Annotated in this window: 110 protein-coding genes and 1 pseudogene (1 of these 111 only partly in view); 57 read left to right on the top strand and 54 right to left on the bottom strand. The window is 67.4% G+C overall.

Translation table 11 applies throughout. The annotated features are described in order from the left end of the window. The first annotated feature begins 5 nt into the window (after positions 1-5). Entirely contained in the window at positions 6-1,349 is a 1,344-nt protein-coding gene (locus AC3A6P_RS15310) for an NtaA/DmoA family FMN-dependent monooxygenase (RefSeq protein WP_487692476.1), read from the top strand. Between the two features lie 8 nt (positions 1,350-1,357). Here the strand turns inward: AC3A6P_RS15310 and AC3A6P_RS15315 are convergent, their stop codons facing one another. Beyond that, a complete protein-coding gene (locus AC3A6P_RS15315; RefSeq protein ID WP_487692477.1) occupies positions 1,358-2,461 on the bottom strand; it encodes an acyl-CoA dehydrogenase family protein in 1,104 nt (367 codons plus the stop codon). A gap of 317 nt (positions 2,462-2,778) precedes the next feature. On the opposite strand from AC3A6P_RS15315, the gene AC3A6P_RS15320 reads away from it, so the two are divergent. Genes AC3A6P_RS15320 through AC3A6P_RS15330 form a run of 3 tightly spaced genes read left to right on the top strand, consistent with a single transcriptional unit; the run spans position 2,779 to position 5,517 of the window. Further along, complete coding sequence (locus AC3A6P_RS15320; RefSeq protein ID WP_487692478.1) at positions 2,779-3,852, top strand: ABC transporter substrate-binding protein; 1,074 nt, start codon at positions 2,779-2,781, stop codon at positions 3,850-3,852. Then, the gene (locus tag AC3A6P_RS15325) at positions 3,849-4,700 is read left to right on the top strand and encodes an ABC transporter ATP-binding protein (protein ID WP_487692479.1); all 852 of its coding nucleotides are present in this window, start codon (positions 3,849-3,851) and stop codon (positions 4,698-4,700) included. The genes AC3A6P_RS15320 and AC3A6P_RS15325 overlap by 4 nt, the downstream gene beginning before the upstream one ends. Next, a complete protein-coding gene (locus AC3A6P_RS15330) occupies positions 4,684-5,517 on the top strand; it encodes an ABC transporter permease (RefSeq protein WP_487692480.1) in 834 nt (277 codons plus the stop codon). Before AC3A6P_RS15325 ends, AC3A6P_RS15330 begins: the two co-directional genes overlap by 17 nt. 60 nt (positions 5,518-5,577) lie before the next feature. On the opposite strand, the gene AC3A6P_RS15335 is transcribed toward AC3A6P_RS15330, so the two are convergent. From AC3A6P_RS15335 to AC3A6P_RS15400, 14 genes are all read right to left on the bottom strand, one after another. Then, positions 5,578-6,327 (bottom strand): SDR family NAD(P)-dependent oxidoreductase, encoded by a 750-nt coding sequence (locus tag AC3A6P_RS15335; protein ID WP_487692481.1) that lies wholly within the window; start codon positions 6,325-6,327, stop codon positions 5,578-5,580. A gap of 27 nt (positions 6,328-6,354) precedes the next feature. Next, positions 6,355-7,587 (bottom strand): acyl-CoA dehydrogenase family protein, encoded by a 1,233-nt coding sequence (locus AC3A6P_RS15340; protein ID WP_487692482.1) that lies wholly within the window; start codon positions 7,585-7,587, stop codon positions 6,355-6,357. A 19-nt stretch (positions 7,588-7,606) separates the two neighbouring features. Continuing rightward, positions 7,607-8,515 carry a MetQ/NlpA family ABC transporter substrate-binding protein gene (locus AC3A6P_RS15345; RefSeq protein ID WP_487692483.1) on the bottom strand — a complete coding sequence of 303 codons (909 nt, stop codon included), beginning with the start codon at positions 8,513-8,515 and terminating at the stop codon, positions 7,607-7,609. Between the two features lies 1 nt (position 8,516). Continuing rightward, a complete protein-coding gene (locus AC3A6P_RS15350) occupies positions 8,517-10,094 on the bottom strand; it encodes a copper resistance CopC/CopD family protein (RefSeq protein ID WP_487692484.1) in 1,578 nt (525 codons plus the stop codon). After that, complete coding sequence (locus AC3A6P_RS15355) at positions 10,081-10,803, bottom strand: YcnI family copper-binding membrane protein (protein WP_487692485.1); 723 nt, start codon at positions 10,801-10,803, stop codon at positions 10,081-10,083. The genes AC3A6P_RS15350 and AC3A6P_RS15355 overlap by 14 nt, the downstream gene beginning before the upstream one ends. A 5-nt stretch (positions 10,804-10,808) precedes the next feature. Continuing rightward, positions 10,809-11,906 carry an LLM class flavin-dependent oxidoreductase gene (locus tag AC3A6P_RS15360; RefSeq protein ID WP_487692486.1) on the bottom strand — a complete coding sequence of 366 codons (1,098 nt, stop codon included), beginning with the start codon at positions 11,904-11,906 and terminating at the stop codon, positions 10,809-10,811. A gap of 12 nt (positions 11,907-11,918) precedes the next feature. Beyond that, positions 11,919-12,776 (bottom strand): ABC transporter permease, encoded by an 858-nt coding sequence (locus tag AC3A6P_RS15365; protein ID WP_487692487.1) that lies wholly within the window; start codon positions 12,774-12,776, stop codon positions 11,919-11,921. After that, positions 12,763-13,623 carry an ABC transporter ATP-binding protein gene (locus tag AC3A6P_RS15370; RefSeq protein WP_487692488.1) on the bottom strand — a complete coding sequence of 287 codons (861 nt, stop codon included), beginning with the start codon at positions 13,621-13,623 and terminating at the stop codon, positions 12,763-12,765. The genes AC3A6P_RS15365 and AC3A6P_RS15370 overlap by 14 nt, the downstream gene beginning before the upstream one ends. A gap of 90 nt (positions 13,624-13,713) precedes the next feature. Then, the gene (locus AC3A6P_RS15375) at positions 13,714-14,829 is read right to left on the bottom strand and encodes an ABC transporter substrate-binding protein (RefSeq protein WP_487692489.1); all 1,116 of its coding nucleotides are present in this window, start codon (positions 14,827-14,829) and stop codon (positions 13,714-13,716) included. A gap of 145 nt (positions 14,830-14,974) precedes the next feature. Next, a complete protein-coding gene (locus AC3A6P_RS15380; RefSeq protein WP_487692491.1) occupies positions 14,975-16,084 on the bottom strand; it encodes an ABC transporter substrate-binding protein in 1,110 nt (369 codons plus the stop codon). 57 nt (positions 16,085-16,141) lie between these two features. Then, positions 16,142-17,155 (bottom strand): ketopantoate reductase family protein, encoded by a 1,014-nt coding sequence (locus AC3A6P_RS15385; RefSeq protein ID WP_487692492.1) that lies wholly within the window; start codon positions 17,153-17,155, stop codon positions 16,142-16,144. Positions 17,156-17,168: 13 nt separating this feature from the next. After that, positions 17,169-18,245: an LLM class flavin-dependent oxidoreductase gene (locus AC3A6P_RS15390; RefSeq protein ID WP_487692493.1), complete on the bottom strand. Its 1,077-nt coding sequence runs from the start codon at positions 18,243-18,245 to the stop codon at positions 17,169-17,171. Beyond that, positions 18,242-19,603, bottom strand: a complete 1,362-nt coding sequence (locus AC3A6P_RS15395; RefSeq protein ID WP_487692494.1) for an FAD-dependent oxidoreductase — start codon at positions 19,601-19,603, stop codon at positions 18,242-18,244. The genes AC3A6P_RS15390 and AC3A6P_RS15395 overlap by 4 nt, the downstream gene beginning before the upstream one ends. Before the next feature lie 35 nt (positions 19,604-19,638). Further along, complete coding sequence (locus AC3A6P_RS15400) at positions 19,639-20,976, bottom strand: LLM class flavin-dependent oxidoreductase (protein ID WP_487692495.1); 1,338 nt, start codon at positions 20,974-20,976, stop codon at positions 19,639-19,641. A gap of 108 nt (positions 20,977-21,084) precedes the next feature. On the opposite strand from AC3A6P_RS15400, the gene AC3A6P_RS15405 reads away from it, so the two are divergent. The 9 genes and pseudogenes from AC3A6P_RS15405 to AC3A6P_RS15445 form a co-directional block, all read left to right on the top strand. After that, positions 21,085-21,783, top strand: coding sequence for an NAD(P)H-binding protein (locus tag AC3A6P_RS15405; RefSeq protein ID WP_487692496.1), 699 nt, complete (start codon positions 21,085-21,087; stop codon positions 21,781-21,783). Next, the gene (locus tag AC3A6P_RS15410) at positions 21,780-22,850 is read left to right on the top strand and encodes a DUF7405 family protein (protein ID WP_487692497.1); all 1,071 of its coding nucleotides are present in this window, start codon (positions 21,780-21,782) and stop codon (positions 22,848-22,850) included. Before AC3A6P_RS15405 ends, AC3A6P_RS15410 begins: the two co-directional genes overlap by 4 nt. Before the next feature lie 58 nt (positions 22,851-22,908). Beyond that, a complete protein-coding gene (locus AC3A6P_RS15415) occupies positions 22,909-23,496 on the top strand; it encodes a ComEA family DNA-binding protein (protein ID WP_487692498.1) in 588 nt (195 codons plus the stop codon). A 15-nt stretch (positions 23,497-23,511) separates the two neighbouring features. Continuing rightward, complete coding sequence (locus AC3A6P_RS15420) at positions 23,512-24,729, top strand: acyl-CoA dehydrogenase family protein (protein ID WP_487692499.1); 1,218 nt, start codon at positions 23,512-23,514, stop codon at positions 24,727-24,729. 165 nt (positions 24,730-24,894) lie between these two features. After that, a complete protein-coding gene (locus AC3A6P_RS15425; protein ID WP_487692500.1) occupies positions 24,895-26,490 on the top strand; it encodes an ABC transporter substrate-binding protein in 1,596 nt (531 codons plus the stop codon). A 2-nt stretch (positions 26,491-26,492) separates the two neighbouring features. After that, positions 26,493-27,461, top strand: coding sequence for an ABC transporter permease (locus tag AC3A6P_RS15430; protein ID WP_487692501.1), 969 nt, complete (start codon positions 26,493-26,495; stop codon positions 27,459-27,461). Continuing rightward, positions 27,461-28,330: an ABC transporter permease gene (locus tag AC3A6P_RS15435; protein WP_487692502.1), complete on the top strand. Its 870-nt coding sequence runs from the start codon at positions 27,461-27,463 to the stop codon at positions 28,328-28,330. Before AC3A6P_RS15430 ends, AC3A6P_RS15435 begins: the two co-directional genes overlap by 1 nt. 15 nt (positions 28,331-28,345) lie before the next feature. Beyond that, positions 28,346-29,977 carry an ABC transporter ATP-binding protein gene (locus tag AC3A6P_RS15440; RefSeq protein ID WP_487692503.1) on the top strand — a complete coding sequence of 544 codons (1,632 nt, stop codon included), beginning with the start codon at positions 28,346-28,348 and terminating at the stop codon, positions 29,975-29,977. Between the two features lie 5 nt (positions 29,978-29,982). Beyond that, positions 29,983-30,336, top strand: a pseudogene (locus tag AC3A6P_RS15445) (LLM class flavin-dependent oxidoreductase); the annotation flags it as partial. A gap of 20 nt (positions 30,337-30,356) precedes the next feature. On the opposite strand, the gene AC3A6P_RS15450 reads toward AC3A6P_RS15445, so the two are convergent. Together AC3A6P_RS15450 and AC3A6P_RS15455 are read right to left on the bottom strand one after the other, a co-directional pair. Continuing rightward, entirely contained in the window at positions 30,357-31,289 is a 933-nt protein-coding gene (locus AC3A6P_RS15450) for a LysR family transcriptional regulator (RefSeq protein ID WP_487692504.1), read from the bottom strand. Positions 31,290-31,613: 324 nt separating this feature from the next. Beyond that, positions 31,614-32,513, bottom strand: a complete 900-nt coding sequence (locus AC3A6P_RS15455; protein WP_487692505.1) for an aldo/keto reductase — start codon at positions 32,511-32,513, stop codon at positions 31,614-31,616. Positions 32,514-32,782: 269 nt separating this feature from the next. Here AC3A6P_RS15455 and AC3A6P_RS15460 point away from each other — a divergent pair, with 269 nt between their 5' ends. Genes AC3A6P_RS15460 through AC3A6P_RS15495 form a run of 8 tightly spaced genes read left to right on the top strand, consistent with a single transcriptional unit; the run spans position 32,783 to position 39,761 of the window. Further along, positions 32,783-33,718, top strand: coding sequence for a TauD/TfdA dioxygenase family protein (locus AC3A6P_RS15460; RefSeq protein WP_487692507.1), 936 nt, complete (start codon positions 32,783-32,785; stop codon positions 33,716-33,718). Beyond that, positions 33,715-34,503 carry a sulfurtransferase gene (locus AC3A6P_RS15465; RefSeq protein WP_487692508.1) on the top strand — a complete coding sequence of 263 codons (789 nt, stop codon included), beginning with the start codon at positions 33,715-33,717 and terminating at the stop codon, positions 34,501-34,503. Before AC3A6P_RS15460 ends, AC3A6P_RS15465 begins: the two co-directional genes overlap by 4 nt. Beyond that, positions 34,500-35,435: an amidohydrolase family protein gene (locus AC3A6P_RS15470; protein WP_487692510.1), complete on the top strand. Its 936-nt coding sequence runs from the start codon at positions 34,500-34,502 to the stop codon at positions 35,433-35,435. The genes AC3A6P_RS15465 and AC3A6P_RS15470 overlap by 4 nt, the downstream gene beginning before the upstream one ends. Positions 35,436-35,470: 35 nt before the next feature. Then, the gene (locus AC3A6P_RS15475) at positions 35,471-36,475 is read left to right on the top strand and encodes an aldo/keto reductase (protein ID WP_487692511.1); all 1,005 of its coding nucleotides are present in this window, start codon (positions 35,471-35,473) and stop codon (positions 36,473-36,475) included. Next, positions 36,472-37,269, top strand: a complete 798-nt coding sequence (locus tag AC3A6P_RS15480; RefSeq protein ID WP_487692512.1) for a nitroreductase family protein — start codon at positions 36,472-36,474, stop codon at positions 37,267-37,269. The genes AC3A6P_RS15475 and AC3A6P_RS15480 overlap by 4 nt, the downstream gene beginning before the upstream one ends. Before the next feature lie 23 nt (positions 37,270-37,292). Then, a complete protein-coding gene (locus AC3A6P_RS15485) occupies positions 37,293-37,646 on the top strand; it encodes a rhodanese-like domain-containing protein (RefSeq protein ID WP_487692513.1) in 354 nt (117 codons plus the stop codon). Beyond that, complete coding sequence (locus AC3A6P_RS15490; RefSeq protein ID WP_487692514.1) at positions 37,625-38,926, top strand: rhodanese-like domain-containing protein; 1,302 nt, start codon at positions 37,625-37,627, stop codon at positions 38,924-38,926. Before AC3A6P_RS15485 ends, AC3A6P_RS15490 begins: the two co-directional genes overlap by 22 nt. A 13-nt stretch (positions 38,927-38,939) precedes the next feature. Further along, positions 38,940-39,761 (top strand): TIGR03560 family F420-dependent LLM class oxidoreductase, encoded by an 822-nt coding sequence (locus AC3A6P_RS15495; protein WP_487692515.1) that lies wholly within the window; start codon positions 38,940-38,942, stop codon positions 39,759-39,761. A gap of 4 nt (positions 39,762-39,765) precedes the next feature. Here the strand turns inward: AC3A6P_RS15495 and AC3A6P_RS15500 are convergent, their stop codons facing one another. Next, on the bottom strand, positions 39,766-41,025 hold the full coding sequence (locus AC3A6P_RS15500; protein ID WP_487692516.1) for an NRAMP family divalent metal transporter: 1,260 nt from the start codon (positions 41,023-41,025) through the stop codon (positions 39,766-39,768). A gap of 444 nt (positions 41,026-41,469) precedes the next feature. On the opposite strand from AC3A6P_RS15500, the gene AC3A6P_RS15505 reads away from it, so the two are divergent. Further along, positions 41,470-41,637, top strand: coding sequence for a hypothetical protein (locus AC3A6P_RS15505; RefSeq protein ID WP_487692517.1), 168 nt, complete (start codon positions 41,470-41,472; stop codon positions 41,635-41,637). 83 nt (positions 41,638-41,720) lie between these two features. On the opposite strand, the gene AC3A6P_RS15510 is transcribed toward AC3A6P_RS15505, so the two are convergent. From AC3A6P_RS15510 to AC3A6P_RS15525, 4 genes are read right to left on the bottom strand one after another with little or no spacing between them, the layout of a single operon-like run. Further along, positions 41,721-42,611, bottom strand: coding sequence for an amino acid ABC transporter permease (locus tag AC3A6P_RS15510; protein ID WP_487692518.1), 891 nt, complete (start codon positions 42,609-42,611; stop codon positions 41,721-41,723). Continuing rightward, positions 42,608-43,288, bottom strand: coding sequence for an amino acid ABC transporter permease (locus tag AC3A6P_RS15515; protein ID WP_487692520.1), 681 nt, complete (start codon positions 43,286-43,288; stop codon positions 42,608-42,610). Before AC3A6P_RS15515 ends, AC3A6P_RS15510 begins: the two co-directional genes overlap by 4 nt. A 30-nt stretch (positions 43,289-43,318) precedes the next feature. Next, a complete protein-coding gene (locus AC3A6P_RS15520) occupies positions 43,319-44,149 on the bottom strand; it encodes a glutamate ABC transporter substrate-binding protein (RefSeq protein WP_487692522.1) in 831 nt (276 codons plus the stop codon). 51 nt (positions 44,150-44,200) lie between these two features. Next, positions 44,201-44,929: an amino acid ABC transporter ATP-binding protein gene (locus tag AC3A6P_RS15525; protein WP_487692732.1), complete on the bottom strand. Its 729-nt coding sequence runs from the start codon at positions 44,927-44,929 to the stop codon at positions 44,201-44,203. A gap of 164 nt (positions 44,930-45,093) precedes the next feature. Between AC3A6P_RS15525 and miaB the strand changes: the two genes are divergently transcribed. The 3 genes from miaB (at position 45,094) to AC3A6P_RS15540 (ending at position 48,393) form a co-directional block, all read left to right on the top strand. After that, a complete protein-coding gene (gene miaB, locus AC3A6P_RS15530; protein WP_487692523.1) occupies positions 45,094-46,614 on the top strand; it encodes a tRNA (N6-isopentenyl adenosine(37)-C2)-methylthiotransferase MiaB in 1,521 nt (506 codons plus the stop codon). After that, the gene (locus AC3A6P_RS15535; protein ID WP_487692524.1) at positions 46,611-47,234 is read left to right on the top strand and encodes an Rv2732c family membrane protein; all 624 of its coding nucleotides are present in this window, start codon (positions 46,611-46,613) and stop codon (positions 47,232-47,234) included. The genes miaB and AC3A6P_RS15535 overlap by 4 nt, the downstream gene beginning before the upstream one ends. Before the next feature lie 172 nt (positions 47,235-47,406). Then, a complete protein-coding gene (locus AC3A6P_RS15540; protein WP_487692525.1) occupies positions 47,407-48,393 on the top strand; it encodes an IS481 family transposase in 987 nt (328 codons plus the stop codon). 110 nt (positions 48,394-48,503) lie between these two features. Here AC3A6P_RS15540 and AC3A6P_RS15545 read toward each other — a convergent pair whose 3' ends face one another. After that, positions 48,504-49,880 (bottom strand): DUF349 domain-containing protein, encoded by a 1,377-nt coding sequence (locus AC3A6P_RS15545; protein ID WP_487692526.1) that lies wholly within the window; start codon positions 49,878-49,880, stop codon positions 48,504-48,506. 234 nt (positions 49,881-50,114) lie between these two features. Between AC3A6P_RS15545 and AC3A6P_RS15550 the strand changes: the two genes are divergently transcribed. The 5 genes from AC3A6P_RS15550 to hflX are packed head-to-tail and all read left to right on the top strand — an operon-like array spanning position 50,115 to position 54,948. Next, complete coding sequence (locus AC3A6P_RS15550) at positions 50,115-51,002, top strand: DMT family transporter (RefSeq protein WP_487692528.1); 888 nt, start codon at positions 50,115-50,117, stop codon at positions 51,000-51,002. 25 nt (positions 51,003-51,027) lie between these two features. Next, positions 51,028-51,708, top strand: coding sequence for a class III extradiol ring-cleavage dioxygenase family protein (locus AC3A6P_RS15555; protein WP_487692733.1), 681 nt, complete (start codon positions 51,028-51,030; stop codon positions 51,706-51,708). Next, on the top strand, positions 51,708-52,622 hold the full coding sequence (miaA, locus tag AC3A6P_RS15560) for a tRNA (adenosine(37)-N6)-dimethylallyltransferase MiaA (RefSeq protein ID WP_487692529.1): 915 nt from the start codon (positions 51,708-51,710) through the stop codon (positions 52,620-52,622). The genes AC3A6P_RS15555 and miaA overlap by 1 nt, the downstream gene beginning before the upstream one ends. A 4-nt stretch (positions 52,623-52,626) precedes the next feature. Continuing rightward, positions 52,627-53,493 carry a diaminopimelate epimerase gene (gene dapF, locus AC3A6P_RS15565; protein WP_487692530.1) on the top strand — a complete coding sequence of 289 codons (867 nt, stop codon included), beginning with the start codon at positions 52,627-52,629 and terminating at the stop codon, positions 53,491-53,493. A 45-nt stretch (positions 53,494-53,538) separates the two neighbouring features. Beyond that, the gene (gene hflX, locus AC3A6P_RS15570; protein WP_487692531.1) at positions 53,539-54,948 is read left to right on the top strand and encodes a GTPase HflX; all 1,410 of its coding nucleotides are present in this window, start codon (positions 53,539-53,541) and stop codon (positions 54,946-54,948) included. Here hflX and AC3A6P_RS15575 read toward each other — a convergent pair. After that, positions 54,945-57,233, bottom strand: coding sequence for a molybdopterin guanine dinucleotide-containing S/N-oxide reductase (locus AC3A6P_RS15575; RefSeq protein WP_487692532.1), 2,289 nt, complete (start codon positions 57,231-57,233; stop codon positions 54,945-54,947). The genes hflX and AC3A6P_RS15575 overlap by 4 nt on opposite strands. Before the next feature lie 115 nt (positions 57,234-57,348). Here AC3A6P_RS15575 and AC3A6P_RS15580 point away from each other — a divergent pair, with 115 nt between their 5' ends. Then, positions 57,349-58,512, top strand: a complete 1,164-nt coding sequence (locus tag AC3A6P_RS15580; RefSeq protein WP_487692534.1) for an acyl-CoA dehydrogenase family protein — start codon at positions 57,349-57,351, stop codon at positions 58,510-58,512. 193 nt (positions 58,513-58,705) lie between these two features. Then, positions 58,706-61,075 carry an LGFP repeat-containing protein gene (locus AC3A6P_RS15585; protein WP_487692535.1) on the top strand — a complete coding sequence of 790 codons (2,370 nt, stop codon included), beginning with the start codon at positions 58,706-58,708 and terminating at the stop codon, positions 61,073-61,075. Positions 61,076-61,118: 43 nt separating this feature from the next. Here AC3A6P_RS15585 and lexA read toward each other — a convergent pair whose 3' ends face one another. Then, positions 61,119-61,829 (bottom strand): transcriptional repressor LexA, encoded by a 711-nt coding sequence (lexA, locus tag AC3A6P_RS15590; RefSeq protein ID WP_487692536.1) that lies wholly within the window; start codon positions 61,827-61,829, stop codon positions 61,119-61,121. Between the two features lie 324 nt (positions 61,830-62,153). On the opposite strand from lexA, the gene AC3A6P_RS15595 reads away from it, so the two are divergent. Beyond that, positions 62,154-62,636 (top strand): LysM peptidoglycan-binding domain-containing protein, encoded by a 483-nt coding sequence (locus tag AC3A6P_RS15595; RefSeq protein WP_487692537.1) that lies wholly within the window; start codon positions 62,154-62,156, stop codon positions 62,634-62,636. Between the two features lie 160 nt (positions 62,637-62,796). After that, positions 62,797-63,261 (top strand): transcriptional regulator NrdR, encoded by a 465-nt coding sequence (gene nrdR, locus AC3A6P_RS15600; RefSeq protein WP_487692538.1) that lies wholly within the window; start codon positions 62,797-62,799, stop codon positions 63,259-63,261. A 52-nt stretch (positions 63,262-63,313) separates the two neighbouring features. Here the strand turns inward: nrdR and AC3A6P_RS15605 are convergent, their stop codons facing one another. The 4 genes from AC3A6P_RS15605 to sthA all read right to left on the bottom strand — a co-directional run bounded on the left by AC3A6P_RS15605 (position 63,314) and on the right by sthA (position 67,788). Further along, on the bottom strand, positions 63,314-64,018 hold the full coding sequence (locus tag AC3A6P_RS15605; protein ID WP_487692539.1) for a PhzF family phenazine biosynthesis protein: 705 nt from the start codon (positions 64,016-64,018) through the stop codon (positions 63,314-63,316). A 46-nt stretch (positions 64,019-64,064) separates the two neighbouring features. Further along, on the bottom strand, positions 64,065-65,087 hold the full coding sequence (locus AC3A6P_RS15610; protein WP_487692540.1) for an alpha/beta fold hydrolase: 1,023 nt from the start codon (positions 65,085-65,087) through the stop codon (positions 64,065-64,067). A gap of 107 nt (positions 65,088-65,194) precedes the next feature. Beyond that, the gene (locus tag AC3A6P_RS15615; RefSeq protein WP_487692541.1) at positions 65,195-66,205 is read right to left on the bottom strand and encodes a proteasome assembly chaperone family protein; all 1,011 of its coding nucleotides are present in this window, start codon (positions 66,203-66,205) and stop codon (positions 65,195-65,197) included. Positions 66,206-66,378: 173 nt separating this feature from the next. Continuing rightward, the gene (gene sthA, locus AC3A6P_RS15620; RefSeq protein WP_487692734.1) at positions 66,379-67,788 is read right to left on the bottom strand and encodes a Si-specific NAD(P)(+) transhydrogenase; all 1,410 of its coding nucleotides are present in this window, start codon (positions 67,786-67,788) and stop codon (positions 66,379-66,381) included. A gap of 177 nt (positions 67,789-67,965) precedes the next feature. On the opposite strand from sthA, the gene AC3A6P_RS15625 reads away from it, so the two are divergent. Continuing rightward, positions 67,966-69,057, top strand: a complete 1,092-nt coding sequence (locus AC3A6P_RS15625; protein WP_487692542.1) for a DUF4192 domain-containing protein — start codon at positions 67,966-67,968, stop codon at positions 69,055-69,057. Between the two features lie 22 nt (positions 69,058-69,079). Here AC3A6P_RS15625 and AC3A6P_RS15630 read toward each other — a convergent pair whose 3' ends face one another. From AC3A6P_RS15630 to AC3A6P_RS15640, 3 genes are all read right to left on the bottom strand, one after another. Next, positions 69,080-69,772 carry an iron-dependent transcriptional repressor DtxR gene (locus AC3A6P_RS15630; protein WP_487692543.1) on the bottom strand — a complete coding sequence of 231 codons (693 nt, stop codon included), beginning with the start codon at positions 69,770-69,772 and terminating at the stop codon, positions 69,080-69,082. A gap of 158 nt (positions 69,773-69,930) precedes the next feature. Then, on the bottom strand, positions 69,931-70,890 hold the full coding sequence (locus AC3A6P_RS15635; RefSeq protein WP_487692544.1) for a sigma-70 family RNA polymerase sigma factor: 960 nt from the start codon (positions 70,888-70,890) through the stop codon (positions 69,931-69,933). Between the two features lie 135 nt (positions 70,891-71,025). Beyond that, positions 71,026-71,442: a DUF3099 domain-containing protein gene (locus AC3A6P_RS15640; protein WP_487692546.1), complete on the bottom strand. Its 417-nt coding sequence runs from the start codon at positions 71,440-71,442 to the stop codon at positions 71,026-71,028. Between the two features lie 87 nt (positions 71,443-71,529). On the opposite strand from AC3A6P_RS15640, the gene AC3A6P_RS15645 reads away from it, so the two are divergent. Beyond that, positions 71,530-71,769 carry a DUF3039 domain-containing protein gene (locus AC3A6P_RS15645; protein WP_487692547.1) on the top strand — a complete coding sequence of 80 codons (240 nt, stop codon included), beginning with the start codon at positions 71,530-71,532 and terminating at the stop codon, positions 71,767-71,769. Between the two features lie 12 nt (positions 71,770-71,781). Here the strand turns inward: AC3A6P_RS15645 and AC3A6P_RS15650 are convergent, their stop codons facing one another. Together AC3A6P_RS15650 and AC3A6P_RS15655 are read right to left on the bottom strand one after the other, a co-directional pair. Continuing rightward, positions 71,782-72,810: a YihY/virulence factor BrkB family protein gene (locus tag AC3A6P_RS15650; protein ID WP_487692549.1), complete on the bottom strand. Its 1,029-nt coding sequence runs from the start codon at positions 72,808-72,810 to the stop codon at positions 71,782-71,784. Positions 72,811-72,877: 67 nt separating this feature from the next. Further along, positions 72,878-73,069, bottom strand: coding sequence for a DUF7455 domain-containing protein (locus AC3A6P_RS15655; protein ID WP_487692550.1), 192 nt, complete (start codon positions 73,067-73,069; stop codon positions 72,878-72,880). A gap of 125 nt (positions 73,070-73,194) precedes the next feature. Between AC3A6P_RS15655 and AC3A6P_RS15660 the strand changes: the two genes are divergently transcribed. Then, complete coding sequence (locus AC3A6P_RS15660) at positions 73,195-73,575, top strand: DUF952 domain-containing protein (protein ID WP_487692551.1); 381 nt, start codon at positions 73,195-73,197, stop codon at positions 73,573-73,575. Here the strand turns inward: AC3A6P_RS15660 and AC3A6P_RS15665 are convergent. From AC3A6P_RS15665 to ppgK, 5 genes are all read right to left on the bottom strand, one after another. Next, on the bottom strand, positions 73,554-73,922 hold the full coding sequence (locus tag AC3A6P_RS15665) for a RidA family protein (protein ID WP_487692552.1): 369 nt from the start codon (positions 73,920-73,922) through the stop codon (positions 73,554-73,556). The two genes, AC3A6P_RS15660 and AC3A6P_RS15665, sit on opposite strands and share 22 nt — an antisense overlap. Before the next feature lie 2 nt (positions 73,923-73,924). After that, positions 73,925-74,911 (bottom strand): IS481 family transposase, encoded by a 987-nt coding sequence (locus tag AC3A6P_RS15670; protein ID WP_487692553.1) that lies wholly within the window; start codon positions 74,909-74,911, stop codon positions 73,925-73,927. 116 nt (positions 74,912-75,027) lie between these two features. After that, on the bottom strand, positions 75,028-76,119 hold the full coding sequence (locus AC3A6P_RS15675) for a methyltransferase (RefSeq protein ID WP_487692554.1): 1,092 nt from the start codon (positions 76,117-76,119) through the stop codon (positions 75,028-75,030). 72 nt (positions 76,120-76,191) lie between these two features. After that, the gene (locus AC3A6P_RS15680) at positions 76,192-77,622 is read right to left on the bottom strand and encodes an RNA polymerase sigma factor (protein WP_487692555.1); all 1,431 of its coding nucleotides are present in this window, start codon (positions 77,620-77,622) and stop codon (positions 76,192-76,194) included. A gap of 187 nt (positions 77,623-77,809) precedes the next feature. Continuing rightward, positions 77,810-78,598, bottom strand: a complete 789-nt coding sequence (gene ppgK / locus AC3A6P_RS15685) for a polyphosphate--glucose phosphotransferase (RefSeq protein WP_487692557.1) — start codon at positions 78,596-78,598, stop codon at positions 77,810-77,812. A 187-nt stretch (positions 78,599-78,785) separates the two neighbouring features. On the opposite strand from ppgK, the gene AC3A6P_RS15690 reads away from it, so the two are divergent. Further along, a complete protein-coding gene (locus AC3A6P_RS15690; RefSeq protein WP_487692735.1) occupies positions 78,786-79,622 on the top strand; it encodes an inositol monophosphatase family protein in 837 nt (278 codons plus the stop codon). Positions 79,623-79,625: 3 nt separating this feature from the next. Here the strand turns inward: AC3A6P_RS15690 and cei are convergent, their stop codons facing one another. Then, on the bottom strand, positions 79,626-80,276 hold the full coding sequence (gene cei / locus AC3A6P_RS15695) for an envelope integrity protein Cei (RefSeq protein WP_487692559.1): 651 nt from the start codon (positions 80,274-80,276) through the stop codon (positions 79,626-79,628). A 179-nt stretch (positions 80,277-80,455) separates the two neighbouring features. On the opposite strand from cei, the gene AC3A6P_RS15700 reads away from it, so the two are divergent. Continuing rightward, positions 80,456-80,758: a DUF4193 domain-containing protein gene (locus AC3A6P_RS15700; RefSeq protein ID WP_487692560.1), complete on the top strand. Its 303-nt coding sequence runs from the start codon at positions 80,456-80,458 to the stop codon at positions 80,756-80,758. A 20-nt stretch (positions 80,759-80,778) separates the two neighbouring features. Here the strand turns inward: AC3A6P_RS15700 and AC3A6P_RS15705 are convergent, their stop codons facing one another. Continuing rightward, positions 80,779-81,255, bottom strand: a complete 477-nt coding sequence (locus tag AC3A6P_RS15705; protein WP_487692562.1) for a DUF3093 domain-containing protein — start codon at positions 81,253-81,255, stop codon at positions 80,779-80,781. A 25-nt stretch (positions 81,256-81,280) separates the two neighbouring features. Here AC3A6P_RS15705 and dut point away from each other — a divergent pair, with 25 nt between their 5' ends. Further along, positions 81,281-81,745 carry a dUTP diphosphatase gene (gene dut / locus AC3A6P_RS15710; RefSeq protein ID WP_487692563.1) on the top strand — a complete coding sequence of 155 codons (465 nt, stop codon included), beginning with the start codon at positions 81,281-81,283 and terminating at the stop codon, positions 81,743-81,745. Further along, a complete protein-coding gene (locus AC3A6P_RS15715; protein ID WP_487692564.1) occupies positions 81,745-82,491 on the top strand; it encodes a DUF3710 domain-containing protein in 747 nt (248 codons plus the stop codon). The genes dut and AC3A6P_RS15715 overlap by 1 nt, the downstream gene beginning before the upstream one ends. 107 nt (positions 82,492-82,598) lie before the next feature. On the opposite strand, the gene AC3A6P_RS15720 is transcribed toward AC3A6P_RS15715, so the two are convergent. Continuing rightward, positions 82,599-83,303 carry a serine aminopeptidase domain-containing protein gene (locus AC3A6P_RS15720; protein ID WP_487692565.1) on the bottom strand — a complete coding sequence of 235 codons (705 nt, stop codon included), beginning with the start codon at positions 83,301-83,303 and terminating at the stop codon, positions 82,599-82,601. Between the two features lie 125 nt (positions 83,304-83,428). Between AC3A6P_RS15720 and AC3A6P_RS15725 the strand changes: the two genes are divergently transcribed. From AC3A6P_RS15725 to AC3A6P_RS15735, 3 genes are read left to right on the top strand one after another with little or no spacing between them, the layout of a single operon-like run. Continuing rightward, complete coding sequence (locus AC3A6P_RS15725; RefSeq protein WP_487692566.1) at positions 83,429-83,800, top strand: OB-fold nucleic acid binding domain-containing protein; 372 nt, start codon at positions 83,429-83,431, stop codon at positions 83,798-83,800. A 53-nt stretch (positions 83,801-83,853) separates the two neighbouring features. Then, entirely contained in the window at positions 83,854-84,495 is a 642-nt protein-coding gene (locus tag AC3A6P_RS15730) for a DUF3159 domain-containing protein (protein WP_487692736.1), read from the top strand. 2 nt (positions 84,496-84,497) lie between these two features. Next, a complete protein-coding gene (locus AC3A6P_RS15735) occupies positions 84,498-85,910 on the top strand; it encodes an MFS transporter (protein WP_487692567.1) in 1,413 nt (470 codons plus the stop codon). Positions 85,911-85,914: 4 nt separating this feature from the next. On the opposite strand, the gene AC3A6P_RS15740 is transcribed toward AC3A6P_RS15735, so the two are convergent. After that, positions 85,915-86,589 (bottom strand): potassium channel family protein, encoded by a 675-nt coding sequence (locus tag AC3A6P_RS15740; protein WP_487692568.1) that lies wholly within the window; start codon positions 86,587-86,589, stop codon positions 85,915-85,917. A gap of 52 nt (positions 86,590-86,641) precedes the next feature. After that, on the bottom strand, positions 86,642-87,313 hold the full coding sequence (locus tag AC3A6P_RS15745) for a potassium channel family protein (RefSeq protein ID WP_487692570.1): 672 nt from the start codon (positions 87,311-87,313) through the stop codon (positions 86,642-86,644). Positions 87,314-87,423: 110 nt separating this feature from the next. Between AC3A6P_RS15745 and AC3A6P_RS15750 the strand changes: the two genes are divergently transcribed. The 4 genes from AC3A6P_RS15750 (at position 87,424) to dxs (ending at position 94,027) form a co-directional block, all read left to right on the top strand. Continuing rightward, a complete protein-coding gene (locus AC3A6P_RS15750; protein WP_487692571.1) occupies positions 87,424-89,421 on the top strand; it encodes an APC family permease in 1,998 nt (665 codons plus the stop codon). Then, entirely contained in the window at positions 89,418-90,584 is a 1,167-nt protein-coding gene (locus AC3A6P_RS15755) for a class I SAM-dependent RNA methyltransferase (RefSeq protein WP_487692572.1), read from the top strand. The genes AC3A6P_RS15750 and AC3A6P_RS15755 overlap by 4 nt, the downstream gene beginning before the upstream one ends. 196 nt (positions 90,585-90,780) lie before the next feature. Next, complete coding sequence (gene nhaA, locus AC3A6P_RS15760; RefSeq protein ID WP_487692573.1) at positions 90,781-92,076, top strand: Na+/H+ antiporter NhaA; 1,296 nt, start codon at positions 90,781-90,783, stop codon at positions 92,074-92,076. 28 nt (positions 92,077-92,104) lie between these two features. Next, positions 92,105-94,027, top strand: coding sequence for a 1-deoxy-D-xylulose-5-phosphate synthase (gene dxs / locus AC3A6P_RS15765; RefSeq protein ID WP_487692574.1), 1,923 nt, complete (start codon positions 92,105-92,107; stop codon positions 94,025-94,027). A gap of 70 nt (positions 94,028-94,097) precedes the next feature. Here the strand turns inward: dxs and AC3A6P_RS15770 are convergent, their stop codons facing one another. The 3 genes from AC3A6P_RS15770 to AC3A6P_RS15780 are packed head-to-tail and all read right to left on the bottom strand — an operon-like array spanning position 94,098 to position 96,502. Next, the gene (locus AC3A6P_RS15770; protein ID WP_487692575.1) at positions 94,098-94,598 is read right to left on the bottom strand and encodes a phosphate-starvation-inducible PsiE family protein; all 501 of its coding nucleotides are present in this window, start codon (positions 94,596-94,598) and stop codon (positions 94,098-94,100) included. 59 nt (positions 94,599-94,657) lie between these two features. Continuing rightward, complete coding sequence (locus AC3A6P_RS15775) at positions 94,658-95,920, bottom strand: HRDC domain-containing protein (RefSeq protein ID WP_487692576.1); 1,263 nt, start codon at positions 95,918-95,920, stop codon at positions 94,658-94,660. After that, positions 95,921-96,502, bottom strand: a complete 582-nt coding sequence (locus AC3A6P_RS15780; RefSeq protein ID WP_487692577.1) for a DUF3000 domain-containing protein — start codon at positions 96,500-96,502, stop codon at positions 95,921-95,923. A gap of 88 nt (positions 96,503-96,590) precedes the next feature. Here AC3A6P_RS15780 and hemE point away from each other — a divergent pair, with 88 nt between their 5' ends. The 8 genes from hemE to AC3A6P_RS15820 all read left to right on the top strand — a co-directional run bounded on the left by hemE (position 96,591) and on the right by AC3A6P_RS15820 (position 106,832). Further along, complete coding sequence (gene hemE, locus AC3A6P_RS15785; protein WP_487692578.1) at positions 96,591-97,640, top strand: uroporphyrinogen decarboxylase; 1,050 nt, start codon at positions 96,591-96,593, stop codon at positions 97,638-97,640. Then, complete coding sequence (locus AC3A6P_RS15790; RefSeq protein WP_487692579.1) at positions 97,637-98,989, top strand: protoporphyrinogen oxidase; 1,353 nt, start codon at positions 97,637-97,639, stop codon at positions 98,987-98,989. Before hemE ends, AC3A6P_RS15790 begins: the two co-directional genes overlap by 4 nt. Before the next feature lie 145 nt (positions 98,990-99,134). Then, a complete protein-coding gene (gene hemQ / locus AC3A6P_RS15795; RefSeq protein WP_487692580.1) occupies positions 99,135-99,830 on the top strand; it encodes a hydrogen peroxide-dependent heme synthase in 696 nt (231 codons plus the stop codon). A gap of 65 nt (positions 99,831-99,895) precedes the next feature. Continuing rightward, on the top strand, positions 99,896-102,280 hold the full coding sequence (locus AC3A6P_RS15800) for a putative bifunctional diguanylate cyclase/phosphodiesterase (RefSeq protein WP_487692581.1): 2,385 nt from the start codon (positions 99,896-99,898) through the stop codon (positions 102,278-102,280). Between the two features lie 156 nt (positions 102,281-102,436). Continuing rightward, a complete protein-coding gene (locus AC3A6P_RS15805) occupies positions 102,437-103,621 on the top strand; it encodes a glycosyltransferase (protein ID WP_487692582.1) in 1,185 nt (394 codons plus the stop codon). Between the two features lie 286 nt (positions 103,622-103,907). Next, positions 103,908-105,092, top strand: coding sequence for a glycosyltransferase family 4 protein (locus AC3A6P_RS15810; protein ID WP_487692583.1), 1,185 nt, complete (start codon positions 103,908-103,910; stop codon positions 105,090-105,092). Further along, positions 104,989-105,999, top strand: a complete 1,011-nt coding sequence (locus AC3A6P_RS15815; RefSeq protein WP_487692585.1) for a glycosyltransferase — start codon at positions 104,989-104,991, stop codon at positions 105,997-105,999. The genes AC3A6P_RS15810 and AC3A6P_RS15815 overlap by 104 nt, the downstream gene beginning before the upstream one ends. Continuing rightward, on the top strand, positions 105,996-106,832 hold the full coding sequence (locus AC3A6P_RS15820; protein WP_487692586.1) for a glycosyltransferase family 2 protein: 837 nt from the start codon (positions 105,996-105,998) through the stop codon (positions 106,830-106,832). Before AC3A6P_RS15815 ends, AC3A6P_RS15820 begins: the two co-directional genes overlap by 4 nt. Here AC3A6P_RS15820 and msrB read toward each other — a convergent pair. From msrB to AC3A6P_RS15840, 4 genes are read right to left on the bottom strand one after another with little or no spacing between them, the layout of a single operon-like run. Continuing rightward, positions 106,795-107,223 (bottom strand): peptide-methionine (R)-S-oxide reductase MsrB, encoded by a 429-nt coding sequence (gene msrB, locus AC3A6P_RS15825; protein WP_487692587.1) that lies wholly within the window; start codon positions 107,221-107,223, stop codon positions 106,795-106,797. The genes AC3A6P_RS15820 and msrB overlap by 38 nt on opposite strands. 25 nt (positions 107,224-107,248) lie before the next feature. Then, complete coding sequence (aftC, locus tag AC3A6P_RS15830; protein WP_487692588.1) at positions 107,249-108,547, bottom strand: arabinofuranan 3-O-arabinosyltransferase; 1,299 nt, start codon at positions 108,545-108,547, stop codon at positions 107,249-107,251. Between the two features lie 20 nt (positions 108,548-108,567). Further along, positions 108,568-110,124 carry an alpha/beta fold hydrolase gene (locus AC3A6P_RS15835; protein ID WP_487692589.1) on the bottom strand — a complete coding sequence of 519 codons (1,557 nt, stop codon included), beginning with the start codon at positions 110,122-110,124 and terminating at the stop codon, positions 108,568-108,570. A 52-nt stretch (positions 110,125-110,176) separates the two neighbouring features. Then, positions 110,177-110,950 (bottom strand): pyrimidine reductase family protein, encoded by a 774-nt coding sequence (locus AC3A6P_RS15840; RefSeq protein WP_487692591.1) that lies wholly within the window; start codon positions 110,948-110,950, stop codon positions 110,177-110,179. Here AC3A6P_RS15840 and zapE point away from each other — a divergent pair. Continuing rightward, positions 110,949-112,043 carry a cell division protein ZapE gene (gene zapE, locus AC3A6P_RS15845; protein WP_487692593.1) on the top strand — a complete coding sequence of 365 codons (1,095 nt, stop codon included), beginning with the start codon at positions 110,949-110,951 and terminating at the stop codon, positions 112,041-112,043. The two genes, AC3A6P_RS15840 and zapE, sit on opposite strands and share 2 nt — an antisense overlap. On the opposite strand, the gene AC3A6P_RS15850 is transcribed toward zapE, so the two are convergent. The 3 genes in view from AC3A6P_RS15850 to AC3A6P_RS15860 are tightly spaced (at most 52 nt apart) and all read right to left on the bottom strand, a layout consistent with a single transcriptional unit that may run on beyond the window. Then, positions 112,040-112,573 carry an N-acetyltransferase family protein gene (locus AC3A6P_RS15850; RefSeq protein WP_487692594.1) on the bottom strand — a complete coding sequence of 178 codons (534 nt, stop codon included), beginning with the start codon at positions 112,571-112,573 and terminating at the stop codon, positions 112,040-112,042. The two genes, zapE and AC3A6P_RS15850, sit on opposite strands and share 4 nt — an antisense overlap. After that, positions 112,570-113,064: a hypothetical protein gene (locus tag AC3A6P_RS15855; protein ID WP_487692595.1), complete on the bottom strand. Its 495-nt coding sequence runs from the start codon at positions 113,062-113,064 to the stop codon at positions 112,570-112,572. Before AC3A6P_RS15855 ends, AC3A6P_RS15850 begins: the two co-directional genes overlap by 4 nt. A gap of 52 nt (positions 113,065-113,116) precedes the next feature. Then, positions 113,117-113,219: the 3' end of a PPOX class F420-dependent oxidoreductase gene (locus AC3A6P_RS15860; protein WP_487692596.1), read on the bottom strand. The gene runs 320 nt beyond the window's last position; the window shows 103 of its 423 coding nt (coding positions 321-423); its start codon lies off the right edge, out of view; the stop codon is at positions 113,117-113,119.

The following is a 113,219-nucleotide window of genomic DNA, read 5'->3' on the forward strand; positions in this document are numbered from 1 at the left end:
GTCCCATGGCGCCACGGCGTGAGTATTTGAACCTTGTGCTGTTCGACCGGCCCAGCGGTTGGGCCGACAAGCAGGCGGCGTACGGGTCCACACCGGGTTCGGCGTTCGCGCGGATCGCCGATTTCGCCCAGCAGGCCGAACGTGCCAGGTTGGACGCCTTTTTCAAGGCCGATTTCCTGGGCTTCGACAAGAACAACATCATCAACGACCCCAGCCTCCTGGGTGAGCCGTTGGCGGTGACCGCGGCGCTGTCGTCGGTCACCGAGCGGATTGGGCTGGTGGTGACCGCGTCCACGTCCTTCTTCGAGCCCTACAACGTGGCTCGCCAGATCGCCACGTTGCACAACGTCAGCGGGGGACGTGCCGGGTGGAACGCCGTCACCTCGTTCAACGGTGAGGTGAACTTCGGGCCGAACATCCTGTTCGCCCCGACCGAGCGTTACACGCGGGCAACCGAATTCATCGAGGTTGTGGTCAAACTCTGGAACAGTTGGCAACCCGATGCCCTGACCTTCACCGATGGTGCGGCCCCCAGCGTGAACGCTGATCGCATCCACGACATCGAGCACGTGGGCAGGTACTACGCGGTGGAGCAGGCACTCGACGTGTCCCGCCTGGTCGATGATCTGCCCGTGGTGTTCCAGGCCGGGGCGTCGGAAGAAGGTATCCGGTTCGCGGCCCGGTTCGGTGAGGCGGTGTTCGTCGCCACCCCGGATCTGACGCACGCCCGCGCGTACTACGACAGCGTCAAGGCGCTGGTGGCCGACCAAGGCAGACATCCTGATTCACTGCGTGTACTCCCCGGGGTGCGCACCTATATCGCCGACACCGAAGCGCAGGCGTGGGACGAGTATCGCGAGGTGTTCAACGAACCGGACTACTACCAAGCCCGCCGCACCTTCGTGAAACGCGAGGCGCCCTCCCTTATCCTGGACGATCTGGAACTCGATGACGTGATTCCGGCCGAGCGGATACCGAGCCGGGAGTTGATGGCCACCAATCATCGCCGGGTGAGCCGGGGACTGTTGTTACGCGACCTCGTCACCGAGACCGAGGGCATCACCGTCCGGCAGTTCCTGCAACGGATCCGGGGTAGTGGGCACCTGGATGTGGTGGGCACCGCCGAGCAGGTGGCGGAGGTTTTCGCGGAGTGGTTCACCGTCCGTGCGTCTGACGGTTTCACCCTGCACGGCGGTAATTCGTTCGACCGGTTCACCGGCGAAGTGATCCCGCTACTGCAGGACAAGGGGCTGGTCCGGCGGGAGTACGAAGGGCAGACGCTGCGCCAGAATCTCGGCCTCGAGCCGTATCACCTGGCGCGGCGCCGTTCCTCGCTTCACGCGGTCTGACACGGCCCTCAGCGGGCGTAGGTCGCGAGTTGAGTCGATCGCACGATCGGCGCAAGCCCACGCACCTGGAGGAACTGCGCCGCGCGGGCTCGAATCTGGGCCATGTCATCGCGAAGCAGTCCGGCGCCTCCGCGGGCCACTACGGCTGCTGTGGTGGCGCGCACCGCGATCTCGTTGAGCACTGCGCGCCAATCCGGGTCGGTGAGGGGAGTGGCCACGGCGGTCTCGAGTTCGTCGGCGATGGCCAGCAGGGACGGATCAGCTGGATGTAGGCGAAGGGCATCGTCGAGTGCCGCCCGGGCCAGACCGTAGGCACCGACCGGAGGCAGGGCCGGCAGTTCAGCCGGATCGAGGTCGGTGTTGAGTTCGCGCGCACGCTGGAGTTCAGGGCGCACCGAACCGTCCTTGGCCTTCCACTCGTGAACCGGGATCACGGCCGTGACGAACTCGTCGCGCAGGAGGTACCCGTCCAGAGTCAGTGCGGCGGTACGAGATCCGTACACCGCGGCCAACGGCAGCACTTCGCCGGTGATGCTCGGGTGATGGGTGTCGCCGATGCCGAACACGTAGGTCTCGGATCGTTCGTCGACGGCGCCGAGCCAGATCACATCGGTCAGGCCCCAGCCCGAATGCCACCCGATCACGCCGTCGATCCGGTAGCCACCGGCCACCCTGGTGGCCACGGTGCCTTGTCGCTGTGGCCATGACCGCAGATGTCCCATGCCGGCGCCGCCCAGGAGTTCACCCGCTGCCAGGTGTGGCAGCAACGCCAGGGTCGCGGGCGTGCCGGCCTTGAGGGCGGGAAGAACGGGGGCGTCGTGCTGGGTGACGATGGTGGCCGTGGACGGGCAGGCGCCGAACAGCAGTTCGTTGGCCGCGCTCTTCACCTGCTCGGGAATCTTTTTCCCGCCGTACTGAACGGGCACGAACCAGCCGAAATACCCGACAGCGCCGAGGGCTTGGATATGTGAGCGCGGCACGGCGGTCCGATCGATCTCCACTGCCTGCGGTGCGATGACGTCGGCGACCACGCGGGCGAATTCGAGGTAGGCCGGATGTGTCCTCGGATCCGGCCGGCCCGCCGCGAGACCGGACTCAGCAGTGGCGTTCATGGTCATCAGATTTCCTCCTGAAAGGCCCAACGTTTGTATTCATGATTGGCGCCACAATTGCCGAGAACATGTAGTTGGCGCTAAACAGTTCGGGTACCGGAAATGGGGCAATTCATCTGCGAATCAAGGAGTCTCGCTCGGCTTCGCTCATGGTGAGTATATCCGTGGGTAACGATGGGCAATGGGTTTAAGTTCTCGATCAGCTGACCGTCAGTTCCACCGGAATCGATTCCGAATGGGCACGGTTACCAACGCTTTGTGAAATGGGGAAAATCATGGGTTGGAAAACACATCGAAGGCTTTCGAGCCTGTTGGCGGTGCCCTTACTGGCGGCACCGGTCCTGCTGGCCGGGTGCAGTGGTGGCAGTGGTGGCGACGACGGGGTGGTGACCTTCCGATTCGCCAAGTCGACGACGGAGCTGTCACTGGTCCGGATCGCCGATGAGTTGGGGTATTTCGACGACGCCGGGGTACGCCCGGAATACGTGGGCCCTGCCACTGCGGTACCGGCGGTGCAGCTGCTCGATCAGGGCGCCATCGACATCGCCACCGGCATGTTCAACAACGACATCGACGGCAAGGTGAAGGGCTTCAAGTTCACCGCCATCGCTTCGAGCATGCTCGATCTGCCGGATAAACCGCACATGGCCTACTTCACCAAAGCGGGTTCGGACATCACCAACGACAATCTGAAAGCCATCGAGGGCAAGACAATAGGCCTCAACGGCAACAACAGCTGCACGGATCTGGTGATCAAACGGTATCTGAAGAAAAACGGTGTGGACCTGTCCACGGTGAAGTTCCTGGAACTCAAGCCAGAGCTCATCGCGCCGGCCATCGAGCGCGGTGAAGTGGACCTCGGCGTCTTCCATCCGCCGCTGGTGGGCGTGCTGCTCAGCCAACCGGACAAGTTCACCCAGGCCTTCACCTCCTACGAGGACTGGGGTCCGCTGGGCGGCCAGGCGCCGTACGTCGCCAGCAACGCCTGGCTGCAGGAACATCCGGAGGCGGCGCGTGAACTCGTCGGCATCATCGCCAAGACGGCGAACTGGGCCAACGCCCACCCGAAGGAGTCCGCGGAGATCGCCGGCAAGACAACCGGATACCCCGTCGAACAGACCACCAACTGGCATTACGCCCCGAATGCGCTGTTGGACAAGGAGAGCCTGCAGTTGTGGTGGGACCTGGTCGCAGAGGTCGGCACCCCGCTGCCCGGCTCGGAGAACCTCAAGCCCGAGGACATCGCCACCAACGCGTTCAACCCGTTTGCCACTTCCGCCGACCTGTTGGAGTCGCAGAAGCAGAACACCGCGATCCTCAGCGAGGAGCAGAACGACGGAGTGTTCCAGACCGATCTCGTGCACATCGACGGTATCGGGGAGCAGAAGTGACCGCCGGTCTGAGCGGGCGCGTCGAGCAGGAGACGCAGGCGCACACCGGCCGCCCGACCATCCAGGCCAGGCGGGTCACCAAGCTGTATCCGAAGCCGGGCTCGAAGTCGGCCAAGGACGCCACCGCGGTGCTCGACGGATTCAGCCTCCAGATCAACACCGGTGAATTCGTCTCCCTGCTGGGTCCCAGCGGCTGCGGGAAATCCACGTTCTTGAACATCCTTGCGGGACTGGACACCTACAACGGTGGGGCCGTGCTGGTGGACGGTAAACGTGTCGAGGGCGTCAACAAGAAGATCGGCGTCGTCTTCCAGGGGTACGCACTGTTCCCCTGGCTCACCGCACAGAAGAACGTCGAGGCCGGGCTCAAGATCCGTGGTGTCCCCAAACCCGAGCGCAAGCAGCGGGCCGCCCAGGTGCTGCAGACGGTGGGGCTGGAGGCCGCGGCCAACCGCTACCCGCACCAACTCTCGGGTGGTATGCGGCAACGCGTCGCGATCGCCCGCGTCCTGGCGTACGAGCCGGAGGTGCTGGTGTTCGATGAACCCTTTGCCGCACTCGATGCTCAGACTCGCGAGTTCCTGCAGGGTGAGCTGCTGCGCATCTGGGAAGCCGGTGAGACCAAGAAAACGATCCTGTTCGTCACGCACTCCATCGACGAGGCGATCTTCCTGTCCGACCGGATCGCGGTGATGACCCGGGCGCCCGGCCGGGTGAAAGAACTCATCGAGGTGGAGCTGCCGCGGCCCAGGGACAGCCATGCCAGGAACTCGGAGGAGTTCGCACACATCAGGTCCCGGGTGGCCGACGTTCTCGAAAGTGAGGTGCGCCTTGGCAATCTCAGTTGAGGACGAGGTCGACGAGGATCTGACGCCCCCCAAGGGGCCCAACCCGCTGCTCGCCAAGTACGGCAGGGTGATCTTCGGCGCCATCGGCCTGGCCGGGTTCCTGTTCATCTGGTGGCTGGCGGTGGCCAGCGGCTATGTCAGCGATCTCTACCTCGCGACGCCGCAAGCGACCTTCTCGGCGTTCGTCGAGGGGCTGATCGACGGCACCCTGCGTTCGGAGATCTGGCCCAGCGTGCAACGGGCCTTGATCGGGTTCTCGATCGCGCTCGTCACCGGTATCGCGCTGGGCATCTTCGTCGGATCCTTCCGGATCTTCCAGACGCTGGCCGAGCCGGTGTTGTTGTTCTTCCGCAACCTGTCTCTGCTGGCGTTGCTGCCCGTGTTCGTCGTGTTCCTGGGCATCGGTGAGCAGTCGAAGGTCGCCATCGTGGTGTGGGCGTGCTTCTGGCCGATCTTCGTCAACGCGGTGGGTGCGGTCGGGGGAGTGGAACGGCTACTGCTGAACTCGGCCCGGGCGCTGGGGGCCGGACGGTGGTACACGTTCGTTCACGTGGTACTCCCCGCAGCCATTCCGTCGATCTTCCCCGGCATCCGGTTGGCCGCAGCCAACGCGTTCACCGCACTGGTGGCCGCGGAATTGGTCGGCGGCGCACAGGGTATCGGGATCTACATCAACAATGCCGCGCTGAGGTATCAGACCCCGCAGATGTACGCGGGCATCCTGGCCCTCGGTCTGATCGGAATCCTGGTCAACGCCATCATGACCGGAGTCGAGTGGCGGGTCACCAAATGGCAGCGGGGATTGACCAGCAGGTGACAGACACGAAACTCACCCGAAATCCTCGCATTTCGGGTGAGTTTCGTGTCCGCCGCGGGCTCAGTAGTTCACCGTGCCGAGCAGCCCGCCGCCGGCCGCCACCGCATCGCCGGTGATGCTGACGCTGCGGGGTGAGGCCAGGAAAGCCACCACGTCGGCGACCTCGGTGGCATCGACCACCCGGCCGATGGCGTTGTTGGCGGGCTGGCCCTCCCAGCTCTTGGTCTCGGTGCGGGTCTGCCCCGGGTGCACCACGGTGACATTGACGCCGTGCGGGCCGAGTTCGTCGGCCAGGTTCTTGGTCAGCGCTGCCACACTCACGTTACGGATACTGCGCACGATCGAATGTGTCTGCCGGTAGCCCAAGCCGCTGACGTTGATGATCCGTCCCCAGCCCTGGGCAACCAGATGCGGGGCGACGGCCCGGGCGGTGCGCAGATAGCCGACCACCTTGACGTTCACGTCGCCCCAGAACGCCTCGTCGGTGGTACCGGCCAGGTCGGGGAAACCCGCCCCGATGCTCTGGTTGGAGGCGTTGTTGACCAGGATGTCGATACCGCCGAGCTCCTCGACGGCCCTGGCCACCAACGCCTTCACCGATTCGTCGTCACCGGTGTCGGTGACCACCGCGACGGCGCGGCGGCCGCTGCGTTCGGCCACTTCGGCGGCCGCCTTCTCCAGGGCCTCCTGCCCCCGGGCGGCAAGCACCACGTCCACGCCCTCTGCGGCCAACGCGTGTGCGATCGCCAGGCCGATGCCCTTGCTGCCGCCGGTGATGATCGCGCGCTTGCCGGTCAGTTGCAGATCCACTGTCTCTCCTTCGATTCGTTCACCGGGTCAGAAGAACGCGCCGTTGGGCAATGCCGCCCCGGTGATCTCGTGGGCGCCGATCGCCCTGGCTTTGTAGGTCTTCGGGTTGTGCGCCGACAGGGTACGGATGTTGCGCCAGTGCCGGTCCAGGTGGGAGCTCTGTCGCGCCGCGGTGCCGCCGCCCACGTCGAACAGGTCACCGGCGGCGCGCAGCGCGATCTCGTCCACCACCACTTTGGCTTTCGCGGCGCGCAGGGCGGCTTGCAGGGACAGCTCGGCTTCGTCGGCGCTGCCGTGCGCGGCGTACGCCTTCGAGAGTGACTCGGCGGCCGTGAGCACCAGGGCCTCGGCGGTGAAGGCCTGGCTGGACAGCTGACCGACCGTCTGCTGCAGAATCGGGTCATCAACCGGCTGATCGGAGGCGGCGTGGTAGAACGTGCGCTGTTTCGCGCGCACCAGTGCGGCGGCGTCACGGGTGACCCGGCGCAGGATGCCCGCGATCACCGCCGTCAGGAACAGCTGTGGGAACGTCGCCGAGTACGGCAACTCGCCGTAATACGCACCCGTGCTCAAGAACTCGGACTCGTCGACGGCGACATTTTCGAAGCGGGTGGTGCCGCTGCCGGTGAAGCGCTGACCGATCCCGTCCCAGTCCCGCTCGAGGGTCACCCCGTCACGGTCGGCGGGCACCACCACCCGGACAGGTTTCCCGTCGGGCCCGGTGGCGCCCACCACAAGGTAGTTGGCGTACAGGTTGCCGGTGCTGTAGAACTTCTCGCCGGACAGCCGTAAACCGTCCGGTCCGGTAGTGACGGTGGTCTCGAACTGCTGGTCGCGCCGGCCCGCCTGTTTGCGACTCAATTCCGTGGAAGCCAGCCCGAACAGCTTGCCTGCGCGCACCTGGTCGAGCCAGCGGCTGTCGGTGGTGTCGCTGCGACGCAACAGTGTCTCGGTGAAGTTCAGATGGTTTCGGATGCTGTGTGCGACGTTGGGGTCGACCTCACCGAGCGCGATCACCGTCGCGAAGAGCTCGGTCAACGTGGCACCACCACCACCGCCATCCACCGGTAGGCGCAGCGCGCCGAGCCGAGACTGGCGTAGCACCTCGAACTCGTCGAACGGGTGCCGGTTCTCGCGGTCGCGGTCCACCACGCCGGCGTCGATGTAGGCGAGCAGCTGCGCCAGCTCAGGGGATCCGTACGATACCGGTTTGTCGAAAACTGGTGTCGACGACGTTGTTTCGGCTTCGGTGATGGTCATGGTGTTACTTCCTCACTGATCAGGGTTGAAAGGGCACGTGGGCGGAGATGAACTTGCCCTGGTAGGTCGTCGCCAGATAGTCGGCCACCTCCTTGCTCTCCAGCGCGTGCGCAAGCTCGGAGACCCGCGGATCGCCCGCCAGCCGGGACGGTGCCACCAGCACCCGCGCGTAGGGGTTGCCCGGGCCGGGTTCGATGGCCAGGGCGTCGCGCGCCGGCACCAGGCCGATGGCGGTCGCGGTGGTCGGGTCGAGCACCACCGCGTCGTAGTTCTGGTAGATGTCCTCGGCGTATTCGTCGAAGTCGAGGCCCCGGATATCCAGATGGCGTTGTGATTCCAGCACGTTGGCCTGCCCGATCGAGAGATCGGCGACCGTCACCCCACCGAACGGCCGGTCCAGTTTCGTCAGGTCGACCGTCTGCAACAGGTAGAGGGCACGGGCGAAACCCGCTGCAGTCTGCGGAACGGCGACGATGGCGCCGTGCGGCAGGCTGTGCCCGGTGACCTTGTCCTCGACCAGCCCGGCGTTCACCCAGTCCTCTGTGGGCGCAACGTCTTTCCACCTCGACGAGTACAGCGCATACGGCGCGACATCGACCTTGGACACCACGCTCAGCGTGTCGAGCCCGTTGGCCTCCTGGTTGCCCAGGAACGCGGGCTGGGTTTGGAAGAAGGCCAGATCGGCCTTCTGGTCGACCACCTGCCGATTGGCATCCGCTGCGGCATCGGTCAACTCGAGCGTCACACCGGGCGCCAGCTTCTGCTCGGCCACGAACTCGAGGACGTCGCGATAGCCCTCACCGCCGACCTGGATCCGTAACACCCCGGCCGAACCCGCACCCTCGGAGTAGGTGACCGGGACCTCGTTCGAGCACGCGGTCGCCGCCACCACCAGCAACAGGGTCGCGATGATGTGTGTCAGTTTCATCTCAGAGCACCTCGTAGTAGAACGACGCCAGTCTCGGCGGACCGCCATCGGCGAAACGCACCGTCACCTTCCATTGGCCTGCCGCCGGCACGATCAGGCCCTCACTGCGCCAGCTCGGGGCGGCCCCGTCCGACGGCGCCGGGGTCATGCGCACCGGCAGCCGCGCCACATTCGCGGCGGCCGAGGACAGTTCGACACCCACCTCGGTATTCGGGTCCGCGCCGGAGATGGTCACCACCTGAGCGCCGCGCCGGACCGTGTTGATGTCGACGTCCAGGACCTCGGAACCGCCGAAATCCAGTCGGGTCGCGACGGTGGTGGTGTAGCTGTCCTTCGCCGGTGTCAGCGACGACAGCGAGGACGTCACCACGATGACCGCCAGCGCCGCCACCGCTTCGGCCCACACCACCCGGCGGCCGGCGCCGGAGCTCCGGCGCAGCGCCCGGTAGGCCGCGTAGCCGGCCGCCGCGGTGGCGGCGACCAGCACCACCTTCACCACCAGGGTCAGCCCGTACGACGTGGTGGCCAGTGCATTGACCGGCCGTACCTGCAGCACGCCCAGGATGGTCCCGGCCAGCACCACCAGCCCGACGTGCAGCACGGCCACCCGGTGCCAACGACCGAGTTGCGGAACGTTTCTCGTCACCACCAGGAGGACCGCGAGCCCGCCGAGCCACACCGCGATGGCGTAGACATGCAACACTGTGGCGACCAGTGGCAGCGGCCAGAACTCGGTGGCGGCGCCGTGCCCGCCCAGGCTCACGGCCGTCACCGCTGCCAGCGCATGCACACTTGCCAGTGGTGCTGTCGCAGCGGCGGTCCGCGCCGCTGAAACCGCACAGACCACACTGAAACCGGTGGCGACCAGCAGGGTGATCCCGAACGGGGTGCCGGCAATGGTGCTCACCGATGTCCACGATGCGTTGCCCAGCCCGCCGGCCTGCTCGGCCACCAGAACGGCGAAGCGGCCCAGGAGCCCAACAACGAAAAGCGCCAACCCGATTCGGTACACCACCCGGAACCGTCGGGAGGCAGCCACGCCGGGAAACGCCCAGCGAACGGCCAGAAACAGCCCGGCCGACAGGATGAGCCCGAGATAGCTCACCGCTTTGATCGGCAGCAGCGTCGTGCGGTCCACCACCGCGCCACCACCGTCCAGTGCGCCCCAGTCGCCCTGGGCAGCCACCTCGCCCACCGTGAAACGGATCGACAGCGACACCACGTGCGTGTCGGCTGACACCACCCGGGCCGTCGCCAGGTACGCGCCGTCAGGCAACGCCTCCTGCAGCTCGAGGACGATGCGCCGGTGCGCGTCCTCGAGGCGCGGCGGTGCCAGCGGATAGCGCGCGCCGTCGGCGTCGATGAGTTGTGTGGATCCCTCGACCAGGGACACCGCTTCGCTGAGATCGAAGGTGAGTGACGCGGGCGAGGCGTCCAACGGCGCCCCGTCGGCGGGGACACTGGAGACCACCGTGGCGTGTGCGTTCGCCGGCGCCGCGGTGCCGACCAGCCCTGCCAACGCCACCACCATCACCAGCCACCCCGAGATCGCGCAGCGCAGCGCGTTACGAGCCGGCACCACGGGTACGGCGCAGCACCAGGGCCAGTGCCGCGGCAGTGCCGAGTGCGATGACCAGACTCACCGCCGATGTGGCCCGCCACCACCAGGATTCACCCTGCGCCGGGGCTGCGGCGGCGTGGGACTCGGCCGTATCGTGGTCGGCCAGAGGTGTGGCCGCGGCGGCCGGAGCGTTGTGGCCGTGTCCCTGTTCGGGAGCGCCGAGCGTGACCACCGGCGCGGGATACTCCGGTTCGGTGGCGGTGTCGAGCGCGATCTCGTTCCAGGACACCGTTGATCCGTCGCTGTAGGCCTGATCCGACAACAACGCCACGGTGTCGACGTCCTCGGGCCAGGGTCCCGCGGAAAAGGTGAACTGGCCGAATTCCTTGGGCTTGACCCCATTCGCCGGATCGACGGCCCGCCAGACGATGCGGGCCACCCGCTCGCTGTCACCGGCGGGTTCGGTTTCGACGGCCGCGGTCCACCCGGGAATGGGCAGTGTCCGGGCGGCCAGCAGATCGACGCCGTCAGGAATCGTCACGGTCAGCCCGACGGTCGAGGCATCGGCGGATTCGGTGGGCACCGTCAGCCGGACGATGCCGTATCCGCCTTTGGCGGGCGGTTGGCTCTGGTCCACACTCACGTGTGCGGCCGCCGAACCGGCGTTGGCCAGCGTGCCGAGCCCCAATAGTGCCGTGGCGGCAAGCAGAGTGAGATGTCTGCGCATGGTGGCTAGTCCCAGTTCTCGGCGATCAGCCGGTAGGAGGTGGTGCGATCTTCTGGTGAGTAGACGATGGTGCTGATCAGCAGTTCGTCGGCGGACACACTGTCGGTCAGGGCACGAAGCCGATCGACGACGTAGCCGGGATCGCCGGCATAGCTCAGCGCACGCGAATCGGCGAACTTCGGGTTGTCCGGCACCACGAAACCGGCGTCGGTGGGCGGTTCCGACGGCAGGTAGGCGCCCCGCAGACGCAGACTGGCCAGCGTGCGCAGGAACGTCTCTTCCAGGCGGCGGCCCTGTGCGGTGGTCTCTGCGGCGATGGCGTGCGCCGACACCCCGACGTACGGGGAGTGCAGACGCTTCGACGGTTGGAAGTTCTCGCGGTAGCGCCGCACCGTTGCCACGATGTCGTTCTTGACGCTGTGCGCATTGACGTACAACGGCAGGCCGAACTTCGCCGCGATGGTTGCGCTGTAGCCGGATTCGCCACCGAAGACCGCCAGTCCCAGGTCCTCCTGATAAGCCGGGGACACCCGGTACTCCTCACCACCGACCACCGCCACCGGGCGCTCCAGATGGTTGAGGATCTCCCGGATCCGCGACTCGTCGTCGGGAACGGTCAAGGGTGCACTGGACAGGTAACCGAGCAACTCGAACAGGAAATCCGAACCACCCGCAGGCACCTCGACGTCACGTTCCTGGGTGCCGGGCACCGCGGTGACCGCCGCCAGTACCTCGCTGATCTCCCGGTACGGTGCCGTGCGCCCGTAACCCTGTTTGGACCGCCCCAGGCCCAGCACCACACGACCCGGTGCCACTGCCGCCAGCGACCCGAACTCCTCCGCCACCTCGAGGCTGGTGTGGAACGGCAGCACCGTGGCTGCCGAGCCGAGTTTGATCCGCGAGGTGGCGCCGATGGCCAGCGCGATCAGGATCGCCGGCGCCGAGGACGCGCGGCCCTGGTCGAGGTGGTGTTCGGCGAACCAATAGGCGCCATACCCCAGCCCTTCCACCTCGCGGGCCAGGGCGACACTGCTGTTGATCGCGTCACCGGCGCTGCTGCCGCGGGGGATGGGCACCTGGTCGAGTACCGACAGGGAGGTCACGGTGTGTCCGATCTATTTGCTGGTGATACCGAGTTGCCAAGCGGTGACACGCTTTTCGACGGCCGCAAGGATGAGGTTGAGCGTCACGCCGATGATGCCGAGCACCACGATTCCCGAGTACATCGACGGGATCTGGTAACCCTCCTGGCTCGAGCGGATGTAGATGCCGATGCCCTCGGTGGCGCCGAGATACTCCGCGGCCACCAGTGCGGTGAACGAGTACGACGCGGCCAACCGGATACCCGGGAAGATGTTGGGGATCGAGGCGGGCAGAACCACCCTGGTGAAGATGTAGAGCCGTCCTGCACCGAGGGTGCGGGCCGCGTTGACCAGGATCTTCTCGACGCCCTTCACGGCGTTGACGGTGCTGATGAACACCGGCCAGAACGCCGCCCAGGTGACGATGGCGACCTTCGACTCCTCACCGATCCCGAAGAACAGCAGAAACACCGGGAACAGCGCCAGGATGGACAGGCTCCTGAAGAACAGCAGAAGCGGGTCGAAAGCCTTCTCCAACACCCGGATCGAGCCCACCAGGATGCCCAGGATCACGCCGAGGCTGGAGCCGATCAGGAATCCGGACAGGCCGCGGCGCAAGCTGGGCCACACCTGTTCACGCAGATCGCCGCCGCTGGACAGGCCCTCGATGAGCTGGCCGAAGACCACCTGCGGCGGGGAGAGGAACTTCGGGTCCAGGACGCCGGTGGCGGTGGCCAGCCACCAGGCGAACAGGAAACCCGCCACCCCGACGACGCCGTAGAGGTACTTGTCGTATTTGGCCAGGCGGGCGCGCCACAGCGGGGGAGGCTGTTTCGGCGGCGGGCCGACGGTTTCGGCGCGGGTTACCGGAGCCGGTTCAGTTGTTACCAACTTCGACCTCCTCTTTGAGGATCTGTGCCACCTGGCCGCGGATGCGGCCGAACTCGGCGCTGGCGCGTGAGTCGTCGTTGCGGGGGCGGGGCAAGTTCACATCGATCAGGGACTTGACCCGTCCGGGCCGTTTGGTCATCACCGCGATCCGGTCGGACAGGAAGATGGCCTCGTCGATCGAATGTGTCACGAAGACAACAGTTTTCTTGGATGTGCCGGGGTTCTTCGACGTGCCCGATTCCCAGATCCGCAGCAGCTCGTTCTGCAGGAACTCGCGGGTCTGGGCGTCCAGGGCCGCGAACGGTTCGTCGAGCACCAGCACATCGGGGTCATAGGCCAGCGACCGCGCGATCGCCACCCGTTGCCGCATACCGCCGGACAGCCGGTGTGGCAGGTGGTGGGCGAAGCTCTCCAGGCCGACCGTCTTGAGGATTCGCTCGGAGGTGGCCTTGCGTTCGTCGGCGGGTACCGAGCGGACCTTCAGACCCACTTCCACGTTCTTCTGCACCGAAAGCCAGGGGAACAGGGCGTAACTCTGGAACACCACTCCGACGTTCTTGCTGACACCGCGTATTTCGGCGCCGTCGAGCAGCAGTGCGCCTCCGTCATAGGTCTCGAGGCCGGCCAGGATGTTCAGGAAGGTGGACTTGCCGCAGCCGCTGGGACCCAGTAGCGCAAGGAATTCACCTTCCCGGATGTCGAGGTCGAAACCTCGTAACACCTCGGTGATCCCGCTCTTGACGCCCTTGCCGACGTGTGGGTATTCCTTGTGCAGGTTCTGCGCGCGGATCTTGACCGCCTGCCCGGCCGCATCGGCGCTCAGATCGTCGATCACCGGTTGAGTCATGTCTGTGCTCCTTGTCGTCCGACATGTGATGACGGGTGGCGCGGGCCCCTCCTGCACCGCGCCACCCGCCTCGCCAGGTGCTCTTCGGCGTCAGATCTCGCCGTCGGTGAGCACCTCGGTGTTATCCGCCTGCGACTTGATCAGCGCAGGGGATTTGGCATACGGGTTGTACTCATTGGTGGCGATGTCTCCGGGCTTCAGCGCGGCTTCCTCGGGGGTCAGCGTGCCGACACGCTCGGCCAGGCCCCACCAGAACCCGGTCTGTTCCTCATCGAGGATCAGGTTGTTGGCGTAATAGTGCTTGGTCACCTGCTCCTTGGGCAGACCGGTCAAGCGCGCGACGGTCTCCCGGTACTCCTCGGGGTGGGCGTTGGCCCAGTTGGCCACCTTGCCCAGGATCCCGATGAACTCCCGGGTCTGCTCGGGGTACTTGCGAATGAACTTGCCGCTGGCACTGATGGGCGCGAGGCCGCCGTCCTCACCGGAATTGTCGTAGTCGGAGAACGCCACCCTCAGCGCCGGATCGGTGCGCAGCACCCCGTTGAGCGGTGGATGGATGACCGCCAGGTCCACTTCCCCCTGCTCCAATGCTTGGGGCATCTGACTCTCGGACTGGGTCAGGAACTTGACTTTGGTGATGTCGACGTCGTTCTTGACCAGGTAGTCCTTCAGGATGAACTCGGCGCAGCCCTTCAGCGAGTTCAGCGAGACCGTCTTGCCCTCCAGCTGTTTGAGATTGGAGCCGTTCAGGTCGGAGTCCGAGCGCACGAAGTACTCCATGTGCGGCTCGTCCTGGGTGGTGTAGGTCCGCGATGCGATGACCTTCAGGTCAACTCCGGCGGCGACGGCCGACAGCGAACGGTTGAACATGAACGACGCGAACGTGATGTCGCCGGTGCCCAGCAGCGCTGGGATCTGCCCGGAATCGACCGCACCGAGATACTCCGGCCGGATACTTGCGTTGTCCCACAGCCCGAACTCGTCGGCGAGCTTCACCAGCGACGGCGCTTTCGGGTCCTCCGACCACTTGAAGTAGACGGGATTGTTGGGATCGGCCGGTACCACTTCCTCGGAGCCGGCCGCGTCGGCCGACTCGTTGGACGAGCACCCCACGAACGTGGTGGCGGCCAGAGTCGCCACCACCAGTGCCACCGACGCACGGCGGAAGCGATTGCGCACCTTGGGATGCGCTGTGGAGATGGTCATGAGTACCTTCCCTGGCGGTCAGAGCTGAGGTGGATTTGTTAGGCTCAACGGTGAGCGAGAGCTGCCGGACGACAAAGCAATTCCGGCTACCGGATCAGTTAAGTTCTGCTACGAAGTTTCGTTGTCAACCAGTGCGTTTCGAGAATCAGATCTCGGTGTCGGTGAGCACTTCGGTGTTGTCGGCCTGAGAGTCGATCAGAGCCGGAGACTTGGCGTACGGGTTGTACTCATTGGTGGCCACGTCTTCGGGTTCGAGGGCCGCTTCCTCGGAAGTCAGCGTGCCCACCCGGTCGGCCAGGCCCCACCAGAATCCGGTCTGCTCCTTGTCCAGGATCAGGTTGTTGGTGAAGTAGTACTTGGTGATCTGTTCCTTGGGCAGACCCGTCAGCCGGGCCACGATGTCGCGGTACTCCTCCGGGTGGGCGTTGGCCCAGTTGGCCGTTTTGCCCAGTACCCCGACGAACGCGCGGGTCTGTTCGGGGTACTTGCGGATGAACGCCCCGCTGGCGCTGATGGGTGCCAGTCCACCCTCGCTGCCGGCGTTGTCGTAGTCGGAGAACGCCACTTTGACCGCCGGGTCGGTACGCAGCACCCCGTTCAGCGGCGGGTGGATCACCGCCAGGTCGATGTCACCCTGCTGCAGTGACTGCGGCAGCAATGTCTCGGCTTGCGTCAGGAACTTGACCTTGGTGATGTCGACGCCGTTCTTGACCAGATAGTCCTTGAGGATGAACTCCGCGCAGCCCTTCAGTGACGACAGGCCGACGGTCTTGCCTTCGAGCTGGTCGAGGTTCGACTCGTTGAGGTCGGAGTCCTCACGTACGAAGTACTCCATGTGCGGCTCGTCCTCGGTGGTGTAGGTCCAGGACGAGATCACCTTCAAGTCCACTCCGGCGGCCACCGCGGACAGTGCCCGGTTGAACATGAAGCCGGCGAAGGTGACCTCGCCGTTGCCCAGCAGCGCGGGCACTTGACCCGAATCGATGTCGCCGAGGAATTCCGGTGTGACACCGCTGCCTTCCCACAGGCCCAGCTCGTCGGCGATCTTCACCAACGACGGGGCGGTCTTGCTTTCCACCCACTTGAAGGTCACCGGGTTGGCGGGATCGAGCGGCACCACGTCGCCGGCATCCACAGGCGCGGCGGTGTCGGCTGACGAGCAGCCGACGAAGGTCGTCACGGCCATCGCCGCAGCCAGCAGTGTGATGGCGGCGCGGCCGAAACGGTTGTGGGCCTTGCTCTGTGGTCTGCGCATGGGATCATGGTCGGGCTTGCACGCAGTCGCGACAAGCGGTCTGCGCTACAGGATTCTTTAAGTTGCGCTACTGATTGCCGCTTGGGCGTCCGGCAGACCGGACAGGGCCTCGGCGGCATCGAGTGAGCGCGGTTCGTTGCCACCGCGCGCGTGCTCGGTGGTGACGCGCTGCAGGTACTCGTTGACGGGGGCCCGCAGACCCAGCAGCCGGGCCTGCAACACGATTTCCCCATTGAGCCAGTCGATTTCGACATCGGTGTGACCACGGGTGATGCTCTGCCAGGTGGAGCCGTAGTACTCGTCGCGCAGCTTCCCGCTCAGCAGTTCGCCGCGACGGGCACGGTCCTGCGCTGCCGTGATGAACGCGATGCCGGCCCGAGTGAGGATCTGCTCTGCTTCGCGGCGGGCGCGGGCCGTGAGCTCGTCGGCGGCCGCGCCGGGCTGGAACGCGGCGGTCACGCCGTTGCCCAGGTTGGCGATCAACTTGCGGTGCTTCCAGGCCATGATGTCGTCGCGCACCTCCGAGGAGAACTGCGCGGCCCGCAGTGTCGAGGCCAGCTCCTCGGCCAAGGGGTCGCGCCCGCGCGGATACCGTCCGATGTCCAGGATCCCGGCCACCGGATGGCTCTGCTGGATCACCACTCCGGGTTCCAGGTGGGCGGCAGGCATCGCCACGGTCACCCCGTAGACATCGGCGAATCTGCGCAGGATCGCCGCCTCGTTCGCGACGCCGTTCTGAACGGCGAACACCGGGGTGCCTGTGGGGGCGTGCGCGGCGAGATCGTCGAGCGCCGCTGCGGTTTGGTGACTCTTGACGGCGAGCAGGACCGCTGGTGCGGTACTCCAGTCGACGTCGCCGGCATCACGGGCGGCCGGCAGGTCGATGACGGTCGAATCCTGCTGTGTCACGAGCCGGAGGCCGCGGCTGCGGATCGCCTCGAGGTGCTCACCCCGCGCCACCGCGGTGACCCCGACGCCGGCCAACCGCAGCCGGGCGGCGATCACACCGCCGATGGCGCCCGCTCCGTAGACGACCACCGGGCGACTGGTCGGCGTGGATCCGTCGGTCATGGTCTGATTTCTCCTAGCGCACGGGTGCCGGCTGCCGCAGCCGCGGCAGCAACTGGTCGCCTACCCGCTCGACCTCGGACTTGTACGGGGTGTCGGACAGGACGAAGTGGCTGACGCCCAGATCAGCGTAGCGTTGCAACGCGGTGCTGACATCAGCGGCGGAGCCCACCAGCCAGGTGGTGCCCGCCCCTCCGCCGCCGTAGCGGCCGGGCGTGGTGTACAGGCACGAGTCGAGCACCTCACCGCGTTCGGCGAGATCGAGGAGCCGGCGCTGGCCCACCGCTTCGCTGGGTTTGCGCGAATGCAGATCTGGCCGGCCCGCGATTGCCGCGATCTTGGCCTCGGCGTCGCGCCAGGCTTCCTCGGTGGTGTCACGCACCAGCGTGGTGACGCGCAAACCGAACTCGAGTGGCGCGTGCTCACGACCCACCGTGTCCGACAGCGTGCGCAGCCGGTCGATCCTTTCAGCCACCCCGTCCAGCGGCTCGCCCCAGAACAGCTGCACATCGGCTTCGGCGGCGGCCACCCGCTCGGCGGCCTCCGAGGCGCCGCCGAAGTACAGCCGCGGGTGGCGGCCGTGTTCGGCACCGACGGGGTGCTGTGCCACGGTGGAGTTCTGCACCCGGAAGAACTCGCCGTCGAAGGTCACGTCTTGGTGGTGCCAGAGGCGCCGGACCAGGTGCAGGAATTCGCGGGTGCGGTCGTAGCGGCGGGCTTTGTCGAATTCGCCGTCACCGTAGGCGGCCGGGTCGTCGGTGCCGCTGACGATGTTGATGAACAGCCGGCCACCGCTGAGCTGGTCGAGTGTGGCTGCCGCGCTGGCGAAGTGAGCGGGATGCCAGTAGCCGGGGCGGATGGCCACCAGCGGGGTGAATGTGGTGGTTCTGGCGGCGATGGCGGTGGCGACGGTGAAGGTGTCGGGCCGTCCCCAGCCGGTGCCGATCAGTGCCCCCGCCCACCCGTGCCGTTCGGCGCGCAACGCCAGGTCCACCGAGTAGTCCAGCGTGCCCCAGCCGTCGACGGTATCGTCGCCGCGGTGCCCCGGTTCGACCGTGTTGGGGATGTACCAGAGAAATTCGTGGTGTGTCATCGGCTCACCGCGGCCGCGGCGGCCTGAGTCCTGCGCAGGTCGGCCAGCACCAGATCCCGGGTGATCGCCTCCACCAGGCGGGGCACCCCGATCCGCAGGCTGGGGATGTCGCCGACCGGCCTGCCGAAACTCACGTTCGCGCCGATGCTGAAGACGTGGATGTCGGCCAGCCAGGGCGCGGTGCCCGGCTGCTTCTCGGTGAACTCGTAACCCGCACCCAGATACGGTGCTACAGACAGCAACTCGTTCTCCGAACCGGCCGGGGGCGTGAACCGGTCCTTCCACCGCGCGATGTACGGGGCGATGGTCGCCAGTTCGGCGCGGGTGTTGGGATCCTGATGATAACCGGTGCCCGCGATCACGAAGTCGAAGCTGTGCTCACCGTCACCGGCCACGACCCGGACCCGGCCGTCGGCGGCCTCGGCGCTCACCCACGGCGCGGAGACGTGCAGATGATAGTTCGAGAAGGCAGCCGCCCGGGTCACCGAATCTTCCGGCACATTGGCGCCCGCGTTGGCGGCGTCAAGACGCTGCTGCCAACGCTGCTCGTCGGGTAGGAGGTGGAAGACGTCCTGCACCAACGGGTTCGGTCGCTTGTTGAGGTTGGCGACCACCACCGCCGGGCGGCGGGTGAACACATGCACCTCGGCGGCACCGGCTTCCAGCGCGGTGGCCGCGGCGTCGAAGGCCGAGGCCGCCGCCCCGAGCACCGCCACCGATCTGCCGCGCAGCGCGGCGAAATCGATGGCATCGGCGGTATGGGCCCACAACGAACGTGGCAGAGCCGTGAGCGCATCGGGAACGTGGGGGCCGCCGGTGCCGGCGACACCGCCGGCCAGCACGATCTTGCGGGTGTGCTCGGTCCAGCGTCTGCCGCCCTGTTCCAGCGTCAGTCGCAAGCCGGAACCGGCCGGCTCGATGTCGGTGACCCGGATGCCGTGCCGGATGTCGACGCCCACCTGCTGCCGGAACCAACTCAGGTAGTCGGCCCAGTCGGCGGTCGCGATCCGGTCGATATCGTCGAAAGCCGCTGCCCCATGCCGGCTCTCGAACCACGCGCGGAACGACAGCGCGGCGTTGCCCAGCTCGGGACCGGAGATGGTCTTGGCGGTGCGCAGCGTGCGCATCCGCGCCCTGGCCCGCCACGCCGAATCCGCCTCGCCGAGTCCGGCGTCGATCACCGTCACCCGGGCCACACCGGCCCGCTTCAACGCATGGGCGGTGGTGATACCGCTCTGGCCACCGCCGATCACCGCCACGTCATGCTCGACGTCGTCGGTGGCGGCGATCCAGTCGTGGCCGTCGAGGCCCAGCAGTCGCAGCGATTCCTGAGCCGCCACACCGGCGATATCGGTCACGGAAAGGTTCCTCTCGGGTTGGGGGGTGCGGGTCATCACACACCCGCGCGGGCAAGCAGATTCGTGTTGGCGGGGCGTTCCAGCCGGTAGTGCCCGCGCAGGGTCTCGGCGGTGTACTCGGTGCGGAACAGGCCGCGGGCGCGCAGGAGCGGCACCACATGGTCGACGAAGAGTTCGAGACCCGATGGCAGCAGCGGCGGCATGATGTTGAAGCCGTCGGCCACCCCGCCCCGGAACCATTCCTCGATGGTGTCGGCCACCTGCTCCGGGGTGCCGGTGAAAGTGCGGTGACCTCGCCCTCCGCCGAGGCGGCCGATCAACTGACGCACCGTGAGACGTTCGCGACGCGCGAGCTCCACGATTAACGTGTAGCGGCTCTTGGCGCCCTCGATGGCATCTTCGGGCAGCAGGTCGGCGGGCAGTTCGCGGTCCAGGTCCAGCTGCTCGAGCGGCACCCGCAAGGTATTGGCCAGCTGCTGATGGGCGTACTCGGCAACGATGGCCTCATCCAGCTCCCGGTCCTTGGCCGCCGCCTCGGCTTCGGTGCTGCCGATCACCGGGACGATCCCGGGCAGGATCTTGATGGTGTCGGGGTCACGGCCCACTGCGACGGTGCGCGCCTTGAGGTCGGTGTAGAACGCCTCGGCCTCCGCGAAGGTCTGCTGGGCGGTGAACACCGCCTCGGCGAACCGGGCGGCCAGGGCCTTACCGTCCTCCGATGAGCCTGCCTGCACCAGCAGGGGGTAACCCTGAGGTGAGCGGGGGATGTTCAGCGCGCCTTCCACCGAGAAGAACTCTCCACGGTGTGCCGGCGGATGGATCTTCGCGCGGTCACCCCACACACCGGCGGCCTTGTCGGCCACGATTGCGTCGTCTTCCCAACTGTCCCAGAGCTTTTGAGTCACCTCCACGAACTCCTGCGCGCGGGCGTACCGCGTGGCGTGATCCGGCAGGTCGGTCAGGCCGAAATTGCGGGCCGCGTCCAGGGTGGCGGTGGTGACGATGTTCCACCCGGCCCGCCCGCGGCTCACGTGGTCCAGGGAGGCGAACCGGCGGGCCAGGTTGTAGGGCGAGTTGTACGACGTCGACGCCGTGGCGATGAGCCCGATCCGTTCGGTCACGGCCACCAGCGCGGTCAGCAGCGTCAGCGGTTCCAGCACCCCCAGCGGCCGCCTGCCCACGTCACCGTTGAGCTGCGGACTGTCGGCCAGGAACAGTGAATCGAAGGTGCCGCGCTCGGCGATCCGTGCCAGTTCGGCGTAGTGCGCGACGTCGGTGGCGGCGTAGGGATCACTTTCGGCCAAGCGCCACGACGCCTCGTGGTGCCCGGTGCTCATGAGGAACGCGTTGAGGTGTAGCTGACGGGTGCTCACGGGTCGCAACGTATCGACACCCGAGGTGAAAATCTCCGAACTTTCGCTACGGGAAAGCTGTAGTGGGAGTGCGTTGATCAATCCCAGCACCCGTTACAAGCTGGGACAATGGTCAATATCGTCGAGCTCGCCCCGGTCTTCGCCGAGGCGGACCACCCTGACTTCGTTGTGGTCAACGGCATCTGGAACGCCCGCGACGAGTCCGCGTCGCTGGCACGCACGCGCGGCCACGCCTACTGGCGGCCCGCCGACGGCGGTGTGCGCGACGCCGAGCTGTCCTCCGCCCTGGCCATCGCGAACGCGGTGATCATCGCCCCCACCGCGGCGGCGGCCACCGGGATGCGGCAGCCGGTCGACGGAGCGCAGGCCGGCCGGACCGTCGGACACCGCCTGCTCGACCACTTGAGCGCCGACTGGCCCGGCGTGCACGTGGTGCTGGTGTCCCATTTCCTGGTGGGGCACGGCCACGCACACCGCAACGCCAAACCCCAGACCTGGGGATTGCGCGCGCTCGAAGCGCATCTGCGAGCGGGCCGCAATCCGTACACCATCCTGCGCCCGACGTGGCTGTCCACCATTCACGACGCGTCCTACCAGATCCGGCTCACCGGGGACCAGCACGCCGACGGACTGGTCAGCACCGCCAGCATCGCCGCCGCGGTGATCGCGGCAGTGGAGCATCCGCAAGAATCGGCCGGGCGCACCGCCGCGATCTACAACCTGAGCATTCCCGGGGCTGCAGCCACCGCCGACCTGGCAGACCAATTCGCCGCTCTGGAACAGGATTTCGAGACGGTGGCGGTGTGAGCGCAGTCCTGCCCGCAGTGGGGCAGCACGAATGGGAGGCGACGTTCGGACGCGACGAGCTGGGGCGCCCGGTGCCGCCCAGCCGGCATCTGCTGGTTCTCGTCGAGCTGGCGGGGCGCCCCGACGAACAAGCGGCCCGACACCTCGAGAACGCGCTGTCGGCGCTGGAACGTCGCTACTCTCACGACCGCGACGGCCTGCTGTCGACCGTCGGCTGGGGGCCGCGCTGGTGGGACCGCCACTCCGAGTATCCGGGCCTGATCGCCGCCGCCGCACGGATGTCGCGGTGGGAGGACCCCGTGATCGATCAGGCTGATGCGATCTTCCACTTCGCCAGCGATCACCAGGACATCCTCGACGACGTGCGCCAGCACCTGTTCGGCAGCGGTGAGTCGGCGCAGGGGGAGTACCTGACCGTTCAGGAGGTGCGGACCGGCTTCGTCGGCGCCGGACTGCCCACCGAGGCGTTGCCGGAGTTGGGAATCCCGGCGTCATCGCCACTGTTGTTCGGCTTCCATTCGGTGCATCGTGGCAATCAGGCCCCTGAGCGCGCGATCACCATCAGCGACGGACCTCTGGCCGGCGGCACCACCCAGCACGTCAGCCGGATCGCACTGGATGTCGCGCGCTGGCAGTCCTATGACCGGGACCGTCAAGCCGCCCTGCTGTACGCGCCCACCGTGACGGCAGCGCAGGCGGCTGCCTTCGTCGACGACGCCCCGAGCGACTACGAACGATACGAGCACACCGTCCGCCAACACGGCATCGTCGGGCACGCTCAGGCGGCCGCACGCGCCCGCGTCGACAACGTGCCGGTGATCAACCGTCGGGACTTCGCCACCGTCGACGACGGCCTGCCGGGCACCCACTTCGTGTCTCTGCAACGAGAACTGCGTGACTTCAACAACACCCGGGCCATCATGAACGCCGCCGACGGCGCCGATCACCACCGCGGGGTCGGGGCCCGCCGCCGTAACGGCATCAACGCGTTCTTCGACGTCACCCACCGCGCCACCTTCGGGATCCCGGCCCGCCCGCTGCGCGCCTACCCGCACCGCCGCCCGTGATCCCGGTCGTCGACCGATCCGGATCCCGCCTGACCCCCACAGAACAGGAGCACCGCTGATGTCGACGGACGCCGCCGACGCGATCCGCGAGATCCTGGCCGATCCGGCCCTGCCGGTGACCGCGCTGCTGGACGGTATCTCGGGACACCCCGGCGTGGACGCCGAGCGGATCATCGCCCTGCGTGAAGCACACGACTACCTGGTCAGCCGTAGGCTGGCCCGCTCGCCGGCTCTGCTCGAGGAAGTGCGCGGCATCGACCCGGCGTTGGCGTCCACGCTGCGCTGGCACACCACGCTGGTGTCGTACCTGTCTGGGCTGCCCCCGTCGCGGCCACGCAACGCCGTCCTCGGCGACGTGCACCGCGGGGATCTGCTGACCTGGGCCGACGCGGTGGTGACCTGGCAGTGGAATGCCGATGCCTCACGCGCTGACGGCCTTCTGGAGGTCGCCGAATTCCCCGGCCTCTACGACTCGATACTGTTGTGGGACAACCACTCCCGATCGGTGTTCGTCCTGCCGACGCACCGGGACGGCATCAGCTGGACACCCGGAGACAGTGGCTGGCTGGTGCGCGTCGACAACGCCTACCTGCACGGTGACGAACTGATCGTCACCGACGACCCACGCGATCACCCCGACTTCTGAGACAGGAGCGTCCCGATGACCGGCACCCTCACCGCCCGCCCGCCTGCGATCGACTCACCGCAGCTGCAATCGGTGATCGACGAGATCGCCGCCGACGCACGGCGCCGCCGCGAGGATCCGGCGGCAGATCCGCAACCGCGGCGGGCATTACAGCTGGCCCGCGACCATCGACTGGGTGCGGTGCGGCTCCCGGCCGAACTGGGCGGGGGAGGCTACTCCAAGAGACAGTTCTTCGAGCTGGTGATCCGCCTGGGGGAAGCCGACCCGGATGTTCCGCACATCCTGCGGGTGCACTGGGGTTTCGTCGAGGACCGCTTGCGCCGCCGCAGGATCGAGGAGGGCCGGCCCTGGCTGGCGCAGATCGCCGAGGGAATCCTGTTCGGCGGAGCCAACTCCGAGCTCAACGACCGCCCGCCGGGGTTGTACTCGTTCGACACCACGCTGCTGGCCGACGGTGACGGATACCGGCTCAACGGGCGAAAGTTCTACAGCACCGGCAGCCTGTATTCGGACTTCCTCCGGATCACCGCCAACGACGCCGACGGCGCCCAACTCAGTGTGCTGATCCCCGCCGACCGCGACGGGGTGGTACACGAAGACGATTGGGACGGCATCGGTCAAGCGCAAACTGGCAGCGGCAGTACCGTTTTCGACAACGTGCACGTCCACGCCGACGAGGTGATCCCGTTCGAGCGGTTCGGCGACACCGACAAACCGCGCGGCTCACAACCGCAGCTGATCCTGCACGCGATCGCCGCAGGCATCGTGCGGTCGGTCACCGCCGATGCCGCCGAGCTGGTGCGCACCCGGCGGCGCAGCTACTCCTGGGCGGTCACGGCAGAGCCCCGTCACGATCCGCAGCTGCTGCAGGTCATCGGATCGCTGTCGTCGGCGGCTTTCGTCGCCGAGGCCACCGTGTTGGCTGCCGCCGATGCACAAGACCGGGCGGCTGAATTCGCGTTCGAGAACGGACGCGCCGACGACGAGCTCGAGCACCAGGCGTCACTGCTGGCGTCGAAGACGAAAGTGGGTATCGAGGAACTCGCGCTGCGGGTGGCCGGCGACCTGTTCTCCGTCGGCGGTGCGTCGGCCACCCGGGCCTCGGTGCACCTGGATCGGCACTGGCGCAACCTGCGTACCTTGTTCTCCCACAACCCCACTGTCTACAAAGCCCGAGTGGTCGGCGATCACCTGGTCAACGGCACTGCGCTGCCGCGCGTCGGATTCTTCTGACGCGGCGCACCGCAAGAGAAAATCCTGGAACCACCCTGCCGCGTGCCGCAGGAGCCTGAGGGTTCCGGAGCGCGCTCAGTGCTGCGCAAGAGCGGTTGCCGCGCTTGACAATTCGCAGACGTGCCGTGCCTGTACTCATGCACGCCATCACACAGACGAGGACACATGCCCCGATTCAGCAAGTTGATCGCTGCCGCCGCTACCGTGGTGATGCTGGCGTCGTGTTCCAGCCAGCAACAGGCACCCAGCACCGGGCCCACCGGTGAGCCGCAGCAGGGCGGCACACTGACGTTCTCGGACGTGCAGTTCGTCACCGACGCGCTGAGCACCAACTACACCACCGCCAACCTGCTGTTCCAGGTGGTCGACCGGCTGGTGTACATCGACCCGGAGACAGGCGAGGTGCACGGCTGGCTGGCGCAGGAATTCTCGCGTAACGAGGATGCGACGCAGTACACCTTCACCATCCGGGACGGGGTCACCTTCAGCGACGGCACCCCGTTGAACGCCGACGTGGTCAAGGCGAACTTCGATCAGCTGGGCAACGGCGATCCGGCCAAGAAGATCCCCGCGTTCAGTGATTTCGTCGGCTACGACCGCAGCGAGGTCAACGGCAACACCATCACCGTCTTCCTGGACCGGCCCAACACCAACTTCTACAAGGTGGCCGCCAACGGACGCGCGGCCATCCGCGGCCTGGCCACCCTCGCACTCGACTACGACGGCCAGTCCCAGATCCAGAACGTGGTGGGCTCAGGCGCTTTCGTGATCGAATCGCAGATCCCCGATCAGGAAGTGGTCCTGGCCAAGCGCTCGGACTACGCCTGGCCACCGGCCACGTCACCCAATCAGGGTGCGGCCTACCTCGACAAGCTGGTGGTCCGGGTCATCGGCGAGCCCGGCCTGCGGGCCGGCGCGGTGCAGTCCGGGCAGGTGGATCTGGCCCGCGGTATCCAACCGACCGACGAACCCGCCCTCAAACAGGGCGGTTTCCAGGTGATTCCGGTGGCAGCGCCGGCGCTGACCGTCAACCTCGTCGGGTTCCGGGTGGGCAACGAACTGGTCGACGATTTCCGGGTGCGACGGGCACTGCAGCTCGGGATCGACCGCCAAGCCGTGGTGGACACGGTGCTGTCCGACAGCTACCAGGCCAGCGATTCGGTGCTGGGCCACGACGACCCGCTGTATACCGACGTCAGCGCAGACATCGGGTACGACCCGGAGAAGGCGGCGGCGCTGCTCGACGAAGCCGGCTGGAAGGTCGGCAGCGACGGCATCCGCGAGAAGGACGGCCAGAAACTCAATCTCACCTTGGCGGCGTCCAATCAGAGCGTGGTGTTCCGTCCTGCCTTCGAGTTCATCGAGGCGGGCTGGCGCGAGCTCGGCGTCGGGTTGGTCAACCGAGCCGGTGACACCACGTTCTTCAACGCGTCCAACACCGATCCGGCAACACCGCTGCTGGGCACCAGAACCGGCTACAACATCGGGCTGGGCCTGCTGTTCGGCAGGCCGAACGGAAACCTCACCTTCACGGAGAATGCCGACCTGATCACACTCTCGGACGAAGAGCTCAAGTCCACCGACCCGGCGCAGCTCAAGGACGTGGTGGCCCGCGAGCAGCAGAAGATCATCGACGAGCAACTGGCGCTGATCCTCTGGGACGAGGTGCAGGTGCACTCGGCGGCCCCGGACGTTCACGTCGAGTTCTCCAACTACACCGAGCCGCTGCTGCAGAGCGCCTGGAACTCCGGGCAGAGCTGAGCATGCTCAGGTACGTTCTCGCCCGCATCGGCCAGTCACTGCTGGTCCTGCTGCTCGCGTTCACGGTCATCTTCTGGGGCGTCAGCATCCTGCCTGCCGACCCTGTGACGATCTTCGTCGCCAAAGGGGAGGGTTACTTCAATCCCGATGTGGTGGAGCAGGTCAAGCAGTTCTACGGCTACGACCGGCCGCTCTGGGAGCAGTACGTCACCCAGCTGAACCAGCTGGCACACGGGCAATTCGGTTTCTCGCTGTCCAGCGGGCAGTCCGTCACCGGTCGGATCGGGGGCGTGATCGGCGAGACGCTGAAGCTGGCCACCACGGCCACCGTGATCGCCCTGCTGCTGGCACTGACCATCGTGGTGGCGGCCACCACAGGCAAGGTCGAGTGGCTGCGCTCGTTCATCCGAAGCATCCCGCCGCTGTTCAGTGCGGTCCCCACCTTCTGGCTGGGACTGGTTGTGCTGCAGATCTTCTCGGTGCAACTCGGATTGTTCTCGCTGTTTCCGGACGGGTCACTGGTGTCGCTGTTGGTGCCCGCTCTGGTACTGGCGGTGCCCATCTCGGCGCCCATCGCGCAGGTGCTGCTCAAGAACGCCGAGGCGACGTTGGCACTTCCGCACATCAACACCGCACGTGCCAAGGGTGGCACCCCGGGCTGGGTGATCCGCAAGCATGTGCTCAAGAACGCCGCCGGGCCCGCACTCACCGTCACCGCCACCACCATCGGCGCACTGCTCGGTGGATCGGTGGTCACCGAAACGGTCTTCTCCCGTTCGGGTTTGGGCACCGTGCTGCTGGACGCGGTTTCCACCCAGGACATCTCGCTGATCCAGGGGCTGGTGCTGCTGACCACGGTGGTGATCGTGGGCGCCAACCTGCTGGTGGATCTGATCTATCCCATTCTCGATCCGCGGGTCACCAAATCGCAGCGGCAGGGTTTCAACACCCGGTTGGGGAGGTTCAGCTGATGGTGGCCCTCACAGAGCCGGCCTCACCGTCGGTGTATCGCCGGCTCGGGGACCGGGTACTGGGCGCGGTGCGATCCGCGCCGTGGTCGGTCCGGATCTCCGGTGCCGTCCTGGGGCTGGTGACAGCGTGGGCACTGGCGCCTGGCTGGTTCACCGACCAGGATCCGCTCAAAGGCAACGCGGTGGAGAAGTTCTCCCCGCCCAGCCTGGCCCACTGGTTCGGCACAGACCACCTGGGTCGCGACGTCCTTGCCCGGGTCATCCACGGCACCTCGCACACGATCCTGACCGCGGGGCTGGCCGTCGCGGTCGGACTCGTGGTGGGCAGCATCATCGGGGTGCTCGCCGGCGTGTCCGGCCCCGTGCTGGACTCCGTGGGCATGCGAGCCGCCGACGTGCTGCTCGCTCTGCCGAGCTTCCTGGTCTCGGTGTGGATCGTCACCGCCTACGGCCCGGGTCCGCTGTCGGTGGGCATCGGCGTCGGTATCGGGTCCATCGCGATCTTCGCGCGGGTGTTCCGCGCCGAGGTGTTGCGGGTGCGTGCGCTGGACTACGTCGAGGCGGCGTTCCTGTCCGGTGAGACGCGCTGGGAGGTGATCCGAAAACACGTCCTGCCCAACGCTGTCGGTGCGGTGGTGGCGTTGGCCGTGATCGACCTCAGCGGAGCCATCCTGGCCATCTCGGCGCTGGGCTACCTCGGCTACAGCGCGCCGCCACCCACCCCCGAGTGGGGGCTGCTGGTGGCCGAGGGCCGCAGTTACCTGGCCACCGCCTGGTGGCTGACCTCACTGCCCGGCGCGGTGATCCTCGTGGTGATCGTCGCACTCGGGGTCGTCAGCAGGCGAGTGCTGAAATCCAACCGGATCTGACCTGGAGGACGCACCATGGCCGAACCCCTGCTCCAACTGTCCGACCTGACGGTGACCTACCGGGGTGAGCACACCGACACCGCAGACAAAGTGGCGTTGGACAAAGTGAACCTGACGGTCGACCGCGGCGAATTTGTCGCGGTGGTCGGCGAATCCGGTTCCGGCAAGACCACTTTGGCCAACGCCGTGGTGGGACTGCTGCCGCCCGCGGCGACGGTGAGCGCCAGCGGTCTGTCGCTGGCGGGGCAGAGTACCATCGGCCTCTCCGAGCGGGCGTGGAGCCGGCTGCGTGGGAGGACGGTGGGGCTGGTACCACAGGACCCCGGCGCCTCCCTGAACCCGGTGCGGACCGTCGGCGCGCAGCTCGCGGAGATCTTCGAACTGCAGAAGGCGAAACTCGGCCGGCAGGAGATACGGTCACGGTGCGTCGACCTGCTCGAACAAGTCGAGATCGACCACGCCGAGCAACGGCTCAAGCAATACCCCGGCGAGTTGTCCGGTGGTATGCGGCAGCGGGTGCTGATCGCCATGGCGTTCGGCCTCGACCCTGAACTACTGGTCGCCGACGAGCCGACATCCGCGCTCGACGTCACCGTGCAGAGCCACGTGCTACGGATCTTCGACCGGCTGGTGGCCGAACACGGCACGACCGTGCTGTTCGTCACGCACGACATCGGCGTCGCCACCGACCACGCCTCGCGGGTGGTGGTGATGCGGCACGGCAAGGTGGTGGAGGACGCCGATGTCGAGAGCATCGTCCGCGCCCCGCAATCGGAGTACTCCGCGCGCCTGGTGCACCGTATCGGGGCGATCAACCGGCCCGAGCGCCCCACCGCAGCCGAAAGCGAGGTGGTGATCGCCGTCGAGAACCTCGCCAAGGAGTTCCGCACCGGCCGCCGCGCCAAGCACCTGGCTGTCGACCAGGTAAGTCTCGATGTACGGCGCGGCGAGACGGTGGCGCTGGTCGGGGAGTCCGGGTCGGGCAAGTCCACCACTGCCAAGATGATCATCGGGTTGACCAAACCCACCCGGGGCACCGTGCAGGTGCTCGGCCGCGACATCACCGCTCTGCGTCAACGGGAGCGCCGCGAGCACTGGAAGGACATCCAGTTCGTCTACCAGAATCCCGATTCGGCGCTGGACCCGCGGTGGACCGTGCGGCAGATCCTCGACGGTCCGTTGCAGGCCTTCGGCGTCTCCGACCGTGCCGACCGTGCCGAACGGGCCACCCGGATCACCGAGGCGCTCGACAATGTGAACCTGGCTCAGGACAAGCTCGATCGCCGGCTAACCGAGTTGTCCGGCGGAGAACGGCAACGCGTTGCGATCGCCCGGGCAATCGTGGTACGTCCCGCGGTGCTGCTGCTCGATGAACCGTTGTCAGCGCTGGACGTCGTGACCCAGGATCAGATCATCGGCCTCCTGCTGGCGCTGCAGGACCAGCTGGGACTGAGTTACCTGTTCATCTCCCACGATCTGTCCGTGGTGCAACGCATCTCACACCGCGTCGTGGTGCTCAAGTCCGGCAGAGTGGTCGAAAGCGGCGACACGGCTGCGGTGTTCGCCGCTCCGCAAGCCGAGTACACCGGGGCGCTCATCGAGGCGATCCCGGGCCGGCGGCTCGCGGGATTGGCCGCTGCGCCGTGACCGCGGTGTTCTTCGTCTCGTCGGAATTCCATTTCCAGGACCGGTTTCCACGTTGGAAAAGCGCCGAAGCGCAGGCGGCGCCGGCGAACCGGCGGACCCGTCCGCACGACGTGGCGCGGTTCGCCCGGGAGTTGGAGGGCATCGGCTTCGACGCCATCTTCATCGCGGACTTCGCCGGCCTGAACCGCACGCAGATCCGCTATCGGGGCCCGCGCTTCTTCGAACCGCTCACCCTGGCGACGTACCTGGCCGCCCACACCGAGCGGATCGGGCTGGTGATCACCCAGTCCACCCAGTTCTCCGAGCCCTACACCGTGGCCCGGGAACTCACCTCCTTGGACCGGCTCTCCGGTGGCCGCGCGGGATGGATCGCGTTGGCTCAGGACGCGACGCTGAGTTCTTCGTCCGAGCGTTGCGGCAACGCATCAGCTGCGATCAGCCGGAGGGTGCGCAGGATCAACGCGATGTTCGGGTCGCGGTGCCGGCCGGCGCGGACCACCGCGCTGATGGTGCGCCCACCCAGCTGCAGATCCGGCACGATCAGCGATTCCAGCCGCTGCGGCACCGACAACCGGGGAACGATCGCCGAGGCGGTTTCGGTGGCCGCCAGATCGCAGATGTTCTGCGCGCCGATCAGACGGTGTTTGACCTGCGGGGTGAATCCGGCACTTTCGCCGGCGCGCATGACAGCAGCACCCAAACCGGAGTTCTGCGGACCGGTCACCCACTGGTTGTCCGCCAAGGCCGCCAGGCCGCCCTTACGGATGCGTAGATGAGACTGCTTGGGTGCGAGCAACACCAGCGGTTCGAACAGCAGAGCCTCACTGGTGAGTCCGCCCACCGAGTTGTCACCGAGGAAGTCGTAGCTGCAGGTGATCGCGACGTCGATCTCGCCTTGGCGCAGCAGGCGGAGTGCCTCGGGACTGTTGGTCTGTTGCACCTCGATCCGCAGATCGGGTTCGTCTGCGGACAGGCGTTGCATCAGCGGGACAGCCAGGGTGGGAATGCCCATGTTGAACGCGGCGATCGCGACCTGGCCGGAGGTCCGATCACGGGTGGCGGCCACCGCGCTCATCGCCTCGTCGACGGCGTTGAGGACGCGGCGGACATGGTCGACGAGCACCTGCCCGCTGCGGGTCAGTCCCAGGGTGCGGCCCTCGCGGCGGAACAGCACCGCGCCGGCCTCCTCCTCGAGCACGCGAAGTTGTTGAGAAACAGCAGAACTGGTGATGTTGCGGCGCTCGGCCACGGCTGTCACCGAACCGAGATCAGCGAGATCGCACAGCAGCATCATGCGGCGTAGATCGAGCATCACGCACCCCCGGTGATCGTTGCGGACGGTGCGGGGAACAGAGAACGGGACATGTCTTGGACCTCATCAATGTGCGAGAAAACGGCCTGATTGCCGGGCAATCGGCCGGGCGGTGGCTGCGCTTGGGCGCGCGACAGAAGCGGCGTGTGTTGACGGTGTGAAAGTGCGTCAGCGACAACAGACAGCGCTACAGGAGCGCATGAGGTCGACATGCAGTCGAGCGATGAGATCCACCGATGTCACGGATCAGATGGTGGCACACCACACGTCGGAACACAGGTGGCAATTTCCACCTGTGTCCGACGGCGATGCTCTGAGCTGCGGTTATCCTGCGGCGGCTCCAGAAATCACCGCGGATGTAATTCCGGCTGCGTCCAGCCGGCGCCGCGCCTCGGCATAGACATCGCCGGAAAGCGGACCCCGTCGCGCGGCGCGGGCGTTGTCGCGGACATGCTCGGGATCGGCCGTTCCGGCGATGATCGTGGTGACGCCAGGGGTCGAAAGGGCGTAACGCAGCAGGAATCCCTGAACACTGTCACCGTCGCGGAGTTCGTCGAGACCGGTGTCGGCGAAGGTCACCGCGCGCCCGTCGGCGGTCTTTTTCTCCCGTTTGCCGGCCTGGGCGACACCGCCGCGCACGATGATTCCGATACCGCGTTCACCGGCGAGGGCGATCCGGTCCTCGAGCTCGCGTTCGAGTGCCGAGAACGGCACCTGCAGCGCCTCGAAGTCGGAGATGTCAAGGTGGTCGTCGATGGCGGGCAGGGTGGACGACACCCCGAACGCACGGATCTTCCCCTCCGTGCGCAGTTCGGTCAGCGTGAGCAGCACGTCGTCACGCTGCAACACCTCCAGCGCCGGGCTGATGTGCAGTTGCAACAGGTCGATCCGGTCGGTCCGCAGCCGCCGCAGGCTCTGTTCCACACCGGCGCGGATGTTCGCTCGGGAGTAGTCGTGCACCAGCGGCACCCCCGGTGTGGCGTCGGGCTGGAAGTCCAGTGGGCAACCGGCTTTGGTGGCCAGTACGTACTCATCGCGGCGGGTGCCGATGTGCTTGCCGATCCGCTCCTCACTGAGCGCGTAGTCGATCGAGGTGTCGATGAACGTGATGCCCTCATCCAGTACGGTGTGCAGAACCCGCGCGGCGACGGACTCCTCCAATGGCCGGGGATTCCGATGTGGCGTTCCCCGCAGTTCCATTGCGCCGAAACCGAGGACGCTCACCTCCGGACCTCTGGCGCCGAGCCGTCTTCTTTCGAGAGGGCGATCTAGATCGGTCACTTCTGATACTCCTGGTCGACTCGAATGTTCCGGCGCTGATGCTCGTCGGTGTCCGGGTGCCCGATCAAGGACCGTGGACTACGGGTTCGGTAAACGAAAACTGAGGTTAAGAACCACTGAAGGGTTCCGGTAGCCGATCAGTGTTGTTCCCGTTCGGAGGACGATCGAATCTTGGACTGCGCCCATACGTTTGACGACAAGGGAGTCAGCCCATGACCGAACTCAGAGAAACCGCCGTAGACACCGGACTGGATGTCATACCCCAGGCCGGCTACGCCGGCGCCGAGATCCGCGGGGTGGACCTGCGGGGACCGTTGGAACCCGTTGTGGTCGACGAGATCCGCGCCGCACTGCACCGCTACAAAGTGGTGTTCTTCCGTGATCAGCAGATCGGACACGCTGAGCAGATCGCCTTCGCGCGGCTGTTCGGCAAGGTGACTCCGGCGCATCCCCACGAGGAGGACCCGCCCGCGGGTTTCCCGGAGATCCTGCCGATCGACAGTCGCCGCTACGAGGCGCAGCTGGGTCGTAAGCGAACGTCCTACGACAACAGCTGGCACACCGACGTCACCGCCCTGGTGAACCCGCCGGCCGCTTCGATCCTGCGCGCGGACATCCTGCCGCCGCACGGAGGCGATACCGCCTGGACGAACCTGGTTGCGGCCTACGAGAACCTGTCCAAGGACTTTCGCGACTTCGTCGACAAACTGGACATCAGGCACCAGTTCAACGCCCGCGCCGCCGCAGGCAGCCAGCGTGACCGCAAGGTCAAAGAGGCCAATCTCGCCGCCTGGCATCCCGCGGTGCGCGTCCATCCCGAAACCGGCGAGCGGGCCCTGTTCGTCAGCCCCGGCTTTACCCGCGGTCCGCGCGAGATCCGCGGCTTCAGCCCCAGCCAGAGTGAGAGCATCCTGAAACTGTTGTGGGAGGAAGCAACCCGCACCGAATACACCGTCCGATTCCGCTGGGCCCCCGGCAGTGTCGCGTTCTGGGACAACCGGGCCACCGCGCACCTGGCGATCGCCGACGCGGGCCACCTGGGCTACGACCGGGTGCTCTACCGGGTGACGCTGGAGGGTGATGTTCCCAAAGGTGTCGACGGCCGCGACTCCGAGCTGATCTCCGGACAGCCGTTCTACGGTTCATGACGACAACACCTGTGGGTCTCGGGGAGGTGGCGATCACGGCCGACCAGCTGCGCGCGCTCGTCGCTGCAGGACACGACGTGGTGCTGCTCGAGATCTGGCGTCAGCCGCCCCGGGACGAGGTGCTGGTGGCCGGCGCACAACCGGTGGCACTGACCTCGGACCTGGCGGGGACTCCGAGCGCAACGGCGGGCAACCTGCCGTTGCCCTCGGACGCGCAGATCCAGGATGTGGTCCGGCGCTGGGGAATCCATGCCACATCCACCGTGGTGGCCTACAGTGTGGAGAACCCGGCGCTGGCCGCCCGGGCTTGGTGGACGCTGAAATGGGCCGGGGTGCCCGATGTTCGGGTGCTCGAGGGTGACCCGCCCCGGGCGCCCGGTGGTGTGGCCCGGCAGGACTCGCGCCCGCCGGGCACGTTCACCGTACGCACCGGCTCGTTGCCCACCCTCGATGCTGACACCGCGTCCGCGCTTGCGCGCACCGGAGTACTGGTCGATGCCCGCGCCGCGTCCGGCTACACCGACGGGCACATCCCGGGCGCGGTGAGCCTGCCGGCCGGCGCACTGGCGGCCGACGACCAGCTGCGCGCACAGTTCGAGGCGCTCGGGGTCGACGTATCCACGCCCGTCGGCGCGTACTGTGGCGGCGGCACCTCGGCCACGCTGACGGTGTTCTCCCTGGCCAAGTTGGGCATCAGCGCCGTGTTGTACCCGGGCTCCTTCTCGGCCTACAGCGCCGACCCGGACCGCCCCGTCGCCACCGGCAGTGACGGGGCGCAGCAGTGAGTGCAATCGACAACGCCTCTGTGCTCGACATCCACACACACTGGCGCCCGACCGGCTGGCAACACAGCGGTCCGCTGATCGACGGTGAGGCCGACCCGCGGGAGAACCTGGACGGACTCAGCAGCGAGAGTGCGGACAACGGTATCGACGTACGCGCCCTGAGCGCTCCCGTCGAATCGTTGTTCGGCCCCGAGGGCGACGTCGGCACACCAGAGATCAACAGCGTCAACGAGATCCTGGCCGAGGCGGTTCACACGCGGCCGGGCTTTCTCGGGCTGGCCACCGTGGACGCGTACGCCGGTGACGCCGGGGCGGAGCAGACCCGCTACGCCGTGACCGAACTGGGCCTGGCCGGCATCGTGCTCGACTCGTCCCGGCACGCACGATTCCTGGGTTCACCGGAGGCGTTCCCGACGCTCGAGCTGGCCGCCGGCCTCGGGGTGCCGGTTTTCGTGCACCCGGTCGCCGCGCCACAGGCCGACGTACTGCGGACGGTCGCCGGCCGGGCGGGCAACTCGGCGGGCCGCGGTCTGCAGAACGCCGTGGCGTTCCTGTCGGCACTGCACGCGGACCTACCGGCGCGGTTGCCCGACCTGCACCTGGTGTTCACGACGCTGGGCCACGGGGGATTGCTCTATGCCGCCGACCAGCTCGCCGAGTACCGTGGCAATAGGCAGGCAACCGGGCCGGGAGCCAATCTGTACTTCGACACCATGCGGTTCAGCGTGCCGGTACTGAGGTATCTCGGTGATGTCCTGGGGGCTGAGCGGATCATCGTCGGCAGCGACTGGCCCATCCACCGTGATGCGCAGCGCGGCCACATCGACGATGCCCTGAGCAGGGCGGGATTCACCGCCGCCGAGCAGGAGCGCATCCGAATCGGCAATGCCCGCAAGCTCTTCCGGCTCCGCACCACCACCCCCGCGGCCTGACGCCGCACCACCTCCACAAAAAGGAAGCCACACACATGACAGCGCTGCCCACCCGCCGGCTCGGTACCGACGGCCCCGAGGTCGCCGCAATCGGGCTGGGATTCATGAGCTTTCGCACCTCAGCCGATGCCGCCGAGCATAAACGGGCCACCGAGCTGGTCGACGCGGCGATCGATCTCGGCGTGACACTGTTCGACACCGCCGACATCTACGGCCCCGAGTTCAGCGAACTGCTTCTCGGCCGCGCGATCCGAGGACGGCGGGACGCGTTGACGATCGCCACGAAATTCGGCAACACATTGGACCGCAACACCAACCCGCGCTCACTCGACGGCAGGCCCGAATACGTCCGTTCGGCGATCGAGGGCTCGCTGCGGCGCCTCGGTGTCGACCACGTGGACCTGTACTACCTGCACCGGGTCGATCCGCAGGTGCCGATCGAGGACACCGTGGGCGCGCTCAAGGAACTGGTCGAGGCGGGAAAGGTCCGCTACATCGGGCTCTCCGAACCCGGGGTGCAGACTTTGCGCCGGGCGCACGCCGTACACCCGATCACGGCGATCCAGAACGAATGGTCCTTGTTCACCAGGGATATCGAGAAGGACACCGTGCCCGTGGCCCGTGAACTCGGCATCGGGATCGTGCCGTATTCACCGCTGGGTCGCGGCTGGTTGTCCGGCAAGGTGCACAGCCGCGAGGACGTCAGCGGCACCCACCGCGCGCATCCGCGCTTCGCCGACGATGCCTTCGACCGGAACAAGTCGCTGGTGGACAACGTGGTGTCCGTCGCAGCCGACGTGGGCGCCACCCCAGGACAGGTCGCCCTGTCCTGGGTGCTCTCCCGAGGTGACGACGTGGTCCCGATCCCCGGTACCCGGCATGTCGAGTATCTGCGCGACAACGCCGGCGCCGCCGCCGTACACCTCACCGACGAGCAGATCGGGCGACTGGACGGGATCGCCGCCCAGGTTGCGGGCAACCGGTCCATCCGCCCGGAGAACCTGGGCACCGAGGCGCCACCGGTACCGGAGCGCGTGTGAGTCTGGCCGCACGCTACGGGCATCCGGGCGCTGCCGTCATCGCGGAGAATGACACGCTCGCACTGCAATTGGCGCACCGCTCGGTACGCCGGTTCACCTCCGAGCCCGTCACCGATGCGCAGCTGTCGGCGATCGTGGCGGCCGCCCAGTCGGCCGCCACGTCGTCGAATCTGCAGCCCTGGAGCGTCATCGCGGTCCGAGACCCACGGCGCAAAGCCCGGCTCGCGGCACTGGCCGCCGCGCAACAGTTCATCATCGCAGCGCCGCTGTTCCTGATCTGGGTGGCCGACCTGGGCAGGGTGCGCCGCCTTGCCCACCGCGCCGGTGCGCCCCTGGAGGGGGCCGACTACCTGGAATCCACTGTCATCGGCTTCGTCGATACCTCGCTGGCCGCGCAGAACGCCGTCATCGCCGCCGAATCACTGGGCCTGGGAACGGTGTTCGTCGGCGCCATCCGCAACCATCCGCTGGACGTGGCCGCAGAGCTGGCGCTACCGCCACATGCGGTGGCGACCTTCGGCCTGGCGATCGGCACACCCGACCCAGGCGAAAACGCCGGCATCAAACCCCGCCTGCCGCAACAGGCGGTACTGCATCTCGAACAATACGACGCGGCCCAGGCTGACGCGCATGTGCCGGTGTACGACGAACGCCTGGCCGCCTACAACCAGCGGTACGGACTTCCCGGCAACTGGACCGAACGGGTGCTCGCCCGTCTGGCCGGCGCGCATTCCCTGACCGGCAGAGACCGTTTGCGTGAGCACCTGCGCCGGCGGGGACTGCCGTCACGCTGAACCCACGACAAAGAGGATCGACCATGTCGCTGATACTCGACGCACAACCGGGAACACGGCCCGCTGGTCAAAGCACCATCAGCCCAACCGAATTGCGCACCCTTCTCGAAGCCGGTGCGGATCTGATCGTCGCCGACGCCAGCGAAGGTGACGACTACGCCGGCGGACACATCTCGGTGTCGGTGCCGGTGCCGGCCAGTGAGGTGGAGTTGCGGCTCGCCGACGTCGCGGCCCGGCCCGACGTGCCGATCGTCTTCACCTCGTCGACACCCGGCGTCGGCGCGCAGGCGGCGAAACTCGCACGGCGGGCCGGCTACACCGACGTGCGGGTGCTCGAGGGGGCAACCCCGGGTGGGTGGCGGCCGGGTACCGCCTGATCACCAATCTCAACGCGCTGAGCAAGGCGCTGGGGGAGTACGTCGAACGTCGTTATGGCACACCACGGGTCAGCGTCGACGAGCTCAGGGCCAAGATCGACGCCGGTGAGGACATCGTCGTCCTCGACACCCGCCCGTACGACGAGTACCACGCCATCAGCATCCCGGGCGGTATCGACGCTCCCGGTCCCGAACTGCTGTACCGGGCCTACGACCAGGTGCGCAGGCCGACAACACAAGTGGTGATCAACTGCGCGGGCCGCACCCGCGCGATCCTGGGCGCCCAGACCCTGATCAACGCCGGATTCCCGAACCCGGTGGTGTCGCTGGAGAACGGGACCACCGCATGGCTGCTCGCCGGTCATCAGCCCGGCCGCGGTGACACCGCGGTGGCAGGCCCACCGACCGGGGACAACCGGGCCCGAGCCGCCCGGGCAGCCCACGATGTGGCACGCCGTTTCGGTGTCCGCGAAATCGGCCGCGCCGAGCTGGACGCCTTGCGCGCCACCGCCGGTGAGCGGTCGCTCTACCTGTTCGATGTCCGCACCCCCGAGGAGTACGCCGACGGCCACCTCGCGGGAACCCGGTCGGTGCCCGGCGGACAACTGGTGCAGAAGACCGACTACTACATCGGTAGTCGACACGGTCGCGTGGTGCTGGTCGACGATGAGCACGGGGTGCGGGCCAGAACCACCGCGGCCTGGCTGATCCAGCTCGGATTGCCCGATGTCGCCGTCTACCTGTTCGGTGACGAGGAAGTGGTGTCCGGGGCCGTACCGTCGCCGCCGCAGGCGGACGCAGCCGTCAGCATCGGTGTCGAGGAACTTGCTCAGCGGCTCGACGGGCCCGTCCCACGGCCGCTGGTGATCGACCTCGAGCCGGCCCGCCCGTATGTCCTTGTCCGGCATCACATCCCGAACTCCGTCTACGCCCGCAGATCCTCGCTGGCCAGGTTGCTCGCGTATGTTCCCGACGATGTCGAGCTGGTGTTCACCTCGGCGGACGGCCGGCTGGCCGCGCTGGCCGCAGCGGAGGTCACCAGGCCGGCCCGGGCGCTGGCCGGGGGAACCCAGGCATGGCGTGACAGCGGACGGCCGGTCGACGTCGGTTCCGGCCAGGACGCACTCGACGAGAACGAGGCGCTCCCGGCGCCACCGACCCTCGCGCAACGCCGGGCACATCTGGACTGGTACGTCGCCTGGGGTGACCACATTGTCGAGGAGTTGGAGCAGGACGGGTTGGTGCGCTTCGTCGGGCCCGGCTCGGCCACGCAGGACTGATTAACATCGCTGCATGCAGGTCTCGGCCAAATTGGCGCCCACCTTCGACTATCCGGTGCTGGAGCGGTTCTGGCGCGCCGCCGACGAACTGGGCTTCCACGGCATCTACGACTATGACCACTTCTACGGCTTGTCCTACACCGGGGACGCGGTGTTCGAGGGGTGGACCATCCTGGCGGCCATCGCGGCCGTCACGCAGCGCGCCCGGATCGGGTGTCTGGTCAGCGCGGTCACCTTCCGCAACCCCGCGGTACTGGCCAAGATGGCCGTCACCGTCGATCACATCAGCGGCGGGCGCCTCGATTTCGGTATCGGGGCAGGCTGGCAGGAAGCCGAGCACCGCGGTTACGGGCTGGAGTATCCCGGCGGCGGCGACCGGGTGGCCATGCTCGACGAGGCGCTGACCATCATCCGCGCGTTGTGGACCCAGCCGTCGGTCAGCCACGCCGGCCGCTTCTTCACGGTCGAGGACGCGCTGGCTGAACCGAAACCGGTGCAGGCGCCGCACCCACCGATCGTGATCGGCGGCTCCGGACCGAAGATGTTGAAAGTGGTTGCGCGGCACGCCGATGAATGGAACATGCCGAGCCAGGGCGACGCGGCGGAGTGGGCCGCTGCCAGTACCCGGCTCGACGCCGCGTGTGAGCAGGTGGGCCGCGACCCGGGCGAGATCCGCCGCTCCGTACAGCTGTTCCTGCACCCGCAGCAGGACGGGCAGGTCGAAGATCAGCTGAGTCGGCTACCGCGTTTCGAAGACCTGGGCTGTCAGCACGCCGTGCTGTCGTTCTACCAACCGCCCACCGCCGACCAGCTGCGCAGCGCGTTGCCGGCCTGAGAGGTCAGCCGGCGCTGCCGGCCAGCAGGCCGCTGATACCGCCGTACACCCCAAGCCCCGCGGTGAACAGCAGAACCACGGCCACCACGATGCGGTAGGAGCCCTTGAGGCGATGCTCCTCGGGCAGCACCTTGCACGCGAGGGCGAAGAGGAAACCCAGCACCACGGGCAACAGCAGGGCGTTGAGCACCATGATGCCCACACTCAGATCGACCAGGTTGAGCCCGGAGAGCACAAACGCGAACCCGATCACCAGCATCGCGACGTACACGGCGTAAAACGCGGGGGCTTCTCTCGGCTTGCCCGACAACGACCGCGGATAATTCAGCACCTCGCCCAGACCCCAAGCGGCGGTGAGGGATACGACGATCGCGGCGACGAATGCCGCTCCCAGGAAGCCGAGCGAGAACAGGATCTGGCCGGCGGCCTCCCCGAGTAACGGGGTCAGGGCCTTGGTGATGTCCTCGATGGTGTTGATGGTGGCGTTCGGGTCGTTGCGGCCGATCGTCGCCGCCACCGACACCAGCACCGCGGCCATCACCAGCTGGGTCAGCACCGCCCCGAAACCGGTGTCGACCCTGGCATCCTTCAGATGCCGGACGGTCAGGCCTTTGTCGACCACGGCGGACTGTTGGTAGAACACCATCCACGGCATGATCACCGCGCCGATGTTCGCCGCGATCAGGTACAGGTAGTCGGGGTTGCCGATGGGCTGGTCGAGTTGCGCGGCCGCCAGCGCACCCAGATTCGGTTGGGCGTCGATCATCACGACGAAGAAGATGAGTTCGAGTGCCCCGAGGGCGATGGCGACGCGTTCCACCCGCCGGTAGGAGCCCGTCAACACCAACCCGCCCAGGAACAGCGCGACCAGACCCACCGAAAGCCACGGCGGGATGCCGTAGATGGCACCCACGCCTGCTGCGGCGCTGAATTCGGTGATGATCGCGCCGGCGCAGGCCACCAGCAGAGTGCTGACCGACAGCCACGCCCAGCCCTTCCCGAACCGCTCGCGGATCAACTCGCCGTGTCCGCGCTGGGTGACCAGACCGAGCCGGACCGTGAGCTCCTGGGCGATGTAGAGAATCGGCATCAGGATGACCTGCCACACCAGCAGCTGGTAGCCCCATTCGGCACCGCTCTGTGCGGCGGTGATGACGCTGCCGGCGTCGGTGTCGGCCAGCATCACGACGATGCCGGGGCCGAACACCGTGAGCCGGGTGACCCACTTGGAGGTGCGAGGAATCGGTGCGGGGGGTGCATCCACAGGGCGCGAGTCGCTCAATTCGGGTCCTCTCGATTCACGTCATGCACAGCTGAGCTGACACGCAGTTAGGCTAACCTAAATGTTCGTGAAATCGGGAATCTGACGCCGCGGTAAACGGTTGCTGGACGGCGGTATTCGGATGCGCCCGAGTGGCAGGTGAGCGCTGTTCGTAGGGCTTGTGGGGCTGCAGGGGTCCAGATGGCATCCGCGTGTGACGACACGGGTTGCCCAGGAAGACACTGCTTTTCACACCCTGCTCACCAATAGATCCGGCGTGAGTTCGCCGCCTCCCACCAATACCTGGCAATTGCGATTTACTTCGATTCGAGCGTTTTGCCGCAGTTGGCACAACGCTTTTTATGCCCGCGCTTTTATACCCAGGCCACTGGTCACACGCGTTGCCGCGCTGCCCGCGACACCAACGACTTCCTGGGGGAGCGCTTCATGCTGCAGGAACAGGTCGAGGAAGTGTCGAGCATGACCACCTTGTTGTCGGTGGTGGACAAGGCGGCCGGGAACGTGTTCGACCTCGAGGCCTACGTCGTGCGCGAGCTCAACGGTCGTGCCACCGCTGATCCCACCGCGCCGAAGCCGGCCGGCGGCGGCGCCTGACCGCAGTTCCGGGCCAAACCGACCACATGGCCGCCCGCGCTTGAACTTCGGGACCGTGTTGCGGTTCGGGGCGTGGATCGCGGTCAGTCCGCTGTCTGCACTTTCGCGCCGGGGGCGCCTTCCTGCTCGATGGCCTGGGCGTCGAGCGGGGTCGGCGCCTTGCGCGAGCGCCGCAGCCGGCGCTCCAGGCGGGTGGCGGCCACCGACAGCGCGAAGTTGACGGAGATCATCAGGATCGCGATGACGATCAACGCCGGGATGTAGTTGCCGTATGACGCGCCGAGCTGGGTGCCCTGCCGGACCATCTCGAGGAACGTGATCTGGTAGCCGATCGCGGTGTCCTTGAGCACCACGACCAACTGGGACACCAGCACCGGCAGCATCGAGGTGACCGCCTGCGGCAGCAGGATCGACCGCATGGTCTGACCCCAGCTCAACCCGAGCGCCACCGCCGCCTCGCCCTGGCCGCGCGGTACCGCGTGGACGCCGGCGCGCACGATCTCGGCGATGACGGCACCGTTGTACAGCGTCAGACCGGTCACCACGGCCGCCAGGGCCAGCTGTTTGGAGGGGAACAGGTCGTACTGCCCGAACAGGAAGTACGCGAAGATCATCATGACCAGCACCGGCACCGCGCGGAAGAACTCCACCACCGTGGCGCAGAGGGTGCGCAGCGGCGTGATGTGGGACAGCCGGCCGACGCCGAGCAGGAAGCCGAGGATCAAGGCCAGCACGATGGAGATGGCGGCGGCGGTCAGCGTGCCCTGAATGCCGGGCAGCACATAGGTTTTCCAGAGGTTCGCGGTGAGGAAGGGCTCCCACTTCGCCGCGGTCAGCTGACCACGCTCGTCGAGCTTGGAATACACCACCCAGGCCACCAGCAGCAGCACCACCACGGTGACCGCGGTGATGAGGTGGTTGCGCAGGCGCGCCCTCGGCCCGGGTGCGTCGAACAGGACGGAGGCCCCGGTCACCTCGCCACCGCCAGCCGCTTGCCGAGCCAGCCGAAGAACAACCCCAGTGGCAGCGTCAAGATCACGAACCCCACGGCGAAGATGGCGCTGACGGTGATCACCGCCGCGGTGTTCTCGATCATTTCCTTCATCAGCAGCGCCGCCTCCGCTACGCCGATCGCCGAGGCGATGGTGGTGTTCTTCGTCAACGCGATCAGCACCGAACCCAGTGGAATGATCACCGCACGAAAAGCCTGCGGCAGCAGGATCATCCGGAGATTCTGGCTGAACGTCAGGCCCAGCGACCGCGCCGCCTCGGCCTGACCCAGCGGCACCGTGTTCACCCCGGAACGCACTGCTTCGCACACGAAGGACGCGGTGTAGAGGGTCAGGCCGAGCACCGCCAGCCGAAAGTTGCTGTCCACGATCGACGTCGGGGATTGCGGGTCGACCAGGCTGATGCCCAACGTCTGCGCCAGTCCGAAACTGCAGAACAACAGGACCAGCGTCAGCGGTGTGTTGCGGACGACGTTGACGTAGGTGGTGCCGATCCAGTTGAGCACCGGCACCGGCGCCAGCCGCATCGCGGCCAGCGCCGTGCCGAGGATCAGCGCACCGACGCCCGAGTACACCGTCAGCTTGATGGTGATCCAGAACGCCGCGAAGATCTGGTCGCGGTACTCGGTGAAGACCTCCACAGCTGCTGGACTATCCGACGCTCAGCGCGCTCAGTACCGGTCGACCGCGGGCGGCTGGGGCGCGGTGATGCCCGCCGGTCCGAGATTCTTGTCGAAGGCTTCCTTCCAGGCGCCGTCGGCCTCCATCTTCTCGAGGGCGTCGTTGATCTTGGTGCGCAGCTCGCTGTCGTCCTTCTTCAGGCCGATGCCGTAGCGCTCCTCGGAGAACGTCTCGCCGACGATCTTGAAATCACCGGGGCTCTGCGCGGCGTACCCGGCGAGGATCACCTCGTCGGTGGTCACCGCGTCGACGGCGTTGTTGCGCAGCGCCTCGATGCAAGCCGAGTACGTGTCGTACTGCTGCAACTGCACGCCGGCGTACTCGTCCTTGATCTTCTGCGCCGGCGTGGAACCCGACACCGAGCACAGGCGCTTGTTGTTCTCCAGCGACGCCGCCCCGGTGATGTCACTGTTGTCGGCACGCACCAGCAGGCTCTGGCCGGTGATCAGGTAAGGCCCGGCGAAGTCCACCTTCTCCTTGCGGGCGTCGGTGATCGAGTACGTGGCCGCGATGAACTGCACCTGGCCGTTGGAGATCAGGTTCTCGCGCTGTGCCGACGGAGCCTCCACCCATTCGATCTGCTCGGGGGTGTAACCCAGCTCACCGGCCACATAGGTGGCCACGTCGACGTCGAAACCGCTCATGGTGCCGTCCGGGTTCTTCAGCCCGAGGCCGGGCTGGTCGAACTTGGTGCCGATGGTGATGGAGTCGCCGCCACCGCCGCCTTCTGCACTGCCGCCACCGCTGTCACCGCCGCCACCGCAGGCGCTCAGGGTCAGAGCCACTGCGGCCGCGGCCGCCAGACCGGCTGTGGCACGCACCTTGCGGGATCGCACTCGAGAAAACACTGTGGTTCCTTTCGACAGTCGGCACTAGTGGTTGAGGATCTTGCCCAGGAAATCCTTGGCGCGGTCGGTCTTCGGGTTGTTGAAGAACTCTTCGGGCGCGGCGTCCTCGACGATCGCCCCGTCGGACATGAACACCACCCGGTTGGCGGCGCGCCGCGCGAACCCCATCTCATGGGTCACGACCACCATGGTCATACCGTCACGGGCCAGCGACGTCATGACCGAGAGCACCTCGTTGATCATCTCGGGGTCGAGCGCGCTGGTCGGTTCGTCGAACAGCATCACCTTCGGGTTCATCGCCAGAGAACGGGCGATGGCCACCCGCTGCTGCTGACCGCCCGAGAGCTGCGCCGGGTACTTCTCGGCCTGGTTGGCCACACCGACACGCTCCAGCAGCGCCATCGCTTCCTGGCGGGCCTTGTCCCTGCTGAGCTTGCGGACCTTCGCCGGCGCCAGTGTGACGTTCTCCAGGATCGTCTTGTGGGCGAAGAGATTGAACGACTGGAACACCATGCCGACGTCGGAGCGCAGCTGCGCGAGCTTGCGGCCTTCGGCGGGCAGTTCCACACCGTCGATGGAGATGGTGCCCGAATCGATGGTCTCGAGGCGGTTGATGGTCCGGCACAGGGTGGACTTGCCGGAACCGGACGGGCCGAGGACGACGATGACCTGTCCGCGCGACACCTCGAGGTTGATGTCCTTGAGAACGTGCAGGGTGCCGAAGTGCTTGTTGACGCCCTTCACGGCGATCATCGGCGTGCCGGATGCGGCCGGAGCAGGTGTATTCACATCCGACCCAGGAGACCCCATGGGTCGCAACCATACCCAGGAAACCCACAGCACGCCCGGAAGCCGCACAAACAATCACCGCAGATCAGCGAATTTGGACCTCGGACCCGCGCCGATACCATGGAACGATGACTTCTTCGGTGACGCAGGCTCAGCCGGCGGCTGCAGCGTCACATGTGCGCACCTATCAGGTCCGCACCTATGGCTGCCAGATGAACGTGCACGACTCCGAGCGCCTGGCCGGGCTGCTGGAGTCGGCCGGCTACCAGCGTGCGGCCGACGGGGACGACGCCGACGTGGTGGTGTTCAACACCTGCGCGGTGCGGGAGAACGCCGACAACAAGCTCTACGGCAACCTGAGCCATCTGGCGCCGCGCAAACAGTCCGATCCGGGCATGCAGATCGCCGTCGGCGGGTGCCTGGCGCAGAAAGACAAGGACGCGGTGCTCCAGCGCGCCCCCTGGGTTGACGTCGTCTTCGGCACCCACAACATCGGGTCACTGCCCACCCTGCTGGAACGTGCGCGGCACAACCGCCAGGCACAGGTGGAGATCGTCGACGCCCTCGAGCAGTTCCCGTCGACCCTGCCCGCTGCGCGCGATTCCGCCTACGCCGCATGGGTTTCGATCTCCGTGGGGTGCAACAACACCTGCACCTTCTGCATCGTGCCGTCGCTGCGCGGCAAGGAAGTGGACCGCCGCCCCGGTGACATCCTCGCCGAGGTCCAGGCGCTCGTCGAGCAGGGCGTCCTGGAGGTCACCCTGCTGGGGCAGAACGTCAATGCCTACGGTGTGTCTTTCGCCGATCCCGAAACGCCCAGAGACCGTGGCGCATTCGCGTCGCTGCTGCGGGCCTGCGGTGGCATCGACGGCCTGGAACGCGTCCGGTTCACCTCGCCGCATCCCGCGGAGTTCACCGACGACGTCATCGAGGCGATGGCGCAGACACCGAATGTCTGCCCCACGCTGCACATGCCGTTGCAGTCCGGGTCCGACCGCATCCTCAAGGCGATGCGCCGCTCGTATCGCGCCGAACGCTACCTCGGGATCATCGACCGGGTGCGTACCGCGATGCCGCACGCGGCGATCACCACCGACCTGATCGTCGGGTTCCCCGGGGAGACCGAGGAGGACTTCCAGGCCACCCTCGATGTCGTCGAGCGGTCCCGGTTCGCCAGCGCGTTCACCTTCCAGTACTCCAAGCGCCCGGGCACCCCGGCGGCCGAACTCGCCGACCAACTGCCGAAAGCCGTTGTGCAGGAACGTTACGACCGACTCATCGAACTGCAGGAGCGAATCTCGTTGGAGGAGAACCGCGCTCAGATCGACCAGACGGTCGAACTGCTCGTGGCCGCGGGGGAGGGGCGCAAGGACACCCACACCGCACGCATGAGCGGGAGGGCCCGCGATGGCAGGCTGGTGCATTTCGCGCCGGGCGGCGTCCCGGTACGTCCCGGTGACATCGTGACCACCGTGGTGACCGCCGCCGCCCCCCACCACCTCATCGCCGACGGACCCGTGCTCAGCCACCGCCGCACCCGGGCCGGTGACGCCCACGAGGCGGGCCGGCGCCCACGCACCGTGGGGCTCGGGCTACCGGGGCTGGGTGCGCCGGCAACTCAGCCGGTGGCCGCGGGGTGTTCGCGATGAACGGCACCAACGGTCACCGCGACAAGTCCGGCAACAACTTCGAGGAGTTCAAGGCCGACATCGAAGCCGCCGAACGACGGGTCGGCCGCGAGATCGAACCGGGTGCCCGCGCGCTGGTGGTCGCCATCCTGGTATTCATCCTGATCGCGACGTTCTTCCTGCCCCATGCCGGTGGGGCGCGAGCGGTCGATGTGCTGCTCAGCACCGACGCAGCGGCGCAGGCGGGGATCGCCCTGCCGTCGCGGGTGTTCAGCTGGCTGGCGCTGGTGTTCGGTGTCGGATTCTCGATGCTGGCCCTGCTGACCCGCCGATGGGCGTTGGCGTGGGTGGCCTCCGCGGGCACTGCCGTGTCCGCAGTGATCGGCATGCTGGCGATCTGGTCGCGTCAGACGGCGCCCGAGGGACTGCCCGGCCCTGGTTTCGGTCTGGTGCTGGCCTGGCTGACCGTCATCGTGCTGGCGTTCCACTGGGTCCGGGTGGTGTGGACGCGCACCGCCGTGCAACTGGCCGCCGAGGAGCACCGCCGCCGCGCCGCGGCCGAGCAGCAGAAGCGCAGTCTGCTCGACCAGTACGACGAGAAGCCCCCGACCGACCCGGATGAGCCGAAAGACCCCTCCTGAGCCACCGCGGCCGGTCCTCTCTCCCCCTCGTGCCTCGGGCTCGTCGACCGGCCTAGCTGTACTGACCACGGACGTTAGGTACGGATTACGGCGTGGCGTGGTGACATGAAGAAGACCTCCGAGTGAAGTGCGAGCTGTCTAAGGAACGCACCAACTCATCTCGGAGGTCTTCGTGTCCCACCGTAATGCCCCCTTGTCAGAAACCGGGCGTCTGCGCCTGGCTCGCTGCATCATCGAGGACGGCTGGTCGCTGCGACGAGCTGCCGAACGATTCCAGGTCGCCGTCACCACCGCCCAGCGCTGGGCGAAGCGCTACCGCGAGGAAGGGCCGGCCGGGATGGCCGATCGCAGCTCACGGCCCCACCGCAGCCCCAATCAGACCTCGACCCGGACCGAACGTCGCATCATCAAAGTCCGCGTCATCCGGCGTTGGGGCCCCGCCCGGATCGCCTACCACCTGAGCTTGAACGTCTCGACCGTGCACCGCGTTCTGACCCGCTACAAGCTGGCCAGGCTCTGCTGGCTGGACCGACCCACCGGGCGGGTCATTCGGCGGATGGAGTCCGCCGCTCCGGGTGATCTGGTGCATGTCGATGTCAAAAAGCTCGGCAAGATCCCGGCCGGCGGCGGGTGGCGGATGCTGGGCCGAAGTGCAGGTCGGCGCCACTCTCGGGCGGACAAACGCCACGGCACCGGAGCGGACAACGACGGACGGCGCGGCTATCACTTTCTGCACACCGCCATCGACGCGCACTCCCGGCTGGCCTATTCAGAGATCCTCAGCGACGAATGCAAAGAGACGGCTGCACAGTTCTGGCTACGTGCGCATTCCTGGTTCAACAAATGCGGCTTCACCGTACGGAAAGTATTGACCGACAACGGATCCTGCTACCGGTCTCAGACATTCCAAGACGCGCTCGGTGACATAGAACACCGCCGCACCCGACCCTACCGACCGCAGACCAACGGCAAGGTGGAGAGGTTTCATCGCACGTTGGCCGACGAATGGGCCTATGCGCGCCTCTACACCAGCGACGCCGAACGTTGCGCCGAGTTCCCGATCTGGCTACACCACTACAATCATCACCGCGGCCACACCGCACTCGCAGGTAACGCACCCGCCAGCCGCGTACCTAACCTCTCAGGTCAGTACACCTAGCGCTTCTGCGGCCGGCCCTCTCTCCCCCTCGTACCTCGGGCTCGTCGACCGGCCTAGCGCTTCTGCGGCCGGCCCTCTCTCCCCCTCGTACCTCGGGCTCGTCGACCGGCCTAACGCTTCTTGGTGAGCGTCTCCGCGGCCGTCTCGGCCCACTGACGCCACTGCGCGGCACTGGCCCTGGCAGCCTCGGCGTCCTTGGCCTTACCCGCCGCTTCGGCCTTGGCGGCCTGCTTCTCGAACTGCTCGGCGCGCACCCGGAACTGCTCGGCCCGCGCCTCGGCTTCCGGATCGGTGCGGTCGGCGTCGGCGGCATCGCGCACCCGTTTCTCGACCGCGCGCAACCGTCGTTCCAGATCGGTGCGTTCCCGCGGTACCTTGCCGATGGCGTCCCACTTGTCGGTGAGCGCCCGCAGCGCCGCACGTGCTGCATCGGGATCGGCGGTGTCGATGCGCTCCGCCTCGGCCAGCAGCGCCTCTTTGGCATCGGCGTTGGCCTTGAACTCGGCGTCGCGCTCCGCGGTCACCGAGTTACGCGCCGAGAAGAACGTGTCCTGAGCGGCCTTGAAGCGGCGCCAGAGTGCGTCGTCGACCTCTTTGCTGGCGCGGCCCACAGATTTCCACTCGGCCAACAGGTCACGGAACGCGGCGCTGGTGTTGCCCCAGTCCGTGGAATCGGAGAGCGCTTCGGCGCGCACACACAGCTTCTCCTTGGCCTGCTTGGCGCCGGCCCGCTCGCGGTCCAGCTCCGAGAAGTGCGAGCCGCGGCGCCGGTTGAACGTCTCCCGCGCGGCCGAATAGCGCTTCCACAGCGCGTCATCGGTCTTGCGGTCCAGGCCGGTGATGGCCTTCCACTCGTCGAGGATGGTGCGCAGCCGATCGCCGGCGGCCTTCCACTGTGTCGAGTTCGCGGCCAGGTCCTCGGCTTCGGCGGCCAGCGCCTCCTTGCGGGCGATCTGCTCGGCGCGGTGCTCGTCGCGGCGGGCGCGCTCGGCCACCGCGGCGGCTTCGGCGTGCTGGGCGATGGCGGCCAGCCGGGCTGCCAGAGAGTCCACGTCACCGAGCACGTGCGCCTCGGGCAGGGTCTCGGCCAGACTCGCGGCCGCGGCCTTGATCTTGCGGGCGTCGCCGGTGCCGGACTCCAGCCGGTGCTCCATCAACGCCACCTCGGTGGACAGGTCGTCGAACCGCCGGCCGAAGTGTTCGTAGGCGGCTTCGGCGTCACCGGCCTGCCACGACCCGATCACCCGTTCACCGGACCCGGTGATCAGCCACACGGTGCCGTCGTCGTCGACCCGGCCGAACCGGTGCGGATCACTCGACGGCGCGGCGGGCACGGGCGCGGCTGCCGGGGCCGCCGCCGGTCGGGGCCCAGGACGCGGGCCGGGTCTTGCGCCCGGCCGGGGCCCGGGAGTGGGAACGGGACGCGGTGACGAGGTGGCGTCGCCGCCGTGAGTCGGCTCGCCGGAAGTCGAGTCGGAATTGGTCATTTGTCCCTGCCCTCCACGTGGTCTCCCACGCACTGCCGCGCAACGCGGCGCCTGTCCTGACTGGTCACTGTCTCGCTCTAGTCTGATACGCCAGACCCGGCGGGACGCTACTACTGTCTTGTAGAGGGTATTCAAGCAGGTCGCACTCCGACATACCGCTACGTTGACGTTGCGTTCTGAGGCGCGGTCGCATCACGTCGTGATCACCCACCGATAACAGCCGGGAGGTTCTCGATGGGTAAGGCGGATCTGGCCGCCCTCTGTGCGCTGGGCGCCGCCCTGTTCATCGCCATCGGTGACGTGATCCACCAACGATCCGCGCACGAGGTCACCGACGACTCGGTGAGCCACCTGGGGCTGTTCCTGAGGCTGCTCAAGGACACCGGCTGGTGGTTGGGCAGCATTGTGGCGGCCGTGGGGTTCCTGCTGCAGGCAGCGGCTCTGGGGCTGGGTTCGGTGCTGCTGGTGCAAGCGCTCCTGGTCACCTCGCTGCTGTTCGCGCTGCCCATCAGCGCGCGGGCCGCCCACCGCCGTGTCACCCGCTGGGAATGGACCTGGGCTGCGCTGCTGGCCGCGTCGGTGATCGTCATCGTGACCGTCGGCAATCCCACCGCAGGTCAATCGCGGGCCTCGATGGACACCTGGGCCCTGGTCGGATTGATCCTGGGTCCGCTGCTGATCCTGGCCGTCATCGGCGCACGCCTGTGGTCGGGTCCGGCGAGCGCCGTCCTGCTCGCGTTGGTCTCCGGAGCTCTCTGGGGTGTATTCGCGGTGCTCCTCAAAGGTGTGGTGGACGTGCTGGGTGACGGCATCGTGGCGGTGCTGCGCTCTCCCGAGCTCTACCTCTGGGCCGCCGTCGGAATCGCGGGCACGGCCTGGCAGCAGTCGTCGTTCCGGGCCGGCGCGCTGACCGCGTCACTGCCGACCATGACGGTCACCGAACCCATCGTGGCGTCGGTCCTGGGCATCGTCGTGCTGGGGGAGACCTTGCGTCCGGGTGAGATCGGGCTGTTCGTGTTGATCGGCGCGATCGCACTGATGGTGGTGTCGACGGCCATGCTGGCCCGCGGCGAAGCCGCCGGAGCCGACGACGCCGAAGGGGTGGCGGCCACCAGCGAATAGCGGCACGGACGTTAGCGTGGTCAGCGTGTTGGTGGCCGTCGCGATCGTTCCGTCCGCGCCTGTGCTGGTGCCCGAACTGGCCGGCGCCGCTGCCGCTGAAACCGCCGATCTGCGTGAGGCGGTGCTGCGCGCGGCGGCGACACTGCCCGAACGGTGGGTCGCGCTCGGTGTGGGCACCGGTGACCAGACCTGGCAGTCGGCGGCGGGCACGTTCGCCGGCTACGGCGTCGAGGTCGGGGTGCGTCTGTCGCCCGAGGCCGGGCCTCTCGCCGAGCTGCCGTTGTGTGCGTTGATCGCCGGCTGGATCCGAGGGCAGGTCCGCCCCGACGCCCGCGTACAGGTGCGGGAGTCGCCCGCCACGTTGTCCGCAGCGGAGGCGCTGGCCCGCGGTCGCGGCCTGCGTGCGGAGATCGACGCGGCCGCCGAGCCTGTCGGTGTCCTGGTGGTGGCCGACGGCTGCCCCACCCTGACCCCGGGCGCACCCGGTGGCCATGACCCGGCGACGGTCGCGGTGCAAGCCGGCCTCGACGACGCCTTGGCCGGCGGGGACACGACGGCTCTCCAGGCACTCCCGGACACCGTCGTCGGCCGGGTCGCCTTCGCGGTGCTGGCCGGGCTCGTCGAGCCGGGGCCGCACGGCACCAAGGAGCTCTACCGTGGCGCACCCTTCGGGGTCGGGTACCACGTCGGCGTCTGGCACCCGTGATGCCACGACCCATCGCCCTCATCGGCCCCACCGGGACCGGCAAATCCGATCTCGCGTTGCAGGTCGCCGAGAAGCTGGGCGCGGCCGAGGTGGTGAACGCCGACGCGATGCAGCTCTATCGCGGTATGGACATCGGCACCGCCAAACTGCCGGTCGAGCAACGACGCGGCATCGTCCACCACCAACTCGACGTACTCGAGGTCACCGAGACCGCGACCGTCGCCCGGTATCAGCAGGACGCCGCCGCGGATGTGGAGGCCATCGCTGCACGCGGCGCGGTGCCGCTGATCGTCGGCGGATCGATGCTCTACATCCAGTCACTGCTGGACAACTGGGCCTTCCCGGCCACCGATCCGCAAGTGCGGGCACGCTGGGAGGAGCGGCTGGCCGAGGTGGGTGTCGCCGCGCTGCACGCGGAGCTGGCCCGCCAGGACCCCGCCGCGGCGGCCTCCATTCTCGCCACCGACGGGCGGCGGGTGGTGCGGGCGCTCGAGGTGATCGAACTGACCGGCCGGCCCTTCGCCGCGTCGGCCCCGAAGATCGGCATACCGCGCTGGGACACGCTGATCATCGGCTTGGATTGGCAGACAGAGCTTCTCGACGCGCGGCTGCAGAGGCGCACCGATGCCATGTTCGACGGTGGCCTGGTTCAGGAAGTGCAGCGGCTGCTCGGAGTCGGCCTGCGCGACGGGGTGACCGCCGCGCGGGCGCTCGGGTATGCACAGGTGCTCGCCGCGCTCGACGATGGCGAGGAGTCGATGGCCCAGGCCCGGGAGGCGACCTTCGTCGGCACCCGGCGCTACGTGCGCAGGCAGCGATCCTGGTTCCGTCGCGACCACCGGGTGCACTGGCTCGACGGCTCCGATCCCGGGAACGCGGACGCGGTGCTGCGCAGCTGGCGCGACGTATCCTGAACGGATGGATTTCGCCAAAGGTCACGGCACGCAGAACGACTTCGTGCTGCTCCCTGACCTCGACGCGGAACTGGTGCTGACACCTGCCGCGGTCGCCGCGGTGTGCGACCGGCGCCGCGGGCTCGGCGCCGACGGCCTGCTGCGGGTCACCACCGCGGGGGCGCTGGTGTCGGCGGGCGTGCTCGACCGGCTGCCCGAAGGCGTCGCGGCCGGCGACTGGTTCATGGACTACCGCAACGCCGACGGTTCGACCGCCCAGATGTGCGGTAACGGCGTACGTGTGTTCAGCCACTACCTGCGGGCCGCCGGCCTGGAGCAGCGTGACGAATTCGTGGTGGGCTCGCTGGCGGGGCCCCGTCCGGTGGCGGTGCACCACGCCGATGAACTGCACGCCGACGTCACCGTCGAGATGGGTAAGGCCAACACCACCGGCACCGGCGACGCGGTGGTGGGTGGACGGCGGTTCACCGGCGTCGCGGTGGACGTCGGCAATCCCCACCTGGCGTGCGTCGGCGTGAGCCCCGAGGACCTGGCCGCTCTCGACGTCGCCGCGCCGGTCCAGTTCGACGCCGGGCAGTTTCCCGAGGCGGTCAACATCGAGGTGCTCACCGCTCCGGCCGGGGGAGCCGTCTCCATGCGGGTCCACGAACGGGGGGTCGGCGAAACCCGCTCCTGCGGCACCGGCACCGTCGCGGCCACGGTCGCCGCGCTTCGCCATCTCGGCGAGCAGACCGGCACCCTGACCGTGCGCGTTCCCGGCGGTGAAGTCACCGTCACCATCACCGAGGCCACCAGTTACCTCCGGGGCCCGTCAGAATTGGTGGCACACGGCCAGCTGTCGCAGGAATGGTGGGCGGCTCTTGAACGTTAATTGGGGTGCATGAAAAGTGATCTCCGTGCGAATCTGTATTCGCCTATGACTGAATATCCGTTTAATCACAATCCCAGCGTCGGTGAGCTGGCACTCGATGACCGCGCCGCGTTGCGCCGTGTGCACGGGCTTTCGACCGAACTCGAAGACGTCTCCGAAGTCGAATACCGCCAGCTGCGGCTGGAGCGGGTGGTACTGGTCGGCGTCTGGACCGACGGTAGCGCGGCCGACGCCGATGCGAGCCTCGCCGAACTGGCCGCACTGGCGGAAACGGCGGGCTCCGAGGTCCTCGAGGGCCTCATCCAGCGCCGCGACAAACCGGACCCGTCCACCTACATCGGTTCCGGCAAGGCCCAGGAACTGCGCGAGGTCGTCATCGCGACCGGCGCCGACACCGTGATCTGCGACGGTGAACTCTCACCCGCCCAGCTCAACGCGCTGGAAAAGGCCGTCAAGGTCAAGGTCATCGACCGCACCGCGCTGATCCTCGACATCTTCGCCCAGCACGCCACCAGCCGCGAAGGCAAGGCGCAGGTGTCGCTGGCGCAAATGGAATACATGCTGCCGCGGCTGCGCGGCTGGGGTGAGTCGATGTCCCGGCAGGCCGGTGGCCGCGCCGGTGGCGCGGGCGGCGGCGTGGGTACCCGTGGTCCCGGTGAAACCAAGATCGAGACCGACCGTCGTCGCATCCGGGAACGGATGTCGAAGCTGCGCCGCGAGATTCGCGATATGAAGAAGATCCGCGACACCCAGCGCAGCACGCGGGTCCGCAGTGACGTCCCGCAACTGGCGATAGTCGGCTACACCAACGCGGGCAAGTCCAGCCTGCTCAACGCCCTGACCGGGGCCGGTGTGCTGGTGGAGAACGCGTTGTTCGCCACCCTCGAGCCCACCACCCGGCGCGGCCAGTTCGACGACGGCAGGCCGTTCGTGCTCACCGATACCGTCGGCTTTGTCCGGCACCTGCCCACCCAGCTGGTCGAGGCGTTCCAGTCCACACTGGAGGAAGTGCTCGGCGCCAGTCTGCTGGTACACGTCGTCGACGGCTCCGATGCCAACCCGCTGGCCCAGATCAGTGCCGTACGTCAGGTGATCAACGAGGTGGTCGCCGATCGCAACGGCACCCGGCCACCGGAGTTGTTGGTGGTCAACAAGATCGATGCCGCAGGTGATCTGGCGCTGGCCCAGCTGCGGCGGGCGCTGCCCGAGGCGGTGTTCGTTTCGGCGCGCACCGGTGAGGGGCTGGACCGGCTGCGTCAGCGGATGAGTGAACTGGTGGAACCCACCGACGTCGCCGTCGACGTGACCATCCCGTACGACCGGGGTGATCTGGTGGCCAAGGTGCACAGCGACGGCCGGGTGGACAACGCCGAACACACCGAATCCGGCACCAGGATCAAGGGTTTCGTTCCCGCGGGACTGGCGGCCGGGCTCCGGGACTTCGCCACCCGCTAACGCCGCACCAGCGGCGGCGGCTGGTGTGCCCGCACCGGCGGCAGCGCATCGGTGAACTTCTCCACCTGCACCAGCACATGCGCGCCGGTGCATCCACGGGCCAGCGACGACGTGCCGCGGTCATCGGTGAGCACATTGGGATTCCCGTGCACGCACATGGTGTCGGGGTCGTGGGGGTCCTCGGGGTCGTACCAGGCCCCGGTGGGCAGATGCACCACCGCGGTGCGCACCGCGTCGTCGATGACGACGCCGGCCAGGCAGCTGCCACGGTCGTTGTAGACGCGGACGACGTCGCCGTTGCTCAACCCCCGGGCGGCGGCATCCACCGGATTCATCCGAATCGGTTCGCGCCCCTGGACTTTGGACATCTGACTGGTGCGTCCGGTGTCGAGCTGGCTGTGCAGCCTGGTGGCGGGCTGATTGGCGATCAGGTGCAACGGGTAGGTGGCCGCTCGTTCGCCACCCAGCCACTCCCGCGGGCGGTACCAGCGGGGGTGGCCCTTGCAGTCGTCGTATCCGAATTCGTCGATGGTGGCCGAGAAGATCTCGATGCGCCCGCTGGGAGTGCCCAGCCTGTGGGCATCAGGGTCGGCGCGGAAGTCCGCCAGCAGGGTGAGTCCCTCTTCGACGGGCAACCGCAGCGAACCCGCCGCCCAGAAGTCCTCGAAGCTCGGCACCGCGAAATCCAGGCCGGCCGCCCACTGCTGGTACAGGTGTGTCAACCACTGACCTTCGGTGCGGCCCTCGGTGAACTCCGCCCCGAAGCCGAGCTTGTCGGCCAGTGCGGCGAAGGTGTCATAGTCGTTGCGGGACTTAGCATATGGCTCGGCAAGTGCCGGCATGGCCATCAGCACCGGGTCGTTGCGGGAACCGGAGAAATCATTGCGCTCGTAGGCGGTGGTCGACGGCACCACAATGTCAGCGTGTTTGGCCATCGCCGTCCAGTACGGCTCATGCACCACCACGGTGTCCATCCGTGCCAACCCGCGACGCAACCGCGCCAGGTTCTGGTGGTGATGGAACGGGTTGCCGCCGGCCCAGTACACACACCGGATGTCGGGATAGGTCAACCGCAGCCCGTTGTAGTCGAACTGTTCACCGGGATGCAGCAGCATATCGCTGACCGCGGCGACCGGGATGAACGTGCGAACCGGGTTGAGGCCCTGGGGGAGCACGGGCAGTCGGCACCGCAGCGGCGCGAGCCCCGGTTCGTTCATTGAGCCGTAGCCGTGGCCGAAACCTCCACCGGGAAGGCCTATCTGGCCCAGCATCGCGGCCAGCGTCAGCCCCATCCACGGCGCCTGTTCGCCGTGTTCGATGCGCTGCAGTGACCAGCTGACCGTGACGATGGACCGGCAGGCGGCCATGCGTCGGGCCAACTGCCGCAAGGCGTCTGCGGGCAGTTCGCAGAGTTCGGACGCCCATTCGGGTGACTTGGGCACCCCGTCGTCGAGGCCGAGCAGATACCGCTCGAACCTGTCGTACCCGACGCAGTACGTGGCCAGGAAGTCACGGTCGGCCAGCGCTTCGGTGGCCAGGACGTAGGCGAGTGCGAGCATGATGGCGACGTCGGTTCCCGGCACCGCGGGCAGCCACTCGTAGTCGCCGTCCACGTCGTCGCGCAACGGGGAGATCGACACGATCCGACCCCCACGGTCACGGAACCGGGCCAGGGCGTCCCGGGCCGGATGTGCCGTCGTCCCACCGTGATTCACGGCGGTGTTCTTCATGGCGATGCCCCCGAAGCACACCAGCAGATCCGTGTGCTCGGCGATCACGTCCCACTGCGTGGAGCGTTTGAAGAGATCGTCGTGGGTGCCGACGACGCGGGGCATGATCACCCCGGTGGCGCCCAGGCTGTACGAGTGCCGGGAGAAGGTGTAGCCGCCGAGCAGTTTCAAGAAGCGGTGCACCTGACTCTGTGCATGGTGGAAGCGGCCCGCGCTGGCCCATCCGTAGGACCCGCCGTAGATCGCCTCGTTGCCGAAGGTGTCGACCACGCGACGCAGTTCGGTGGCCAGCAGTTCGGTGAGTTCGTCCCACGACACCACGATGAACTCGTCGGCCCCGCGCTGCGCCGACGGGCCGGGTCCGTTCTCGAGCCACCCGCGGCGCACCGCGGGTTCGGCCACCCGGGCGCGGTGGCGCAGCGAACCCGCCAGATTGCCCAGTAGGGGCGAGGGGTTCACGTCGGTGGCCAGCGGTTGTACCGAGCTGATGTCGCCGTCGCGGACCTGGGCGTGAAAGGCGCCCCAATGCGTCAGGCTGGCCGGCGCAGATGCCATGGCGGGCAGTTTACGGGGAACTCGCGGCACGGATTTGCCGACCAACCACCCGGTTGGTATATCGTCGTCGGCAAGACGTGTTGTCAAACCCCGAACCCGGCTCCGGAGGTCCATCATGGGTAGTGCCGTCAAGTACCAGCGCACGTTGTTCGAGCCCGAACACGAACTGTTCCGCGAGTCCTACCGCACCTTCCTCGAGCGCCACGTCGCACCGCACCACGAGGAGTGGGAAAAGAACAAGATCGTCGACCGCAACGTGTGGGTCGAAGCCGGTAAGCAGGGCTTCCTGGGCATGGCGGTGCCCGAGGAGTACGGCGGCGGCGGTATCGACGACTTCCGCTACAACACCGTGATCACCGAGGAGACCACCGCCGGCCGCTACAGCGGTATCGGCTTCGGCCTGCACAACGACGTGGTGGCGCCCTATCTGCTGCGGCTGGCCACCGACGAACAGAAGCAGCGTTGGTTCCCGGGCTTCTGCAGCGGCGAGCTGATCACCGCCATCGCCATGACCGAACCCGGCACGGGCAGCGACCTGCAGGGCATCAAGACCCGCGCGGTCAAGCAGGATGACGGCAGCTGGGTGCTCAACGGCTCGAAGACGTTCATCACCAACGGAATCCACGCCGACCTGGTGATCGTCGTCGCCCAGACCGACCCGGACAAGGGCGCACAGGGCTTCTCGTTGCTGGTGGTCGAACGCGGCATGGAGGGCTTCGAGCGCGGGCGCCACCTCGACAAGATCGGGTTGGACGCCCAGGACACCGCTGAGCTGTCGTTCACCGATGTCAAGGTGCCCGCGGAGAACCTGCTCGGCGACGAGGGCATGGGCTTCATCTATCTCATGCAGAACCTGCCGCAGGAACGGCTCAACATCGCCATCATGGCCGCCGCCGCCATGGAAGCCGTTCTCGAGGAAACCATTCAATACACCAAGGAACGCAAGGCTTTCGGCAAGCCGATCGGCAGCTTCCAGAACAGCCGCTTCGTGTTGGCCGAACTCGCCACCGAAGCCACCGCTGTGCGGATCATGGTCGACGAGTTCCTGCGGCTGCATCTCGACGAAAAGCTCACCGCAGACCAGGCGGCAATGGCCAAGTGGTACACCACCGAAGCCCAGGTGCGGCTGGTCGACCGGTGTTTGCAATTGCACGGTGGTTATGGATACATGCGCGAATACACCGTCGCGCGCGCATTTCTCGATGCACGCGTGCAGACCATCTATGGCGGCACCACCGAGATCATGAAAGAGATCGTCGGCCGCAGCCTGGGGGTCTAGCAGCGTTCCATACCCGACATATTGCGCGCAAAACGCGTCGGGCCTGCACGTCAATTCGGTACCGGGTGGGTATTGTCGTCAAAATGACGGCGATATGGCCATATCGTGCTCGGCTATTGTCCGAGAGTTGACGGTGACGAATTTCGGACGACGAGATCGGCGTATGCAGGCCGGTAAACCGCGGGGAGTGGGCATGACGACGCAGCGAAACCCATTGCGATGGGCGGTCGGAATTCTGGCGGTGTGCGCGGCATTTGCGTTCGCAACGCCATTCGTTCCGGTCGCTCACGCCGACCCGCAAGGCGACGCCGCCGTAGCGATCGATCAGGCGTGGACCGGCTCCGGTGGCGACACCTCGCCGCTCGGCCCGAAGGTCGGCGGCATCTACCCGGCCGGCGCAGGCTTCGGCCAGGACTTCGTGAACGGCGCCATGTTCTTCTCGCCCGAGACCGGCGCGCGGTCGGTCTTCGGCGCCATCCTCGACAAGTACCGCTCCCTCGGCGGCCCGGCCGACAGCGGCCTCGGATTCCCCACCATCGACGAGGGGCCCGGGCGGGCTCCGGAAAGCCGTAACGTCACCTTCAGCGCACCCGAAGGTGCGGTCATCTTCTGGACGCCTGCCACGGGCGCGTGGCTGGTGCGCGGCGTGATCAACGCGGCCTGGGACCGGGTGGGCGGATCGTCGGGTCCGCTGGGTGTCCCGGTGGAGGACGAAACCTACAGCGGCGAGACCATTTCGCAGCGGTTCAGCGGTGGGCAGCTGACCTACGACACCGCCGCCAAGACCTTCACCACCACGCCGCCCGAGTTGGCCGGGCAGCTCGGGGACCTGGCGCTGCCCGACGACGCCGCATCGTCGATCGACCTCGCCTGGCGGGTGGCCGGCGGAGCTGGCGGCCAGCTCGGCGCCAAACAAGGCGACCCGTACCCCGTCGGCGACGGCACCGGCCAGGACTTCGCGGGCGGCAAGATCTTCTTCTCGCCGGACACGGGCGCGCACGTCGTCAGCGGCACCATTCTGGAGAAGTACGAGGCCGCGGGTGGGCCTACCGGCGAACTCGGTTTCCCGACCGCCAACGAGGCCGACGGCGACGTGCCCGGCAGCCGGATCAGCACCTTCGGCGCCGAGGGTGACCCGGTGATCGTGTGGACTGCCGAACACGGCGCCGTGATCGTGCGCGGGCCGATGAAGGCGGCGTGGGACGAGCTCGGCGGTAGCGGCGGTGATCTCGGCGTCCCGATCGCCGACCAGACCGGCGACGGCACCATCACGCAGAACTTCAGCGGCGGGCAGGTCACGTACAACAGCAGCACCAACAGCTTCAGTACGCAGCCGCCGGAGCTCGCCGAACGGCTGGCTGGACTCGATCTCCCCCAGCAGGCCAGCCCCACCTCGGCGCCTGCCGCTGCGCCCGCGGCTCAGGGTGATGACAGCGGCACCGAGGGATCGGGTTCGAAGAGCTGGTACCTGTGGGTGCTCATCCCGCTGGCGATCCTGCTTCTGGCCTCGTTGGCGGCGTTCGCGGTGATGCGACAGCGCCGCAACGCCGGCCCAGGCGCCGGCGGCGGTTTCCGTCCGGGTGGTGCGCCGGGGAACCACGACGTCTTCGATGAGGCCTCGCATGGGGGGCGCGACGAGGACGAACACGCCAGATGGGAATCCGCGGGCGCAGGACAGAGCAGTGGGCCGTCGAAGTTCGGCGATGCCGAGCCCGACGACACCGACTACCTGGCCGCGCAGCCGCCGTGGGCCAAACGTGAGCCCGGCGCCCAGCCGTGGAGCGAGCCGGCCGTACCGACCGCGGGGTTGGCGGCTGCCGCTACCGGCCCCGATCTGTTCACCCATCACGGTGCGCACGAGGCCGAGGACTTCACCGCCGATGTTGAGGAGCAGGACCCCGACGCCGTTGACACCGCGCCCACGCCGGTACAGACGGAATCCGGGGAGCCGTCCGGCCGCCACGCCGCGGCGGGCGCGGAGGAGTCCCGGCCACCGTGGCTGACTGACCAAGATGCTCACGTGCCGGGGCCCGGCTCCCTGTTCGCCCCGGTATACGGTGCGGCGCCGCCGCCGGCGCAGGAAGAACCGGCCGCGCCGTCGTCTGATGTCGATGAACCGGGCTACGCGGCGCCCGTCGGCGCGACCTTCGAGGATGGGGACGGCGGCCTGTCACCGTCTCCGTACGCCGAGCCCGGGTATGGGCAACCGGATGCTTCGTTGTCCGGCGAAACGCCGAGCGAGTACGGACGGCCGGAGTACGCACAGCCGGAGTACACGCCGTCGGAGTACGCACAGCCGGAGTACACGCCGTCGCCCTTCGAGCGACCCGATGACGAACGGCCGACAGACGGCCCGTCACCGACCGCCTCGTCGGCGCCTCCGGCGATCCATCTTCCGCTGGATGACCCCGATGAAGCGCCGGAGGGTTACCCCATCAAGGGAAGTATGCGCACGGGGACCTACCACTCGCCCGGCTCTGCTTCCTACGATGTGACGGTCGCTGAAATCTGGTTCGCCTCAGAGGATTTGGCCGAATCCAACGGATTCACCAAAGCGGAGTGAGCTCACCCGCCCCCGCGGGATGGGTCAGCTCACCCCGTCCGGGTCAGATCTTCCGGATGACGGTGACAACCTTGCCGAGGATCGCGGCGTCGTTGCCCGGGATCGGGTCGAACGCGGGATTGTGCGGCATCAGCCAGACCTGACCGCTGGTGCGCTTGAAGGTCTTGACCGTGGCTTCGCCGTCGATCATCGCGGCCACGATATCGCCGTTGTCGGCCACGGCCTGCTGCCGCACCACCACCCAGTCCCCGTCGCAGATGGCCGCGTCGATCATCGATTCGCCGACCACCTTGAGCAGGAACAGCGATCCCTCGCCCACGAGTTCGCGGGGTAGCGGGAAGACGTCCTCGACGGCCTGTTCGGCCAGGATCGGACCGCCGGCAGCGATTCGGCCGAGCACCGGGACGAAGGTGGGTTCCGGCAACGCGTCCGAACCCGCGACGTCGGTGAGCACTGCCGGCGCGGCGTCGTCGGCACCCCGGACATCGACGGCTCGCGGCCGGTTCGGGTCACGGCGCAGATAGCCCTTGCGCTCGAGAGTGCGGAGTTGGTGGGCGACCGACGAGGTGGACGTCAGGCCCACGGCATCGCCGATCTCACGGATGCTCGGCGGATAGCCCCTGCTGGTCACCGAGGCGCGGATCACCTCGAGGATGGTGCGCTGCCGTTCGGTCAGCGATGGATCGGGGGAGTTGTCACGCGGTCTACCTGTGCCGCCTTGCGCGTCTGAACCTGTGCCAGTGCTGTCACCCATGGCCCTGAATGTAATCGCAGCGACCGACAGAATCAAACATGTGTTCGAGGCGTGTCGCGGAACCGGGTGCCCGTCGCTGTGCGCGGCCTGGTGCCCGGCGGCCGATTTCACGAAGTGGGGCTGGAGTGACCCCTGGGGCGGAAGTTTTTGTCGGTGGGTCGTTCTATGGTTCGGCTACAAATCGATCACATGTTCGGTTGGCACTATCTTATCGAACATGTGATCGACTAGATTCGAACACAGGAGCGAACGATGGCACAGCTCAACCGGGCTCGGTACCGGATCTCTGCAGGACACCATTTTCTCGGGTCGGAAGGAACGGACATGACACTCATCGACACTCTGCCTCCGCGCCACGCGCAGCCGCGTCCCGTGGACGGCGCGCCGCGGCCGGTACGTCGGCGCACCGACGCCGGACAGGTGAGGCGCAGGCCGATGGAGGTGCGTCCGGCCGGTGCGCCGGTCCGCCGGCGCGGTACGGGTGTGCCGGTCTCGCGGGCGCCGCATCGTCGTCGCCGGAGCATCACGCCGGTCACCACGGTCGGGCTGGCGCTGCTGGCGGCGCTGATCACCGTGTGGCTCGGCGCTGTCGCCCAGTTCGGTGAGGCCATCCAGGGCGCCACGGCCCCGACTCCGAGCAAACTGGCCGTCGTGCAGGTGCAGAGCGGGGAAACGCTGCAGACCGTCGCGGCCCGGGTCGCTCCCGGCGTGCCGATCGGCGACACGGTGCAGCAGATTCGCGAGCTCAACCAGCTCGAGAGTGTGGCCTTGACGGCCGGTCAGACGCTCATCGCGCCCGTGGGCTGAGTCCGTGTCGGACCACGACGAATCCAGGTGGTGCACAACCGTGATGGCGATGGGAATGCGCAGGACTGCGCCCAGAGCGATGGCGGTGGCTCAGCTCGGCGCGGCGCAGGTACTCTCTGAAGCGGGAGTAACACGTGTCCAGTGCGGCGAAGGAGCGGTGATGCACTGTCCTTTCTGCCGGCATCCGGATTCTCGTGTGGTCGATTCCCGCGAAGCCGATGAAGGCCAAGCCATTCGACGTCGGCGGTCATGCCCGGAATGTGGCCGGCGGTTCACCACGGTCGAGACCGCAGTGCTCGCAGTGGTCAAGCGGAGCGGCGTCACCGAACCGTTCTCTCGCGAGAAGGTGATGCGCGGCGTGCGACGGGCGTGCCAAGGCCGTCAAGTAGACGAGGACGCACTGCACCATCTCGCCCAACAGGTGGAGGACACCATTCGTGCGGCGGGTTCACCAGAGGTGCCGAGCAATGAGGTCGGCTTGGCGATTCTGGGACCGCTTCGCGAGCTCGACGAGGTTGCCTATCTGCGATTCGCGTCGGTGTACCGCTCGTTCTCTTCGGCCGAGGACTTCGAACAGGAGATCCGCGCGCTGCGCGAGCACCGACGGGTGACGGCCACCAGTTGAAACAGGAGTCCGAGGCTGCGAGGTAGTCGAAGGGTTCCGGGCTCGCAGGCGGTCACGCCAACTCGACGTTGGTGACGCCATCGCTGACCACCCGGCCGGCGACATGAACCCATCCGTCCGGACTCCACCGCGTGCGGATCTGTGACCCTTGTCCTTGCGTGATCGCCAGGTCGCGACTGAGGTACTCGGTGATCCGCACTGCCGCCGCGCCGGTGGCCTCGTCCTCAGGGACTCCGAGATTGGCGGCAAACATTCGTGAGCGCAGTGCACCGGCGTCGCGGTCGAGCCAGGTCCACAGATAATGCTGAATGTCGTCGGAGTAATCGCTGGGATCGGCGGCGGCCAGCTCCTCGAGTGAGGGGAGTTCGCGAATCGCGAACTCCGGTGCCCATTCCGCGCGGGCGCTGATCGATGTCAGCTCATCGTCACCGTCGAGGCCGTAACCGACCTGGACGATCCCCGCGGGAACCTGCAGAGTGTGCACCGGTGTGCCTTGGTCCTTCAACCACCACGAGGCGCCGACGGTGGGATGGCCTGCGAACGGCAATTCGGTTGCCGGAGTGAAGATCCTGGCGTGCGCCGTACTGCTCCCGGGTGCCGGCAGGTCAATGAAAACAGTTTCGCTGTAACCCAATTGCGTGGCCAGCCGTTGGCGGTCTCGAGGCGCGACGGCGGTGGCGTCGACCACACCCAGGGGATTTCCGAACTTGCCGGCCGAATCGGTGAACACCCGTAGCACTGTGACATCGATACCCATGGGTCGACTCTACTTGCCGTTTGGCGCCGTTCGGCGATCCCGTGAATCAGGTCGCGCTGCGCTCGTCGGTGCCCATCGCATCGAGCACCGCGACCTTGGTGTCGACGGTGCCCGACATCGCCCGCTCGCTGATGCCGCTGCGCAGCAGTTGGCGCAATGCCGTCTGGTCGTACTCGGCGGGTTCGGTGGAATCGATGAAACGCTCCACCACCTCGACGAAGCGATCCGGGTCGTCGTGGAAGGGGAAGTGTCCGGACCCCTTGAAGATCTCCAGTTGCGAACCCGGCATCGCCGCATGCGCCATGTGGGCGTGACTGACCGGGATCACCACGTCGCGGTCGCCCCAAATGAGCTGAACCGGAACCGATTCGGTCAAATAGCAGCGGTCCAGCATGGTGACCACCTGGCCGCGCCAGTCGACGACAGCGCGCAGTGTGCGAGTGAAAGCCGAGGACGCGGTGGGTTCGGGAAGATCGCGCAGGATCCGAAGGACATTGGGCAGTTCGCGTCCCAACGCCGTACTGCCGAGCACGCCGCCGGCAACTTTGCCTGCCATCTGCACCGCGGGCAACACCAACGGAAGACGCAGCAGCGCCAGCGCTTCCCCGCCCATGGGCAATGACGCCATCCGCAGCGCGATGTTGACATCGCGGGTCACTCCGCCCGCGCCGACGAGTATGAGGCGGTCGACCAATTGCGGGAACTGGTATGCGAATTGCATGGCCACGCCGCCGCCCAGCGAATGGCCGACGACGGTGACCTTCTCGATGTCGAGCACACCGAGCAGGTCGCGCATGCCGTTGGCGTACGCGGCCACCGAATAGTCTGCGCGCGGCTTGTCGGATTGACCGTGACCGAGCAGATCCGGTGCGATGACGGTGAACCGCTGGGCCAGCTTGGACTGCACCGTCGACCACGCGGTGGAATTGTCACCGATGCCGTGGATCAGCAGCAACGCCGGACCGGACCCGGCGATGCGGAACGCACGCCGGTACCCGTGAATGGTGCGGAAATCCAGGGTCGGCGTCAGCTCGCGGACCGAACGCAGATTCGGCTTGCGGGTACTCATGCGCCCGGCACCCGGCGACGAGGGCTACAGCAGCCAGGGGACGTTGCCGAGGTGGATGTCATATGCGCCAACTTCGTCGGGCCCCATAGCGGCGGAACTGAGGCGGATCAAGTGGTTCCGTTGTCGTCACGGAACGGATCCTGGAAGTTGTCGCCGGCTTGCTGGGCCAGGAATCGCTCAAACTCCGCTCCGAGTTCGTCACCGCTGGGGAGTTCCTCATCCCTGGCCAGCAGGGAGCGGTTCTCTTGTGCGGCAACGAATGCATCGTACTGTCGCTCGAGGGCGCTCACCACCTGAGCCACTTCCGGGCTGCCTTCGACCTGTTCGTCGATCTTGATACGGATCTCTGCCGCTGCTTCATCGAGGCCGTCCACCGGAATCTCCAGGGAACTGGCACCGGCCACGTGTTCGAGCAGCGCTTTGGCCGCGTCCGGGTAATCGGTCTGCGCCAAGTAGTGCGGCACGTGGACGGTGAAACCCATGACCTCGTGACCGTGTTGCGCCATGCGGTACTCGAGCAGGTTGGAGACGCTGCCCGGAACCTGGACCTCACCGACCCACGGCGTGTGATCGGCGATGAGTTCCCGGTTGTTGGCGTGTGCGGTCAACGTCACCGGCCGGGTGTGGGGCACCGCCATCGGGATGGCGCCCAGCCCGATGGTGCGGCGCACCCCGAGTCGCTCGGCCAACAGGCGGACAGCGGTGATGAAACGTTCCCACTTCAGATCCGGCTCCATCCCTGCCAGCAGCAGGAACGGCGTGCCCACGCTGTCGTGCAGGGCGTACAGGTTGAGCTCGGGGTTTTCGTAATGGGTGAAGTGATCGGTCTTGAACGTCATCAGCGGGCGACGCGACCGGTAGTCGAGCAATTCATCGATGGCGAAGGACGCCACCAACTCGGTGTCCAGCGACTGCCGGAGGTGCTCGGCGGCCAACTTGATCGCATGCCCCGCATCTGAGAAGCCTTCCAGGGCGTGCACCAATACGGGTCCGCGTCCGTCAGCTGACGACAGCTGCGGCGCAGGGAACTCGAGCTCGTACATCCCGCTCTGCTCGGGCTGGTAGCGCCGATCCTCGTGCGGGGTCGAGTCTTCTGCGGGGTCGTCGATGTGACCCATCTACTCTCGCCTCCTCGTCGCGGCGCCGTCATCACGCGTTGGCGCACCGTGTCCCTCTAGTTTCCCTCAATGCCTTGCCTGCGGCGTCGCGGACCCACCCATGAATCAACGTTGCAGGGTGTTCCGGGCATTCCGGGGGATACCCACCGCCGCGGCGGCAGTCGCAGGTCCGGTCAGCGAGCGCGGAACTGGTTGAGGGCACGCAGCTTGTTCATCACATCCAATGCCGCCACCTTGTACGCCTCGGAGAACGTGGGGTAGTTGAACACCGCGTCCACCAGGTACTCGACGGTGCCGCCGCAACCCATCACGGCCTGGCCGATGTGCACCATCTCGGTGGCGTTGGTGCCGAAGATGTGGACGCCGAGCAGGCGCAAATCCTCGGTGGACACCAGCAGCTTGAGCATGCCGTAGGAATCACCGGCGATCTGGCCGCGAGCCAGTTCCCGGTAGCGGGAGACGCCGACTTCGTACGGGATCGCCGATTTGGTCAGATCGATCTCGGTGGCACCGACATAGGACACCTCGGGGATGGAGTAGATGCCGATGGGCTGGAGTTCGGTCATACCGTGGCAGGGTTCGCCGAAGGCGTGGTAGGCCGCCAGCCGGCCCTGGTCCATCGAGGTCGCGGCCAGGGCGGGGAAGCCGATGACATCGCCTACGGCGTAGATGTGGTCGACCTTGGTCTGATAGTTGTCGTCGACGAAGATGCGGCCGCGGTTGTCGGCCTCCAGCCCGGCGTTGGCCAGATCGAGGTGATCGGTCTGGCCCTGACGTCCGGCCGAGTACATCACGGTCTCGGCCGGGATCTGTTTGCCGCTCGCCAGCGTGGTGACCGTCCCGGACGCACCGACGTCCACCGCGGTCACTTCCTCGCCGAAACGGAACGTCACCGCGAGGTCACGTAGGTGGAACTTGAGTGCCTCGATGATCTCCGGGTCGCAGAAGTCCAGCATCGATTCCCGCTTCTCGACCACGGTCACCTTGGTGCCGAGTGCGGCGAACATCGACGCGTATTCGATGCCGATGACACCGGCACCCACCACGACCATCGAGGTCGGCAGCATCTTCAGGTCCAGGATGCCGTCGGAATCCAGAACCCGGTCCTCGTCGAATTCGACACCGGCAGGTCGCGCCGGTTTTGTCCCGGTGGCGATGACGATGTGCTCACCGCTGACGGTCACGCGGTCTCCGCGGCCGGGGTTCTCGACGAGGAGGGTGTGCTCGTCGACGAACCGTGCGTGCCCGGTGTAGAGCTCGATCCGGTTGCGCATCAACTGACTGCGCACGACATCGATCTCCTTGCCGATCACGTGCTGGGTGCGGGCCAGCAGATCGGCCGGCGTGATCTTCTCCTTGACGCGGTAGCTGGCGCCGTACAGTTCGCGCTGGTTCATACCGGTGAGATAGACCACGGCCTCGCGCAGCGTTTTCGATGGGATGGTGCCGGTGTTGACGCAGACGCCGCCGAGCATGCGACCGCGTTCGATGACCGCAACCGTCTTGCCCAGCTTGGCCGCCGCGATCGCCGCTTTCTGTCCGCCAGGTCCAGAGCCGATGACCACCAGGTCGTATTCCTGCATCGAAGCCATGCGTAGCTGTCTACGCCGGTTGACCGTCGCCCGCATGCCGACAGTGTCAATACCGCGTGAACAATGCTCGCCGGCCGGCATCCAGAGTTCGCACTTCATGCACAGCGCGGTGCCTCGGCCCGGTGCAGCGGCAGCCGGCTGACGGCCGTGGTTGCCAGCGTCAGCGGCATGACATCTCATCGCCCTGAATTCGACCGTCCCGAGTTCGACCACCACCCCGATTTCGATCTGAACAGGCCCGGCGCATTGATCGCGGCCCTGCCCGCGATTCTGGGCTTCACACCGCTGAACTCGCTGGTTCTGGTGTCTGTGGAACGCGGCCAGGTCGGCGCCGTGCTGCGTGTGGACCTCGGTGACGACCTGATCGACAACCTCGAGAATCTGGTCTCGGTGGCGGCGTCGGCCCGGCCCGACGCGGCGATCGCGATCATCGTCGACGCCCAAGGAGCGCTGTGCCCGTCGTGCGGGGACGAACATCGCCGGTTGTGCGCCGCATTGTCGGAGGAGCTGAGCCTGCACGATATTCCGTTGTGGGCCGCACACCTGGTGGACCGGGTGGCAGCCGGCGGGCGGTGGCACTGTGTCGACGGCTGCGGTTCCCGGGGACGGGTGGACGATCCGGCGAGCTCCCCGGTCACCGTGGCCGCGGTGCTGGACGGCCGGCGGCTCTACGGGCGGCGCGAGGATCTGCAAGCGGTCATCGCCGTCGAGGATGTCGGACGCTCACAACGGATCGCCGACGCGGTGGCCGCCCTGCGCGCCGGGGCCAGTGGCCAGCCGGTCGGGGATGCGGCGCAGCGAGCACGTCGTGCGGTGGAGGATGCGTTGGCCGCAACAGCACGGGTTGCCTCCGGTGCCGATCTGACCGACGCCGAGATCGCGGTGGTGGCCCGCGGTCTGGCTGATCCGCAGGTCCGGGACATCTTGTATGCGCTGGCAGTAGGCGAGTACGCCGGCGCGGCGGAGACCATGTGGGCCACGCTGGCGCGCGTGCTCCCGGAGTCACTGCGGGTCGAAGCGCTGGTGCAGCTGGCGTTCTCCGCCTACGCCCGCGGTGACGGCCCGCTGGCCGGGGTGTCGTTGGACGCCGCGTTGCGGATCGACGCGGCACACCGGATGGCGGTCATGCTCGACACCGCGTTACAGGGAGGCATGCGGCCGGAGCAGATCCGTGAACTGGCACAGACCAGTTACCGGTTGGCCGACCAGTTGGGTGTGGTGTTGCCGCGACGGCAGACGTTCGGGCAGCGGGCCGGATGAGATCCGGCGGCGCGGCTGGGTGTCAGACCTTCTCGACCTTGACGGCGTGCGCCATCTCGTGGGGGAGTTCGACCTGCTCGTGGCCCGGGATCACGATGGTGACTCCGCCGTGCGGGTTGGTCTCCACGGTGACGCGGGCATTGGGTACCACGCCGGCTTCCTTGAGCCGTCCGATCAGCATGGTGTCGCCCTGCACGTGCTCGGTGAGCTGCCGCACGACGACCGCCACCGGCGATCCGGCTGGCAGCTCGGTCAGCCGCACCAGGTTGAGCTGTTCGACGTCCTCGCCGCTGCCGATGCCCAGCTCGGACAGCCCGGGAATGGGATTGCCGAACGGCGACACGGTCGGGTTGTCGAGCACGGCGACGAGGCGACGCTCCACGTCCTCGCTCATCACGTGTTCCCACCGGCAGGCTTCGGCGTGCACTTCCTCCCAGAGCAGACCGATCACGTCGACCAGCAGCCGCTCGGCCAACCGGTGCTTGCGCATCACGGCGATTGCCAGCGCGCGGCCGGTTTCGGTGAGTTCGAGATGCCGGTCACCGGCGACGTGCAACAGACCGTCGCGCTCCATCCGGGACACGGTCTGGCTGACGGTGGGGCCGCTCTGCTCGAGGCGTTCGGCAATACGCGCGCGCAGCGGGATGACGCCCTCTTCTTCGAGGTCGTAGATCGTCCGCAGATACATCTCTGTGGTATCGACCAGGTCGTTCATGTGGCACCTCCGTCGCCGACGAGTCTACTTGGGCAGCTGCGCCAATGGGCCGCTCTCACAGGGCGCGGCGAGCATGATGATTGTCCCTCACCGCGGACAGCAGTGCGCCCGCCGGTCCGGGGACGACGGCGGGCGCACCTTCCGGGCGTGGACTGGGATCAGCTTGCGTACGAGCGCAGCCGGTCGGCGCGCTCACCGTGGCGCAGTTTCGCCATTACTTCACGCTCGATCTGACGCACACGTTCGCGGGAGAGGCCGAACAGCTTGCCGATCTGATCCAGCGTGCGGGGCTGGCCGTCGTCGAGGCCGAACCGCAACCGGATCACCTGGTGCTCGCGCTCGTCCAGAGTGGACAGCACACTGCGGATGTCGGTGTGCAGCAGTTCGGAGATCACCGCGTTCTCGGCCGAAAGTGCTTCGGCGTCCTCGATGAAGTCACCGAGCGGAGCCTCTTCGTCGCTGCCGACGGGCATGTCCAGCGACACCGGGTCGCGGCTGTGCTCCAACAGGTCGTTGATCTTCTCGACGGGAATGCCCGATTCCTCGGCCAGTTCTTCGTCGGTGGCTTCGCGGCCGAGGTTCTGGTGCATCTCACGCTTGATCCGGGCCAGCTTGTTGACCTGTTCGACAAGATGGACCGGGAGCCGGATGGTGCGGCTCTGGTCGGCCATGCCGCGGGTGATCGCCTGCCGGATCCACCACGTCGCGTATGTCGAGAACTTGAAACCCTTGGTGTAGTCGAACTTTTCCATCGCGCGGATCAGGCCGAGGTTGCCCTCCTGGATCAGGTCCAGCAGCGGCATCCCGCGCCCGGTGTACCGCTTGGCCAACGAAACGACCAGGCGCAGGTTGGCCTCCAGCAGATGGCTACGGGCCGCCTGCCCGTCCCGAACGACGGCAGCGAGATCGCGTTTGCGGTTCTCGCCGAGGCGTTTCCGAGTTTCCAGCAGATGCTGCGCGTACAGGCCCGCCTCGATGCGCTTGGCCAACTCAACCTCATCGGCGGCGTTGAGCAACGCCGTCTTGCCGATACCGTTCAGATACACCCGTACGAGGTCGGCGGCAGGGCTCTGGGCATCCAGATCGCCCTCGATTCGGGTAACGGCGGCATTTGCCATATCGGCCTCCTAGTGGCTCGAACTGTCATGTGGTTCAACGCCTGACTGGAGTGAAGAGTTCCCACAGATCTGTCGATTAACACGCGCTGACATGCGCAAATGCGCGGGTGACCTGAGAATGCTCTGAGAATCGAACTAGAAGTCCCTCATTTGGGAGCTTTTGCCGTCGGCAGGGTCCGTCACGCCGGGATCCACATCGGGCATGCCGGGTAGGAGTGCCGGCCGCTCGGCCGTGGGGAACAAGGGAATCCGATGGTCCGTGCGCGAGAATCGGCGCGGCTCCTCGCGCTTACGCGGTGGGCGGTCGTTGGCGATCAGTACCGCGACCCACGGCAGCGGAATGGACACCGCGACGATAAGCAGTGAGACCCAACCGTTTTCCCACACGCCGTAGGCCGCGGCAGCCAGAAGCAACGCCGGAATGCGAAATGACATGATCGTCAAATATTTCCGGACGCGCTTGCGATGTTCTTCTTCGTACGGGGGAGCAGCCTGGGTGATGAGTATCGGCTTCCCGTCATCGTCGAAACCCAGCTGCGGGCTGTGCTTCATACCTCTACTGTGGCACAACTGAGGCCATTCGGGGCCGGCGGGACCCAATGGTTTGTGGACCGTCATTTTCTCGGCAGAATAGGGCGTATGCAGACCGACACCCTCGAACGGACCGATGCTGACGAACGGACCGACGACGGCACCGACAGCGACCGGCCCAAGTTCTTCCATTACGTCAAGAAAGACAAGATCGCCGAAAGCGCGGTGATGGGCACGCACGTCGTCGCGTTGTGCGGCGAGGTCTTCCCGGTCACCAAGTCGGCCAAGCCGGGCTCTCCGGTGTGCCCCGACTGCAAACGCATCTACGAAACCCTCAAGAAGGGCTGAGCCCGCCCGGCCTCACGGCTGGGCGTGCAGGTCGAGCTGGCCGTCGATCGGAGGCTCACCCGGTTTGCGGGATGGCGGCGGCGCCGCGTCCGGTGTCTCGGTGTCGGCCGGGGCCGCGGTGCCGTTCTTCTCCGCAGCTTTCCGCTTGAGCCAGAACCGCAGTTGGTTGGCGTGGGTCTGCGGCGCCGGCCATTCCTCCTGGATCGCGGCATTGAGCTCGGCGCCGATCATGATGGCGAATCCGAGGAAGAATGCGAACAACAGGAACGCGATGGGTGTCGCCAACGCGCCGTAGGTGTAGCCGGTCTTGGTGATCGAACTCAGGTACACCCGCAGGCCGACGGTCGCCACCAGGAAGACCGCCGTCGCCAGCACGGCGCCGACCAACAGTCGATGCGTCGGCAGCGGCTCCGGTAACGACAACCGGTACAGCACCGTCACCAAGATCAGCAGGCTCACGATGAGCACCGGGAAATAGCCGTACTGCAGCACGTTGTCCCAGCTGTCCGGGATGTACTCGGCGATCTTGCGGGGGCCCAGTGCCACGAACGGTGCCGAGGCGATCACGATCAGCAGACCGGCCACGTAGAGCCCCAGCGCGTAGAACCGCTGCCGCACCGGATGTCGTAGCGGAGTCTGATCGTGAGCCTCGACGATCGAGTCCACCCAGGCCGAGATGGCCGACGAGCCGGCCCACAGGGAGATCACGAAGCCCAGCGACACCACCTCACCCCGCGCACCCGCGACGATGTCGCGGATCGTCGGTTCGATGATCTCGTTGACGATGTTCTCCGAGAAGAAGCTGCTGGTGGTCGCGATCAGCTGGTTCTCGATGGTGACCAGGGTGTCCGGCCCGAACAACGGTGCGATGTAGGCCAGGCTGCCGAGCATGCCGAGCAGAAGCGGCGGCAGCGACAGGACCGACCAGAACCCCGCTTGCGCGGCTTCGGAGAAGATCGAATCGTCCCACGCCTTGGAGAGCGTGCGCTTGGTGATGTGCCAGATGTGGTGGCGAGAAGGCTTCGTGCGCTGGTCACTCATGTCGGTGTCCAGCATCCCTGACCGCAGCCGTTAATGCCTAGCAGCGGCCCCGGCGCGCCGGGTGGACCTACAGCTCGGCTGAGCTGACCTCCAGCACCGCGGCCAACTCGACAAGCTTGGCCTCGTGCTCGTTTGCGTGGTGCTGGCAGAACAGCAGCACGGCTCCTGAAGGCAGTTTCGCAACGACACGGGCGGCAGCACCGCAACGGTCGCAGCGATCAGCCCGGGTCAACTCGGGACTGGTCAGAGTTGCGTTCATGGCTCCTCCGTTTCTCGCGTGGTTTCTACTGTCTCAGACGTTTTCGGTTCCGGCCTTGTTCCCGAGGCGTTCACCGGTGTGTCGTGTCTCACCCCGGATCCGTTTCATTACGGCAAGGTGGGAACGTGACCAACACTTCCGCGGTTCTGGTGCATCTGTGCGGTGCAGACGAATGGGCGGCCGCTTCATCGGGAGCGGAGTACCGTCCTGCATCACTGACCGACATCGGCTTCATCCATCTTTCAACGCCTGAGCAGGTACACCTGCCGGCGAACCGGTTGTTCTCCGGGCGCACCGATTTGGTACTGCTGTACCTGACTCCCGAGCTGCTGATGGGGCCGCTGCGCTGGGAGCCGGGGGTACCGGGCGATCCGGAAGCGATGTTGTTCCCACATTTGTACGCACCCATGCCGGTGGCGGCTGTGAGAAGTATCACCGCCTACCTACCCGGCCCCGACGGCACGTTTCCGCCGCTGACCGTGGGTCAGTCGGACCCGTCGACGTAAGCGTCCGCCTCGATCTCGATCAGCAGGTCCGGCGCGATGAGTGCACTGACCTCGACCATGGTGGCCACCGGGCCGATGGCCGCGAAGTACTCCGCGTGCACGGCGGCCACCTCAGGCCACAGCGAGATGTCGGTGACGAACATCCGGGTGCGGACCACATCGGACAGTCGCGCACCGGCCTGCTCGAGGGCCGCCGCGATACGGTCCAGCGCGTCACGCGTCTGCGCGGCGATGTCGGCTCCGGCGCCGGTGGTACCCGCCACCGCCACGAACGGCCCGGTGCGGACCGCCCGCGAGTAGCCGACGACGCGTTCGTACTCCGCCCCGGAGGAGATGTTCTGCCGCACGCCTAGATGTACTGACCTGAGAGGTTAGGTACGCGGCTGGCGGGTGCGTTACCTGCGAGTGCGGTGTGGCCGCGGTGATGATTGTAGTGGTGTAGCCAGATCGGGAACTCGGCGCAACGTTCGGCGTCGCTGGTGTAGAGGCGCGCATAGGCCCATTCGTCGGCCAACGTGCGATGAAACCTCTCCACCTTGCCGTTGGTCTGCGGTCGGTAGGGTCGGGTGCGGCGGTGTTCTATGTCACCGAGCGCGTCTCGGAATGTCTGAGACCGGTAGCAGGATCCGTTGTCGGTCAATACTTTCCGTACGGTGAAGCCGCATTTGTTGAACCAGGAATGCGCACGTAGCCAGAACTGTGCAGCCGTCTCTTTGCATTCGTCGCTGAGGATCTCTGAATAGGCCAGCCGGGAGTGCGCGTCGATGGCGGTGTGCAGAAAGTGATAGCCGCGCCGTCCGTCATTGTCCGCTCCGGTGCCGTGGCGTTTGTCCGCCCGAGAGTGGCGCCGACCTGCACTTCGGCCCAGCATCCGCCACCCGCCGCCGGCCGGGATCTTGCCGAGCTTTTTGACATCGACATGCACCAGGTCACCCGGAGCGGCGGACTCCATCCGCCGAATGACCCGCCCGGTGGGTCGGTCCAGCCAGCAGAGCCTGGCCAGCTTGTAGCGGGTCAGAACGCGGTGCACGGTCGAGACGTTCAAGCTCAGGTGGTAGGCGATCCGGGCGGGGCCCCAACGCCGGATGACGCGGACTTTGATGATGCGACGTTCGGTCCGGGTCGAGGTCTGATTGGGGCTGCGGTGGGGCCGTGAGCTGCGATCGGCCATCCCGGCCGGCCCTTCCTCGCGGTAGCGCTTCGCCCAGCGCTGGGCGGTGGTGACGGCGACCTGGAATCGTTCGGCAGCTCGTCGCAGCGACCAGCCATCCTCGATGATGCAGCGAGCCAGGCGCAGACGCCCGGTTTCTGACAAGGGGGCATTACGGTGGGACACGAAGACCTCCGAGATGAGTTGGTGCGTTCCTTAGACAGCTCGCACTTCACTCGGAGGTCTTCTTCATGTCACCACGCCACGCCGTAATCCGTACCTAACGTCCGTGGTCAGTACACCTAGACCGGCCGAGCCTCGACGAGCGACAACGGCCCTGCTGTCGGGATGACCCGCGTCTGTCGAAAGCCGGCTCGCGACAACAGCGTTGCGTACTCGCCCGCGGTGCGTTCGCGACCGCCGGAATTGACCAGCATCTCCAGATCCAGCAACAGACCCGGGTGCGGGGGAGCGCCCTGGGGCAAGACCATCTCGAACAACAGCACCACGCCGTCCTCGGCGATCGCGGTGCGGATGTTGCGCAAGATCGTCAGCGCCCGTTCGTCGTCCCAGTCATGGATGATCGCTTTGAGCAGATACGTGTCGGCGCCCTCGGGCACGCGTTCGAAGAACGACCCGCCCTCGGAGGTGGCACGGCTGCTCACCCCGGCGGTCTCGAAAGCCGGCCCGGCGTCGGCCACCACCGAGGGCAAGTCGTAGAGCACCCCGCGGGCCCCCGGAGCCGCAGCCAGGACGGCGGCCAGCAATGCGCCGTGACCGCCGCCCACGTCGACGACGAGGCGGCGCGGCGTGAAGTCGTATGCCGGCACCGCGGCAGTGATCGCCATGGCCGAGACGGCGGTCATGGCATCGTTGAAGACCCGAGCGTACTCCGGATGGGCGTCCAGGTACTCGAAAAGCTGTGTGCCGCGCAGCTTTTCAACCGCGGTCTGGCCGGTCTGCACACAGTGCAGCAATTCGCCCCAATGCTCCCAGTGCGGCGGGCTGCCCAACATCGCGAGCATGGGTGCCATGGAGCCATCGGCATCGGTTCGCAATGTGTTGCCCGCGGCGGTCAGAGCGAAGCGACCATCTCGCCTGAGCCTGAAGATCCCCTGGCTGGCCAGCGCCCGCATCAAGCGGAAAGTGGCATCGGGGTTCGCGCCCACCCGGCGGGCCACGTCGTCGGCCGTCAGCGCGCCGCCTGCCAGAGTGTCGGCGATACTCAGCTCGACCGCGACGTGCAACGCCTGGGTGACCCACGCCCCTTGAGCCAGCTCGACAACGGTGATACTCGCCGGGGCCGTCGCGCGGAGCAGGAAACCGAGCCCGGCGCGCACCCTGCCGACGCCGTTGATCAGCCAGGCCGGCGGGGTTTTCGGGGGAGCGGGCACGTGGCGTAACGATAGCGGCGGTTGTCCCTCGGTGGGGGACAACCGCCGCTATGACAAGAACAAGACGAGTTTCTAGTCCAGGTAGTCGCGCAGCACCTGAGAACGGCTGGGGTGGCGCAGCTTTGACATGGTCTTCGACTCGATCTGACGGATCCGCTCGCGGGTGACGCCGTAGACCTGGCCGATCTCGTCGAGCGTGCGGGGCTGACCGTCGGTGAGACCGAACCGCAGCCGGACCACGCCGGCTTCACGCTCGGAGAGCGTCTCCAGCACCGACTGCAGCTGATCCTGCAGCAGGGTGAAGCTCACCGCATCGACGGCCACCACGGCCTCGGAATCCTCGATGAAGTCGCCGAGCTGCGAGTCGCCCTCGTCGCCGATGGTCTGGTCCAGGGAGATGGGCTCACGCGCGTACTGCTGGATCTCCAGCACCTTCTCCGGCGTGATGTCCATTTCCTTCGCGAGTTCCTCGGGCGTGGGCTCGCGGCCCAGGTCCTGCAGCAGCTCGCGCTGGATACGGCCCAGCTTGTTGATGACCTCGACCATGTGCACCGGGATACGGATGGTGCGGGCCTGGTCGGCCATGGCGCGGGTGATGGCCTGACGGATCCACCACGTGGCGTACGTAGAGAACTTGTAGCCCTTGGTGTAGTCGAACTTCTCCACCGCGCGGATCAGACCGAGGTTGCCCTCCTGGATCAGGTCCAGGAACGCCATGCCGCGACCGGTGTAGCGCTTGGCCAGTGAGACGACCAGACGCAGGTTGGCTTCGAGCAGGTGGTTCTTGGCGCGGTCGCCGTCGCGGCAGATCCACATCATGTCGCGGCGCTGCGCGGCGGGCAGCTTCTCGCCCTTGTCGGACAGCTCCGCCATCAACTGGGTGGCGTAGAGGCCGGCCTCGATGCGCTTGGCGAGCTCGACCTCCTCCTCGGCGTTGAGGAGCGCCACCTTGCCGATCTGCTTGAGGTACGCACGTACCGAGTCGGCGGAGGCGGTGAGTTCGGCGTCCTTACGGGCCTGCCGCAGCGCCTCGGACTCTTCCTCGTCCCAGACGAAGTCGCCGGAGGCCTTGTCCTTTTCCGACGGCTCGGAGATCTCCTCTTCCTCGCCTTCGGTGGCCGGCTTCGCGGGGGTGACGCCTGCGGCCACACCCTCACCCTCGGCTTCGTCACCGTCGGCGTCGTCGTCCTCGATCTCGTCTTCGAGTTCGAGGTCGCCGTCTTCGAGTTCGTCGCCCGGTTCGGCTTCTAGGTCGTCGTCGAGGGTGTCGATCTCTTCGGCGTCGCCGGAGTCATCGCCCTCGGCCTTGGGAGCTGCCTTCTTGGGGCGACCCCGCGCCGGCGCGCCGTCGGCCTTGGCCTTGGTGGCCCGCTTGGCCGGGGCCTTGGTGGCCCGTTTGGCGGGAGCCTTCTTGGCGGGCGCTACTGCGGCGCCTGCCGCAGGATCCTGCACAGCGCTGGGAACTGTGTCTTCGGTTGCCGGGCTTGCTTTTATCGCTGCCACGTACACCCTTTCGGTCTTGCTGACTTTCGGTGGCTATGGGCAAGCGCCACCGAAAGCGTCGGCTATCGGAATTATTCGGCGTCAGTCTCGGGAGGAGTTTCGCCGCTATCCGTGTGGCGGCCGCCTCGACCATTGTAACTACTGAGACGGCCTGCTCCGCGCCGAGCAGGCAAAATTTTCGCCGCTATCAGTGTGTTCCGTGGGTGACGTCACCTTGCGAGGCCATCGCCGCGCCGACAATTCCGGCTGTGTTCTGGAGCGCCGCAGCAACCACCGGGGTGCGGTTCTCGAGCAGCGGAATCCATTTGTCGGCTTTGCGGCTGATTCCGCCGCCGGCGATGAACAGATCAGGCCAGATCGCGTTCTCGATGGCGATCAGCACCCTGGTCACCTCTTTGGTCCAGCGCTCGTAGCTCCACTCCTTGCGCTCTTTGACCGATGAGGCGGCCCGGTGTTCGGCCTCTTTGCCGCCGACCTCCAGGTGACCGAACTCGGTGTTGGGTAGGAGCACCCCGTTGTGGATGACCGCCGACCCGATGCCGGTCCCGAACGTGAGCAACACGATGACCCCGGTGTTGTCCTTACCCGCGCCGAAACGTTCCTCGGCGAGTCCGGCGGCGTCGGCATCGTTGAGCACGGTGACGTCCTGGCCGTTGAGTGCGCCGCTGATGATCTCGTTGACCTGCGTGCCGATCCACGCCTTGTCCACGTTGGCCGCGGTGCGCACCACCCCGTTGGTGACCACACCCGGGTAGGTGACACCCAGGGGCCCGTCCCAGCCGAACTCCCTGACCACCGCGGCGACGGTTTGGGCGACCGCCTCCGGTGTGGCCGGCTGCGGCGTGGGCAGCTTGAAACGCTCGCCGATCAGCAGGCCGGTTTCGAGGTCGACGATGCCACCCTTGACGCCGCTACCTCCGACGTCGATGCCGAAGCCGCGGCGCTGCGCAGAGGAAGACGTATCGGGTGCAGTCATTGCTGTGCTCCTGGCGTGGCTGGCGGTAGGCGATCCACACCTTAGTGTGTCGACGCCCACTTGGTGGCAGTGTCACCGGGTGTGCATCGTGTGTTGCGATAGTGGGGTGACTTCGCAGAGCTCGACGCCCGAATCCGCCCACCCCGCAGCGCCGAGTGCCGCACTCGGTGCCGGTGATCTCGCCCACTTGCGTGATGTGGCGCGACAGATCGCCACCGAGGCCGCGGTGTTCGTCCGGCGCCGACGCGCCGAGGTGTTCGGGGACTCACCGGAAGCCGCCGACGGTGAGGTCGCAACCGGCGCCGTGCGCGCCAAGAGCACGCCCACCGACCCGGTCACGATCGTCGACACCGAAACCGAACGACTGCTTCGGGACCGGCTGGCTCAGCTTCGTCCGGGCGATCCGGTGCTGGGCGAGGAAGGCGGCGGCCCGGCCGCCGGCGTGCCCGCCGGTGCCGTCACCTGGGTGCTCGATCCCATCGATGGCACGGTGAACTTCGTCTACGGCATCCCCGCCTATGGCGTCTCGGTCGCCGCCCAGGTGGATGGCGTGTCCGTGGCGGGCGCGGTGGCCGATGTGGTTTCCGGTGAGGTGTACTCGGCGGCCCTGGGCCAGGGCGCGCATGTCGAAGGACCCGGGGGGCGAAGGGCATTGCGGTGTAATGCCGTCGGCGATCTGTCGATGGCGCTGCTGGGCACCGGTTTCGGGTACGCGCCGAACCGGCGGGCGGCGCAGGGGGTGCTGCTGTCGCAGGTGATGCCGTCGGTGCGTGATGTGCGCCGGATCGGTTCTGCTGCGCTGGACCTGTGCATGGTGGCTGCGGGCCGGCTCGATCTGTACTACGAGCACCGGCTCAACGTGTGGGACTGGGCAGCGGGAGCGCTGGTGGCGGCTGAGGCCGGTGCGCACATGCTCTTTCCCTCTGAGCCCGCGCAGTTGCTGGTGGCCGCCGCACCCGGTGTGGCCGCCGAGTTCCACGGTGTGCTGGACCGGCTGGGCGCCCTGGGGCCCATCCCCGAGTAGGGGTCAGCAGCTCGCCGAGTGGATCTTGGTCAGCAACGCGGGATCGGCCGGCTCGGTGGCGTCGGGCTGCAGGCCGGCCAGTACCGCGTCGATGTCATCGCTGTGGGTCAGCTCGGTGAAGTCGGTGCCGATCACCAGGTCGACGGTGTCGTTGTCGCGCTCGTCGCGAAACAGCTCGGTGCACGGCGCCACCAGCCACACCGCTGCGGCGGCGGCCTCCCCGGACGGGCCGAATCTGATCTGGCCCTGGCAGGTCAGGCGGGTCGAGGCGTAGATCGGGTCGTTGGCGGCCGTGGGCTGGGCGAACCCGAGGTCGCGAAGCTCGCCGGACACCTCGGCGGCCTGGCCGCCCTGACCGCTGGCGTTGAGCACGGTGATCTTGGTGTCGACGAGTTTGGCCGGTTCGACGCCCGCCATGTCGGTGCTGGCGACCTGCTGCCCCAACTTGGGGGTGGCGGGGTCGGCAGGCGGGGGCGGCGGATTGCACACGGCGGCCTCGACCACCTCAGGCGGCCGGGTCAAGGCGATGGTCCAGACCAGGCCGGTGATCACCGCGAGGACTGCGGCCACGACGATGCCGGGCCAGATGTTGCGGCGCCGGAACGGCAAACCCCGCTTGTCGAATGCTGTGCCTTCGGTGATGTGCGCGACCACGCCTGCACTCTAGAGGTCGTCGGCGCTTCGACGGACTGCCGGCTCCGTTCAAGTGTGATGTAAATCACACTTGAACAGAGGGTGTTCCGGGCACGAATCGTTTGGCGGAAGCGTTCGGCACTGGTACAAAGCTCTGCTGGCAAGGCTTGCGAGCGGGGAACCAAGAGGGGAAGAAGACGATGGCTACCGACTATGACGCTCCAAGGCGCAATGAGACCGATGACGTTTCCGAGGATTCGTTGGAGGAACTCAAGGCGCGGCGGAACGAAGCGCAGTCGGCCGTAGTCGACGTCGACGAGGGCGAAACCGCCGAATCGTTCGAGTTGCCTGGTGCCGACCTGTCCGGTGAAGAGTTGTCCGTCCGCGTCGTGCCCAAGCAGGCCGACGAGTTCACCTGCTCGAGCTGCTTCCTCGTTCATCACCGCAGCCGCCTCGCCAGCGAGAAGAACGGGATGATGATCTGCAGCGACTGCGCCGCCTGAGTCCGAGGTTGCGACGTCCGTCAGCTGCGCAGCGCGGACAGCACTCGCTCAGGGTGCCTGCAGCTGACCAGCCAGTACGGGGTGGGGTCGTCGGGGTCATCGAGGACCACCAGGACCATCGGCCCCACCCAGCCCTTGTGCAGCACGTAGGCCGCCGGATCGAGCTGCCGGCCCATGGCGGCTGACTTGGCCGTCCGCGGAATCTCCGCCGACCGGGAAATCACCGACGCGGGTAGGTGCGCCTGCCCGGCCCACAGTTCGGTGGTGCCGCCGGTGGAGATCACCGCCACCTCGGAGCGTCCCAACCACACCAGTGCTGCAGCGGCTACCCCGAACAGCACCGCGAACGCCACCCAGTCGGGGAGCCCCTGAACGCCCTGATTGACCTCCAAGGCAATCAGTCCGGCCAAGCCGAATCCCAATGGCCACCACCACCAAGGCACCCACAGACGCTCGCGGTAGCGCACCGTCTGCGAGGTCTCACGCGTTCCCGCCACCGGGCCAAGAGTAGTCTCATGCCTCGTGTCGACCCGCCTGGCGGTGGTCCGTCTGGACCAGGAACTGCCTCTGCCCAGCCGCGCCCACGAAGGTGACGCCGGCGTGGACCTTTTCAGCGCCCAGGATGTGGAACTGGCGCCCGGCCACCGCGCCCTCGTGCCCACCGGCGTCGCGGTCGCGATCCCCGTCGGCATGGTCGGTCTGATCCATCCTCGATCGGGTTTGGCTGCGCGCGTGGGCCTTTCGATCGTCAACAGCCCCGGCACCATCGATGCCGGCTACCGCGGTGAGATCAAGGTCTCGTTGATCAATCTCGATCCGGTGGCACCGATCGTGATCAGCCGGGGCGACCGGATAGCGCAGCTGATAGTGCAGCGCGTCGAGCTACCCGAACTTGTCGAGGTCTCGTCCTTCGACGAGGCGGGTTTGGGGGACACCACCCGTGGCGAAGGCGGCCACGGCTCATCGGGAGGACATTCGAGCTTGTGATGGCATTCGGAAAACACCACAAAGAAGAGCCGGGCGACGACGCGGCCGAGGCCACGGAAAGCGCGGCTGCGGTCGGTGACGACCTCGATGGCCCGTTCGACATCGAGGATTTCGACGACCCCGAGGTGGCCAAGGTCGGTCGGCTGGACCTGGGCTCGGTGCTCATCCCGATGCCGGCTGCCGGGCAGGTGCAGGTCGAGCTGAGCCAGACCGGTGTGCCGAGCGCTGTGTGGGTGGTGACGCCCAACGGCCGCTTCACCATCGCCGCCTACGCCGCCCCCAAGAGCGCGGGGCTGTGGCGGGAGGTGGCCGGTGAACTGGCCGAGTCGCTGCGCAAGGACACCGCGCAGGTGAGCATCGAGTCCGGTCCGTGGGGCCGTGAGGTGGTCGGGGCCGCCTCCGGTGCGGTGCGTTTCATCGGCGTCGACGGCTACCGGTGGATGATCCGCTGCGTGGTCAACGCCGGCCACGAGACCATCGAGGCGTTGACGGTGGAGGCGCGAAAAGCTCTGGCCGACACCGTAGTTCGTCGCGACAGCACTCCGCTGCCGGTGCGTACGCCACTGCCGGTGCAACTGCCCGAACCGATGGCCGCACAGCTGCGCGCCGCCGCTGAGCAGGCCGCCCAGCAGCAGCAGGGCGCCGGTCAACAGCAGGCGGGTCAGCAGCCGCCGACGCCGGCCGCTCGACGTAGCGCGCAGGGATCGGCCATGCAGCAGCTGCGCAGCACCATCACGGGCGGCTGACCGACGAGCGACTCGCGCGCGGAGCTTGCGGAGTGCGCGGGGAGGAGTCGGTCGAATCGGGCACTGACCGACGAGCGACTCGCGCGCGGAGCTTGCGGAGTGCGCGATCAGGCCGAGATGTCGGTCAGCGCGGCCAGACAAGCCGCGCCGAGCACGGCGGGGTCGTGGCCGAATTCGTCGAGTGTGACCGTGCGCAGCGCGGCATGCGGAGCCGCAGCCACCCATTCCACGCCGACTTCCAGCGGGTGCACGGGATCGTCGGTGGCCGACACCACGCCCATCGGGGCGCGTAGCGTCTCGAGCTGACCACTGGTGGGCGCGACGTACCGGGCGGCTTCCTCCATCGCGTCGGGCAGATCCGGCCACTGGCCCACCCAGGAGCGGGTCAGTTCATCAGCCAACCAGACCGGGCTGGAGTCACGCATCCGCGCGGTCGCGGCCACCAGGCCGTCGCGCCGCAATTCCTGCGCCGAGTGCAACGCGGCTTGCGCCGCGGGCGCCGTGTCCGGGGGGCCCGTCCACGCCGGTAGCGCCGCCAACACCGCGACAATCCGGTCCGGGTGGGCGATGGCCCACGCGGCACCGACCGCAGCGCCCAGCGACACCCCAGCCACCGCGATGGGGCCTTCCCGGGCGGCGTCGTCGAGCGCCTGGCGGTAGCCCGCGATCAGCCGGCCGGGCTGTGGCGCGTGCGGCAGCGGCACGGCACCAACGCTGTGAAGTGCCTGGGCGAAGGCGCGGTAGGTGTAGTCGTCGTCGGAGCCAGTGCCAGGCAGCAGAACGGTCGACACACCGCGCAGATCAACAGCCATGTGGTTGATCGTGCCTGGTATCGGCGGAAAGTGAAGGTTTGGCCGGGGTGCGGCGTGGCAATAGGGAACCAACAGGTCTACCGTGTCGTTGGCACTGTGAATCTGCTGGAATGTCAGGAGTGACCATGGCTGCGGCCGAAGGTTATCTGCGTCGGCTCACCCGTCGCTTGACGGAGGATCCCGAGCAGCGGGACGCCGAGGAATTGACGGACGAAGCGGCCGTCACCGGAGCACAGCGCGCTATCGACTGCCAGCGTGGCCAGGAGGTCACGATGGTGGGGACGCTGCGAAGCGTCGAGGCCAACGCCAAGGGGTGTGCCGGTGGCGTCAAAGCCGAACTGTTCGACGGCACCGACACGGTGACGTTGGTGTGGCTGGGGCAGCGCCGCATCCCGGGTATCGACTCCGGGCGCACGTTGCGGGTGCACGGCCGGGTCGGCAAGCTCGACAACGGCGGCAAGGCGATCTACAACCCGCACTACGAGATTCAGCGGTGACCGAAGACAACACCAGCCAGGAAGCGGAGACCCGCACCAGCGCTCAGGCCCTGATGGACCAGATGGGCGGCGTCAGCGGTCTGATCTACTCCTCGCTGCCGGTCGTCGCGTTCGTACCCGTCTCGTCGGCCTTCGGCCTGGTGCCCGCCATCGTGTCCGCGCTGGCCATCGCCGCGCTGATCCTGGTGTGGCGGCTGGTCCGCAAGGAATCGGTACAGCCGGCGGTGTCGGGGTTCATCGGCGTGGGATTCTGCGCCTTGATCGCCTACCTGGTCGGGGAGGCGAAAGGGTATTTCCTCTACGGCATCTGGATGTCGCTGCTGTGGGCTGTGGTGTTCGCGGTGTCGGTGCTGATCCGCCGCCCGGTGGCGGGCTACCTGTGGAGCTGGGTCGGCGGCAAGGGCAAGGACTGGCGCTCGGTACGCGGTGCCGTGCGGGCCTTCGATCTCGCGACGCTGACCTGGGTGCTGGTGTTCGCGTCCCGTTTCGTGGTGCAGAACCACCTCTACGACGCCGACCAGACCGGCTGGCTGGGCTTCGCCCGCATCGCGATGGGCTGGCCCCTGACCGCGATCGCCGCGCTGGTCACCTACTTCGCGATCAAGGCAGCCCAGCGGGCCATCGAGGCCGCTGAACCGGCCGAACCGGCGCCGCAGCCCGATCTGGAGACCGGTACCGCACGGCAGCCCGACTAGCGATGGCCGGCCGTGACCCGGCCGGCCGGGCGCTGATCGCCGTCACGATCCTGGCGTCGTTCGTCGCGTTCCTCGACGGCTCGGTGGTCAATCTCGCCCTGCCTGCCATCTCCACCGATCTCGGCGGCGGCCTGAGTTTGCAACAGTGGGTGGTCGACGGCTATCTGCTGGCTCTGGGCGCACTCATCCTGGTGGCCGGCGCCGTCTCCGATGCGTTCGGCCGACTTGCGGTACTGCGGGCCGGTCTGGTGTTGTTCGCGCTGGCTTCGCTGCTGTGCGCGGTGGCGCCGAATGGGGCGCTGCTCATCGCGGCGCGCTGCCTGCAGGGCGTGGGTGCGGCATTCCTGGTGCCCAGTTCGCTGGCCATGCTCAACGAGCGGTTCAGCGGGCCGGAGCAGGCCAGAGCCATCGGCATCTGGACGGCCTGGACCGGGACCGCTTTCGTGGTGGGCCCGCTGCTGGGTGGTGTGCTGGTGGACGCCCTGAACTGGCGATGGATCTTCGCGGTCAACCTGCCCCCGGTGGTGCTCACCCTGTACCTGAGCGCCCGGCTGGCCCCACATCCGGCGCCCGCCGCCCGCAGCATCCGCGATGTCGATGGTCTCGGAGCGGCGCTGGCCGCACTGGGGTTGACGGGCACCGTCTTCGCGCTCATCGAACAGCAGCGGCTGGGGCCGTCGCATCCGCTGGTGGTGGGTGCGTTCGTCGCCGGCATCAGCGCTCTGGCGGCGTTCCCGTTCTGGGAGCGCCGGGCCCGTCATCCGATGATGCCGCTGTCGATCTTCGGATCCCGCAACTTCGCGGTGGCCAACGCGGCGACGGTGTTCCTCTACGCCGGGGTGTCGCTGGGGATGCTGCTGGTGACGCTGTTCCTCCAGGAGACAGTGCATTTGAGCGCCACCCAGGCCGGGCTGGCCACGCTGCCGGTGCCGGTGCTGTCGTTCTTCCTGGCGGCGCGGTTCGGTGCGTTGGCGGGCCGGCACGGGCCGCGCGTGTACATGGCGGCGGGCCCGCTGATCGCCGCGGTGGGCTTCGCCCTGATGGCCCGCGTGAACGCGGATTTCGACTTCTGGACCCAGTTGTTGCCCGGCCTGGTGCTGTTCGCCCTCGGCCTGACGATGACGGTGTCGCCGCTGACGGCGACCGTGCTCGGCGCCGTCGACCCGGTGCACAGCGGTATCGGGTCGGCCGTCAACAACGCGGTGTCCCGGATCGCGGGACTGATCGCCATCGCCTTCATGTCCGTGATCGTGGGCAGCACAATCGATTTCGCCGGATTCCAGCGCGGCATGCTGGTGACCGCGGTGCTGTTCGCGACGGCCGGGCTGATCTCCGCCGCCGGAATCCGCACCCCACCCACCACCGCGTCGGTGGCGCCGGTGGACAGCGCGCGCTGTCTGGACCGGGGCCGCTGAGGCTCTAGGAGTTCTGCGCCCCCGCGGGCAGCAGCAGCGCGCGCAGATCGCCTTCGACCTCGGGGGAAGCCACCAGCAGCAGCTCGTCGCCGCCCTCGAGAGGTTCATCGGACTGCGGCACGATCACCCGGTTGCCCCGCAGGATCGTCACCAGCGCCGCATCCCGGGGCAGGTCCAGTTTGCGCACCGGCTTACCACCCCACGGGGTGTCGTCGGGAAGGGTGATCTCCAGCAGGTTGGCCTCACCCTTGCGGAACTCCATGATGTGCACCAGGTCGCCGACCGCAACTGCTTCTTCCACCAGCGAGGCCAACATGCGCGGGGTGGACACTGCCACGTCCACGCCCCAGGCCTCGTCGAATAACCACTCGTTGCGCGGATCGTTGACCCGGGCCACCACGCGGGAGACCGCGAACTCGGTCTTGGCCAACAGCGAGAGCACCACGTTGGCTTTGTCGTCCCCGGTGGCTGCGATCACCACGTCGAAATCCTCGGCGCGCACCGACTCCAGCAGGGACAGCTCGCAGGCGTCGCCGAGCCGCCAGTGGGCGGCGGGAATGGCGTCGACGTCGATGTGCTCGGCATTGCGCTCGATCAGGGTGACGTCATGGCCGTTCTCGACGAGCTCACGGGCGATCGAACGCCCTACGGCGCCGGCGCCGGCAATGGCAACTCTCATCGGCGGCGCTCCTGCCCCTGGATTGCGTCTGCGGGTTCGTCGTCACCGCGCCTCATTGGCCTGCCTCCTCACTGGGCGGCAGCGCCGCGATGGCCATCGCCTCGGCGGCGCGCCCCGACACCGCGGCGATGTAAACCTGGTCGCTGGCCTGGATCACGGTTTTGGGCTCGGGCAGGATTCCGGTGCCGAACCGGATCAGGAAGGCCACGCGCGCACCGGTGGCCGCCTCGAGGTCGGTCACCCGGCGCCCGACCCACTGTTCGTGCAACACCACTTCGGCCACCGATACGGTGCCGGTGGGGTCGCGCCAGCGGGCCGTCTCCGTGTCCCCGGTGAGGGCGTTGAGCAACCGGTCGGTGGTCCAGGGCACGGTGGCAACCGTGGGGATGCCGAGGCGTTCGTAGACCGCGGCGCGTTTGGCGTCGTAGATACGAGCCACCACCTTGCGCACGCCGAAGGTCTCACGGGCCACCCGTGCCGAGATGATGTTGGAGTTGTCGCCGGAGGACACCGCCGCGAAGGCGCCGGCCTCTTCGATGCCGGCGCGTAGCAGGACGTCGCGATCGAAGCCCATCCCGAGCACCCGGTCACCCGGGAAGTCGGGCGAAAGTCGCTGGAATGCCGTGCTCTCCCGATCGATGATGGCTACATCGTGGCCGATGCGGGCCAATCCGTCGGCGAGTGCGGCACCCACGCGGCCGCATCCCATCACCACTACTCGCACCTGGCGTCCTTTCGGCTGGTTCCCTGTGACAGGTCGCCTGCCCACTCGCGGTGAACTGACCGTACGCGGAACGCTACCGCCAATCGTGCATGGGCATACCCTTGGACCTCGTGTCCAAGCTTTCGACCGCCACTCGCCGGTTGGTTCTGGGTCGGCCGTTCCGCAGTGACAGCATGGGGCACACCCTGCTGCCCAAGCGGATCGCGCTGCCGGTGTTCGCATCCGACGCCATGTCATCCACGGCCTACGCCCCCGAAGAGATCTTCTTGGTGCTGTCGGTGGCGGGGTTGTCCGCGTATGCCCTGACGCCGTGGATCGGGCTGGCGGTGGCGTTCGTGATGTTGATCGTGGTCGCAAGCTACCGGCAGAACGTGCACGCCTATCCCTCCGGCGGTGGCGATTACGAGGTGGTCACCACCAACCTGGGCCCGACGGCGGGGCTGACGGTGGCCAGCGCGCTGCTGGTGGACTACGTGCTGACCGTGGCCGTCTCCATGGCCTCGGCGATGTCCAACATCGGATCGGCGGTGCCGTTCATCGCCCAGCACAAGGTGCTCTTCGCCGTCCTGGCGATCCTGCTGCTGATGGGGATGAACCTACGCGGTATCCGGGAGTCGGGAATCGCGTTCGCCGTCCCCACGTACGCGTTCATCGTCGGCATGTTCGTGATGCTCGGGTGGGGGCTGTTCCGCATCTACGTGCTCGGTGATCCACTGCAGGCGGAGTCCGCGGCCTTCGAGATGCATGCCGAGTCCGACGACGTGCTGGGCCTGGCGATGGTGTTCCTGGTGGCCAGGGCGTTCTCGTCGGGCTGCGCGGCGCTCACCGGCGTGGAGGCCATCAGCAACGGGGTGCCGGCGTTCCGAAAGCCGAAGTCCCGCAACGCCGCAACCACCCTGCTGATGCTCGGCGGTATCTCGGTCGCCCTGCTGATGGGAATCATCCTGCTGGCCGAGAGGGTGGGCGTGCAGATCGTCGACGATCCCGCCACCCAGCTCGAGGGCGCCCCTGCCGACTATCACCAGAAGACCCTGGTGGCGCAGCTGGCCGAAACGGTGTTCGGTGGCTTCCACCTGGGCTTCCTGCTGATCACCATCGTCACGGCGCTGATCCTGATCCTGGCCGCCAACACCGCGTTCAACGGTTTCCCGGTGCTGGGCTCGATCCTGGCTCAGGACCGCTACCTACCGCGTCAGCTGCACACCCGCGGTGACCGCTTGGCGTTCTCCAACGGCATCCTGTTCCTGGCCATGGCGGCCATCGCCTTCGTGGTCGCGTTCAACGCCGAGGTGACAGCGCTGATCCAGCTCTACATCGTCGGGGTGTTCGTGTCGTTCACGCTGAGCCAGATCGGCATGGTGCGGCACTGGACCCGGCTGCTGCGCACCGAGACCGACGAGCAGGTGCGTTCCAAGATGTTTCGCTCCCGGATCATCAACACCATCGGATTGCTGTGCACCGGATCGGTTCTGGTGGTGGTGCTGATCACCAAGTTCGTCGCCGGAGCCTGGATTGCCATCGCGGCGATGGTGACGTTCTTCGTCATGATGAAGCTGATCCACCGCCACTACGAGACGGTGGCCCGTGAACTGGCCGAGCAGGAAGCCGAACAGGACGGCTCGATCGTGCTGCCCAGCCGCAACCACGCGGTGGTGTTGGTGTCCAAGTTGCATCTGCCGACGCTGCGGGCGCTGTCCTATGCGCGCGCGACGCGCCCGGATGTGCTGGAGGCCATCACGGTGAGCGTCGACGACGCCGAAACCCGTGAGCTGGTACACAAGTGGGAGGAAAGCGATGTGTCGGTCCCGCTAAAGGTGATCGCCTCGCCGTACCGCGAGATCACCCGCCCGGTGCTCGACTACGTGAAGCGCATCGGCAAGGAGTCGCCCCGCACCGTCGTGACCGTCTTCATCCCCGAATACGTGGTGGGTCATTGGTGGGAACAGGTGCTGCACAACCAGAGCGCGTTGCGACTCAAGGGGCGGCTGCTGTTCGAACCCAACGTGATGGTGACTTCTGTTCCGTGGCAATTGAATTCGTCGGAGAGGTTGAAGAAGTTGGAGCCGCAGTCGGCGCCGGGTGACGCGCGCCGGGGATTCCTCGAATGACCGAACTGACACTGACCGTCGGCGCGGCCGCCAACGGTGGCAGTTGTGTTGCCCGCCATGACGGCCGGGTGGTGTTCGTGCGCTACGCCCTACCGGGGGAGACGGTGCGGGCGCACATCACCGATGAACGCGGAGCATATTGGCACGCAGAGGCTCTCGAAGTGCTCGACCCGTCACCGGATCGGGTGCCCTCGCTGTGCCCGATCGCCGGGGTGCACGGCTCAGGATGCTGCGACATGGCCTTTGTCGACCCCGCCGCGCTGCGGGCCGTCAAGGGTGAGGTGGTGGCCAATCAGTTGCAGCGGCTCGGCGGCTTCGAGTGGTCGGGCCCCGCGCAGCAGGTGGGCGACGCCGGTGCGACGGGCTGGCGTACCCGGGTGCGGTTGGAGGCGGGCGCCGACGGGCGGCCCGGCTTTCACCGCTACCACAGCGCCGAGTTGGTCACCGACCTGCGCTGTGGTCAGCTGCCCGACCGGATGCTGGCCGAGCTGCCCGAAGACGCCATCCGCGCCGGTGATCAGGTGCATGTCGTCGTCGACGACGACGGCGACCGGCATGTGGTCTGCGGTGGCCCGCAGCGGCGCACCCGCGCGGTGGAGGGGGAGTACGAGACCACCCAGCGCGTAGGGCCGCGCACCTGGCGGCTCCCGGCGACGGCGTTCTGGCAGGCGCACCGCCACGCCGCTGCCCATTACAGCCGGCTGGTGACCTCCTGGGCGGCCGCGGAGCCGGGGATGACCGCGTGGGACCTCTATGGCGGCGCGGGTGTGTTCGCCGCAGCGCTGGCCGATGCCGTGGGCGAGCGCGGGCGCGTCATCAGCGTGGACACCTCACGGTCGGCGTCACGGGCCGGGCGGGCGGCGCTCGCCGACCTGACGCAGGTGCACTTCGTCACCGACTCGGTGCGGCGGGCACTGGCGCATCAGCGGAAAGCGGCGGTGGCCGTGTTGGACCCGCCGCGGACAGGCGCCGGCCGCGAGGTGATCGACACCCTGGCGGCGGCCGAGGTGCCGCGGGTGGTGCACATCGGTTGTGAGGCGGCGTCGTTCGCCCGCGATATCGGGCTGTACCGCAAGCACGGCTACCAGGTGCAGGAACTGACGGTGTTCGACGCCTTCCCGCTGACGCATCACGTGGAGTGCGTGGCCCTGCTGACCCGGTAGATCAGGGCCGGAGCTCCTTCGCCTGCTCGTGCCTCGCAGCCTCGGACTCCGGCGTGGGTTTGGGCCGGAGCTCCTTCGCCTGCTCGTGCCTCGCAGCCTCGGACTCCGGCCGTTAGACTCTCGGACGAAAACACGGTGTGCCGGGAAGTCTGGTCGGCGAAGTTGCCCTGAGCTCTGCCTACACCCGGGAGTAGACGTGTCCGACCAGAAACCCACCCGCGCCGCAGCACGCCTGTTCACCCGCGGCTCGTGGCCGGAGACCAAACGCCTGACCGAGGTGCTGCGTCAGGAAACCGTGGGCGGTGTGCTGCTGCTGATTGCCGCGGCCGCGGCGTTGATCTGGGCCAACTCCCCATGGTCGGGCCTCTACCACGACGTATCCGAGTTCCGGATCGGGCCGGCGGCGCTGCATCTCGATCTGTCCATCGCGGCGTGGGCGGCCGACGGCCTGCTCGCGGTGTTCTTTTTCGTCGTCGGTCTCGAGCTCAAGCGGGAGTTCGTCGCCGGCGACCTCCGCGACCCCGCCCGAGCCGCGCTGCCGATTCTGGCAGCGGTGGGCGGCATGGTGGTCCCGGCACTCGTCTACGTGGCCGTCAACGTCGGCAGCGGGTCGTCGGACACGCTGGCCGGCTGGGCGGTGCCCACCGCCACCGACATCGCGTTCGCGGTGGCCGTCCTGGCCGTGATCTCCACCCATCTGCCGAGTGCCCTGCGCACATTCCTGCTGACCCTGGCCGTGGTCGACGATCTGCTGGCCATCACGGTGATCGCGGTGTTCTACACCGATGAGGTGTCACCGGCGCCGCTGGCTCTGGCTCTGATCCCGATCGCTTTGTTCGCATTCGCCGTGCAACGGGGCTTCGCCAGGTGGTGGCTGCTGCTGCCGCTCGGCGTAGTGGCGTGGGCGCTGGTGCACGCCAGCGGCGTGCATGCCACAGTCGCCGGGGTGCTGCTCGGATTCACCGTGCCGGTGCTCGGCCGCCACGCGTGCGCGGAGCGGATGGAACACCTGGTGGGGCCGTTGTCGGCGGGCTTCGCGGTGCCGGTCTTCGCATTCTTCGCCGCCGGTGTGACGGTGGGTGGGCTGGCGGGCTTCGGCGACGCGTTGATGGACCCGGTGACCATCGGGGTGATCGCGGGGCTGGTGTTGGGCAAACCGATCGGCATTCTGGGCACCACATTTGTCCTGGCCAGATTCACCCGCGCCGACCTCGACGACGAGCTGGCCTGGCGTGATGTGCTGGGTGTCTCGATGCTCGCCGGAATCGGCTTCACCGTGTCGCTGTTGATCGGCGAACTGGCGTTCGGGTACGGCACGCAGGAGACCGCCGACACCAAGATCGGTGTGCTGGTTGGCTCCGTCGTCGCAGGTCTGCTGGCCGCGGTGGTGTTGCTGAGTCGCAACCGGGTGTACCGCAGAATCCACGAGAAGGAGACCGCGGACGCCGACCGGGACGGCGTGCCCGACATCTACCAGGCTCATCGCGACTGATCGCAGGTTCCGTGCGTAGACTGGCCGAATGCTTGATCAGATCCGCGGTCCCGCTGATCTGCAGCACCTCTCGCAGTCTCAGCTAAGTGACCTGGCAGCTGAGATCCGCGAGTTCCTGGTTCACAAGGTAGCTGCAACCGGCGGTCATTTGGGCCCCAACCTGGGTGTTGTCGAACTCACCCTCGCTTTGCACCGGGTTTTCGACTCCCCGCATGACCCGATCATCTTCGACACCGGGCATCAGGCGTACGTGCACAAGATGCTCACCGGCCGCTGCGCGGATTTCGACAGTCTGCGCAAGAAGGACGGGTTGTCGGGGTATCCGTGCCGTGACGAGAGCGAGCACGACTGGGTGGAGTCCAGCCACGCGTCGTCGGCCCTGTCGTATGCCGACGGCCTGGCCAAGGCCTTCGAACTCACCGGGCACCGCAACCGCCACGTGGTTGCCGTCGTCGGTGACGGTGCACTCACCGGAGGTATGTGCTGGGAGGCGCTGAACAACATCGCCGCCTCGCGGCGGCCTGTGGTGATCGTCGTCAACGACAACGGACGTAGTTATGCCCCCACCATCGGGGGACTGGCCGACCATCTGGCCACGCTGCGTCTGCAGCCCGGGTATGAGCGGCTGCTGGAGAAGGGCCGTGGCGCCGTGCGCGGGGTGCCCGTCATCGGCGAGTTCTGCTATCAGTGCATGCACAGCGTCAAGGCCGGTATCAAGGACGCGTTGTCGCCGCAGGTGATGTTCACCGATCTGGGCTTGAAGTACGTCGGTCCCATCGACGGACACGACGAGCACGCCGTCGAAGCGGCGCTGCGCAGTGCCCGCGGGTTCAACGCGCCGGTGATCGTGCACGTGGCCACCCGCAAGGGCATGGGCTACGGGCCGGCCGAGAACGACGAGGCCGAGCAGATGCATGCCACCGGGATCATCGATCCGCTGACCGGGCTGGCCACCACGGTGTCCGCACCGGGGTGGACCGCGGCGTTCTCCGATGAACTGATCAAGATCGCCAAGAAGCGTCGCGACGTCGTGGCGATCACGGCTGCCATGCCCGGGCCCACCGGGCTGAGCGCGTTCGGTCAGCGCTACCCGGACCGCCTGTTCGACGTCGGAATCGCCGAACAGCACGCCATGACCTCGGCTGCCGGCCTGGCCATGGGCGGGCTGCACCCGGTGGTGGCCATCTATTCGACGTTCCTGAACCGTGCCTTTGACCAGGTGATGATGGATGTGGCGTTGCACAAGCTGCCCGTCACCATGGTTCTGGACCGGGCCGGGATCACCGGCCCCGACGGCGCCAGCCACAACGGCATGTGGGACCTGTCGATGCTCGGCATCGTGCCGGGTATGCGCGTCGCCGCCCCCCGTGATGCCGCCACACTGCGCGAGGAACTGCGCGAAGCATTGGCTGTCAAGGACGGCCCCACCGCGCTGCGGTTCCCCAAAGGTGATGTCGGCAAGAACATCTCGGCGATCGAGCGGGTGTCGGGTGTCGACGTGCTGGCCCGTCCGGCCGACGGACTCTCCGATGACGTGCTCGTGGTCGCGGTCGGGCCGTTCGCGGCGATGGCGCTGGCTGTCGCCGAACGCCTCCGCAATCAGGGCATCGGCGTCACTGTCGTCGACCCGCGTTGGGTGCTGCCGGTCCCCGAGGTGATCGCGGAACTGGCCGTCGCCCACAAGCTGGTGGTCACTCTGGAGGACAACGGTGTTGCCGGTGGTATCGGCTCGGCGGTGTCATCGGCGTTGCGGCGCAGGGAGATCGACGTGCCGTGCCGTGACGTCGGCGTGCCGCAGGAGTTCCAGCCGCACGCTTCGCGCAGCCAGCTGTTCGACCAGATCGGCCTGACCGAGCAGAACATTGCGCGTCAGATCACCGGTTGGGTTGCCGCTCTGGGCAATTCGGACGTTCTCACCCAGACCGACGTTTCGGCGGAACAGGGCGAGTAGAGCGCGCTTTCGGGCGCCCTGAGTCGGGTGTTCCGGCGTTCGACGACGTCGGCGGATCAGCTACGAGCACCTAGTCGCCGGTTATCTCGTCATCGGAACTGATCTGGCCCCGCCGCTCGCGCAGCACAAAAGCGGCCACCGCCAACACCAGCACCAGCGCCCCCAGCACGCCGGTCTGCACGATGGTGCGCGCGAACTCTGGGCCTTGACCGACGATCTTGGCCGCCTCCACGGACTGCACCACGATCTCCTTGATACAGGCCAGGATTCCCACGATCAGGAACGGCTCGGCCACCAGTTCATGCGAGCGCAAGCTGGTGCGCACGGCGTAGAGCAACTCGACGAAGATGAAGATCAGCAGCACGCCATCGAGCAACTCCAGCATGACGTCGCCGGTCGGGGTGTCCAGCAGGGTGAACATGGTGCGCACCTGAGCCACCAGGAGGGCCACCGACCCGGCGATCAGAATGACGGCGATGGCCCAGTAGACGGCGTCCTCGGCAACGGACAAAACCCGGTCGGCGAAGCGCTGCCGCTCCTTCTCGTCGTGCGTTTCCTTCTTCTCGGCCACGCCGGGTCCTTTGCTTCACAGGTGGACGGGAGGTTTCCCGCCGTCAATTGCGCCAAACGTCAGGGCGGCGGCGTCAAGGCGGCCGTCAGTACCGGGACGGTCAGGTCCCGCTGCCAGCGCCGGGCCCCACCGTCGCGCAGGAACGCCTCGACGGTGGGAGCGATGGCGGCGGGATCGGCCGGGTCGCGCCAATCCCAGCACAGGCGGCGCACCAGCTCCGGGGACAGCAGATTCTCGGTGGGCACCGTGACCCGCTCCGACAGTGCGCTGAGCCCGGCGCGCGCCGCCTCCAGACGGGCCGCAGCCTCCGGTTTGCGTTTGCTCCACCGCACCGGCGGTGGCGGCCCGTTGTTCGAGTCGCCGGACGCCGGTGGTTCGGGGTTGTCCCGAGCGACGCGCAGCGCGTCCATCCAGACCTTGGCGTGGCGCCGCTGCTTCGGCCCGCCGAACACCGGTAGTTGAGTCAACTCCTCGACCGTCTTCGGGTCCGCTTGTGCCGCACTGATTATCGCGGCATCGGGCAGGATCCGCCCGGGCGCGATATCGCGGCGGCGGGCGATTTCGTCGCGTGCAGTCCACAGTTCGCGCACCGCGGCCAGGGCGCGCGGATTGCGCACCTTGTGAATTCCGGAGGTGCGCCGCCAGCGGTCCCGCCGGGTGGGCGGCGCTTCGTAGGTGCGCAGGTGATCGAATTCCTGTGCAGCCCAATCTGTTTTGCCTTGGTCGTCGAGTAGCGCGGCGATGGCGGCCCGCAGTTCGATCAGCACTTCGACGTCGAGGGCGGCGTAGTTGAGCCAGTCATGGGGCAGCGGTCGCTTCGACCAGTCGGCCGCCCCGTGTCCTTTGGCCAGGCCCAGACCCAACAAGCGGGCCACCATGGCCGCCAGGTTGACCCGGTCGAATCCGGCCAGGCGGCCGGCGAGTTCGGTGTCATACAGCGCGGGTGGTCGCATTCCCACCTCGGCCAGGCAGGGCAGATCCTGATCGGCCGCATGCAGGATCCACTCGTCGCGGCTGAGCACGTCGGCCACAGGACGGAGGACCTCCAGCGAGTCGCCGCCGTGGCTTACCGGGTCGATCAGGACGGTGCCCGCCCCGGCGCGCCGGATCTGGATCAGGTAAGCGCGATTGGAGTACTTGAATCCCGACGCCCGTTCCGCATCCACGGCGAACGGGCCCGCTCCGCCGGCCAGGAACTCCGCAGCCGCGGCGATGTCGTACTTGGTCACCGCCACCTCGGGCACACCGTCGGCAGGGGAGGTCAGTGGTACCGGTTCGGGTTCGGGCGTGTCTTCGACGCCGTCGGATTCGGGCGCCGTCATCTAGGCGCGCGACCGGGATCCGAGGTCGGTGACCCCGACGGGCGGCAGCCCCGCAGCATGCTCGAGAACCTCGCAGAATGCCTGCACATGGATGCCCAGGTCCAGGGAGGTGGCCGTCCACGACGCGCGCAATTCCAGCTGATGGGCCCGCGGCGGGCCGGAGATGTCGCCGTAGCGCACCGATGTGGTGGCCGTCACCGTGCCGCCGAGGGCGGTGACGTGCTCCGAGCGCGATTCCAGCGCGTCGACCAGCCAGCTCCAGGCCACCTCGGGCAGCAGCGGATCGATCGCCTCGCTGGAGTCCAGGTCGGCCTGGATGTAGGCGACCAACCGCATGGTGCCGTCCCAGGCGTCGGACCCCTCGGGGTCGTGCAGCAGGATCAGCCGCCCGAACGCGTCACCGTCGGAAGTCTCCGGGACCGTGGCCGCTTCGGGATGCTTGACCTCCGCGCCGACCGCATAGCTGAACGGCGCCAGACGCTGCGGGGGCCGGATGGGTCCGAGCTCGATCTCCGGTCGAACGGTCGCGGCACTCATCGCCTCCACCGCCGCCCGGAATTCGGTAGGCTCGCCCACAGTCACACACCGACGCTAACCCTCCTGACCCGGCTGCGGGCGCAGGCGCGCCGTTTTTGGGTGTCAAGTCCACGCAATGGCAGCATGGAGTGCGATGAACACCCGCCGTGAGCTGCCCGAGTCGCCCTACCTGGCCGCCGCCACCGGCCGCGCACCCGCCCGGGTGCCGGTGTGGTTCATGCGTCAGGCCGGCCGCTCGCTGCCGGAGTACCGCGAGCTGCGCGCCAGCCACCGGATGCTCGACGCCTGTTTCGACGCCGAACTGGTCACCGAGATCACGCTGCAACCGATCCGCAGGCACAAGGTGGACGCGGCGATCCTGTTCTCCGACATCGTGGTGCCGCTGCGGGGAGCCGGTATCGACCTCGACATCGTGCCCGATGTCGGTCCGGTGATCGCCCATCCCATCCGTACCGCAGACGATGTGGCGGCGGTCAAACCGCTTGACCCGCAACAGGTCGCGCCGGTCTCGGAGGCGGTGTCGTTGTTGGTGGCCGCGCTCGGTGACGTACCGCTGATCGGTTTCGCCGGCGCACCGTTCACCTTGGCGTCCTACCTGGTCGAGGGCGGTCCCAGCAAGAACCACGAGCGCACCAAGGCGATGATGCTCGGCGAGCCGGCCACCTGGCATGCCCTGATGGCAGCGCTGACCGATATCACCATCGGATTCCTTCAGGTTCAGTTGGCGGCCGGGGTGGACGCCATCCAGGTGTTCGACTCGTGGGCGGGCACGTTGTCGCTGGCCGACTACCGCGAGTATGTCCTGCCGCACTCGTCCCGCGTGTTCGCCACACTGGCCGGCGCCGGTGTCCCCATGACGCACTTCGGGGTGGGCACCGCGGAACTGCTGGGCGCGATGGGCGAGGCGGGCGCCGGGGTGGTGGGTGTCGACTGGCGCACCTCACTCGCCGACGCCGCAACGCGGGTGCGCCCGGGCACCGCCCTACAGGGCAACTTGGATCCCGTGACGCTGCTGGCAGGTTGGGACGTGGTCCAGCGGCGCGCCCGTGCCGTCGTCGAGGACGGCAGGCGGGCGGTGGCCGCCGGTGCGGCGGGGCACGTCTTCAACCTCGGTCACGGCGTGCTGCCCGGCACCGATCCGGGTGTGCTCACCGACCTGGTGGCGCTGGTGCACTCGTTGTGAGTGGCTCGTACTGTGTTGTGGGCGGCGGTATTTCGGGTCTGACTGCCGCTTACCGCTTGCGACGCAGCCTGGGCCCGGAAGCGCAGATCACCCTGTTCGACCCCGCGGACCGCCTGGGCGGCATCCTGCGCACCGAGCGGCTGGGTGGCCAACCCATGGATGTCGGGGCCGAGGCGTTTGTGGTGCGACGACCCGAGGTGCCCGCCCTGCTGGCGGAACTGGGGCTGGCGTCCCGTCAGATCAGCACCACCGGCGTTCGACCGCTGATCTATGCGCAGCGGCGGCTACACGCCATGCCCACCGAGACCGTCAACGGGATCCCCAGCACGGCGGCATCGATGGCCGGCCTCGCCGATGACGCCACCGTGAGCCGGATGGCCGTTGAACCGTCCCGGCCGCTCGACTGGCGCCCGGGCGCTGATCCGACGGTGGCGGCGCTGGTCGGGGACCGGTTCGGCGTGCAGGTGGTGGCCCGGTCGGTGGATCCCATGCTCGCCGGCGTCTACGCCGGATCGGCCGCGACCATCGGCTTGCGCGCCGCGGTGCCCACTGTCGCCGGTGCACTGGATCGTGGCGCCCGCAGCCTCACCGAGGCGGTGCGGTCGGTGCTGCCGCCGAACAGCGGTGCGCCGGTGTTCGGGGCGATCGAGGGCGGTTACGAGGTGCTCTTGCGGGAGTTGGTGGCCCAGAGTGGGTTGCGCTGGGTCGCCACCGCGGTCGAGGAGTTACAGCGTGACGGAACCCGCTGGGTGTTGCGTGACGACGAGGGCACTCAATGGCGTGCCGACGGGGTGGTTCTGGCGCTGCCGGCCCCGCGGTTCGCGCGGCTGACGGCCTCGGTGGCGCCGCGGTCGGCGGCTGCCGCGAGCCGGATCGAGATGGCGTCCTCGGCAGTGGTGGCGCTGGCGGTTCCCGGCGGCACCCCGCTGCCGCAGCGCTCGGGTGTGCTGGTGGCGAGCGGAGAACGGTTGCGCGCCAAGGCAATGACACTGTCCACTCGCAAATGGGGCAGGCGGGGCAACAGTGAGCTGCTGCGGCTGTCGTTCGGTCGTTTCGGTGACACCATCGCCCGCGACACCTCTGATGAGGATCTGCTGTCGTGGTCGGTGGCCGACCTCGCGGAGGTACTGGACGTAGCGGTCGAACCCGAGGACGCGCTGGTGCACCGATGGTTGGATGCCATGCCGCAGTACGGCCCGGGACACGCCGCGGTGGTGGCCGAGGTGCGGGCCGGACTGCCGCGCGGGCTGGCCGTCGCGGGCAGTTATCTGGACGGTATCGGCGTGCCCGCATGTGTTGCGGCGGCCGGTCGCGCGGTGGGGGAGCTCACAGCCGAACTCACTGGCTGACGTGGGGTGACGGCGGTTCCTGTGGCCGGAGCTCCTTCGCCTGCTCGTCCCTCGCAGCCTCGGACTCCGGCGGTTCCTGTGGTCGGAGCTCCTTCGCCTGCTCGTCCCTCGCAGCCTCGGACTCCGGCCGTGGCACGATGGGTGCATGTCTCGCCTGGATTTCGACGCGCTCAACTCCACCATCCGCTACCTGATGTTCTCGGTGTTCGCCGTCAACCAGGGCGAACTGGGGGACGAGCGCGACGAGATCGTCGACGAGACGGCCACCTTCCTCAAGCAGCAGGAAGACAAGGGCGTCGTGGTGCGCGGTCTCTACGACGTCGCCGGGATGCGCGCCGACGCCGACTTCATGATCTGGACCCACGCGGAGCGGGTGGAGGACCTGCAGGCCACGTACGCCGATTTCCGGCGCACCACCACGCTGGGCCGCTCCAGCACCCCGGTGTGGAGCAGTGTCGCGCTTCACCGTCCGGCCGAGTTCAACAAGAGCCACATTCCGGCGTTCCTGGCCGGCGAAGAACCCGGTAACTACGTCTGCGTGTACCCGTTCGTCCGATCCCTGGACTGGTATCTGCTTCCCGACGAGGAGCGGCGCAAGATGCTCGCCGACCACGGGATGGCGGCGCGCGGTTACAAGGATGTGCGGGCCAACACGGTGCCGGCGTTCGCGCTGGGAGACTACGAGTGGATTTTGGCCTTCGAGGCCCCTGAGCTGCACCGCATCGTCGACCTGATGCGGGACCTGCGCGCCACCGAGGCGCGCAGGCACGTTCGCGAGGAGATCCCCTTCTTCACCGGGCCGAGGGTGGGCGTCGAGCAGCTCGTCGAACGGCTTCCCTGACCCTGAGGCGGTTGCCGCTGCGCCTGGCCGGAAAATCGGCGAATCTTTGCTAGCCTTTGCGCATAATGCCGGGCAGCGGGGGTGGCGCAGTGTCGATGACCGGCCGGCGGCTTCGCGCTCTCGTCTCGACGCCTCACGGCGCGGTGCTGGTGGCGATCTTCGCGGTGCTGGCGATGGTGTTGCCCGTCACGGCGGTGGGGTTCAGCGGCGCCAGATTCTGGCCGGTCCTGTGCACCGGCCTGACGGCGCTTGCCTTGTCCGCAGCCTGGTGCGCATTTTCCGCTGCCCGGGCCAGTACCGGAAGGGTGCGCGCGGCGTGGGCGTTTCAAACCATCGGCTTGGTGGGGTGGGCCGCCGGGGCGGCGTTGTCGATCACTCACCAGAAGAACTCGGGGCTGCTCCCGATGGCCGCACATGCCGGCTATGTGCTGTTCTGGTTGTCCACCTGCGCGGCGTTGCTCATGATGCCGGTGGCTTTCGCCGATCCATCCCGGACCCGCGTCGTACTCGACGCCGTGATCGTCGGCGCCGCGTTGTTCGAAGTCGCCTGGCTGCTCATCCTGCGGGCCACCATCGAACTGCACGCGGCCACCCACGGGGCCGAGATCCTGTCTCTGACCCACCTTCTGGCGACGGTGGTGGTGGTCACCATCGCGGTGTTGTTGGTGGTGCGCGCCCGCGGAGGGCAGCGGCAGGTCCTGCTGTGGCTGACGGTGGGCATCGTGGTGATGGCGCTGACGAGAGCGACCTTCGTTCATGCCCTGGCGAAACGCGACTTCGCACACGGTGTGCTGATCGGATGTGGTTGGGCCATCGGGTTGTTCATCCTCGGGATCGCTGCTGAACGGGGTGGTCGTGGACAGGCCGAGCGTGACGGCTCGACCGTTCCGTCGCGGACCTCCCTGTGGCTGCCCTACGTGCCGGTGGTCATCGCCGCGGCGGTGCTGACGGCGCAGTTGATGGTCATCCCGCAGCTGGCACCGGTGTTGTTGGCATCCGCGGTCATGGTCGGCGCCGTGCTGATCCGCCAGGTCCTGGTGTTGCTCGACAATCGGCGGCTCATGCAGGCCGCGGCCGAACAGGCGTTGCGCGACGCGCTCACCGGTGTGGGCAACCGCGCCCTCTTTCACGACCGCCTGACCCACGCAACACAGTTGTGGCGACGGGACCGCATACCGCTGACCGTTGTTCTTGTCGACCTCGACGGCTTCAAGCTGGTCAACGATTCGATGGGACATGCTGCCGGTGACTCGCTGCTGATCGCGGTGGCCGAGCGCCTGACGGGATGCCTGCGAACCGGCGACACCGTGGCCCGCCTCGGCGGTGACGAGTTCGCATTCCTGATGGAAGGCAGCGTCGACGGCTCACGATCGGTCGCGCACCGCGTGATGCAGGCTTTCGATGAGCCGTTCCTCGTTGACGGTCGTGCGGTGCGGATCCGGCCCAGCGTCGGCCTGGCGGTAGCCGCCGCCGAGCAGGACGTCGACGTATCGCCGGCCGACCTGTTGAAGCGTGCCGATGTGGCGATGTATGCCGCCAAGAGGTCCGGCGCCGGCGGGCTACGTGCCTACTCCCCGGACCTGCGGCCCCCTGACGGGCGGCCGTCGACGCCGGGGCACGGCTGGGATGCGTCAGGACAGTCGAGCCCCGAGGCGGACCTGCGTCTGCTCGGCGAACTGCGCGCCGCGATCGATCACGCGCAACTGGCTGTCGTCTACCAACCCAAGCTCGATCTGACCAACGGCAGCATCGTCGGTTTCGAGGCATTGGTGCGATGGCCCCATCCGGAACTGGGTGTGCTCGACCCGGATCAGTTCCTGCACATCGTCCGCCGGCACGGGCTGATGCCCGCGCTGACCGAGGCGGTGCTGGCCAGGACGCTCGACGATCTGGCGGCATGGCAGGCACAGGGTCTGTCGACATCGGTGGCGGTCAATCTGTTCGCGCCGTCACTGGCCGATCTCGATCTGCCCCGGCGGATGGCGGGACTGCTGGCCGGGCGTGGTCTGGCACCGGATCGGCTGACCGTGGAGATCACCGAGGATCTTCTGCTGTACGACGTCGACCGCACCCGCGCTGTGCTCGGCGAACTCCGCGCGCAGGGGATCCGGATCGCAATCGACGACTTCGGCAGTGGCTACTCCGCGTTGTCGTATCTGCGCGAGTTCCCGGTCGACGAGATGAAAATCTGTCGTCAACTGGTCGCCCCGATCACCGCCGATCCTCGGGCCGAAGCGGTGGTGCGGTCTCTGATCGAAATGGCGCATGTCTTGGGCGCCGAGGTCGTGGCCGAAGGCGTGGAGGACGAGGCGACGAGTGCGCGGTTGCGACAGTTGGGTTGCGACGTCGGTCAGGGGTTCCACTACTTCCGCCCGATGGATGTCGACGCGTCCACCGCGCTGCTGGCTGCGCAACCGCGCCCACGGTTCGAGAACAGTGTGATTGGGTAACCGGTAGCGAAGTCGATCGGCAACTCCCCGCAGGGGGCGGCTCGGTCGGGACGAGGCAGGCGCGAACGCCTGCCTGATACGCGGTCAAAAAGCGGCCGGCAGATACGGCGCCACCGCTTTCACAGGGCTGGCGCGTTGGCTGTGAGGAGGCAACGCGTGCGATTAGCACTTGTTCTGGCAGATGCCCATTGCAATACGATTTCTGGTTCCGACGGTGTTCGCGAGCTCAGTGTCCCTGAGCTTGCGGTACCCGCGGCCCGGTTGTCGACGGCGCTGGCCGAGGCGGGCCACGACGTGACGGTGTACGTACCCGGCACCTCGCCGAAACTCGACGAGGTGGTGTCGGCGCAGGGTTACCGGGTGATCCGGCTGCCCGGCGGTGCCGCAAAAGGATTGCCGCACAAGGATCTCGGCGAGTTCACCGACCACCTCGGCCGCGCGTGGGAACGGGATCGCCCCGAGGTGGTGCACGCGCAGTCCTGGTTGTCGGGGATGGCCAGCCAGTCCGCGGCCCGTGGGCATGGCTTACCCGTGGTGCAGTCGTTCGATACCGTCCACGGCAAGATCGCCGCCGGGGCCGAGACCGATGATGTAGGCAAACTGGTGTCGGTGCTGGCCCGGAGGGCCAGCTGGGTGGCGGCCAACAACACCGAGGAACTGTTCGAACTGCTGCGAACCGGCTGCGCCCGGTCACGGATCTCGGTGATCCCCTGCGGCGTCGACAGTGAGGTGTTCACCCCGCCCGGTCCGGCGGCCGAGCGCGGTGGGCTGCCTCACCGCATCGTGGCGGTGTGGACCTCGACCGGTCAGCTGGATCTCGACACCACGGTCAGGGCGCTCGCCGCCCTGCCGGATACCGAGTTCGTCCTCGGGGTGGATCCGACGATCACACCGTCGTCGGACGTGGCCGCCCGGCTGCACCAGATCGCCAGCGCCGCCGATGTGGGGGAGCGCGTGACCGTTGCGGAGGTGCGCAACCCGAGCGAGCTTGCCGCGTTGCTGCGTTCGGCCGACGTCTATGTCAACCCGGCGGTCTCGGAACCCACCGGTGCGGCGGCCCTGATGGCGATGAGCTGCGGAGTCCCGGTGATCGGAACCTCGGTCGGGGCGACGATCGACATCGTCGTCGACGAGGTGACGGGACGTCTGGTTCCTCCCGGTGACGTACTGCGCTTCGCCGAAGCCGCTCGCCGACTGCTGCACGAACCGTTCGCGGGGCGGGGTATGGGCGCGGCCGGACGGGACCGGGCCAGGTCCCGCTATTCGTGGGATCGCGTGGCGGGTGACGCGATTCGCGCGTACACCGGCGCGGCACGCACTGTAGGCGTGGTTCCTGCGTAGACGAATCCGACTATCTGTCAATAGATCCCATGAAATGATCCGAGCCCTCGGACGGTGTTTGAACCGGCGGTGGCGGGGTACCCCGCGTCCGCCCCGCAGCCCAGCGGGGATTACTGAATATTGTTCCCTTCCGAAAGGCTCACTTTTCCGTGCTCGTTGCCACTGTGCCAGCGACAACAATGCGCGTCCTGTCGTGGGCGCAGTCGGGTCCCATCGTGGGCCACTCCACCGCCGGACGCGACAACCGCTTGGGCGCAGTCGATTTCGGTGTGCGCGGGAGGCAGACGTGAGCCCGCGGCTGCGTATTGCGTTGATCGCCTCGAATCGGTTCCCGATCAGTCAGCCATTCGCCGGCGGCTTGGAAGCCCATGTGTGGCACCTGGCCCGCGCTTTGGCCGGAGCGGGCCACGACGTGGTGCTCTACGCCGGCGAGGGGTCGGATCCCGAACTCGGCTGCGCGACACTGGAAGTGCATGAGCTCACGCTTTCCCCTGCGGCACAAGGTGATTCGTCGATGCCGGCTCATCAGTTCATGACCGATCATCACGCGTATCTGAGCTTGATGATGCAGTTGTCCACCAGCGGCGACTTCGACATCATCCACAACCACAGCCTGCATCACCTGCCGGTGGCCATGGCGCCGTTGCTCAGCACCCCGATGTTGACGACGGTGCACACCCCGCCCACGCCGTGGATGGAATCGGCGGTGGCGGTGACCGGCGGTGTCGGCACCCGGTTTGCCGCCGTCAGCCGGTACACCGCCGACGCCTGGAACCACGCCATCGACGACATGACGGTGGTGCCCAACGGTGTGGACATCGACAGGTGGCCGCAAGGTCCCGGCGGAGCGGGCCTGGTCTGGTTCGGCCGGCTCACCCCGGAGAAGGGCACACATCTGGCCATCGAGGCGGCCAGGCGGGCCGGTCTACCGCTGAAAATCGCCGGGCCGATCTCGGATCCGGCGTACTTCTGCCGGTCCATCGCCCCGGAACTCGACCCTGACATCTGCTATGTCGGCCACCTCGACCAGACGGCACTGGCGGATCTGGTCGGCAGTTCGGCGGCCGCCTTGGTGACGCCGACCTGGGATGAGCCGTATGGGCTGGTGGTCGCCGAGGCAATGTCGTGCGGCACCCCGGTGGTCGCATTCGCCCGCGGTGGAGTGCCCGAGATCGTCGGGCCGCCGAGCGGCCGGTTGATCGCACCCGATGACGTCGACGCCATGGCCGCTGCCATCCCGGCGGCGATGGAGCTGGACCGGACACAGGTGCGCCGGCACGCGGTGCTGCGATGCTCGGCACCGGCGATGGTGAGCACCTACGTCGACCTGTACCGCAGCATGATCAACGACACGACGGACGGGATTGATGATCGGGTACTACGTCCATCACCAGGGCCGGGGTCATCTCAGCCGTGCGGTCAGCATCGGCCGGCAGCTGCAGCGGCCGGTTACCGTACTGACGTCGCTTGAGCTGACCGGAGCGCAACCGTTCACGCAGACCGTCACCCTGGCCCGCGACGACACCGCTGACGAGGTGGCCGAACCCACCGCGCACGGTGCCCTGCACTGGGTTCCCCATCACGACGCCGGCCTGAGAACGCGGATGCAGACCATCGCCCGCTGGGTCGCCGACGCCCGCCCGGAAGCAATGGTGGTCGACGTGTCCGTGGAGGTGGCCACGTTCGTCCGGCTGCTGGGTGTGCCGGTGATCGTGGTGGCGCAGCCCGGCAAACGGGTCGATGCCCCGCACCTGTTGGTGTACCGGCTGGCTGATCACATCATCGCCCCATGGCCCCGTGAACTGTGCGAGCCACCGTGGCTGCGTTCCTACGCGAACAAGACCAGCTACGTCGGGGGCATCAGCCGATTCGAGGGCAGGCCGAGGCCCGCCGGCGAGGGCGGCGACCTGCCCACCGTGCTGGTGCTGGGCGGGGCCGGGGGATCTGGCCTCGACGCCGAGACGGTGGCAGCGGTGGCCGCGGACAACCCGGCCTATCGGTGGACATCCCTGGGTGTGCCGGGTGGCCCTTGGACCCCCGATCCGTGGCCACAGATCTGCGCCGCCGACGTCGTGGTGGGACACGCTGGACAGGGTTGCGTCGCCGACATCGCCGCCGCGGAGAAACCCGCGGTGATCATTCCGCAGACCCGCCCGTTCGACGAGCAGCGCATGACCGCGCGGGTACTGCGCCAGCACGCACTCGCCGTCGTCGCCAACAAGTGGCCGGCCAGGCGTGCCTGGCCCGCCCTGCTCACCCATGCCCGGTCGGCGGACACCACCCGATGGCGACGCTGGCAGGTCCCGGGCGCCGCGGCCAGGGCGGCGGCGGCCATCGAAGAAACCGCCCGGCGCTGTGGGAAGGAGGCGACGCGATGAGGACAGCAGTGATCACCATCGTGCACGGCCGCCACGGCCATCTGCGCCGCCAGCTCGACGGGCTCGCGGCCGGTATCCGCCGGCCCGATCTGCATGTGGTGGTCGCATTGGCAGATCCCGCCGTCGCCGAGGTCGCCGGCAACGCTGCTCGCGTGGTGCGCTGCGATGGGGATCCGGCGGCGCTGCCGCTGGCGCAGGCCCGCAACATCGGTGCCGCGGCCGCTCTGGCCGACGGGGCGCAGCTGCTGGTCTTCCTGGACGTCGACTGCATCCCGGGCCGGAACCTGTTGTCAGGCTATCTTTCGGCGGCACAACTGCCCGCCCATCACGACGCGCTGCTGTGCGGGCCGGTCACCTATCTGCCACCCGCCGGACCCGACGGCTACGACCTGGCGAGGCTGGCGGTGAACCCGCATCCGGCCCGTCCCGCTCCGCCCGACGGCGAGGTGGCGGTCAGTGACGAGTACCGGTTGTTCTGGTCGCTGTCGTTCGCGGTCACGGCCGCGACATGGCAGCGGATCGGCGGCTTCTGCCCGCTCTACCGTGGTTACGGCGGCGAGGACACCGATTTCGCGCACTGCGCGGCTGCGGCCGGAGTGGGCCTGCGCTGGGTGGGAGGCGCCCACGCGTTCCACCAACACCACCCGGTGTCGAATCCGCCCGTGCAGCACCTCGAGGACATCCTGCGCAACGCACAGGTGTTCCACCGGCGCTGGGGCTGGTGGCCGATGACGGGCTGGTTGGATGCTTTCGAGGCCCGCGGCCTGATCCGACGCGACGCCGACGGCACACCGGTCAGCCTTTCGGCACCAGCTTCAGCGAGATCGAGTTGATGCAGTATCGCTGATCGGTGGGCGTCGGGTACCCCTCACCGGTGAACACGTGGCCCAGATGACTGTGGCAATTGGCGCACAGCACCTCGACACGCTTCATCCCGTGCGAGGAGTCCGGACGTAGGATCACCGCATCGGAATGTGACGGGTCGAAGAACGACGGCCAGCCGCAGTGCGACTCGAATTTCTCTGTGCTGCGGAACAATTCGGCCCCGCACGCCCGGCACTGGTACACGCCTTCGGTCTTGGTGTCGGTGTATTCGCCGGTATAGGCGCGCTCCGTGCCGGCCTGCCGTAACACGGCGAACTCCGCCGGGCTGAGCTTCTCGCGCCATTGGTCATCGGTCAGGGCGACCTTCGGGCTGGGCAGCTCTGACAAATGCCCGCTCATGCGCGATCCGCTGCTCGCTGAAAACTCATGCGCCTACGCTATCGCGCTGCTGCCGAGGCGTCATCCATGGCGGATCGATTCCCTGCTCCAGGCGGCCGTCGGCTTTGGCGTCCAGATACCGGAAGTACAACACGGCGAAGATGACGATCAGCAGCAGTGACCAGCCGTAGGTGATCTTCATGTACTCCAGGAACCGGCCCGTCGTCGGCCAGTGCCACAACAGGAATCGGTCCATGGTGAAGAACCCGTAGATCGCCAGCCAGGCCGGCCAGTTACGGATCACCGAATTCGGCAGCACCACCGTCATGACGAACGGGAACAGCATCATGGAGTAGTAGCCCTGGCCCAATGAGAGCACCAGGTACGAGGCGGTCAGCAGCACACCCGAGGACGTCAGCAGCCAGAACAGCGGGTCCCGGGTGCGGTAGTAGCGGTACAGCAGCACCAGACTCGCCACAGCCAAGAGCCCGAACAGGATTCGCAGTGCCAGGATCAGCCACATCGGCAGCCCGTAGTAGATGCCGTTACCCAGGATCGACGAGTTGAAGTAGTCGCGGGTGCTCAAGATGTAGGGCACCGTGCGTTCGATGAAATTCATCGGATCACTGGCCAGGGGCCAGGCGGCGATGTTGAACAACAGCGGCACCCCGAACGCGCCCACCAGCGCCCGCCACTGCCGGCTGAGCACAGGTAGCAGCAGCAGCGGTGCGAGGGAGGGTTTGACCACCAGGGTGAAGCCGATGGCGATGCCGGCCAGCCATTCGCGGCTGCTTCGGCCGTCGAGCAGCCACAGCAAGAACAGCACCTCACCCAGCAGGATCCAGCCGTTGATGTTGGTGTAAACCAGTGTGCTGGTTACCGATTCGGTGAGGAACATCCCCAGGATCAGGGCGGGCAGCGCGGCCGAGGTCCACGACAGTTTGAAGATCTTCAGCAGGATCACCGCCGAGGCCAGGATGGCCACTGTGCTGAGGGCGATGAACCAGTACCGCGAGGCGTCGACGGGCAGGTAACCGAACGGCGCCAGCAGAAGCGTGCCCCCTGGGGGGTAGAGATAGTGCGGGTCGACGTGGTTGAAGTTCTCGTTGTAGATGTCCCAGCCGAGCTTGAAGTTGACGACGGCGCGGTAGACGGGACCGAAATCGTCGGTGATGTAGCCGTTGGTGGCCAGTACGTAGCTGCGGTGGAACACCGACATGATCGCCAGCGGCCACAGGATGGACCGCAACACCGTCGCGACACTCGGGGGAGTGGTGCGTGGGCGGAATGCTTTCAACAGGCGGGTGCGTGCCGCGTCTACTGCCGTCACGTGCGCACCGTACACCGGAGCCGGATGGCGATGGGTCAGGCGGGGCAGTAGGTGTCGGTCGGCGGTGCTTTGCCGCTACCGAGGTAATCCAGCAACGGGGCCATGGCACACGCCGAGTACACCGAGGCGCCGTGCCCGATGCCCTGCCACATCACCCGCCGGCTTCCTGCCCCCGCGTTGATGATGGTGGCTGCGGTGGCCGCCACCCCGTCCGCGCCGACGATCGGGTCGTTCTGGACACCGAGGAGCAGCACGTCGGTCTTGAGGTCCTTCGGGTCCTCGGGGGCCTTGCCGCTGGGCCAGTTCAGGCACTTCACCAGGTTCAGTGCGGCAACCTCACCGAACTGCGGGTACTGGTCGTTCCAGGCGACGACGAGCTCGCGCACCCGGTCGGGGGTCGGGCGGTTCAGGGCGTCGCTGCACCGGTTGATGAACTGGCCGTCGGACTCGCGCAGTGCCTCGGCCTGGTTCATCAGGCTGGTCAGCTGGTTGTCATCGCCGCCTCGGGCCGCGGCCAGGGCATCGGCGAGCTTGTTGGTGCTCGTCACGCGGTCCCCGTCCGGGAAGGCCAGTGCGGTGACGATCGCGGTGACCAGTTGCGAGGCCGCCGCGCCGCCGGGGCCGCGGCCGTCGCGGGCCGCGGAGATCAACGAGGCGACCGCGGCTTTGGGGTCGGGGCCCAGCGCACAACCGATGGCGGCGCACTGGGTGGCGAACGCGTCCAACGCGGCCTGCTGGCCGCGCACCTGTTGTTCGGCGGCGGCTTCGGCGGATATCGCCAACGGCAGGGGCGAGTCGAGCACCAGCCGCGACACCTTGTCGGGGTGGGCCCCGGCGTAGGCGAGCGCCACCTGTGCGCCGTTGCCGATCCCGAGCAGCGCCAGCGCGGGTACGTCCCACATACTGCGCAGCCGCTCCAGATCCTCGGCTGCGTGCGCATTGTCATAGGCGCTGTCGCCGGGGGCGATGGTGTCGGTGCAGCTGGTGGTGGCCGTCATGGTGATCGCACCCAGGTTGGCCACCGGGTCGTCACCGGGTTCGAACTGCGCCTGGTCGCGCATCTCCTGGCGGTCGAAGAGGTCTCGGCAGTCCACCGGGCTGGACATCCCCATGCCGCGCCGGTCGATGGCGACGATCGGATGGCTGTTGAGGATGTCGGCGCCGGCCCGGGACAGCCAGACGGGCAGCTGCTGTGACGTCGGCATGTCCGATCCGGTGGTGAACACCACCGGACCCGCGTCGGGCGGCGTCTGCACCGAGCGGGCCCGCACCACACCGACGGTGATGGTGCCGGTGGCCCCGGCAATCGGGTCGAGGTCGGCGTCGTAGGTGGCGCAGTCCAGCTTGATCGCCGGCGGGGCGGGCAGCGCGGCATCGGCGAACACCTGAGAGGTGCACTCTCGCCAGGGCAGGTCGTTCTTCGGCGCTGCGATGGGCGGCGGGCCGTCGGGTGCCTCGGAGCTGGTGGTCGGGCTGTCGCCGTCGCGCCCGACGTCGGTGGCGTAGCGCGGATTGGCCGCCAAACCCGGCGCGCATCCGGCCAGCAACGCAGCTACTGCGACCAAAGCGGTGAGGTGGACGGGCCGATTCATGCAGCCCACAGTAGCGATTGGCGCGCTGTGCCCATGCGCCGTCCGCCGGCCCTCATGCGTCCCGGACGTAGCGGGTGTACAGGTACCCGGCCTGATCGGCGATCAGGTGTACCCGCTTCATCGCCGTCAGACGGCCGCGTGCGTCGTGGGCGATGCGCCCGGACTCGCCGCCCACCACCGTGGGTGCGATGGTCAGGCACAGTTCGTCGAGCAGGCCGGCGCTGATGAACGTGCCCAGCAGACTGGGACCGCCCTCGCTGAGCACTCGCAGCAGTCCCCGCGCGGCCAGCACCGTCACCAGCGTGGCGGCGTCCACCGACTCGGGATCGGCGCCCGAGCAGTCCAGCACTTCGGCGGCGGGACCGAGCAGCGACCGCGCACCCGGCGCGGCGTCGGCCGAGGTAAGTACCAACGGCGGCACCTCGGTCTGGGTGAACACCAGCATGTCCCGGTCCAGCCGGCCGCTCCTGCTCACGATCGCGATGGGCGGCACCTCGGCCTGACCGCGGGCCTGGCGCTCCTGCCGCTGCGCCACCGTCAGTTGCGCACCGCCGTAGTTCTCGGCGCGCACGGTGCCCGCGCCGACCACGATCACATCGGCCAGCTCCCGCATCACCTTGAACAGCGCACGGTCGCCGGAGCCGGCCAACCCGCCGGACTTGCCGTCGACGGACGCGCCGCCGTCCAGGCTGCTGATGAAATTCGCGCGCACCCAACATGTTCGAAGCTCTTCGGGATATTGGTAGAGCGTCGGCAGCATGGCCTCGTCGACGGTGCCAGTGCCGGTCAGCAGTGTGAGCTGTGTCCCAGGGTCGGGTTGCGCCATGAGTTCGATTGCAGCACGTCGCTACAGTGCCTGCATGAACGCCCCCACCTCCTCGGCCTCGGAGGCCCCGGCGCTGACGCACCTCGTTGACCGCCGCCCGACCGTGTCACCGGAGCGGTTGATCGCTCAGCTGGTTCCGCCGCCGACGTTCACCGACGTCAGTTATGACACCTACCGCCCGGATCCGGCCGAGCCCAGTCAGGCCGCTGCCGTGCAGAAATGCCGTGCGTTCTCGGAGCAGGCCGCCGAGCGGCGGGCCGGTAAGAAGAAGCTGTTCGGCAAACGGGAGGTACTGCCCGGTGTCGGCCTATACCTCGACGGTGGATTCGGTGTCGGCAAGACCCACCTGCTGGCCTCGACGTACTTCCAGCTGACGGCCACCTCGCCCGCGCCCGCGGCGTTCGCGACCTTCGGCGAACTGACCCAGCTGGCCGGGGTGTTCGGCTTCGTCGAGTGCATCGAGTTGCTGGGCGAGTACGTGGTGGTGTGCATCGACGAGTTCGAACTCGACGACCCCGGTAACACCACTTTGGTGTCGCGGATGCTCAGCCAGTTGGTGGAGCGTGGTGTGTCGATCGCCGCGACCTCCAACACCTTGCCCGAACAGCTGGGCGAGGGACGTTTTGCGGCACAGGATTTCCTGCGCGAGATCAACACGCTGTCGCAGATCTTCACCACCGTGCGCATCGAAGGCCCGGATTACCGGCACCGCGGCCTGCCGCCGGCGCCCGAGCCGCTGTCCGATGACGAGGTGTCCTCGCGAGCGGCCTCCGTGCCCGGAGCGACACTCGATGGTTTCGACGCGCTGTGTGCACATCTGGCCACCATGCATCCGTCGCGTTATCTGACGCTGATCGAAGGTGTCAGCGCGGTGTTCCTCACCGGCGTGCACGCCCTCGACGACCAGAATGTGGCGCTGCGGCTGGTGTCGCTGACCGACCGGCTCTACGACGCCGGCATTCCGGTGGTGGCCTCGGGTGACAAACTCGACACCGTGTTCAGCGAAGAGATGCTGGCCGGTGGCTACCGCAAGAAGTATCTGCGGGCCACGTCGCGTCTGTTGGCCTTGACCGCGGCCGGGATGGAGCTCTAGACGGGTCGGGTCAGCACGTAATCGTGCTCGACGCCTTGGCCCAGCCGGAAGCTCTTGGTGCCGGTGACGGTGAACCCCTGTTTGGTGTAAAACCGTTGCGCGCGTTGGTTTTCCTGGTTCACGCCGAGCCACATACTCTTGGCGCCCCGGCTCACGGCGTAGTCGATGGCCGCCGACATCAACGCCGCCGAGGCCGCGCCGCCGTGACTGCTGGGCAGCACGTAGATCTTGGACAGCTCCACCGTCGGGAGCACCGTCACCGCCTTCTGCACGTCGGGATCGTCGGGCAGACCGCGGATCAGCATCGCGTAACCCACCGCGGCGGTTCCGTCGCGGGCCACCAGCACGGCCCGGTGGGGATCGCCGATGTATTCGGCGAACTTCTCGGCCGACAGATTGGTGGCGATGAACTCGGCGATGTTCTCGGCGGTCGCCGACGGCGGGCAGGCCAGCGGGAAGGTCTGGGCGGCCACGTCGGCGAGGTCCTGGACATCGGCCGCCGTGGCGGCAGAGACGTGCAGTGCGGTCACATGTTCCATTGAGCCAGACGGACACCGGTCTTCTTGTCCACCAGCACCACGTTGGTCACCAGGTCGCGGTAGCAGTCCCAGTACACCCAACCGGCGACCGTCGACCCGGCCGGGGCGTTCAGCAGACCGTGCTGCAACGCATCAGGTGCATCGCTGTTGCGCGGCTCGTAGGCGTCGCCGGTGGGAGTGACGCCGCGGAACCAGAACGACACCCCCATGGCGTAGGGAACCGGCATTTCCTTGGCCTGCACCACCACCTGCGACTTCCACACCTGATGCCGCGGCGCGCGGGGTGGGTAGCCGAAGCCGGGCGGGATCTCCGAGGGCACCGGCGCCAGCACGGTCACGTCGGCGACGATGCCCAGGTACTCGACCCGCAGGGTGTCGCCGATCTTGCCGATGACGGTGCCCGCAGCGCTGGCAGCCGGGCTGACCAGGCTGAAGCCCAGCACTGCGGTCATAACGGTCAGGATCGACAACCATCGGCGCATGTGTCGCATGATGACATATCGGACAGGTGTCCACAGCCGGTTGGGTCCAGCTCTAGTCGATCCAGGGTCCTACGCCGCCCACCTTGTCCACGACGATTCTGGTGAGGTACCCGGGCGGCGCATCCGCCGGCGGGAACCCCGAATCCGGACCGGCC

It is taken from the genome of Mycobacterium sp. Soil_C_30, from assembly GCF_057656995.1.

Excerpts from the sequence above, each read along its gene's own strand:
- AC3A6P_RS15310 (WP_487692476.1), top strand. The coding sequence starts at position 6 with ATGGCGCCACGGCGTGAGTATTTGAACCTTGTGCTGTTCGACCGGCCC.
- AC3A6P_RS15315 (WP_487692477.1), bottom strand. The coding sequence starts at position 2,461 with ATGAACGCCACTGCTGAGTCCGGTCTCGCGGCGGGCCGGCCGGATCCG.
- AC3A6P_RS15340 (WP_487692482.1), bottom strand. The coding sequence starts at position 7,587 with ATGACCATCACCGAAGCCGAAACAACGTCGTCGACACCAGTTTTCGAC.
- AC3A6P_RS15345 (WP_487692483.1), bottom strand. The coding sequence starts at position 8,515 with ATGAAACTGACACACATCATCGCGACCCTGTTGCTGGTGGTGGCGGCG.
- AC3A6P_RS15355 (WP_487692485.1), bottom strand. The coding sequence starts at position 10,803 with ATGCGCAGACATCTCACTCTGCTTGCCGCCACGGCACTATTGGGGCTC.
- AC3A6P_RS15370 (WP_487692488.1), bottom strand. The coding sequence starts at position 13,623 with ATGACTCAACCGGTGATCGACGATCTGAGCGCCGATGCGGCCGGGCAG.
- AC3A6P_RS15375 (WP_487692489.1), bottom strand. The coding sequence starts at position 14,829 with ATGACCATCTCCACAGCGCATCCCAAGGTGCGCAATCGCTTCCGCCGT.
- AC3A6P_RS15380 (WP_487692491.1), bottom strand. The coding sequence starts at position 16,084 with ATGCGCAGACCACAGAGCAAGGCCCACAACCGTTTCGGCCGCGCCGCC.
- AC3A6P_RS15385 (WP_487692492.1), bottom strand. The coding sequence starts at position 17,155 with ATGACCGACGGATCCACGCCGACCAGTCGCCCGGTGGTCGTCTACGGA.
- AC3A6P_RS15390 (WP_487692493.1), bottom strand. The coding sequence starts at position 18,245 with ATGACACACCACGAATTTCTCTGGTACATCCCCAACACGGTCGAACCG.
- AC3A6P_RS15405 (WP_487692496.1), top strand. The coding sequence starts at position 21,085 with ATGGTCAATATCGTCGAGCTCGCCCCGGTCTTCGCCGAGGCGGACCAC.
- AC3A6P_RS15415 (WP_487692498.1), top strand. The coding sequence starts at position 22,909 with ATGTCGACGGACGCCGCCGACGCGATCCGCGAGATCCTGGCCGATCCG.
- AC3A6P_RS15420 (WP_487692499.1), top strand. The coding sequence starts at position 23,512 with ATGACCGGCACCCTCACCGCCCGCCCGCCTGCGATCGACTCACCGCAG.
- AC3A6P_RS15425 (WP_487692500.1), top strand. The coding sequence starts at position 24,895 with ATGCCCCGATTCAGCAAGTTGATCGCTGCCGCCGCTACCGTGGTGATG.
- AC3A6P_RS15430 (WP_487692501.1), top strand. The coding sequence starts at position 26,493 with ATGCTCAGGTACGTTCTCGCCCGCATCGGCCAGTCACTGCTGGTCCTG.
- AC3A6P_RS15435 (WP_487692502.1), top strand. The coding sequence starts at position 27,461 with ATGGTGGCCCTCACAGAGCCGGCCTCACCGTCGGTGTATCGCCGGCTC.
- AC3A6P_RS15440 (WP_487692503.1), top strand. The coding sequence starts at position 28,346 with ATGGCCGAACCCCTGCTCCAACTGTCCGACCTGACGGTGACCTACCGG.
- AC3A6P_RS15450 (WP_487692504.1), bottom strand. The coding sequence starts at position 31,289 with ATGCTCGATCTACGCCGCATGATGCTGCTGTGCGATCTCGCTGATCTC.
- AC3A6P_RS15460 (WP_487692507.1), top strand. The coding sequence starts at position 32,783 with ATGACCGAACTCAGAGAAACCGCCGTAGACACCGGACTGGATGTCATA.
- AC3A6P_RS15465 (WP_487692508.1), top strand. The coding sequence starts at position 33,715 with ATGACGACAACACCTGTGGGTCTCGGGGAGGTGGCGATCACGGCCGAC.
- AC3A6P_RS15475 (WP_487692511.1), top strand. The coding sequence starts at position 35,471 with ATGACAGCGCTGCCCACCCGCCGGCTCGGTACCGACGGCCCCGAGGTC.
- AC3A6P_RS15485 (WP_487692513.1), top strand. The coding sequence starts at position 37,293 with ATGTCGCTGATACTCGACGCACAACCGGGAACACGGCCCGCTGGTCAA.
- AC3A6P_RS15495 (WP_487692515.1), top strand. The coding sequence starts at position 38,940 with ATGCAGGTCTCGGCCAAATTGGCGCCCACCTTCGACTATCCGGTGCTG.
- AC3A6P_RS15505 (WP_487692517.1), top strand. The coding sequence starts at position 41,470 with ATGCTGCAGGAACAGGTCGAGGAAGTGTCGAGCATGACCACCTTGTTG.
- AC3A6P_RS15525 (WP_487692732.1), bottom strand. The coding sequence starts at position 44,929 with ATGATCGCCGTGAAGGGCGTCAACAAGCACTTCGGCACCCTGCACGTT.
- miaB (WP_487692523.1), top strand. The coding sequence starts at position 45,094 with ATGACTTCTTCGGTGACGCAGGCTCAGCCGGCGGCTGCAGCGTCACAT.
- AC3A6P_RS15535 (WP_487692524.1), top strand. The coding sequence starts at position 46,611 with ATGAACGGCACCAACGGTCACCGCGACAAGTCCGGCAACAACTTCGAG.
- AC3A6P_RS15545 (WP_487692526.1), bottom strand. The coding sequence starts at position 49,880 with ATGACCAATTCCGACTCGACTTCCGGCGAGCCGACTCACGGCGGCGAC.
- AC3A6P_RS15550 (WP_487692528.1), top strand. The coding sequence starts at position 50,115 with ATGGGTAAGGCGGATCTGGCCGCCCTCTGTGCGCTGGGCGCCGCCCTG.
- miaA (WP_487692529.1), top strand. The coding sequence starts at position 51,708 with ATGCCACGACCCATCGCCCTCATCGGCCCCACCGGGACCGGCAAATCC.
- dapF (WP_487692530.1), top strand. The coding sequence starts at position 52,627 with ATGGATTTCGCCAAAGGTCACGGCACGCAGAACGACTTCGTGCTGCTC.
- hflX (WP_487692531.1), top strand. The coding sequence starts at position 53,539 with ATGACTGAATATCCGTTTAATCACAATCCCAGCGTCGGTGAGCTGGCA.
- AC3A6P_RS15575 (WP_487692532.1), bottom strand. The coding sequence starts at position 57,233 with ATGGCATCTGCGCCGGCCAGCCTGACGCATTGGGGCGCCTTTCACGCC.
- AC3A6P_RS15580 (WP_487692534.1), top strand. The coding sequence starts at position 57,349 with ATGGGTAGTGCCGTCAAGTACCAGCGCACGTTGTTCGAGCCCGAACAC.
- AC3A6P_RS15585 (WP_487692535.1), top strand. The coding sequence starts at position 58,706 with ATGACGACGCAGCGAAACCCATTGCGATGGGCGGTCGGAATTCTGGCG.
- lexA (WP_487692536.1), bottom strand. The coding sequence starts at position 61,829 with ATGGGTGACAGCACTGGCACAGGTTCAGACGCGCAAGGCGGCACAGGT.
- AC3A6P_RS15595 (WP_487692537.1), top strand. The coding sequence starts at position 62,154 with ATGACACTCATCGACACTCTGCCTCCGCGCCACGCGCAGCCGCGTCCC.
- nrdR (WP_487692538.1), top strand. The coding sequence starts at position 62,797 with ATGCACTGTCCTTTCTGCCGGCATCCGGATTCTCGTGTGGTCGATTCC.
- AC3A6P_RS15605 (WP_487692539.1), bottom strand. The coding sequence starts at position 64,018 with ATGGGTATCGATGTCACAGTGCTACGGGTGTTCACCGATTCGGCCGGC.
- AC3A6P_RS15610 (WP_487692540.1), bottom strand. The coding sequence starts at position 65,087 with ATGAGTACCCGCAAGCCGAATCTGCGTTCGGTCCGCGAGCTGACGCCG.
- AC3A6P_RS15615 (WP_487692541.1), bottom strand. The coding sequence starts at position 66,205 with ATGGGTCACATCGACGACCCCGCAGAAGACTCGACCCCGCACGAGGAT.
- sthA (WP_487692734.1), bottom strand. The coding sequence starts at position 67,788 with ATGCAGGAATACGACCTGGTGGTCATCGGCTCTGGACCTGGCGGACAG.
- AC3A6P_RS15625 (WP_487692542.1), top strand. The coding sequence starts at position 67,966 with ATGACATCTCATCGCCCTGAATTCGACCGTCCCGAGTTCGACCACCAC.
- AC3A6P_RS15630 (WP_487692543.1), bottom strand. The coding sequence starts at position 69,772 with ATGAACGACCTGGTCGATACCACAGAGATGTATCTGCGGACGATCTAC.
- AC3A6P_RS15635 (WP_487692544.1), bottom strand. The coding sequence starts at position 70,890 with ATGGCAAATGCCGCCGTTACCCGAATCGAGGGCGATCTGGATGCCCAG.
- AC3A6P_RS15640 (WP_487692546.1), bottom strand. The coding sequence starts at position 71,442 with ATGAAGCACAGCCCGCAGCTGGGTTTCGACGATGACGGGAAGCCGATA.
- AC3A6P_RS15645 (WP_487692547.1), top strand. The coding sequence starts at position 71,530 with ATGCAGACCGACACCCTCGAACGGACCGATGCTGACGAACGGACCGAC.
- AC3A6P_RS15650 (WP_487692549.1), bottom strand. The coding sequence starts at position 72,810 with ATGAGTGACCAGCGCACGAAGCCTTCTCGCCACCACATCTGGCACATC.
- AC3A6P_RS15655 (WP_487692550.1), bottom strand. The coding sequence starts at position 73,069 with ATGAACGCAACTCTGACCAGTCCCGAGTTGACCCGGGCTGATCGCTGC.
- ppgK (WP_487692557.1), bottom strand. The coding sequence starts at position 78,598 with ATGACTGCACCCGATACGTCTTCCTCTGCGCAGCGCCGCGGCTTCGGC.
- AC3A6P_RS15700 (WP_487692560.1), top strand. The coding sequence starts at position 80,456 with ATGGCTACCGACTATGACGCTCCAAGGCGCAATGAGACCGATGACGTT.
- AC3A6P_RS15715 (WP_487692564.1), top strand. The coding sequence starts at position 81,745 with ATGGCATTCGGAAAACACCACAAAGAAGAGCCGGGCGACGACGCGGCC.
- AC3A6P_RS15720 (WP_487692565.1), bottom strand. The coding sequence starts at position 83,303 with ATGGCTGTTGATCTGCGCGGTGTGTCGACCGTTCTGCTGCCTGGCACT.
- AC3A6P_RS15725 (WP_487692566.1), top strand. The coding sequence starts at position 83,429 with ATGGCTGCGGCCGAAGGTTATCTGCGTCGGCTCACCCGTCGCTTGACG.
- AC3A6P_RS15730 (WP_487692736.1), top strand. The coding sequence starts at position 83,854 with ATGGACCAGATGGGCGGCGTCAGCGGTCTGATCTACTCCTCGCTGCCG.
- AC3A6P_RS15735 (WP_487692567.1), top strand. The coding sequence starts at position 84,498 with ATGGCCGGCCGTGACCCGGCCGGCCGGGCGCTGATCGCCGTCACGATC.
- AC3A6P_RS15740 (WP_487692568.1), bottom strand. The coding sequence starts at position 86,589 with ATGAGAGTTGCCATTGCCGGCGCCGGCGCCGTAGGGCGTTCGATCGCC.
- AC3A6P_RS15755 (WP_487692572.1), top strand. The coding sequence starts at position 89,418 with ATGACCGAACTGACACTGACCGTCGGCGCGGCCGCCAACGGTGGCAGT.
- dxs (WP_487692574.1), top strand. The coding sequence starts at position 92,105 with ATGCTTGATCAGATCCGCGGTCCCGCTGATCTGCAGCACCTCTCGCAG.
- AC3A6P_RS15775 (WP_487692576.1), bottom strand. The coding sequence starts at position 95,920 with ATGACGGCGCCCGAATCCGACGGCGTCGAAGACACGCCCGAACCCGAA.
- hemE (WP_487692578.1), top strand. The coding sequence starts at position 96,591 with ATGAACACCCGCCGTGAGCTGCCCGAGTCGCCCTACCTGGCCGCCGCC.
- hemQ (WP_487692580.1), top strand. The coding sequence starts at position 99,135 with ATGTCTCGCCTGGATTTCGACGCGCTCAACTCCACCATCCGCTACCTG.
- AC3A6P_RS15800 (WP_487692581.1), top strand. The coding sequence starts at position 99,896 with ATGCCGGGCAGCGGGGGTGGCGCAGTGTCGATGACCGGCCGGCGGCTT.
- AC3A6P_RS15815 (WP_487692585.1), top strand. The coding sequence starts at position 104,989 with ATGATCGGGTACTACGTCCATCACCAGGGCCGGGGTCATCTCAGCCGT.
- AC3A6P_RS15820 (WP_487692586.1), top strand. The coding sequence starts at position 105,996 with ATGAGGACAGCAGTGATCACCATCGTGCACGGCCGCCACGGCCATCTG.
- msrB (WP_487692587.1), bottom strand. The coding sequence starts at position 107,223 with ATGAGCGGGCATTTGTCAGAGCTGCCCAGCCCGAAGGTCGCCCTGACC.
- AC3A6P_RS15835 (WP_487692589.1), bottom strand. The coding sequence starts at position 110,124 with ATGAATCGGCCCGTCCACCTCACCGCTTTGGTCGCAGTAGCTGCGTTG.
- zapE (WP_487692593.1), top strand. The coding sequence starts at position 110,949 with ATGAGTTCGATTGCAGCACGTCGCTACAGTGCCTGCATGAACGCCCCC.
- AC3A6P_RS15840 (WP_487692591.1), bottom strand. The coding sequence starts at position 110,950 with ATGGCGCAACCCGACCCTGGGACACAGCTCACACTGCTGACCGGCACT.
- AC3A6P_RS15855 (WP_487692595.1), bottom strand. The coding sequence starts at position 113,064 with ATGCGCCGATGGTTGTCGATCCTGACCGTTATGACCGCAGTGCTGGGC.